General features: G+C 59.0%; 104 protein-coding genes and 8 pseudogenes (2 of these 112 cut by a window edge). 56 read left to right on the forward strand and 56 right to left on the reverse strand.

The window, feature by feature from the left end; all coding sequences use genetic code 11:
* Together DJ564_RS14260 and DJ564_RS14265 are read left to right on the forward strand one after the other, a co-directional pair.
* A protein-coding gene (locus tag DJ564_RS14260) for a peroxidase family protein (RefSeq protein WP_109630358.1) crosses the window boundary here: on the forward strand, positions 1 to 1172 show its 3' end. It extends 10597 nt beyond the left edge of the window; only the last 1172 of its 11769 coding nucleotides appear in the window; its start codon lies beyond the left edge, outside the window; the stop codon is at positions 1170 to 1172.
* Positions 1173 to 1496: 324 nt separating this feature from the next.
* Positions 1497 to 2777: a serine/threonine transporter gene (locus DJ564_RS14265; protein WP_109630360.1), complete on the forward strand. Its 1281-nt coding sequence runs from the start codon at positions 1497 to 1499 to the stop codon at positions 2775 to 2777.
* A gap of 304 nt (positions 2778 to 3081) precedes the next feature.
* Here the strand turns inward: DJ564_RS14265 and acnB are convergent, their stop codons facing one another.
* Positions 3082 to 5691: a bifunctional aconitate hydratase 2/2-methylisocitrate dehydratase gene (gene acnB / locus DJ564_RS14275; RefSeq protein ID WP_109630363.1), complete on the reverse strand. Its 2610-nt coding sequence runs from the start codon at positions 5689 to 5691 to the stop codon at positions 3082 to 3084.
* A gap of 408 nt (positions 5692 to 6099) precedes the next feature.
* On the opposite strand from acnB, the gene DJ564_RS14280 reads away from it, so the two are divergent.
* Complete coding sequence (locus tag DJ564_RS14280) at positions 6100 to 6570, forward strand: DUF1289 domain-containing protein (protein WP_109630366.1); 471 nt, start codon at positions 6100 to 6102, stop codon at positions 6568 to 6570.
* 158 nt (positions 6571 to 6728) lie between these two features.
* Here DJ564_RS14280 and DJ564_RS14285 read toward each other — a convergent pair whose 3' ends face one another.
* Positions 6729 to 7592 carry a universal stress protein gene (locus DJ564_RS14285; RefSeq protein ID WP_109630370.1) on the reverse strand — a complete coding sequence of 288 codons (864 nt, stop codon included), beginning with the start codon at positions 7590 to 7592 and terminating at the stop codon, positions 6729 to 6731.
* A gap of 163 nt (positions 7593 to 7755) precedes the next feature.
* Here DJ564_RS14285 and DJ564_RS14290 point away from each other — a divergent pair, with 163 nt between their 5' ends.
* From DJ564_RS14290 to DJ564_RS14300, 3 genes are all read left to right on the forward strand, one after another.
* On the forward strand, positions 7756 to 8364 hold the full coding sequence (locus DJ564_RS14290) for a tRNA-(ms[2]io[6]A)-hydroxylase (protein WP_046032069.1): 609 nt from the start codon (positions 7756 to 7758) through the stop codon (positions 8362 to 8364).
* A gap of 157 nt (positions 8365 to 8521) precedes the next feature.
* A complete protein-coding gene (locus DJ564_RS14295; protein ID WP_109630372.1) occupies positions 8522 to 9229 on the forward strand; it encodes a response regulator in 708 nt (235 codons plus the stop codon).
* A complete protein-coding gene (locus DJ564_RS14300; protein WP_109630375.1) occupies positions 9230 to 10516 on the forward strand; it encodes an ATP-binding protein in 1287 nt (428 codons plus the stop codon).
* Positions 10517 to 10650: 134 nt separating this feature from the next.
* Here the strand turns inward: DJ564_RS14300 and DJ564_RS14305 are convergent, their stop codons facing one another.
* From DJ564_RS14305 to DJ564_RS14315, 3 genes are all read right to left on the reverse strand, one after another.
* Positions 10651 to 11439 (reverse strand): MipA/OmpV family protein, encoded by a 789-nt coding sequence (locus DJ564_RS14305; protein ID WP_109630378.1) that lies wholly within the window; start codon positions 11437 to 11439, stop codon positions 10651 to 10653.
* Positions 11440 to 11541: 102 nt separating this feature from the next.
* Positions 11542 to 12030, reverse strand: a complete 489-nt coding sequence (locus DJ564_RS14310; RefSeq protein WP_109630380.1) for a GFA family protein — start codon at positions 12028 to 12030, stop codon at positions 11542 to 11544.
* A gap of 46 nt (positions 12031 to 12076) precedes the next feature.
* A complete protein-coding gene (locus DJ564_RS14315) occupies positions 12077 to 12481 on the reverse strand; it encodes a PaaI family thioesterase (protein WP_109630383.1) in 405 nt (134 codons plus the stop codon).
* A gap of 260 nt (positions 12482 to 12741) precedes the next feature.
* Between DJ564_RS14315 and DJ564_RS14320 the strand changes: the two genes are divergently transcribed.
* The 3 genes from DJ564_RS14320 (at position 12742) to DJ564_RS14330 (ending at position 15951) form a co-directional block, all read left to right on the forward strand.
* Positions 12742 to 13626 carry a LysR substrate-binding domain-containing protein gene (locus DJ564_RS14320; protein ID WP_109636032.1) on the forward strand — a complete coding sequence of 295 codons (885 nt, stop codon included), beginning with the start codon at positions 12742 to 12744 and terminating at the stop codon, positions 13624 to 13626.
* 100 nt (positions 13627 to 13726) lie between these two features.
* Positions 13727 to 14851, forward strand: coding sequence for an agmatine deiminase (gene aguA, locus DJ564_RS14325; protein ID WP_109630386.1), 1125 nt, complete (start codon positions 13727 to 13729; stop codon positions 14849 to 14851).
* Positions 14852 to 14853: 2 nt separating this feature from the next.
* Positions 14854 to 15951, forward strand: a complete 1098-nt coding sequence (locus DJ564_RS14330; protein ID WP_109630390.1) for an extracellular solute-binding protein — start codon at positions 14854 to 14856, stop codon at positions 15949 to 15951.
* Between the two features lie 125 nt (positions 15952 to 16076).
* Here the strand turns inward: DJ564_RS14330 and DJ564_RS14335 are convergent, their stop codons facing one another.
* From DJ564_RS14335 to DJ564_RS32395, 13 genes and pseudogenes are all read right to left on the reverse strand, one after another.
* Positions 16077 to 16694: a DNA-3-methyladenine glycosylase gene (locus DJ564_RS14335; protein WP_109630393.1), complete on the reverse strand. Its 618-nt coding sequence runs from the start codon at positions 16692 to 16694 to the stop codon at positions 16077 to 16079.
* 5 nt (positions 16695 to 16699) lie between these two features.
* Positions 16700 to 17503 carry an isocitrate lyase/phosphoenolpyruvate mutase family protein gene (locus DJ564_RS14340; protein WP_109630396.1) on the reverse strand — a complete coding sequence of 268 codons (804 nt, stop codon included), beginning with the start codon at positions 17501 to 17503 and terminating at the stop codon, positions 16700 to 16702.
* A gap of 41 nt (positions 17504 to 17544) precedes the next feature.
* The gene (locus tag DJ564_RS14345) at positions 17545 to 18627 is read right to left on the reverse strand and encodes a bifunctional transcriptional activator/DNA repair enzyme AdaA (protein ID WP_109630399.1); all 1083 of its coding nucleotides are present in this window, start codon (positions 18625 to 18627) and stop codon (positions 17545 to 17547) included.
* A gap of 64 nt (positions 18628 to 18691) precedes the next feature.
* On the reverse strand, positions 18692 to 19381 hold the full coding sequence (gene arsH / locus DJ564_RS14350) for an arsenical resistance protein ArsH (RefSeq protein WP_109630402.1): 690 nt from the start codon (positions 19379 to 19381) through the stop codon (positions 18692 to 18694).
* Positions 19381 to 19836, reverse strand: a complete 456-nt coding sequence (locus DJ564_RS14355) for an arsenate reductase ArsC (RefSeq protein WP_256597504.1) — start codon at positions 19834 to 19836, stop codon at positions 19381 to 19383. The genes arsH and DJ564_RS14355 overlap by 1 nt, the downstream gene beginning before the upstream one ends.
* A gap of 119 nt (positions 19837 to 19955) precedes the next feature.
* Positions 19956 to 20087: pseudogene (locus DJ564_RS14360) on the reverse strand (LysE family translocator); the annotation flags it as partial.
* 349 nt (positions 20088 to 20436) lie between these two features.
* Positions 20437 to 20745 (reverse strand): hypothetical protein, encoded by a 309-nt coding sequence (locus DJ564_RS14365; protein ID WP_109630409.1) that lies wholly within the window; start codon positions 20743 to 20745, stop codon positions 20437 to 20439.
* 125 nt (positions 20746 to 20870) lie between these two features.
* Positions 20871 to 21314: a hypothetical protein gene (locus DJ564_RS32795; RefSeq protein ID WP_371922067.1), complete on the reverse strand. Its 444-nt coding sequence runs from the start codon at positions 21312 to 21314 to the stop codon at positions 20871 to 20873.
* Positions 21315 to 21526: 212 nt separating this feature from the next.
* On the reverse strand, positions 21527 to 21835 hold the full coding sequence (locus DJ564_RS14375) for a hypothetical protein (RefSeq protein WP_109630412.1): 309 nt from the start codon (positions 21833 to 21835) through the stop codon (positions 21527 to 21529).
* A gap of 325 nt (positions 21836 to 22160) precedes the next feature.
* Positions 22161 to 22292 (reverse strand): annotated as a pseudogene (locus tag DJ564_RS14380) (hypothetical protein); the annotation flags it as partial.
* A gap of 295 nt (positions 22293 to 22587) precedes the next feature.
* Positions 22588 to 23016: an SMI1/KNR4 family protein gene (locus tag DJ564_RS14385; RefSeq protein ID WP_109630417.1), complete on the reverse strand. Its 429-nt coding sequence runs from the start codon at positions 23014 to 23016 to the stop codon at positions 22588 to 22590.
* A gap of 193 nt (positions 23017 to 23209) precedes the next feature.
* Entirely contained in the window at positions 23210 to 23644 is a 435-nt protein-coding gene (locus tag DJ564_RS14390; protein WP_109630420.1) for an SMI1/KNR4 family protein, read from the reverse strand.
* Positions 23641 to 26811: pseudogene (locus tag DJ564_RS32395) on the reverse strand (RHS repeat-associated core domain-containing protein); the annotation flags it as partial. The gene DJ564_RS14390 and the pseudogene DJ564_RS32395, both read right to left, overlap by 4 nt.
* Before the next feature lie 122 nt (positions 26812 to 26933).
* On the opposite strand from DJ564_RS32395, the gene DJ564_RS14405 reads away from it, so the two are divergent.
* Positions 26934 to 27569, forward strand: coding sequence for a CerR family C-terminal domain-containing protein (locus tag DJ564_RS14405; RefSeq protein WP_256597505.1), 636 nt, complete (start codon positions 26934 to 26936; stop codon positions 27567 to 27569).
* Between the two features lie 278 nt (positions 27570 to 27847).
* Here the strand turns inward: DJ564_RS14405 and DJ564_RS14410 are convergent, their stop codons facing one another.
* The 4 genes and pseudogenes from DJ564_RS14410 to DJ564_RS14425 all read right to left on the reverse strand — a co-directional run.
* Positions 27848 to 29284 carry an IS1182 family transposase gene (locus DJ564_RS14410; RefSeq protein ID WP_109630425.1) on the reverse strand — a complete coding sequence of 479 codons (1437 nt, stop codon included), beginning with the start codon at positions 29282 to 29284 and terminating at the stop codon, positions 27848 to 27850.
* A 231-nt stretch (positions 29285 to 29515) separates the two neighbouring features.
* Complete coding sequence (locus tag DJ564_RS14415; RefSeq protein WP_109630428.1) at positions 29516 to 29737, reverse strand: hypothetical protein; 222 nt, start codon at positions 29735 to 29737, stop codon at positions 29516 to 29518.
* 401 nt (positions 29738 to 30138) lie between these two features.
* On the reverse strand, positions 30139 to 30489 hold the full coding sequence (locus DJ564_RS14420; protein WP_109630431.1) for a hypothetical protein: 351 nt from the start codon (positions 30487 to 30489) through the stop codon (positions 30139 to 30141).
* 84 nt (positions 30490 to 30573) lie between these two features.
* Positions 30574 to 30786: pseudogene (locus DJ564_RS14425) on the reverse strand (integrase); the annotation flags it as partial.
* A gap of 678 nt (positions 30787 to 31464) precedes the next feature.
* Between DJ564_RS14425 and DJ564_RS14435 the strand changes: the two are divergent.
* From DJ564_RS14435 to DJ564_RS14455, 4 genes are all read left to right on the forward strand, one after another.
* The gene (locus DJ564_RS14435) at positions 31465 to 32238 is read left to right on the forward strand and encodes an EAL domain-containing protein (RefSeq protein WP_109630437.1); all 774 of its coding nucleotides are present in this window, start codon (positions 31465 to 31467) and stop codon (positions 32236 to 32238) included.
* Positions 32239 to 32466: 228 nt separating this feature from the next.
* Positions 32467 to 32826, forward strand: coding sequence for a phosphonate transporter (locus tag DJ564_RS14440; RefSeq protein WP_109630440.1), 360 nt, complete (start codon positions 32467 to 32469; stop codon positions 32824 to 32826).
* Positions 32827 to 32828: 2 nt separating this feature from the next.
* Complete coding sequence (locus DJ564_RS14445; RefSeq protein WP_162556205.1) at positions 32829 to 34118, forward strand: sensor domain-containing diguanylate cyclase; 1290 nt, start codon at positions 32829 to 32831, stop codon at positions 34116 to 34118.
* Between the two features lie 585 nt (positions 34119 to 34703).
* Positions 34704 to 35003 (forward strand): hypothetical protein, encoded by a 300-nt coding sequence (locus DJ564_RS14455; RefSeq protein ID WP_109630449.1) that lies wholly within the window; start codon positions 34704 to 34706, stop codon positions 35001 to 35003.
* Between the two features lie 79 nt (positions 35004 to 35082).
* On the opposite strand, the gene DJ564_RS14460 is transcribed toward DJ564_RS14455, so the two are convergent.
* Positions 35083 to 35565 carry a GNAT family N-acetyltransferase gene (locus DJ564_RS14460; protein WP_109630452.1) on the reverse strand — a complete coding sequence of 161 codons (483 nt, stop codon included), beginning with the start codon at positions 35563 to 35565 and terminating at the stop codon, positions 35083 to 35085.
* 208 nt (positions 35566 to 35773) lie between these two features.
* Positions 35774 to 36220: an N-acetyltransferase gene (locus DJ564_RS14465; protein ID WP_109630455.1), complete on the reverse strand. Its 447-nt coding sequence runs from the start codon at positions 36218 to 36220 to the stop codon at positions 35774 to 35776.
* 702 nt (positions 36221 to 36922) lie between these two features.
* Between DJ564_RS14465 and DJ564_RS14470 the strand changes: the two genes are divergently transcribed.
* Positions 36923 to 37282 (forward strand): DUF6124 family protein, encoded by a 360-nt coding sequence (locus DJ564_RS14470; RefSeq protein ID WP_109630458.1) that lies wholly within the window; start codon positions 36923 to 36925, stop codon positions 37280 to 37282.
* A gap of 206 nt (positions 37283 to 37488) precedes the next feature.
* Here the strand turns inward: DJ564_RS14470 and DJ564_RS14475 are convergent, their stop codons facing one another.
* The 3 genes and pseudogenes from DJ564_RS14475 to DJ564_RS14485 all read right to left on the reverse strand — a co-directional run bounded on the left by DJ564_RS14475 (position 37489) and on the right by DJ564_RS14485 (position 38864).
* Positions 37489 to 37839 carry a hypothetical protein gene (locus DJ564_RS14475; protein WP_109630460.1) on the reverse strand — a complete coding sequence of 117 codons (351 nt, stop codon included), beginning with the start codon at positions 37837 to 37839 and terminating at the stop codon, positions 37489 to 37491.
* A 99-nt stretch (positions 37840 to 37938) separates the two neighbouring features.
* Positions 37939 to 38118 (reverse strand): annotated as a pseudogene (locus DJ564_RS14480) (PAAR domain-containing protein); the annotation flags it as partial.
* Between the two features lie 125 nt (positions 38119 to 38243).
* Entirely contained in the window at positions 38244 to 38864 is a 621-nt protein-coding gene (locus DJ564_RS14485; protein WP_109630464.1) for a LysE family translocator, read from the reverse strand.
* A 473-nt stretch (positions 38865 to 39337) separates the two neighbouring features.
* Between DJ564_RS14485 and DJ564_RS14490 the strand changes: the two genes are divergently transcribed.
* Positions 39338 to 39700 carry a DUF6124 family protein gene (locus tag DJ564_RS14490; protein ID WP_109630467.1) on the forward strand — a complete coding sequence of 121 codons (363 nt, stop codon included), beginning with the start codon at positions 39338 to 39340 and terminating at the stop codon, positions 39698 to 39700.
* A gap of 172 nt (positions 39701 to 39872) precedes the next feature.
* On the opposite strand, the gene DJ564_RS14495 is transcribed toward DJ564_RS14490, so the two are convergent.
* Positions 39873 to 40769 (reverse strand): DMT family transporter, encoded by an 897-nt coding sequence (locus DJ564_RS14495; RefSeq protein ID WP_109630470.1) that lies wholly within the window; start codon positions 40767 to 40769, stop codon positions 39873 to 39875.
* An 88-nt stretch (positions 40770 to 40857) separates the two neighbouring features.
* Between DJ564_RS14495 and DJ564_RS14500 the strand changes: the two genes are divergently transcribed.
* The 6 genes and pseudogenes from DJ564_RS14500 (at position 40858) to DJ564_RS14525 (ending at position 46246) form a co-directional block, all read left to right on the forward strand.
* Positions 40858 to 42189 carry a PLP-dependent aminotransferase family protein gene (locus DJ564_RS14500; protein ID WP_109630473.1) on the forward strand — a complete coding sequence of 444 codons (1332 nt, stop codon included), beginning with the start codon at positions 40858 to 40860 and terminating at the stop codon, positions 42187 to 42189.
* A gap of 64 nt (positions 42190 to 42253) precedes the next feature.
* Positions 42254 to 42535, forward strand: a pseudogene (locus DJ564_RS14505) (sterol desaturase family protein); the annotation flags it as partial.
* Positions 42536 to 42598: 63 nt separating this feature from the next.
* The gene (locus tag DJ564_RS14510; RefSeq protein WP_109630478.1) at positions 42599 to 43558 is read left to right on the forward strand and encodes a tripartite tricarboxylate transporter substrate binding protein; all 960 of its coding nucleotides are present in this window, start codon (positions 42599 to 42601) and stop codon (positions 43556 to 43558) included.
* Complete coding sequence (locus tag DJ564_RS14515) at positions 43555 to 44049, forward strand: tripartite tricarboxylate transporter TctB family protein (RefSeq protein WP_109630481.1); 495 nt, start codon at positions 43555 to 43557, stop codon at positions 44047 to 44049. Before DJ564_RS14510 ends, DJ564_RS14515 begins: the two co-directional genes overlap by 4 nt.
* Positions 44050 to 44073: 24 nt before the next feature.
* On the forward strand, positions 44074 to 45582 hold the full coding sequence (locus DJ564_RS14520) for a tripartite tricarboxylate transporter permease (protein ID WP_109630484.1): 1509 nt from the start codon (positions 44074 to 44076) through the stop codon (positions 45580 to 45582).
* Positions 45583 to 45658: 76 nt separating this feature from the next.
* Complete coding sequence (locus DJ564_RS14525) at positions 45659 to 46246, forward strand: LysE family translocator (RefSeq protein WP_109630487.1); 588 nt, start codon at positions 45659 to 45661, stop codon at positions 46244 to 46246.
* On the opposite strand, the gene DJ564_RS14530 is transcribed toward DJ564_RS14525, so the two are convergent.
* Complete coding sequence (locus DJ564_RS14530; protein WP_109630490.1) at positions 46247 to 47080, reverse strand: AraC family transcriptional regulator; 834 nt, start codon at positions 47078 to 47080, stop codon at positions 46247 to 46249.
* A gap of 35 nt (positions 47081 to 47115) precedes the next feature.
* Positions 47116 to 47613, reverse strand: a complete 498-nt coding sequence (locus tag DJ564_RS14535) for a VOC family protein (RefSeq protein WP_109630493.1) — start codon at positions 47611 to 47613, stop codon at positions 47116 to 47118.
* A 266-nt stretch (positions 47614 to 47879) separates the two neighbouring features.
* Here DJ564_RS14535 and DJ564_RS14540 point away from each other — a divergent pair, with 266 nt between their 5' ends.
* Positions 47880 to 48128 carry a transmembrane sensor/regulator PpyR gene (locus DJ564_RS14540; RefSeq protein ID WP_109630495.1) on the forward strand — a complete coding sequence of 83 codons (249 nt, stop codon included), beginning with the start codon at positions 47880 to 47882 and terminating at the stop codon, positions 48126 to 48128.
* Positions 48128 to 49282: an NnrS family protein gene (locus tag DJ564_RS14545; protein WP_109630498.1), complete on the forward strand. Its 1155-nt coding sequence runs from the start codon at positions 48128 to 48130 to the stop codon at positions 49280 to 49282. The genes DJ564_RS14540 and DJ564_RS14545 overlap by 1 nt, the downstream gene beginning before the upstream one ends.
* Here DJ564_RS14545 and DJ564_RS14550 read toward each other — a convergent pair.
* Positions 49279 to 50196, reverse strand: a complete 918-nt coding sequence (locus DJ564_RS14550) for a LysR family transcriptional regulator (protein ID WP_109630503.1) — start codon at positions 50194 to 50196, stop codon at positions 49279 to 49281. The two genes, DJ564_RS14545 and DJ564_RS14550, sit on opposite strands and share 4 nt — an antisense overlap.
* Before the next feature lie 112 nt (positions 50197 to 50308).
* Here DJ564_RS14550 and DJ564_RS14555 point away from each other — a divergent pair, with 112 nt between their 5' ends.
* The 5 genes from DJ564_RS14555 (at position 50309) to DJ564_RS14575 (ending at position 55434) form a co-directional block, all read left to right on the forward strand.
* Complete coding sequence (locus tag DJ564_RS14555) at positions 50309 to 51154, forward strand: oxidoreductase (RefSeq protein ID WP_109630506.1); 846 nt, start codon at positions 50309 to 50311, stop codon at positions 51152 to 51154.
* A gap of 362 nt (positions 51155 to 51516) precedes the next feature.
* Positions 51517 to 51972: a (2Fe-2S)-binding protein gene (locus DJ564_RS14560; RefSeq protein WP_010459764.1), complete on the forward strand. Its 456-nt coding sequence runs from the start codon at positions 51517 to 51519 to the stop codon at positions 51970 to 51972.
* A 24-nt stretch (positions 51973 to 51996) separates the two neighbouring features.
* Entirely contained in the window at positions 51997 to 54165 is a 2169-nt protein-coding gene (locus DJ564_RS14565) for a xanthine dehydrogenase family protein molybdopterin-binding subunit (RefSeq protein ID WP_109630509.1), read from the forward strand.
* A 1-nt stretch (position 54166) separates the two neighbouring features.
* On the forward strand, positions 54167 to 54745 hold the full coding sequence (locus DJ564_RS14570; protein WP_109630511.1) for a hypothetical protein: 579 nt from the start codon (positions 54167 to 54169) through the stop codon (positions 54743 to 54745).
* Positions 54746 to 54819: 74 nt separating this feature from the next.
* Positions 54820 to 55434, forward strand: coding sequence for a GGDEF domain-containing protein (locus tag DJ564_RS14575; RefSeq protein ID WP_109630513.1), 615 nt, complete (start codon positions 54820 to 54822; stop codon positions 55432 to 55434).
* A 9-nt stretch (positions 55435 to 55443) separates the two neighbouring features.
* On the opposite strand, the gene DJ564_RS14580 is transcribed toward DJ564_RS14575, so the two are convergent.
* Positions 55444 to 55869, reverse strand: coding sequence for a VOC family protein (locus DJ564_RS14580; protein ID WP_109630516.1), 426 nt, complete (start codon positions 55867 to 55869; stop codon positions 55444 to 55446).
* A gap of 116 nt (positions 55870 to 55985) precedes the next feature.
* Between DJ564_RS14580 and DJ564_RS14585 the strand changes: the two genes are divergently transcribed.
* Positions 55986 to 56852: a LysR family transcriptional regulator gene (locus tag DJ564_RS14585; protein WP_109630519.1), complete on the forward strand. Its 867-nt coding sequence runs from the start codon at positions 55986 to 55988 to the stop codon at positions 56850 to 56852.
* A 302-nt stretch (positions 56853 to 57154) separates the two neighbouring features.
* Here DJ564_RS14585 and DJ564_RS14590 read toward each other — a convergent pair.
* From DJ564_RS14590 to gloB, 9 genes and pseudogenes are all read right to left on the reverse strand, one after another.
* A pseudogene (locus tag DJ564_RS14590) lies at positions 57155 to 58080 on the reverse strand (IS110 family transposase).
* 123 nt (positions 58081 to 58203) lie between these two features.
* The gene (gene fabI, locus DJ564_RS14595; RefSeq protein ID WP_008152082.1) at positions 58204 to 58998 is read right to left on the reverse strand and encodes an enoyl-ACP reductase FabI; all 795 of its coding nucleotides are present in this window, start codon (positions 58996 to 58998) and stop codon (positions 58204 to 58206) included.
* Positions 58999 to 59019: 21 nt separating this feature from the next.
* Positions 59020 to 60630: an ABC transporter ATP-binding protein gene (locus DJ564_RS14600; protein WP_109630523.1), complete on the reverse strand. Its 1611-nt coding sequence runs from the start codon at positions 60628 to 60630 to the stop codon at positions 59020 to 59022.
* Position 60631: 1 nt separating this feature from the next.
* Positions 60632 to 61651 (reverse strand): ABC transporter permease, encoded by a 1020-nt coding sequence (locus DJ564_RS14605; protein ID WP_109630526.1) that lies wholly within the window; start codon positions 61649 to 61651, stop codon positions 60632 to 60634.
* Position 61652: 1 nt separating this feature from the next.
* Positions 61653 to 62726, reverse strand: coding sequence for a microcin C ABC transporter permease YejB (locus DJ564_RS14610; protein ID WP_010459785.1), 1074 nt, complete (start codon positions 62724 to 62726; stop codon positions 61653 to 61655).
* A gap of 4 nt (positions 62727 to 62730) precedes the next feature.
* Positions 62731 to 64572 carry an extracellular solute-binding protein gene (locus tag DJ564_RS14615; protein WP_109630528.1) on the reverse strand — a complete coding sequence of 614 codons (1842 nt, stop codon included), beginning with the start codon at positions 64570 to 64572 and terminating at the stop codon, positions 62731 to 62733.
* Positions 64569 to 66401 (reverse strand): extracellular solute-binding protein, encoded by a 1833-nt coding sequence (locus DJ564_RS14620; RefSeq protein ID WP_109630531.1) that lies wholly within the window; start codon positions 66399 to 66401, stop codon positions 64569 to 64571. Before DJ564_RS14620 ends, DJ564_RS14615 begins: the two co-directional genes overlap by 4 nt.
* A 213-nt stretch (positions 66402 to 66614) precedes the next feature.
* The gene (locus tag DJ564_RS14625) at positions 66615 to 68057 is read right to left on the reverse strand and encodes a transglycosylase SLT domain-containing protein (protein ID WP_109630534.1); all 1443 of its coding nucleotides are present in this window, start codon (positions 68055 to 68057) and stop codon (positions 66615 to 66617) included.
* Positions 68058 to 68156: 99 nt separating this feature from the next.
* Positions 68157 to 68924: a hydroxyacylglutathione hydrolase gene (gene gloB, locus DJ564_RS14630; protein WP_109630536.1), complete on the reverse strand. Its 768-nt coding sequence runs from the start codon at positions 68922 to 68924 to the stop codon at positions 68157 to 68159.
* A gap of 65 nt (positions 68925 to 68989) precedes the next feature.
* Between gloB and DJ564_RS14635 the strand changes: the two genes are divergently transcribed.
* Both DJ564_RS14635 and rnhA read left to right on the forward strand, forming a co-directional pair.
* Complete coding sequence (locus tag DJ564_RS14635) at positions 68990 to 69748, forward strand: class I SAM-dependent methyltransferase (RefSeq protein ID WP_010459795.1); 759 nt, start codon at positions 68990 to 68992, stop codon at positions 69746 to 69748.
* Positions 69749 to 69839: 91 nt separating this feature from the next.
* Entirely contained in the window at positions 69840 to 70292 is a 453-nt protein-coding gene (gene rnhA / locus DJ564_RS14640; protein WP_008028618.1) for a ribonuclease HI, read from the forward strand.
* Between the two features lie 111 nt (positions 70293 to 70403).
* Here the strand turns inward: rnhA and DJ564_RS14645 are convergent, their stop codons facing one another.
* Positions 70404 to 70706 carry a DUF2388 domain-containing protein gene (locus DJ564_RS14645; RefSeq protein WP_109630539.1) on the reverse strand — a complete coding sequence of 101 codons (303 nt, stop codon included), beginning with the start codon at positions 70704 to 70706 and terminating at the stop codon, positions 70404 to 70406.
* A 188-nt stretch (positions 70707 to 70894) separates the two neighbouring features.
* Between DJ564_RS14645 and dnaQ the strand changes: the two genes are divergently transcribed.
* The 3 genes from dnaQ to DJ564_RS14660 all read left to right on the forward strand — a co-directional run bounded on the left by dnaQ (position 70895) and on the right by DJ564_RS14660 (position 74854).
* Entirely contained in the window at positions 70895 to 71653 is a 759-nt protein-coding gene (gene dnaQ / locus DJ564_RS14650; protein ID WP_109630542.1) for a DNA polymerase III subunit epsilon, read from the forward strand.
* Positions 71654 to 71969: 316 nt separating this feature from the next.
* Complete coding sequence (locus DJ564_RS14655) at positions 71970 to 74225, forward strand: arginine/lysine/ornithine decarboxylase (protein ID WP_109630547.1); 2256 nt, start codon at positions 71970 to 71972, stop codon at positions 74223 to 74225.
* 14 nt (positions 74226 to 74239) lie between these two features.
* Positions 74240 to 74854: a GNAT family N-acetyltransferase gene (locus DJ564_RS14660; protein WP_109630550.1), complete on the forward strand. Its 615-nt coding sequence runs from the start codon at positions 74240 to 74242 to the stop codon at positions 74852 to 74854.
* Here DJ564_RS14660 and DJ564_RS14665 read toward each other — a convergent pair.
* The gene (locus tag DJ564_RS14665; RefSeq protein WP_109630552.1) at positions 74820 to 75713 is read right to left on the reverse strand and encodes a LysR substrate-binding domain-containing protein; all 894 of its coding nucleotides are present in this window, start codon (positions 75711 to 75713) and stop codon (positions 74820 to 74822) included. The two genes, DJ564_RS14660 and DJ564_RS14665, sit on opposite strands and share 35 nt — an antisense overlap.
* Before the next feature lie 88 nt (positions 75714 to 75801).
* Complete coding sequence (locus tag DJ564_RS14670; protein WP_094467661.1) at positions 75802 to 76062, reverse strand: hypothetical protein; 261 nt, start codon at positions 76060 to 76062, stop codon at positions 75802 to 75804.
* Positions 76063 to 76236: 174 nt separating this feature from the next.
* On the opposite strand from DJ564_RS14670, the gene DJ564_RS14675 reads away from it, so the two are divergent.
* The 3 genes from DJ564_RS14675 to DJ564_RS14685 all read left to right on the forward strand — a co-directional run bounded on the left by DJ564_RS14675 (position 76237) and on the right by DJ564_RS14685 (position 78620).
* Positions 76237 to 76797: an NADPH-dependent FMN reductase gene (locus DJ564_RS14675; RefSeq protein ID WP_109630555.1), complete on the forward strand. Its 561-nt coding sequence runs from the start codon at positions 76237 to 76239 to the stop codon at positions 76795 to 76797.
* 161 nt (positions 76798 to 76958) lie between these two features.
* The gene (locus DJ564_RS14680) at positions 76959 to 77306 is read left to right on the forward strand and encodes a metalloregulator ArsR/SmtB family transcription factor (RefSeq protein ID WP_109630556.1); all 348 of its coding nucleotides are present in this window, start codon (positions 76959 to 76961) and stop codon (positions 77304 to 77306) included.
* Positions 77307 to 77336: 30 nt separating this feature from the next.
* On the forward strand, positions 77337 to 78620 hold the full coding sequence (locus tag DJ564_RS14685; RefSeq protein WP_109630559.1) for an arsenic transporter: 1284 nt from the start codon (positions 77337 to 77339) through the stop codon (positions 78618 to 78620).
* 103 nt (positions 78621 to 78723) lie between these two features.
* Here DJ564_RS14685 and DJ564_RS14690 read toward each other — a convergent pair whose 3' ends face one another.
* Positions 78724 to 79674: a DUF1853 family protein gene (locus DJ564_RS14690; protein WP_109630561.1), complete on the reverse strand. Its 951-nt coding sequence runs from the start codon at positions 79672 to 79674 to the stop codon at positions 78724 to 78726.
* Positions 79675 to 79781: 107 nt separating this feature from the next.
* On the opposite strand from DJ564_RS14690, the gene DJ564_RS14695 reads away from it, so the two are divergent.
* The 9 genes and pseudogenes from DJ564_RS14695 (at position 79782) to DJ564_RS14745 (ending at position 92513) form a co-directional block, all read left to right on the forward strand.
* Positions 79782 to 80672, forward strand: coding sequence for an NAD(+) kinase (locus DJ564_RS14695; RefSeq protein ID WP_010459816.1), 891 nt, complete (start codon positions 79782 to 79784; stop codon positions 80670 to 80672).
* Positions 80669 to 81643, forward strand: coding sequence for a metallophosphoesterase (locus tag DJ564_RS14700; RefSeq protein ID WP_371922079.1), 975 nt, complete (start codon positions 80669 to 80671; stop codon positions 81641 to 81643). Before DJ564_RS14695 ends, DJ564_RS14700 begins: the two co-directional genes overlap by 4 nt.
* The gene (locus DJ564_RS14705; RefSeq protein ID WP_109630566.1) at positions 81640 to 82509 is read left to right on the forward strand and encodes a rhomboid family intramembrane serine protease; all 870 of its coding nucleotides are present in this window, start codon (positions 81640 to 81642) and stop codon (positions 82507 to 82509) included. Before DJ564_RS14700 ends, DJ564_RS14705 begins: the two co-directional genes overlap by 4 nt.
* A gap of 30 nt (positions 82510 to 82539) precedes the next feature.
* Positions 82540 to 82800, forward strand: a complete 261-nt coding sequence (locus DJ564_RS14710; protein WP_090183249.1) for a YeaC family protein — start codon at positions 82540 to 82542, stop codon at positions 82798 to 82800.
* Positions 82797 to 83627 (forward strand): DUF2797 domain-containing protein, encoded by an 831-nt coding sequence (locus DJ564_RS14715; protein WP_109630569.1) that lies wholly within the window; start codon positions 82797 to 82799, stop codon positions 83625 to 83627. The genes DJ564_RS14710 and DJ564_RS14715 overlap by 4 nt, the downstream gene beginning before the upstream one ends.
* A 10-nt stretch (positions 83628 to 83637) precedes the next feature.
* Entirely contained in the window at positions 83638 to 86295 is a 2658-nt protein-coding gene (pepN, locus tag DJ564_RS14720; RefSeq protein ID WP_109630571.1) for an aminopeptidase N, read from the forward strand.
* A 633-nt stretch (positions 86296 to 86928) separates the two neighbouring features.
* A pseudogene (locus DJ564_RS14730) lies at positions 86929 to 88417 on the forward strand (IS3 family transposase).
* 609 nt (positions 88418 to 89026) lie between these two features.
* A complete protein-coding gene (locus DJ564_RS14740) occupies positions 89027 to 90100 on the forward strand; it encodes a YCF48-related protein (RefSeq protein WP_109630577.1) in 1074 nt (357 codons plus the stop codon).
* A gap of 28 nt (positions 90101 to 90128) precedes the next feature.
* Positions 90129 to 92513: an RND family transporter gene (locus DJ564_RS14745; protein ID WP_109630581.1), complete on the forward strand. Its 2385-nt coding sequence runs from the start codon at positions 90129 to 90131 to the stop codon at positions 92511 to 92513.
* Positions 92514 to 92688: 175 nt separating this feature from the next.
* On the opposite strand, the gene DJ564_RS14750 is transcribed toward DJ564_RS14745, so the two are convergent.
* Together DJ564_RS14750 and DJ564_RS14755 are read right to left on the reverse strand one after the other, a co-directional pair.
* On the reverse strand, positions 92689 to 93408 hold the full coding sequence (locus DJ564_RS14750; RefSeq protein WP_094467649.1) for a FadR/GntR family transcriptional regulator: 720 nt from the start codon (positions 93406 to 93408) through the stop codon (positions 92689 to 92691).
* 185 nt (positions 93409 to 93593) lie between these two features.
* Complete coding sequence (locus DJ564_RS14755) at positions 93594 to 95330, reverse strand: IlvD/Edd family dehydratase (RefSeq protein WP_109630584.1); 1737 nt, start codon at positions 95328 to 95330, stop codon at positions 93594 to 93596.
* A 193-nt stretch (positions 95331 to 95523) separates the two neighbouring features.
* Between DJ564_RS14755 and DJ564_RS14760 the strand changes: the two genes are divergently transcribed.
* From DJ564_RS14760 to DJ564_RS14805, 9 genes are all read left to right on the forward strand, one after another.
* Entirely contained in the window at positions 95524 to 96846 is a 1323-nt protein-coding gene (locus DJ564_RS14760; protein ID WP_109630587.1) for an MFS transporter, read from the forward strand.
* 144 nt (positions 96847 to 96990) lie between these two features.
* Positions 96991 to 97983 carry an AraD1 family protein gene (araD1, locus tag DJ564_RS14770; protein ID WP_109630592.1) on the forward strand — a complete coding sequence of 331 codons (993 nt, stop codon included), beginning with the start codon at positions 96991 to 96993 and terminating at the stop codon, positions 97981 to 97983.
* Between the two features lie 10 nt (positions 97984 to 97993).
* Positions 97994 to 99574, forward strand: coding sequence for an aldehyde dehydrogenase (NADP(+)) (locus DJ564_RS14775; RefSeq protein WP_109630593.1), 1581 nt, complete (start codon positions 97994 to 97996; stop codon positions 99572 to 99574).
* A 203-nt stretch (positions 99575 to 99777) separates the two neighbouring features.
* Entirely contained in the window at positions 99778 to 100074 is a 297-nt protein-coding gene (locus DJ564_RS14785; RefSeq protein WP_109630595.1) for a DUF5629 family protein, read from the forward strand.
* Positions 100061 to 101236 (forward strand): lactonase family protein, encoded by a 1176-nt coding sequence (locus DJ564_RS14790; protein WP_109630597.1) that lies wholly within the window; start codon positions 100061 to 100063, stop codon positions 101234 to 101236. Before DJ564_RS14785 ends, DJ564_RS14790 begins: the two co-directional genes overlap by 14 nt.
* Positions 101237 to 101391: 155 nt before the next feature.
* Positions 101392 to 101571, forward strand: coding sequence for a hypothetical protein (locus tag DJ564_RS14795; RefSeq protein ID WP_010459844.1), 180 nt, complete (start codon positions 101392 to 101394; stop codon positions 101569 to 101571).
* A gap of 210 nt (positions 101572 to 101781) precedes the next feature.
* Positions 101782 to 101907, forward strand: a complete 126-nt coding sequence (locus DJ564_RS32400; protein ID WP_255141673.1) for a hypothetical protein — start codon at positions 101782 to 101784, stop codon at positions 101905 to 101907.
* A 115-nt stretch (positions 101908 to 102022) separates the two neighbouring features.
* A complete protein-coding gene (locus tag DJ564_RS14800; RefSeq protein WP_109630599.1) occupies positions 102023 to 102235 on the forward strand; it encodes a hypothetical protein in 213 nt (70 codons plus the stop codon).
* Positions 102232 to 102489, forward strand: a complete 258-nt coding sequence (locus DJ564_RS14805; protein ID WP_109630600.1) for a hypothetical protein — start codon at positions 102232 to 102234, stop codon at positions 102487 to 102489. Before DJ564_RS14800 ends, DJ564_RS14805 begins: the two co-directional genes overlap by 4 nt.
* A 153-nt stretch (positions 102490 to 102642) precedes the next feature.
* On the opposite strand, the gene DJ564_RS14810 is transcribed toward DJ564_RS14805, so the two are convergent.
* The 9 genes from DJ564_RS14810 to DJ564_RS14850 form a co-directional block, all read right to left on the reverse strand.
* Positions 102643 to 103239: a glutathione S-transferase gene (locus DJ564_RS14810; protein ID WP_109630603.1), complete on the reverse strand. Its 597-nt coding sequence runs from the start codon at positions 103237 to 103239 to the stop codon at positions 102643 to 102645.
* Entirely contained in the window at positions 103236 to 106877 is a 3642-nt protein-coding gene (locus DJ564_RS14815; RefSeq protein WP_109630606.1) for an SbcC/MukB-like Walker B domain-containing protein, read from the reverse strand. The genes DJ564_RS14810 and DJ564_RS14815 overlap by 4 nt, the downstream gene beginning before the upstream one ends.
* Positions 106874 to 108118 (reverse strand): exonuclease SbcCD subunit D C-terminal domain-containing protein, encoded by a 1245-nt coding sequence (locus tag DJ564_RS14820; protein WP_109630609.1) that lies wholly within the window; start codon positions 108116 to 108118, stop codon positions 106874 to 106876. Before DJ564_RS14820 ends, DJ564_RS14815 begins: the two co-directional genes overlap by 4 nt.
* A gap of 249 nt (positions 108119 to 108367) precedes the next feature.
* Positions 108368 to 110008, reverse strand: coding sequence for a BatD family protein (locus DJ564_RS14825; protein ID WP_109630611.1), 1641 nt, complete (start codon positions 110006 to 110008; stop codon positions 108368 to 108370).
* Positions 110005 to 111741 carry a tetratricopeptide repeat protein gene (locus DJ564_RS14830; RefSeq protein ID WP_109630613.1) on the reverse strand — a complete coding sequence of 579 codons (1737 nt, stop codon included), beginning with the start codon at positions 111739 to 111741 and terminating at the stop codon, positions 110005 to 110007. Before DJ564_RS14830 ends, DJ564_RS14825 begins: the two co-directional genes overlap by 4 nt.
* Positions 111738 to 112817 carry a VWA domain-containing protein gene (locus DJ564_RS14835; protein ID WP_109630616.1) on the reverse strand — a complete coding sequence of 360 codons (1080 nt, stop codon included), beginning with the start codon at positions 112815 to 112817 and terminating at the stop codon, positions 111738 to 111740. Before DJ564_RS14835 ends, DJ564_RS14830 begins: the two co-directional genes overlap by 4 nt.
* Positions 112810 to 113304, reverse strand: a complete 495-nt coding sequence (locus tag DJ564_RS14840) for a DUF4381 domain-containing protein (protein WP_109630619.1) — start codon at positions 113302 to 113304, stop codon at positions 112810 to 112812. Before DJ564_RS14840 ends, DJ564_RS14835 begins: the two co-directional genes overlap by 8 nt.
* Positions 113301 to 114245 carry a DUF58 domain-containing protein gene (locus tag DJ564_RS14845; RefSeq protein ID WP_109630622.1) on the reverse strand — a complete coding sequence of 315 codons (945 nt, stop codon included), beginning with the start codon at positions 114243 to 114245 and terminating at the stop codon, positions 113301 to 113303. The genes DJ564_RS14840 and DJ564_RS14845 overlap by 4 nt, the downstream gene beginning before the upstream one ends.
* 5 nt (positions 114246 to 114250) lie before the next feature.
* Positions 114251 to 114572: the final stretch of a MoxR family ATPase gene (locus DJ564_RS14850; RefSeq protein ID WP_003218556.1), read on the reverse strand. Its footprint extends 638 nt past the window's final position; the window shows 322 of its 960 coding nt (coding positions 639–960); the start codon falls outside the window, past its right edge; its stop codon occupies positions 114251 to 114253.

Genomic DNA, 114572 nt, shown 5'->3' on the forward strand with positions numbered 1-114572 from the left:
ACACGCTGGGTGCCAACCTCGAAAACCTGACCTTTACCGGAGCCGGAAACTTCACCGGTACCGGTAACGCGCTGGCCAACACCCTCACCGGCGGTGCAGGTAATGACACCCTCAATGGTGATAGCGGCAACGACACGCTCAACGGTGGGCTCGGCGCGGATGTCATGAACGGCGGTGTCGGCAACGACACCTTTGTGGTCGACAACGTCGGTGATACCGTCAACGAGGCGCTGGGCGGTGGTACCGATCTGGTGCAAACCAGTCTGGCCGCCTACTTGCTGGGTGCCAACGTCGAGAACCTGGCCTTCACCGGAGCCGGCAACTTCACCGGCACCGGTAATGCGCTGGCCAACACCCTGACCGGCGGGGTCGGGAACGACGTCCTCAATGGCGGCGCGGGCGCTGACCGGTTGGTTGGGGGCGCCGGCAACGATACCTACATCGTCGATACAACCGCAGACGCGGTGGTAGAAGTGGCGGGTGGTGGTACGGATACCGTGCAGGCGTCGCAGGCCAGCTACACGCTCAGCGCCAACGTCGAGAACCTGACCTACACCGGCGTCGGCAACTTCGTTGGCAACGGCAACGTGTCGGACAACGTCATCACCGCCGGGGCAGGTAATGACACCCTCAATGGTGGCAGCGGCGACGACATCCTCACCGGCAACGGTGGTAACGACACGCTCAATGGTGACCTCGGCAACGACACGCTGCTCGGCGGGCTGGGTGACGACCGCCTGGATGGCAGTACCGGCAACGATCTGCTCCAGGGTGGCGATGGCAACGACACGCTGCTCGGCGGTATCGGTAACGACACGTTGTTGGGTGGCAACGGCAATGACTTGATCGATGGCGGTGCTGGCAACGATACGGTCACGGGTGGTGCCGGCAACGACCTCATGGATGCCGGCAATGGGAACGATATCTTCCTGTTCGCAGCGGGCTTCGGGGCCGATCAGATCTTCAACTTCGATGCCAACGCGGCGGGAGGCCAGGACCTGCTCGATATTTCCTCGTTCGGCGTCACAGCTGCGACCTTTGCCGCCACCGTCATCATCACCGATGTCGGTGCGGATACCTTGATCAGCTCCGCAGGCGCTGAGTCCATCCGCCTGATAGGGGTGGCCGACGCAACGACAGTCACTGCTTCGGACTTCATTTTGGCTACTTGAGGTTCTAATCGGTATTGCTGCAGGGAGCGTGTACAGAGGAGGGAGGGCAATGGATGCCCTCCCTTTTTTTATCATCTGTGAAGCACTCCAGTAGCCGTTCAACCAGCGTGAAACAAGTCCAGATAATGTTGAAAACCTATGGAAACGTCTATTGGAGGGGGCGCCAGAAAATCTGATCCGCACAACCACTCCTCAGCTAAGTCTTTGCTTCCGTTCATTAATCCCGGACAATCGCGCCCCTGTTTCGGCCAGGGCGCTGCCCGTCGGATTTTCCGACTCGTCCTGACCGGGTAGCAAATGACCGGAATGCGGAGATCCCACCGGATGAATGATCAGGCCAATAGCGTCGACGAACGCTATGTAGCGGCGGCACCAGCGACTCTCACTAGCTGGAATCGCCATGACACCACCTGGATGCTGGGCCTGTTTGGCACGGCCATCGGGGCCGGTACCCTGTTTTTGCCAATCAATGCGGGGCTGGGCGGTTTCTGGCCGTTGCTGATCCTGGCGGTGCTGGCGTTCCCCATGACCTTTTACGCACACCGTGGCCTGACCCGCTTTGTGTTGTCCGGCCGCGAAGGCGCGGACATCACCGAAGTGGTGGAAGAGCACTTCGGCATCAAGGCCGGTGCGTTGATCACCTTGCTGTACTTCTTCGCGATCTTCCCGATCCTGCTGATCTACAGCGTGGCCCTGACCAATACCGTGGGCAGTTTCCTCGAGCATCAACTGCACATCATGCCGCCACCGCGCGCCGTGCTGTCACTGGTGCTGATCCTCGGCCTGCTGGCGGTGGTGCGTTGCGGCGAGCAGGTGATCGTCAAGGCCATGAGCCTGATGGTCTATCCGTTCATCGTGGCGCTGCTGTTCCTCGCGGTGTTCCTGATCCCGCACTGGAACGGCGGCATCCTGGCCACGGCGTCAACCCTGCCTGAGCCGTCGGCGCTGCTGCACACGCTGTGGCTGGCGATTCCGGTGATGGTGTTCTCGTTCAACCATTCGCCGATCATCTCGGCGTTCGCAGTGGACCAGAAGCGTCGCTACGGCGAACACGCTGAAGAACGCAGCTCGCAGATCCTGTCCCGCGCCCACGCCTTGATGGTGGTGATGGTGCTGTTCTTCGTCTTTAGCTGCGTGCTGACCTTGTCTCCAGCGCAACTGGCCGAAGCCAAGGCGCAGAACCTGTCGATCCTGTCGTACCTGGCCAACCACTTTAGCAACCCGACCATCGCCTTCGCAGCACCGTTGATTGCCTTTGTGGCGATTTCCAAGTCGTTCCTGGGCCACTACATCGGCGCCAGTGAAGGGCTCAAAGGCCTGATCGTCAAAAGCGGTAAACGCCCGGCGCCGAAAACGCTGGACCGTATGACCGCCGCGTTCATGCTGGTGGTGTGCTGGATTGTCGCGACCCTGAACCCAAGCATTCTCGGCATGATCGAAACCCTCGGCGGTCCGGTCATCGCGGCGATCCTGTTCCTGATGCCGATGTACGCGATCCGCAAAGTGCCGGCAATGGCGCGTTATCGCGGTCAGGCGTCCAACGTCTTCGTGACGGCGGTGGGTTTGGTGGCTATCTCCGCGTTGATTTATTCGCTGAGTGCCTGATCAGTGCAGCTCGTTTGATTTGATTTGCTGGAATGAATGACGGCTGATCCGCTTTGCGGGTTGGCCGTTTTTTTGGGGGGTGAGTGTCGGTTCTTGCAGATGTACCCGGAACCCCTGTGGGAGCTAGCCTGCTAGCGATGGACACCCAGACACCGCGTTCAGTCAGACCACACGCGTAATCGTTGACGTCCATCGCTAGCAGGCTAGCTCCCACAGGGAGAATGCGTGCGCTTACACAAAAAACCAGGCATAAAAAAACGCCGCTCATCTCACGATGGGCGGCGTTTGTTATTGCGTTGCGGCGTTAGGCTTGAACGACCGGGATGTTGGCGTTCGCAGCAGCTTCACGGAACTCGGCGATCTGGTCGAAGGACAGGTAGCGGTAAACATCAGCCGCCATGCTGTCGATCTTGCCAGCGTATTCCATGTACTCCTCGACGGTCGGCAGGCGACCCAGGATGGAAGCAACAGACGCCAGCTCGGCCGAAGCCAGGTAGACGTTCGCGCCGTCACCCAGGCGGTTCGGGAAGTTACGGGTCGACGTCGACACCACGGTGGAGTTCGGCTCTACACGTGCCTGGTTACCCATGCACAGCGAGCAGCCTGGCATTTCCATGCGTGCGCCGGCCTTGCCGTAGATACCGTAGTAGCCTTCTTCGGTCAGCTGGTGAGCGTCCATTTTGGTCGGCGGCGACAGCCACAGACGGGTTGGAAGCTGACCCTTGACCTGATCCAGCAACTTGCCGGCAGCGCGGAAGTGACCGATGTTGGTCATGCACGAACCGATGAACACTTCGTCGATCTTCTCGCCAGCAACGCTGGACAGCAGACGGGCGTCATCCGGATCGTTTGGCGCGCAGAGCACAGGCTCTTTGATGTCAGCCAGGTCGATTTCGATGATTTCAGCGTATTCGGCGTCAGCATCGGCAACCATCAGCTCAGGGTTGGCAACCCAGGCTTCCATCGCTTGGGCGCGACGTTCCAGGGTACGCGCATCGCCGTAGCCTTCGCCGATCATCCAGCGCAGCAGGGTGATGTTGGAGTTCAGGTACTCGGTGATCGATTCTTTCGACAGCTTGATGGTGCAACCGGCAGCCGAACGTTCAGCCGATGCGTCGGACAGCTCGAAAGCTTGTTCGATGCTCAGGTTGTCCAGGCCTTCGATTTCCAGGATGCGGCCGGAGAAGGCGTTCTTCTTGCCTTTCTTCTCAACGGTCAACAGGCCAGCCTGAATCGCGAAGTAAGGAATGGCGTGAACCAGGTCACGCAGGGTGACGCCCGGTTGCATTTTGCCTTTGAAGCGCACAAGGATCGATTCCGGCATGTCCAGCGGCATAACGCCAGTGGCGGCGGCGAACGCTACCAGGCCAGAACCGGCCGGGAACGAAATGCCCATCGGGAAACGGGTGTGCGAGTCACCACCGGTGCCGACGGTGTCCGGCAGCAGCATACGGTTCAGCCAGCTGTGGATGATGCCGTCGCCCGGACGCAGGGAAACGCCGCCGCGGGTCATGATGAAGTCTGGCAGGGTGTGGTGGGTGGTCACGTCGATCGGCTTAGGGTAAGCCGCGGTGTGGCAGAAGGACTGCATCACCAGATCGGTCGAGAAGCCCAGGCACGCCAGGTCTTTCAGTTCGTCACGGGTCATAGGACCGGTGGTGTCCTGAGAGCCGACGGTGGTCATTTTCGGTTCGCAGTAGGTGCCAGGACGAACGCCTTTGCCTTCTGGCAGACCGCACGCCTTGCCAACCATTTTCTGTGCCAGGGTGAAGCCTTTGCCGGTGTCGACAGGTGCTTCAGGCAGCTTGAACAGGTCGGTAGGGCCCAAGCCCAGTTCGGCACGGGCCTTGTCGGTCAGGCCGCGACCGATGATCAACGGGATACGGCCGCCGGCACGTACTTCGTCCAACAGTACCGGAGTCTTCATTTCGAAGGTGGTCAGGACTTCGTCAGTGCCGTGTCTGCAGACTTTGCCAGCATGCGGATACAGGTCGATCACGTCGCCCATGTTCATGTTGGTAACGTCGAATTCGATTGGCAGTGCGCCGGCATCTTCCATGGTGTTGTAGAAGATCGGAGCGATCTTGCTGCCGAAGCAGAAACCGCCGGCACGCTTGTTCGGTACGAACGGAACGTCGTCGCCGAAGAACCACAGCACCGAGTTGGTGGCGGATTTACGCGAAGAACCGGTACCGACCACGTCACCGACGTAGGCGATAGGGAAGCCTTGACCGCGCATTTCTTCAATCTGCTTCATCGGACCGGTGACGCCCTGGACGTCAGGCACGATGCCTTCACGAGCCATTTTCAACATGGCGAGGGCGTGCAGCGGGATGTCCGGGCGGGACCAGGCGTCCGGAGCAGGGGACAGGTCGTCGGTGTTGGTTTCGCCGGTGACCTTGAACACGCGCAGGCTGATCTTGTCGGCCAGCACAGGGCGGTTTTTGAACCACTCGCCGTCAGCCCAGGATTGCAGCACGCCTTTAGCGTGAACGTTACCGTTCTTGGCTTTTTCAGCAACATCGTGGAACGCGTCGAACATCAGCAGGGTGTGCTTGAGTTCTTCGGCAGCGACTGGCGCCAGTTCGGCGTCGTCCAGCAGATTGACCAGGGTCACGATGTTGTAGCCGCCTTGCATGGTGCCAAGCAGTTCAACAGCGCGTTTCTTGTCGATCAGAGGGGATTTTGCTTCGCCTTTGGCGAGTGCAGACAGGAAACCGGCCTTTACATAGGCTGCTTCGTCCACACCTGGCGGAATGCGATTGGTGATCAGGTCAACGAGGAAAGCTTCTTCGCCAGCCGGGGGATTCTTCAGCAGCTCGACCAGGCCTGCAGTTTGTTCGGCGTTTAGCGGCTGGGGAACGATACCCAGTGCTGCACGCTCTTCGATATGTTTGCGGTAGGCTTCAAGCACAGTTATTACCCTCATCAGTGGTCCCAAATGGGTGTCCGGGACGCTCATCCCGAAATTGCCGTACTCATGCGCTGCGTGGCGTTGTGGGCCACTTAGCCAGAATTACCGACAATTCCTTACAGAAGCTGCTTTCAAAGTTTTACGCCTGCAGAACGGGGAGCTGATGAGGGTTGGCGTAGCGCTTTTCCCCGCTGGAAAAACCCTTCGCCAACTCCGCTCTGAAGGAACGACTGTGCTCGTGACGCTTTGAAAACAGCTTCTAACGGACATTGGCGCCTTAAAAGGCTGGCTGATTCTACGGCAAAAAAAAATTAAAGGTAAGTTAGCCCCTCAAGATTGAGGGGTGATCAATGTTAGACAAAGGGCTAACATGCCGGCCTGTTCTGCTTTCCCGTGTTTTGCCTACCTATGCCCAATCAGACCATCAAGACCCCCTGCGTCGGCCTCTGTTCCACTGTTTACGGTGATCTGGTGTGCCGTGGTTGCAAGCGTTTCCACCATGAAGTGATCAACTGGAATGGTTACAACGAGGAGGAGAAGCGCGCGGTGTGGCTGCGTCTTGAGCAGCTGCTATCCCAGGTGATGGCCAGCAAACTGGAAGTTTTCGACCCCCAGCGCCTGCGCCTGCAGCTGGAGCAGCGCAAGATTCGCTTTGTGCCGCATCAGTCGGAATATTGCTGGGCGTATCAGCTGATTGCCCGGGGGGCGCGGGTGATCAACAACCTGGAAGCCTACGGGATGGTGCTGATGCCGGAGTTTCGCGACTGGAACCTGCCGGAACTGCGCGATGCCATTGATCGGGAATTCTTTTTGCTGTCGGAGGCGCATTACCAGCGCTACATCGCCCCCGGTTTCCTCCGGGATGCGTTCGGCGGCTGAACACATAACCTGTGGTGAGGGGATTTATCCCCGTTGGGTTGCGAAGCAACCCCAAAATCAGGCACCCGGATGGATCAGACATACCGTGTGCGTCGGTTTTGCGGCGACTGCATCGCCGAACGGGGATAAATCCCCTCGCCACAGGGGCACCGCCTGTCTCAATGCTGAGTCACAATCTCCTCCAGATGGTCCATGATCGTATCCGGCTTCAGCACCAGCACATCGCTCTCCACCGCATCCAGCACCACCTCCGCCGTATTCCCGATCAACGCTCCGGACAACCCTGACCGCGCGACCGTCCCAATCACCGTCACCGCCGCCTGAAGCTTGTGGACCATGTACGGAATCAACACATCCGCCGGACCTTCCTCGATGTGCAGGTGTTCGTCGTCGATATCAAACTCGGCCTGGAACGATTTGCACTGTTCGCGATAACGCGCCTCGATGGTTTCGCTGAGCTGTAACGTCGGGTCCGCCGCCGACAGCATCGGTGACGGATGGGCGCTGACCACATGCAGATGGGCCTTGGCCAGGCTGGCGATGTCGTAACCGTGATCGACGATGGTGGCGTGCAAGGTGCGGTGCTCGCCATCGGTATTGCCGACATCAATGGCCGCCAGAATCACGCCGCCGGTCCACGGTTTCGAGGTTTTCACCAGCAGCACCGGGGTCGGGCAATAACGCAGCAATTTCCAGTCCGCCGGGGTCAGCAGGGCTTTTTTCAGCGGGCTGTCGGGGTAGTGCTGTTTGACCACCAGTCCGCAGCCTTCCGCCTGCTGCACATCGACGATGGTTTCGTGCAGGCTCTCATTCCAGGCCTGCTCGGTGGTGACGCTATAACCGTCCTCGATCAAGGCTGCCTTGAGCACGCCCAGCATGCCGCTATGGTCATGCTTGCGATCGCACACCAGCAAGTGCAGATGCGCCTGGGTCACGCCGGCAATCAGTTTGGCCCGTTTGAGCGCCAGGCTTTCCGAGTGTTCGGGTTCGATGACCACCAGGATGCTGCGAATGGCTTGCATGATCGGGATCTCCAGGAAGGTAAAAAAATACTGCGTTGGACAACTATAGTTCTTCGCCGCCAAACCGGTACTTGATGCATATCAACGGTGGCGACTGGTGGTCTTGCGGCAGGCCGGTATAATCGGCGCCCTTCGATTTATACCTTTTTATTCCGTGAGCCCCATGATCCTTCCCGAAATTCACGAGTTCCTCGGCTGCCGCACCCCCGATGGCTGGGTCCAGGCCGCGCTTGCCGATCAGGAAACCCTGCTGATCGACCACAAGAACTGTGAGTTCAAGGCGGCCAGCACGGCGTTGAGCCTGATCGCCAAGTATCACTCCCACGTCGACCTGATCAACCTGATGTCGCGCCTGGCCCGGGAAGAGCTGGTGCACCACGAGCAGGTCATGCGCCTGATGAAAAAGCGCAAGATCGAGTTGCGTCAACTGTCCGCCGGGCGTTACGCCTCGGGCCTGCGCAAAGTGGTGCGCAGCCACGAGCCGGTCAAACTGGTGGACACGCTGGTGGTTGGCGCTTTCATCGAGGCCCGCAGTTGTGAGCGTTTCGAGGCGCTGGTGCCGCATCTGGACGAAGAACTGGGCAAGTTCTATTTCGGCTTGTTGAAAAGCGAAGCGCGGCATTTCCAGGGTTATCTGAAACTGGCTTACCAGTACGGTGATGCCAAGGACATTGCCCAGGTGATCGACAAGGTCCGCGCTGCCGAGCAGGAACTGATCGAGTCACCGGACGTGGAGTTTCGCTTTCACAGTGGTGTCCCGGCCGCAGCGTAGTTATAAGATCTTACAAACTGTTAAAAACTCTTAAGAGTATGAAACATCGCCAAAAACCGGCCCTTGAGGCCGGTTTTTGCTGCCCGTCATCACCGTCCTGTCACCGATTGGCGCCATAATGCCGCCCACTTCACACAAGGGGCAGCAGACGGTCGTTATGGATAACCTGGGTTTTGGCAAAGTATTGCTGGTGGAAGACGATGAGAAGCTCGCCGGGTTGATCGCGCATTTTCTGTCCCAACATGGCTTTGAGGTCCGCCAAGTGCACCGCGGTGACCTCGCGCTGGCCGCCTTCCTCGAATTCAAACCGAAAGTTGTCGTGCTCGACCTGATGCTGCCGGGGCAGAGCGGGCTGCACGTGTGCCGCGCGATCCGCAGCGTGTCCGATACGCCGATCGTCATTCTAACGGCCAAGGAAGACGATCTCGATCACATCCTCGGCCTTGAGTCTGGCGCCGACGACTATGTGATCAAACCGATCAAGCCGCCGGTGCTGCTGGCCCGCCTGCGTGCCTTGCAACGCCGTCAGACCCCGGACAGCAACGTGTGCAATGCCCTGGAGTTCGGCAACCTGAACATCGACCGCAGCTGCCGCGAAGTGCGGCTGGCGGGCGAGGTCATTGACATGACCACCATGGAATTCGAACTGCTGTGGTTGCTGGCCAGCGCAGCCGGCAAGACACTGTCTCGCGATGACATCCTCAACCGCATGCGCGGGATTGCCTTCGACGGTCTCAACCGCAGTGTCGACGTCTACATCAGCAAATTGCGCGGCAAGCTCAAGGACAACCCGCGCGAACCAGTGTGCATCAAGACCATCTGGGGCAAGGGTTACCTGTTCAATCCGTTTGCGTGGGAGCTGTAAATGCTGCGGTTATTTCTTGGGCTGTTTCTGGTGATGACCGTTGGCCTGGTCCTGGGGCTGCAAACCGTCGAGCGCACGTTCGATGCGCTGCTCGACGGTCAGATGCAGAGCTACAACCGCGAGGCGGTGCGTGGCCAGGCCTGGTCGCTGGCCGAGCAGTTGCGCGATCTGGACGGTTCGGACCGGGAGCAACAACTGGAAGCGGTGCGCCCCCACTATGGCTTGGGCCTGACGTTGGTCGAGAGCAGTCAACTGGCCCTGACCGATCAGGAGAAAGCCGAGTTGGCCCTGGGGCTGCTGGTGATTCGCGACAAGTACACGCAGTTCATCTCGCGCATTGACGAAGGTTCTCAGTTGCTCAGCATCAAGCTGCCGGCCGAGCCCAGCCTGATGCCGTTCTACATTGCCGCGGCGTACCTGATGATCGCGGTGATGATCGGTTTTGTGTTGATGTTCTGGGTTCGTCCGCACTGGCTCGACCTGGAGAAACTGCGCCTGGCGGCCGAACGTTTTGGTGATAACGACCTGTCGTCGCGGATTCAGCTGTCCAAGCGCTCGAACATTCGTGACCTCTCCGAGCACTTCAACCTGATGGCGGCGCGCATCGAAGGCTTGATCGCCAACCAGCGCGAGCTGACCAACGCGGTGTCCCATGAATTGCGTACGCCGATTGCCCGGTTGTCGTTTGAACTGGACCAACTCAAACAACAACCCGATCCAACCCAGAACCGCGAACTGATTGCCGACATGTACGCCGACCTTGGTGAGCTGGAAGAAATGGTCTCCGAGCTGCTGACCTATGCCAGCCTTGAACGCGGTGCCACGGTCATCACCCGGGAAAACATCCAGGCCAACAGTTGGCTGGACAGCGTGGTCGGCAGTGTGGCCCTGGAGGCCGAGGCCGCCGGGGTTCAGTTGTTGATCGTCGAGTGTCAGGTCGATGAGGTGCGCATCGAGCCGCGTTTCATGGCCCGCGCGGTGATCAACCTGCTGCGCAATGCCATTCGTTACGCCGATGAGCGAGTTGAAGTGTCGTTGGTCCGTACCGGTGATCACTACGAAGTGCGGGTCAACGATGATGGCCCCGGCGTGCCGGTGGACGGACGCGAGAAAATCTTCGAACCGTTCTCCCGCCTGGACGCCAGCCGTGATCGCCGCACGGGCGGGTTTGGTTTGGGGTTGGCATTGGTGCGGCGGGTGTCGCAATCCCATGGCGGGCAAGTGGAAGTGGCGGATTCACCGTGGGGCGGGGCGTCGTTTCGCATGACCTGGGCGCATCTGGATTAATGATGTGGTTCTTGCGGGCCCTATCGCGGGCAAGCCACGCTCCCACAGGATCGAGTCGTCCACAAATTATGCGAACGACTCGGTCCTGTGGGAGCGGGCTTGCCCGCGAAGAGGTCATCAGCAACACCGCATTATCAGAAGGTGTACACAAACTGCCCAGCCAAAGAGGTCTGCAGCCTGCGCTCAACAATCGGACTGTCCGCCGCATCACCCGCCAGATACTGCACCGCCAGCACCGTCGAAACACTCCACTGATCATCGATCGGCAATGACCAGCTCAACTCCGCCCCGCGACTCACCAGCCCACCATGAGTGTCATGCGCCCTGAACTGACTGCGTGAAGCCTGCGCCGCACTGACGCCATACCAGGTGCGCACGTAATTACCATCACCAAACTGACTGTTCAGGCTGCCCACGACCTTGCCATAGTCGCCCTCATAAAACGGCGCGCTGATGCTCAGCTTCAGGCGATTCCAGGACGAGCCGGTGTCGTGATCGTCATCGTCCTTTTCCAGCGCATGTTCAAAACTGGCACCGAGAATGATCGGGCCCATATTGTAAGTCCCGTCCAGCCCCAGCGCCGGCCGCGACTTGATCGAGCCCATGCCGTTAAGCTCATCCGAGCCTTTGAATCCGGTCTTGCGATCCTTGCGCACATCGCTCGCGCCGATGTACACGCTCAGACCGAAGTCTTCTTCATCAAACACCCAGCCCAATCCCTTTTCCGTGCCCAGAAAGACTCCATACGGGCTGACCACCTTGGCGCCCAGCAGCGGCGCCACCACGCGCTCATCGCTGCCGCTGTAACGCGGCACGCTGGCGGCACCGGCGCGCAAGGTGTAGCGCCAGTCTTCGGCGTGTAATGAATCGGCGGGAAACAGCAGGCAAAGCGAAGGCAACGACAGACACAGCGAACGTAGCATGGGAACACCCGAGGGGAGGTTGGATGCGCCCATGCTAGGCGGCTGCCGGCCGGCAATCTTTGAGAGCTTTGTCGGGAAACTGTCAAAGACTGTGAAGCAGCTTCAGCGGCTCAAACCCAGGCGTTCATGCCAGTCGGCAATGGACTCTTCGGGATAGACGTCGAACTGCTTGTCCCCGGGACGCATGCTGACTTCCACCCACGGCGCCTTTGAGTCGAGCAACAAGTGCGTGTGTTCCGGCGGCACCGGCAGCGGGGTGTCGATGGCCGATGCAAACGGGTGAATCAGCTCCGGCCATTCGGGGCTATACACCCACAGGCACGAGCCGCAGACCGAGCAGAAATGCCGGCCGAGGTTGCTGCGGTGAGCGCGCTTGTCGCCTTCGTTTTTCAGTTGCGCATGGTAGACCGCGACGTGCTTGCGTCCGCGAACCTTCAGGCTGGCGGCATCACCGGCAATATTGATCGAGTAACCGCCACCGCCCTGGGTCTTGCGGCAGATCGAGCAGTAGCAACGCTGATACGGGTAGGGGTGGGCGCTGGTCAAACGGAACGACACAGCGCCGCAATGGCAGGAACCTTCGAGCTGCATGGGAACCTCCGACGAGGGTTGGGTTTACCCAAGACAGCCTAGACCGTCAGCGAGCTTCGACCGGCACCAGAATCGCATCGCCGGTCGCCACCAGTTTCAACTGGTCACCGGTTTGCGCGAACAGCTCGGCGCGGGCGAACACCTGCTTCTTGCCGGCCTTCACCACGCGGCCCCTAGCGATGAACACTTCACCGACGGCGGGTGCCAGGCAGTTGACCGAAAAGTGCGAGGCCAGCACGTTGCCGGCGACCGTCCCGGCGGCGAATCCGCAGGCCGTGTCGAGCAGCGCGCCGATCAGCCCGGCGTGCAGGAAACCGGCGTATTGCGCCATGTCGGCTTCGCGAAAGGCCAGGGTCAGTTCGGCTTCGCCGCTTGCGGCTGCGGTCACTTCGAAGCCGGCCCAGCGGTTGAAGGCTGAGGTTGAGTTAATCTGTTTGAGTGCGTTGAGCATGACGAATCCCTCCGGTTGAGACACCAACATGCGCCGGGTTTTGGGGGATGTCATGGTGGATAAGGGTGGGTGATGAGCTGTTGGATTTGTGGTGAATGTGCCGGCCCCATCGCGAGCAGGCTCGCTCCCACAGTTGATCTGTGTCGTTCACAAATCCCCTGTGGGAGCGGGCTTGCCCGCGATGAACGATAACGCGGTCCCGCTGGACGGCCACCCATGGCCAAGGCAGCATGGTCGCCTTCATCACCGGGGCTGAATTCATGCGACGACTGCCTTCCTTAGCAGCACTCAGAACCTTCGAATGCGCCGCCCGTCACGCCCATTTCGGCCGGGCCGCCGCCGAGTTGTGCGTCACCGACAGTGCCGTCAGCCATCAGATCCGCCAGCTCGAAGAGCACCTGGGCGTTTCGCTGTTCATCCGCGAGGGCCGACAAATACGCCCGACCATGGCCGCGGGCCGGTTGATGCAAAGCCTGCAGCAAGCTTTCGAACTGATCGGCGAAGCCTGCGATGAATTGCGTGACCCGTCATCGCTGGCGGTATTGCGCCTGGCGGTCACCGCCGAGCTCGCGCAAAAGTGGCTGATGAGTCGCCTCACGGACTTCTACGCGCGCTACCCGCACATCACGCTGCACCTTTACGAACAACCGATCGACGCCACGGCGCCGGGGGAAGACATCGACCTGGCGATCACCTACGGCACGGGCCCGGTCGACAGCAGCGCGTACTTCGTCCGGCCTTTACCGGCGCTGCAATTCTTCCCGGTGTGCAGCCCCGGCCTGTTCAACCAGGGCACGTTGAAAACCCCAAAGGACCTGGCGCGCCACTGCTTGCTCCACGACGATCAGGACGGCAAGACCTGGACCGCATGGCTCACCAGCCATGCCGGTGATCAGCGGCCCCAGCGGCAACTGTATTTCGCCCATGCCGGCCTGGCACTGGAAGCGGCGGTGCAAGGGCAGGGCGTGGCCATGGGCGACAATCTGACGGCTCAGGAAGACCTGCTCAGCGGTCGGCTGGTCCGGCCCTTCACCGCCAGCATGACCGCGCTCGGACAATACGCGCTGGTGTGTGAGCGGGTGCGCCTGGAGCGTCCGGCCGTGGCGCAGATGCTGGAATGGTTCAACGATCAGCTGATCGATTGATGAGTTGAATTCAAGTATTCCGAAATAATCATCGTTGGCGAGGAGGGCGCCGACGACCTTAGCCTGTGGTCATTCCAATTCCCGCTGATGAGGTCTGACCATGGCACGTTTGCTCGATTCCACCCCGAAACTCGACGGCTTCCGCCTGCCTGGCGAATTCGAAACCAAGGCTGGTTGCTGGCTCGGCTGGCCGGAGCGCACCGACGTCTGGCGCAACGGCGCCAAGCCTGCTCAGAAAGTCTGGGTGCAAATCGTCACCGCCATTGCCCAGAGCGAACCGGTGACGGTGTGTGCTTCCGCCGCACAATTCGCCACCGCTCGCCGCCAGTTGCCGCCTCAGGTTCGCGTGGTGGAAATGACCTGCAATGACACCTGGTTCCGCGACAGTGGCCCGTGTTTTGTGGTCAACGACGACAGCGGTGAAGTGCGTGGCGTCGACTTCGAGTTCAACGCCTATGGCGGTCTCGACGGTGGCTTGTACTACCCGTGGGACAAGGACGATCAGATCGCCAGCAAAATCCTCGAAATCGAACGCTTCGACCGTTACCGCGCACCGTTGATTGCCGAATTGGGCGGGATCCAGAGTGACGGCCAGGGCAGCATTCTCACCACCGAACAGTGCCTGCTCAACCGCAATCGCAACCAGCATCTGGGCAAGGAAGAAGTCACCCGCCGCCTGACCGATTACCTCGGCGCCGAGCAAATCATCTGGCTGCCACGAGGTTGCAAGTTCGACGAAACCGACGGCCACGTCGACGACCTCGCGTGCTTCGTGCGTCCCGGTGAAGTGGTGCTGCAATGGACCGATAATTGCGATGACCCGCAGTGGGAAATCTACCAAGAGGCCTACGACATTCTGCGCAGCACCCGCGACAGCCGTGGCCGCGAGTTGACCGTGCACAAATTGCCGCAACCGGATGTGCTGGAATGGACCGCTGAAGAGGCCGAAGGCCTGGACCAGCAGGACAGCACCCATACCCGTCAGGCCGGGACCCAGATCTGTGCGTCGTACATCAATTACTACGCCGGCAACACTTCAATCGTGGTGCCGCTGTTTGGTGATCGCCACGATCAGGCGGCGCAAGCGACGCTGGCTGAGTTGTTCCCGAAACACAAAATTGTCGGCATCGAAAACTCTCGGGAAATCCTCCTCGGCGGTGGCAATGTCGCGTGCATCACCATGCCGCAGTACGCGGCGCCTGCCCGCAACAAACAGGGAGCGTAATCATGGGCCTGCACAAACTGACTCAAGCGTTACTGCTGGTGCTTGCACCCTGGTGTGTGCAGGCCGCCGACACCGCGAAACCGGTGGTGAACCTGTACATCTGGGGCGAGTACCTGGCCCCGGATACCCTGACCCATTTCGAGAAGAAAACCGGCATCCATGTGGTGGTCGATCACTTCGACTCCCTGGAAACGGCGGAGACCAAACTGCTGACCGGTCACAGTGGTTATGACCTGGTGCTGACGGCGGGGCAACACCTGTCCCGGGCGATCCAGAGCGGCGCGATTCAAACATTGAACCTGCAACAATTGCCGCACTTTGCCGGCGTCGGGGAAGAGTTCCGCCAACACATGGCGGCGTTCGATCCGGGCAATCGTTACGCCGGGATCTACGCTTGGGGCACCACCGGGGTCGGCTATCAGGAAGAGGCGATCAAACAGCGCTTGCCAGACGCGCCACGGGACAGTTGGGCGATGCTGTTCGACCCGGCGGTGGTATCGAAATTTGCCGATTGCGGGGTCAGTCTGCTCAACGATCCCAACGAGGTATTTGCCGCGGTCATGAAGTACATGGGGCTGGACATCAACCGCCAGAACCTTGATGACCTGAAGTTGGCCGAGCAACAACTGGCGAAGATCCGGCCGTACATCCGCTACTTCGACAATGACCTGAACATCAGCGACCTGGCCAATGGCAACACCTGCGTGGCGATGTCGTGGAACGGCAACGTCGCCATCGCCGCCGGTCAGGCCGAGGCGGCGAACAAACCGTTCAAGCTCAGTTACCGGATACCGAAGGAGGGCACGTTGATCTGGTTTGACGCCATGGTCATTCCCAAGGATGCACCGCACCCCGAGGCCGGGCTGGCGTTGATGGATTACCTGATGACCCCCGAGGTGATTGCGCCGATCACCGACACCATTCACTACGCCAATGCGATCACGGCGGCGGACGGGTTGATCGATCCGGCGATCCGCAATGATCCGGGGACGTACCCGTCGGCGCAGGTGCGGGCTTCGTTGTATAGCAAGAATGACAATGGCAAGGCGTTCAACCGCGCGCTGATTCGGGCGTTTACTCGGTTGAAATCCGGGTTGTGATTGGCTTTGAGTGATGGGGTGAGTGTGAAATCGCCATCGCGAGCAGGCTCGCTCCCACAGGGGTTTTGTGAACACTCGAGCTCCAGTGTGGGAGCCAGCCTGTTGGCGATGAACGATGACGCGGTCTACTTGCCGGTCATCCGCCACAAATACCAGGAAGCCACCGTCCGATACGGGCTCCACGCCAAGCCGATCTCAACCATCTGTTTGCGCGTCGGCTGCACTTCCAGCCCCTTCAGCCGCCGATACCCCTCACGCACCCCGAAGTCATCCGCCGGCAAAATATCCGGGCGCTCCAGGCTGTAAATCAGCAGCATTTCGACCGTCCAGCGCCCAACCCCGCGCAAGGTGATCAACCGCTCAATCAGCGCCTCATCGTCCATCGCCAAAGCCGTTGCGTAATCTGGCACCACACCGTCCAAAGACGCCTGCGCAATCCCCTGAATGGTCGCAATCTTGCCCCCGGAAAACCCGCAACTGCGCAACTGATCAAACCCTGTCGCCAGAATCTGTTCCGGCCTTGGAAACGCCGTCGACGGATACAACGCCAGCAGCCGACCGACGATCGCATCCCCCGCCTTGGCGTGCAGTTGCTGATAGGCAATCGCCCGCACCAGCGACTCATACGGATCGCGAGCCGCGTGGGGTTGGTGCAGGCACGGTCCGATAGCGGCGATGTGGCGCCGCCAGTCTTCATCGATCGATGACAGAAACTTAGTCGCAGGCAGATAGGGATCGGGCATGGTGATCAAGTATTCCCGGCCGTTTTGAGCAGGGCGTTGATTTCCCCGTACGTGAAGGCCTTAAGGTCACTGCTATCCAGTTTGCCCGTCTCCAGAAACCCTTTGGCCAAGGACGCCATGGCGCCATACAGAAACTCGGCGATGCCCGAACCGGCACTCAGGCGCCGCACGCCGAGGGCTTGCAGCGCTTCAGGCGACGGCAAACCCGGCAGCCCGAGTACGTTGACCGGCAGTGTCGTGCCCTGGCACAGCGCCTTGATTTCGTACTCCGCCGTGACGCCCGCCGCAAACAGCCCGTCAGCACCCGACGCCTGATACAACGCGGCGCGCTTGAGCGTTTCGGCGACGCGATCTTCGGCAGGCACCAAACCCCTGAGGTACACGTCGGTGCGGGCATTGATGAACAGCTTCACCTTGCGCCGATTGGCAACCTCGCGGGCGACTTCGATCTTGCGTGCCAGCAACTCCGGCGCAGAGGCACCGTCCTCGATATTGATCCCGACCGCACCGGCCGCGATCACTGCGTCGACGACTTCGGCCACCCGCGCCAGGTCATCGGAATAACCGGCCTCGATGTCGATAGACAACGGCACCGAAATCACCCGGGCGATGGATTCAACGGTAGATATCAGGCGTTCAAGCGGCAGGGCATTGCCGTCCGCATACCCATGCGCCCAGGCCACCGCCGCGCTGCTGGTGGCCACGGCTTTGCAGCCCAGTTGCTCGACGATGCGCGCCCCGGTGGCATCGGCAACGTTGGTGAGGATCAGCAGGCCGTCGTGGTGCAGTTGATGAAATTGCGTGTCCATCGATTGTCCTTCCTTATGACTTTTTGCAGAAAACCAGGGGATCAGAAAGCGAGTTGTTCGGTCACCTGCACGGCGGCTTTTTCCAGCCTGAGCAAAAACGCCTTGCGCGGTTGTCCTCCACCATAGCCCGTCAACGAGCCGTCTGCACCGATCACCCGGTGGCAGGGCAACACAATCGAAAGCCGGTTGTGCCCGTTGGCCAGGCCCACGGCGCGACTGGCGCCGGGTTTGCCCAACGTCGCGGCAATGGCGCCGTAAGTGCTGGTTTTTCCGTACGGAATCTTCGCCAGTTCGGCCCAGACCTGCCGCGCGAATTCGCTGCCGGGCAAGTGCAGCGGCACGGTGAACTCGGTGAGTTTGCCGGCGAAATACTGCGCAAGTTCCGCTTCAATCTGCTGCAAATGGGCGTTGTGCCCCGGCGCCACGGCATAGCCATAACGGTTCTGCAGTTCTTCGACTTCCCGGGTCAGCGCCGGTCGATCGAGGAACTCCAGCAGCACCAGCCCACGGCGTTCGGCCATGGCGATCATCGGCCCCAGCGGCGTGGTCAGGCGCGTGAACAGCAGCGGCTCACTGTTGGCCGCACGGCCCGGCGTGATGTGGAAGGATTTTTGAAACGCATCGCGAAAACCGCTCAGGGATTCGTAGCCCGAGTCGAACGCCGCGTTGTCGATGGAATCGCCCTGTTTGATACCGCCCAACGCCATGCCCAGGCGCCGGGTGCGCAGCCAGGCGTGGAAGGTCATGCCGAAATGCTGCTTGAACCAGCGGCGCAGTTTCAGCGGTTCAATGCCCTCGGCGACGAGTTGGGCATCGGTCCAGCGCATCTCGGGATCGGCGTCCACCGACTTGAGCAGCGCCTGCACCCAGTCCGGCGCAATGGCGGCAGCGTCCAGCGGCTTGCAGCGCAGACACGCGCGATAACCCGCCGACATGCACTCATCGGCATGGGCGAAGAACTCGACGTTCTCCGGCTTGGGTTTACGCGCCGTGCAACTGGGGCGGCAGAAGATCCCGGTGGTCTTCACGGCAGTAAAGAACACCCCCTCGTAGGCGGTGTCTCGTTCGAGCATGGCGCGAACCATCTCGGCGTGGGGCGGCAGCACAGCGTTTTGTAGGTTCATGAGCTGAGCATAAGACGCGATGAGCCACGCCTCCACCGGAAAATCGACAGAGAATTCCGCGGCCTCAGATCGAGCGTTGATTGACTCGCTTCGACAGCTCCTCAGCGCTCTCTTTGCGTTCCGAATAACGGTCCACCAAAAACTCCTCGCGGCCACGCACCAGCACGGTGAACTTCATCAGTTCTTCCATCACATCCACCACGCGGTCGTAGTACGCCGAAGGCTTCATCCGGCCAGCCTCGTCGAATTCCATGAAAGCCTTGGGCACCGACGATTGATTAGGGATGGTCAACATCCGCATCCAGCGGCCCAGCACGCGCAGTTGATTGACCGTGTTGAACGACTGGGAACCGCCACAGACCTGCATCACCGCCAGGGTTTTGCCTTGGGTCGGACGAACCGCGCCCATCGTCAGCGGGATCCAGTCGATTTGCGCCTTGAACACCGCCGACATCGAACCGTGGCGTTCCGGCGAACACCAGACCTGGCCTTCGGACCAGAGCACCAGATCGCGCAGTTGCTGAACTTTGGGATGGTCGCTGGGCGCATCGTCAGGAAGGGGAAGACCGGAAGGATCGAAAATCACCGTTTCGGCCCCCAGCAGACGCAGAATTCGCGCGGCTTCCTCAGTCAACAAGCGACTGAACGAGCGCTCGCGCGTGGAACCGTAGAGCAGCAGGATGCGCGGTTTGTGGGTGCTTTCGGTTGAAAGCGTCAGCAGGTCAAGATCGAGATTGGGCAGGTCGTCGTTCATCACAGGGCTCCGATGCGGTCCAGTTCGGTTTTCAGTTCGGCGTCCGAAAGGTTTTTCAGGTCCAGCGCGAAGAAGGCTGCAAACCGTTGCTTGATCGTCTCGACGGTGCTGTCGAACGCAGCCTGAATCTCCTGCTCGTTGCCATGCACCTCCGACGGATCGGCCAGTCCCCAGTGGCTTTTGATCGCTGGACCGAAATACACCGGGCACGCTTCCCCGGCGGCTTTGTCGCACACGGTGATGACGATATCGGGCGGAGAGTCGGCGAACACCGAAGAGTCTTTGCTGTAGAGGCCTTCGGTCGAGACGCCGAGGTTGTGCAGTGTTTGCACGGCTTGGGGATTGAGCCGGCCACTGGGGAAACTGCCAGAACTCACTGCCTCAAAACCTTCGGGCGCCAAATGATTGAACAGCGCTTCGCTCAACACGCTGCGGCAGCTGTTGGCGGTGCACATGAAAAGAACTTTGGTGGGAGAGGGGAGTGGGCTCATCGCTGAAGGCTCGCATATATGGATATCCGAATATACGGATGCTTACCCGGGTTGCCAACTCCCTTTTACGAGCCGTTACCTGCGGCGTAGGCGCTGATGGCGATCCATTCCAGCATCAGGAACAACGCGCCGAGCAGTGCAAATTGCGGTGTCATCGAGCGGGTCGGGTCGACGGACTGGGGCAGGAATGCGGTGAAAATCAGGATCGCCTTGGGGATGCAGGGGCCTAGTTTGATGCCTCCATGCCCGGAGGGGCTGTTTTCGGCCAAAAGCAGGCATTAGACGCGTGTACGAACCCAGCGGCTATTCACTGCTCTAAATCCCGCTGTCTGCCGAAGACGTTCACGGCGCCGACGCCCTATTGCATCGGTCTCGCTGATCCCGTCTCGCACCACCCCGAAAGCATGTGAGGTCAGGGTGCGGGGGCTGCCGGTTGTTGATTCCGTACGTCGCACTATCCGGCCATCGACGTCAAGGCCTCCCCAAGGGCGGCCCTGGCTACAGGTAAACTCGAGGCGTAAAAAAGCCCGCGTTGAGCGGGCATCGGAAATCATCCGAACTAATTCAGGCACCTGATTCAGGGTCACTCGCAGGCATACCGCGAGCTTCCTTATCGTTTTCGTCCTGATCGTCCATCTGTGGGTCGGCGTCAGGGTTATCGACTCGACCGCTCTGTCCAGCTTCTGGATGCTCACACGACACCGAGTTATTTGCATCCACGTCAGTCATGTCTTCGTCGACAGGAGCCTCGTCGTCTGGAGGCAGCGGAACTTCGGGCTCGTCCCTCTTGGGGTCATGGCCGGTTTCGTTGTCCGTCGTGCGCGTTTCGGGCTGCTGTGATTTGTTGCCAGGTGCGTTCTCGTCAATGTCCATGCTGAACCTCCGTACTCATGCGCGGGATGTCCGTGCTTGAACATGAGAAACGGCAAAGCGTTACAAGTGCAGCGCAGTGGACGAACGGAGAAGAAAAACCCGGCTCACTGGCCGGGCTTTCTCTCCTATCTCCTATCGTCTGAAAGCGGTGTCTGTTCATCCGCCTCTGGGGTAGTCCTCTCACCAGGATCTTTCCAGTCTTCTGGACGATCATCGCTTGGATTTTTCAACGGATCGTATTTGTTCGGATCGTCTGGATCTAGCGTCGGCTCATCTGAACCTGGCTCAGGCTTGGATGGAACAGAACCTTGTGTTTGGTTTTGAAAACTCGAATCGGTAGACATACCCACCTCACCAATAAGGTCCAGCTTTTCTGGGCCGTAATAGTTTGAATTTGGCAGGTGAAAAGTGTGCGACTGAGCAGATGAGCGGGCAGTAAAAAGCCCAGCGGGCGGCTGGGCTTTTGGAGTTGCACGGACTTGCCCCCCCATCTGCATCACAACTGACCAGTCATTTGCAGCCGACTTGACCAGCGCACGTGGGAATGACGACCGGCAGAGAACGGCCAATTGCTGCCTGTCGAAGCCCTGATATGAGGCTGCTGACTTGTAAAGTAGAACACATTAGAAATGCATTTTTAGCTAATCGATACTGAGTGCGCTCACAAACGAGGCAATGTAGGAGTGAAGCAAAGCGCAGGGACTAAAAAGCACAACGGTTAGCTTCTTTACTTGATGAAGTTGGGGCACAGAAAACGTGATCTGTCCCCATTTACCCCTGTTCAGTACTCAAAATCGGTAGAAACCTCAAAATCGCGGTCAAATTTCATAACAAAGCAACGCCATCTACCGCCCGTATGCTGAAACATGTGCTCGTTCAACTTCGAAACCAACGCCGACACACCCACCTCACACGAATCGGATAAAAAATCCGAATGCCGAACTCCATTTTTAGAGTATGAAAAACTGGACTCAACCCAACCCTCATCTAAATCCAGCTCAGCTTTATAAACAATTTCTTCACAAGCGTTCGGCGCCTCTTCATAAATGAGGGCGGCCAAGGAATTTAAAATCTCCAACTGTTCTTTCATTTAATTAACCACCCTTCTGGTTTAGAAAGCGCTTAGTTTTCGCTTCGCCGTCGATTGTGTACTTTACAACAATGGAGTCAGGTCTGGCAGAGCTGTCGTACAGGTTGTTATGGGCCGGAAGCTGTCATCCACGTATGGCTGCTATGGGTCCAGGCCGTGTGAAAACGCGCTGAATACGTCGAATACTGAGAGTCGCGAGGATTGCCTGTGGAATAAGCGGGCGGAAGCGCGAATTACCTTAGTCAGCTACATAGATGTTTGTAATGCCGATTGGGCCGCGTCAGCGGCCCAATCGGCTACTAACGGGCGAGCCAAGCGGCTGGGTTCACGCCCTGATCGCCTCAAGCAGTCCTGCGATGCCGAAGATGCTCATCATTCGTTTGAGGTTGTAGGCGAGCACATGAAGGCTCATCTCGGTGCTCACTTTCGGCAGGGTTTTGGTCAGGAAGTGGGTACTTTGTTGCCGCTGACCGAAAACTGCTCCAGTAAAGGCTGTTCCGCCGACTGAAAACTGACCCAAGTGTTCGATTGCGCCAATTCAGCTTTCGAGAAGTAGGGCACGAGGCATAAAAATTTCGCTCAACAACCCACTCTAGATCAAATTGCAATCGGCAGGGTGGATCAGCTTTTGATCGGCATCAACAGAATGAGTGATCTCAGCGTTTTGGATCGACTCGCCACTTTCAAAATCGGCGGTGGTCGAAGTCAGCCAGAACAAATGACTACTTCAGACCATCCCTAAACGCCGCTCTCTAATCACTCCATGAACATACAAACTCATCAAAGTTTGAGGCAACAAAGAAGGCTTCACCTGAACTCGGATCAAAAATCTCAACAGCAATGGAGGACGTTTTGAAATTCAGGCAAACCAAGTAGCCACCTGCCTCTCTTGCTACAGGGACCATTTCTTGAGGAAGCCCAGGAGGTTTTCCTGCCCCTAAGTACCATGAGATGGTATACGGAGTCACATCAGGCGAGAACGAAAAGAATTCGCTTATACAAGTCCCTTTGTCGCCATATGAAAATGAAGATATTTCCGGTATGGCTTCATCAGAGTATTTGACTAGATCCAAAAATGAACTTGGGAAAGCTACTCCAAGTAGTTTTTGTACTTGGGAAATCGTATGGCAATCAACTGAGGATGCTGGATCAATCCCGAAAGAATTCCAGTCGAATTTCATATACGGCTCCCGCGCAGTTAATAAATCTGCTCCCCCTTTTCTTGGAGACGGTGGGAGCGTGCAAGTTTATGGGAGCCTATCGTTTCGGCGGGGCAATTTCCGAACCTTGTCTAGATGCATTCCCATTCAGCAAGCAAAAAGGGAACGGGGTTGTTTTCGTGAGTGTATATAAAATACAACTGTCCTATTTTCTTTATTCTGCTGGCGAAAGGTACCACCTGATAAACTCAAAAAATCCACTCCATTTTGGAGGGATCAGGCCAGATACGAAGTCTTCTTGCTGAGCTAAGTCGAAGTCCCAAACGCCACCACTATTTTTGTCCAGCAAGTAACCTCCCTCACCTTGCAAGGAGGTGAAGCCTATGTAATTTTCTGGTAGCTCCCACATGTCGTGAATGAACTCGGTACCCATCAAGATCTGCTCTGTAGGCTCGGATACGTCACAAATGTACTCATCAGATACAGAGCTCTTAAAATTAGCAGGTAGGTAATTTATATAAATACTACCGAACTCGCTGTCTGGAGAGACTCCTAGTTTTTCAAGGGCGCTTATAGCCAAGTCCTTGTCGGTTCTATGTATGCTGTCTGGCTGCTGTTCTATCAGGCTAACTAAGTCTTTGGGTATCATTTTTTTACCTCGGCTGCACGATCCCTCCAATATTGAGGAACCTCTTTGTCAAATAGCTCTCTGTCTACAGGTGCGTCAGGGTTTTTATTTCTTCCATAAGGGTGAATTGCTTTGCCTCCCTTGTCTTTCTTCGTCTGAAGGTGAGTCTTTCGGCTCAGTTCGAAGAGGGGGCCTTTACCATTTTGTCTAGAGTGGTGAAGTTGCAATTGCTCCGGCACACCGTCTTTCATCACAAATGGAGACCCACCTTCCTTAGCTCGTTGATAATTTGACTTTCCTCCTACTTCCATGTCCCAGTCAATGTCTTGCTGGAAGACCTTATATTCATTACCAGTTCCTTTGCCTCGGGCTTTCCATGTTGTCTCTTTTTTAAAGAACTTTGGATTCTTACCGTTCTCAGGCCCCGGGGCATCCGGTGCACCTTCATTTACCTTAGCGCCAGTTTCAGGAGACTCAAGTCTTGATGGAGGCTTACACCCATCCGCTCCCGGACAGTTATCCAACCCCAATGGATCCACCCACCCCGTAGGGTTAGGCACGTACTGGTAGTTGTTCAACCCGCCTGCAAGCTTGATCGGATCCGGCGTCAGATACCGTCCAGTGCCAGGATTGTAGTAGCGATGCCGGTTGTAATGTAAGCCCGTTTCCGCATCGAAGTACTGACCCTGGAAGCGCAGCGGGTTGTCGATTTCCGCAACGTCGAGAGTGGCGAGGTTGCCATACGCGCGGTATTTCGCCGACCACATGATTTCGCCGCTGTAGTCGGTGAGTTCCTGTGGGGTGCCGAGGTGGTCGAGTTGGTAGTAGAACGGCTCGGCTTTGAGTGGGCCTTCACCGTCGAGCATCGCCAAAGGTCTGAAGCTACCCGGCTCGTAGATGTAGCTGCGATAACGGTTGTCGGCGCTTTCGGCGATGAGGCGTTCGCCTTGCCACAGGAACTCTGTGGTTTGACCGTCGACGGTTTTGGCGATACGGCGGCCGAAGGCGTCGTACTTGTAGCTTGCGATGCTGCCGCTGGGGAGGCTGACACCGATGAGGCGGTGTTGGCAGTCGTAGCGGTATTCGGTGACGAGCTTTTGCCCGGTTCCGCGGCGCTCACGGCTCAAATTGCCATAGGCGTCGTAGTCGTAATGGCGATCGCCCTGCATCAGCAGGCGGTTGCCTTTGACGTTGGCAAGGTTCGCGGTCGTCTGGTCGCCTTGGCCGAGCAGGTTGCCTGCTGGGTCGTGGGCAAAACTTTCCGGTGTCGTGCCGCGTACGTTGATCAGTCGGTCGAGCGGGTCGTAGCGGTAGCTGCGACTGCCTTTACGGCTGTCATCAATGCCGGATAGGTTACCGTTGGCATCGTAAGCGTAGCGACGCTGAAACAGATTGCGATCCTGCTGGCTAACGCTGTGAGCTTGGAGGCGGCCTTGTTCGTCGTATTGGTATTGGCTGAGCAACAGACCCTGTTGACGCTGCTGTTCGCGACCTGCGCTGAACTGGTGGGCGGTCAGGCGTGAACCGTTGAGGTCGATGCTGCTCAGTTGACCGCCTCGTTGGTGGTGATAATCAAGCTTGCTGCCGTCCGGGAGGCGACAGTGCTTCAGTTGGCCTACGGTGTCGTACTCGTAACGCAGCGTGCCCCAACCTTGGTGCTCGGTGATCAGGCGGTCTTGCAGGTCGTATTCGTAGGCCAGCGGCCAGTTTCCGTCATCGACGTTCACCAGGCGCCCGAGGGCGTCGTAGCTGTAGTGAATTTCCTCGCCATCGGCCAGGGTTTTCACCAGCAGGCGGCCAGCGGCATCGCGCTGGTACTCGGTAATCAGTTCGTTACCGTCGTCGCCGAACTCGGTTTTCTTCAGCAACTGACCATTAAGGTCGTATTCATAAGCGGTACGACGACCGTCGAAGCCGGTTTCCTGCTGGATCAGGCCGTTCGGGTAGTAGTCGAGGTGATACTGCTCGCCACGTTCGTTTTCGATGTCGCTGAGCAACAGGCGCGCATTGTCGTAGCGGTAGCGCAGTTGGCTGCCGTCCGGGTTGATGCGGCGGCTGACCAAGTGCAGGTTATCGGCATATTCGTAGCGGGTGACTCGGCCCAGTTCATCGCGTTCGGCGGTGACGCGGCCGTATGGGTTGTAAGTGAACGCGCGCGTAGCGCCACCGGGCAGGGTGATTTGCGCGAGCCGGTTGGCAGCATCCCATTGGTATTGGGTGATTGCGCCGCTTTCGTCTTGACGGGTGATCTGTCGGCCCAACGCGTCGTAGCGGTACTTGCGCTGACCACCGTCCGGCAGTTGCTCTTCGAGCAGTTGCCCGAGGTTGTTCCAGCCCAGTTGATGACGACTTCCATCTGGATGACGGATTTCTAGAAGACGGCCCTGGCGGTCATAGTTGTAGTGGGTTGAATTACCGTCCGGGTCAATTTGTTCGGTGATATCGCCTTGGTCGTTGCGCCAATATATCCACTTCGCCGGGCCACGATTCACCACACGAACGTAGCCATGGTAGTACTCGTAGGAGGTTGGGGCGTCTTCTGGTGGAATGACCGCGACCAGCCGGCCTGCTTGGTTGTATTGGTATTCGGTAACGGCGCCGAGTGGATCTTTCTCGGCGATCAAGCGACCCTTGTCGTCGTAGGCCTTGAGGTGTTCCGCGCCGTCCGGGTCGACCTTGGCAACCAGTCGTGCCTTATCGTCGTGGGTGTAGACCTCTTCGCTGCCGTCAGCATTGGTAACCGTGACGCTGCCTTTGTCATCCCAGGCGTAATGCGCGTCCATTTGCGAGAAGCTTGCCCAGTGATGGATGCAGCGCGCCGATTTACCTTCTCTTTCCCATTCCCAGTAGAAACTGGCGCCACCGGCGAGTTGCCGCTCAAGAATGACGTTCTGGTCGTTGTAGGCATAACGCTCGGCTTCGCCGGCAGCGTTTTTGGCTTCGATCAGGCGGTGTTGGGCGTCGTAACTGTAGGTGACCAGGGTCTGGATGGTGCTCCACGCGTCTTCCAGATTGTCAGCCGGGATGAACTGCTGGTAGTCGATGGCGACGATGTGCTTGCGGTCGTATCGCACGAGGAGGGCCCGACCGGCGCCGTTATCGACGCGTTTGATTCGCCCGTGAATGTCACGGGTGATGTGCAGGCGATTGCCGTAGTTGTCGCTGATGGCGATCAGCGTGGCGCCCTTCAACTGTTATAAAATTTCTTTTCTTCCGAGTAGAACAATTGAGCTCGATACTCAGAGGTGCCCTGCATCGGCATCCAGATGGCGCGGGATACGCACGCGGTGAAGATACCCGTGCTCGAATCGTGGCTGCAGCGCTGAAGCTGTTCGGCGAGCGGGGTTTCGAGGCTGCATCAACCCGCGATATTGCAGCCGCTGCTGGCGTAAATGCCCCTGCGTTGAGGTACTACTTCGATAACAAGGAAGGTGTGTACCTTGCGTGCGCGGAGCACATTGCTTCTCACGTGTGGGAGTACATGTCGCAGGTGGTCGCTGATGCCGAGCAGGTGCTCGCGGAGAATGAGAGTCACGATGCCCTAATCGATGCCTTCTGTGCGATACAAGGGCGTGTCGTGGACTTCATGTTCAAGTCGCAAGACTCCTTGGAATGGCAGCTATTCATTGCCCACGGGCAAGGCGGCCAGGGGCCTGCGGCCGGTTTTCACATCATCAATAATCGCCTCAATGAGCCAATTTCTTCCGTGACAACCGCAATTGTTGGGCGTTTGCTGGGGCGAGCGGCCAGCGATGATGAAACGCGGATCAGATCAATGGCGTTGAGCGGCCAACTGGCAGTCTTTCAGATGATGCGCCGTACTGCTCTCACCTCACTGAATTGGGATAAGGTTGATGCGGAGCGGCTTGAACTAATAAAGCGTGTGGTTATCGATCACACCCGCGCGGTTCTGCACGCCATGATCATTGGACGTAGTCCGACATAACCGTAGCTGCCCGACCTACGCCCCTTTCCAATCCCGTAGCTGGACATCCACCATTGGTGGCTTTTGGCCGGTTGTTGCTCGTCTCGACCGGCAGCAATGGGTCCAGGCCGTGTGAAAACGCGCTGAATACGTCGAATACTGAGAGTCGCGAGGATTGCCTGTGGAATAAGCGGGCGGAAGCGCGAATTACCTTAGTCAGCTACATAGATGTTTGTAATGCCGATTGGGCCGCGTCAGCGGCCCAATCGGCTACTAACGGGCGAGCCAAGCGGCTGGGTTCACGCCCTGATCGCCTCAAGCAGTCCTGCGATGCCGAAGATGCTCATCATTCGTTTGAGGTTGTAGGCGAGCACATGAAGGCTCATCTCGGTGCTCACTTTCGGCAGGGTTTTGGTCAGGAAGTGGGTACTTCCCATCCAGTATTTGAGCGTTCCAAAAGGATGTTCAACGGTCTGTCGGCGACGCCTCATCATCGTTGGATCATTTTCCAGTCGTACCTGCATCGCATCGACTACGGCTTCATGTTCCCAGCGCTTTACCCGGCGCTCCTTACCGGTCGTACACTGCTTCTGCATTGCGCAGGACTGGCAGCCCGAGAACCAATAACAGTGCAAAAGCATGCCGTCTTCCACCGAAGAATGCCGCCGGGTCAGTAACTGTCCCGCAGGGCATCGATACTCGTCCGATGCAGCAAGGTAGATGAAGTCCTGCTTACCAAATCGGCCTTCGGCTTTGCTGCCAGATGTGAGGGGTTTCGGTACGAAGGTAGTGATGCCGGCTTGCTCGCAAGCAAGGATTTCCAGACCTTTGTAATAGCCTCGGTCGGCCACCACCGTTAGCGATTCAGCCTCGATTTCTTCACGCGCCTGGTTCGCCATATTGCTCAGTTGCCCACGATCATTACCAACGTTGGTCACCTCGTGGGCAACGATCAGATGGTGTTTGTCGTCGACAGCTGTTTGTACGTTGTAGCCAACCGTTCCGGTGCCTCGACCGCTCGTGGCCATTGAGCGTGCATCTGGGTCTGTGAGGGAGATCTGCTGGTCTGGACTTTCGTGGAGCTGCGCCTCGATTTCCTTGAGTTTCTGCATCTGCTTTTTCAGTGTTTCTATCTTTTCTTTAAGCCGCTCTGCTTTGGCCTCGGCGACTTCGGGTGTTGCCCGATCCGCCGAATCCATCGCCGCCAGATATCGATCAATACTCTGCTCGATCTGCTGCATGCGTGCCTTCACTTTGCCCTGAGTGAAGTTGCGGTCGCGATTATTGACGGCTTTGAATTTGCTGCCGTCGATGGCGATGATCGACTGGGAGAAGAGATTGAGGTTGCGGCAAAGAACTACGAACTGGCGGCATACGCTGCGAATGGCTTTGCCGTTGTCTTTGCGAAAGTCGGCAATGGTTTTGAAGTCCGGGGCCAAACGCCCCGTTAGCCACATCAACTCGACGTTGCGCTCGGCCTCACGCTCAAGCCGGCGGCTGGACTGAATCCGATTGAGATAGCCGTAGATATAGATCTTTAGCAAGACCGCTGGATGATAGGCCGGACGACCCGTTGCAGCAGGATCGACGCCCTCAAACCCAAGTGCGCCCAGGTCGAGTTCATCGACGAAAACGTCGACCACTCGGACTGGATTTTCTTCAGTTACGTAATCGTCCAGGCACTCCGGCAGCAGAGTCACTTGCGTCCGGGCCTCGCCTTCAATGAATCGCTTCATGATCGTCCTCGATACGATCTAGACGATCAGAAGATTAGACAATTGCAGGTGTTTTCACACGGCCTGGGTCGATAGCTGCCCGTCATCAGTGGTAGCTATCGGGTAATGCTAGATATCAGAATGGGGGCTAGAATGAGCCGAACGGCTTGCGTTGATCTCGCCAAGCTTGAGTAGACGCTGATCGAAGGCGTGCATATTTCAACCATTCGCCCGCAACCAACACGCTTCGTCTCACCCATACATGTACAAAAGGTCGTCGATCAGCTCTAGCTCCTGCTGCGTGTACTGGACCTTGTTGTACCGTCTAATGTTCTCAAGCACACCTCTGATCGGAACCTGCCGCGAAGGATCCTGAACAATTTCGATCAGACGGTCGTAATCGGGATCGTTTCCCTTGAGGTATTTTTCAATCAGTTCTTTGAGCGCTACGCGCGCCTCTAGATCGGTTAGCACTGTTACTTCTCCGGCAAGACAATGACCTCATCCACTTTGATGATAGTGGTAGTACCTGGTTTCGGAATGAGTTATCGCGCACCACCTGTACCTTAGCCAGCATACGCTTTCGTGAAGCGTTCCAGGTTCGGACTTTTACCATCAAGCTAATATGGGACTTTTACGATTGGCACGTCGTCCTTATAGAGTTGCAGCGTGTCGAACTTCAATCGCAGGCAACCATCACTCCATGCCGGGGCGGGGGCAGCACTACGGCCATCAAGCAGATTTGGTATCCATGTGGCGATTCAGTGGTTGCAGAAAACTCTGAATGATAGGGTAAATGTAGGGAGCCATTCCGGTCTGTGAGATGGTTTCAATCCCCGCGTGTGCTGCGGGGATTACTTTCCATAAGCTAGGAGCTATTGATAAAGTCCCGCAGAAGAATCCAGGGCGTTCAACAATTCCTGAGCTGGAATAGCGTACTGACCGAGGTTCGCCATATCCAGATCCCCCCAGTCTTGATCATCATCAATTTCCAATATCAGCAAATCGATTTTTTTGAGCTGGAAGAAACTGATGATGTCGCGAATCTCTTTCTCGCGTTGCACCTGATCATTTCCATAGAGCCCACCGGCATAGAAGAAGCCCTTATCACCCATGGCAAGTTTCTTCTGAGAGCCAATAAGGGACATTTTGAAGCGTTGGTGAAGAAATTTCGCGGCTTCCACATCACTCGTCGGTGATGCCGCTGCAATGCTTATTTTGGTCATGGTTTAAAAGTCCTCAGAGATCAGAGGGTTAAGTGGTTTGCCCATGGTGTCTTTCTGGTAGTTACCATCGTGCCACCTGTGTTCATGGGCGACGTCGCGCACGCGGAGCGTGGTTAAGTCGCAGGCCCGAAGCTTGCTGTCGATGGCCATATCGAAGAGCGCAAGATCACGGGTTCGTTCTGCAATTTGAAGCCTTCCCCGGATGGCCCAGATATCTCTCAGTCGGAGTGGAGCTTTCTGCCCAACCAATTTTCCTTTGTTCCAGGGCTGACGGCTGCAGGTAGCGAAGATGTTCATGACTAGTCCTCCACGTGTCGAAGGCAACGACGCCTGATGGTCAATACTTTGTGGTCAAAGGGCAGCTCTGGCGGTGTACCAACCCATCGCTGAGTGAGCGATGTGCGGTCAACGAGCTAATGGCCGCTCGTCGTGAGGTTAAGGCAGCGAAAGTCTCTGGCGATTCTGAGCAGTTAAAGAAGGAAAGGCCCCCACAAAGCGGATCTATTAAATGATTCAAAAAGGTTCGAGGTCGAGCTGAGATGCCATTCGTGTCCTAGTAGATGGCGGTTCCCCTGCAATCGTGCGATGCAGAATGCTAGTAAGTGGTTCTCAATACCTTGGCGCACCATGATCACCTAGCCCGCTTGGCAAATGAATATCCATCGCCCCTCCCTTAGTGTTGTCTGAACTCATCCGAATTACGATCCCTGGTTCCCTCCATTTACGCCTTCAGGATATTTCGAGATCGGACAACGTGAGGAAACTAACAAAATGCGTGCCAACACCCTCCGAAAACCATCATCTTATACTTTTGGCTAAAAACCACATATTTGCCGCGCTGCAAAAAATAATCAGCAATAGACTGCTACACTCCGATTCTCCAGTGGAAAGCTAAGTAAGGCACTCTGAGTGATTTCACTATTCACTCCAACGTTCAGGATTAACTAAATAATATCCAACTATTTGGAGTGCGACGTGACCGTTTTCCCGAACTCATTGACTTCGCCCAGTGGTTGCCAAGGATGCAAAAGCTCCTTAGAACTGGATTTAGATTTCACCTTCGCTTATCAGCCGATCGTGGACGTACGTGATCAGTCGATTTTTGCACATGAAGCATTAGTTCGGGGCCTCAACGGTGAAGGCGCGCTGTCAGTGCTCGAGAAAGTCAACGATCAGAATCGCTATGAATTCGATCAATTGTGCCGCGTTCGGGCTATTTCTACTGCAGCGCAGCTTGGCATGACCCAACATCTATCGATTAACTTTCTACCCAAAGCTGTCTACCGTCCAGAACTGTGCATTCGAAGCACACTCGAAGCTGCACGAGTTAATAATTTCCCCCTCGATCGGTTGATTTTCGAGACGGTTGAGAGCGAATATGTTGATAACAATCACCACCTAACCAATATATTATCAAAATACCGAAAGTTTGGATTCAAAACGGCAATTGATGACTTTGGTGCGGGTTATTCAGGGTTAAACTTATTAGCAGATTTTCAGCCGGATTTTATTAAGCTGGATCTTGCGTTGGTGCGCAATATTCATCTTGACTCCGCTCGCCAGGCTATCGTGCGTGGCATTGTTACAATGTGCGCCGATCTAGATGTAAAAATCATTGCTGAAGGTATAGAAAATTCGGAAGAACGGAATTTTCTTGCCGGCTGCGGAATTTTTCTAATGCAAGGTTTTTGGTTCGCCAAACCTGCATTTAAATCAATGGCTTCCATCGATCCAAGCGCTTGGATATAAGTAAAAATCCACAAAGTCTTATCGATCACATTTAATATTTGGCTAAGATAACAGCCGCGACATCGCCGCCATTATCCACTGGACCGATAAAGCTTAGAATAATAATTTGCAATTGGTCCTTGTCATATATTGGTTGCGGAAAGGGTGAGCACCCTGCATCAAAGGTTGACTGAAGATAGTCTGGCAGAAAGTGCTCAAATTGATATCGAACTTAGCGAGTGAATAGAAATGAATCTTACGTTCGAAGAAGCATCGATACAATCATTATTGGACGCGCCTGACCAACTGGACACTCTAAACTTCGGCATAATTGGTTTTAACGACGCTTCAGAAGTGACGATTTACAATACTTTTGAAGCTACAAGTGCGGGCTTGCGACAGGCACGTGTTTTAGGTAAAAATTTATTTGTGGAAATTGCACCCTGCCTGAATAACGCCATGGTCGCTCAAAGGTTTGAGAATGAACCTGAGTTAGACGTGATTATTTCTTACGTTCTGGCGCTTCGAATGCGGCCAATCCCCGTCAGATTAAGACTACTTAAAAAAATCAATAATAACACCCGCTTCCTACTGGTTGAATGGGCATAAAAATGAGTGGCATTGAGCAGGATAATGACTCAATCGAGTCAGAGTACGAAGCGTTACTTTCATTCATGTATCTGTCACCCGTAGGACTGGTAAGAACCAACCCCAGCGGAAAAATTGATATGCTTAATCCTATGGCAACACAATTGTTGATGCCATTGGTTAAAGCTATTGGCCTTGAGAATCTGTTTGAAACACTTGCTTCCGTTGCGCCTGAATTACGTAACCTTGTGACAAGTTTTAGGGAGTCATGCGGATCAATATGTGTAAATCATAGAATTCACGTGACGTCCGCAGCCGACGGAGGTGTTGTACTGTCATGTACTATTGTGAAGGTCAACGACGATGTTTTGATAACAGTTCTGACTGATATCTCTTGCCAAGTTGCAACTGAAAGGAGGCTAAGGCAGACCGACTCATGGCTTGACGCCATCTATACTGTTGTTAACGATTTCGCAGTCCTCGGTTTGACTAAGCAGGGAGAGATTAATAGGTGGAGTCCCTCAGCAGAGCGTTTGACGGGATACTCGGAATCTGAGGCTATAGGTGAGACGTTGCGCCACTTCTGTAATCTTTCCGCCATGGATGTGCACGTTTTAGGTGAACATCTGGCATTCGCACGTGAGGAAGGTTGGCATTCACGAGACTATTATTGCCAACACAAATCGGGACACAATTTTTTTGCTCAGGCAATGATCGCCGTTTTGCGTGAAGAGGATGATGAGTTCTCTGGATATACTGTGGTGTTTCGGGATATTACCGAGCGAAAGGTGTCGAGCGAGAATCTTGCTGACTTGCTAACTAAAGATCACCTCACAGGTGCAGTTAACCGGGCTCATTTTTTCAACCTTGCGGAGAAAGAGTTTGCTCGAGCAACTCGATATAGACAGTCAATATCGATAATCATGTTAGACGCTGACCACTTCAAACTTGTTAATGATCGTTGGGGGCATCCGATTGGCGACGAAGTTCTGAAGTCAATTGTTAAAGTTTCCGAGGGGGTTCTTCGGCCCGCGGACACTATAGCCCGGTTCGGTGGAGAAGAGTTTGTGATTATGCTGCCCAATACCAACAGCCTCGAGACGTCCGTTATTGCAGAGCGACTCAGGAGCAGCATTGAGGCATCTAGTGTCGATGCTGGTGGCGAGGGAATTAAAATCACCGTCAGTATTGGATGTGCGTCGATGAATGAATCGCGATCCACTCTCAAGCAGTTGTTAGTCTCTGCAGATAGTGCGCTCTATCACGCAAAATCCAAGGGTAGAAACTGTATAGTTGAGATTTGTGAATTCTAAATTGATGGCATCTCGTGGGTTAACACGAGATAGGCAAGTGAATTACCTAGATCTCAAATATTCCTAGAGGGCTTTGTGTTTCTTGATTTCAAGGGTCTCATTAGTTTTTAATAAGGCTCTCTTGCTGCACATGCTTCGCGATACCCAAAAACTCGACCGGATCAATGCCATAGCGCCGTCAGGTTTCTATAGCTCCAATACCCCCGGCATGCGACCTGCAATCCTTGCAATAACCCCTCATGGCGTTGGCAAGCGCGAGCTCATTTTCGTAAAGTTTTTCGAGGATTTCCGGCAGATGAGTGTTTGCTTACTTGGCGACATTTCATCAGCGTGAAAGGAAAACTTAGCAGTGGCAAGACGGCGTGCACTAGCTTCATGGTGATTTAGGTTGTATGACCGAGTTACCAGGGCATGAGCTATCTCCGAGCTAGTAGAGGTTCCCGAATGGCCGCTTCTGGCCGATTTCTGCCTGTTGCGACGGGCCGCAAACAACCCGAAGCGGTCTTTTGCTTTTGCCTGTCTGCGAGTTTATATAACCTCGCGAAATTCGTTTCGCACACTCGTTGCAATATCTAGGCTCCTTTTATGCTGACTGACCAGACCAGGCTACTCGCCCTCGCATTGCTTGAGATCAGGACATTGCTTGCTGATTATCTGGGCAGCGATGTCGATGCTCCAATGAGCGTCCGTGTCGCGGCGCATATGGCCTATGCACTCCACAATGAGGCGGAGGCTGCATACAGCAACGCTGAATTTCAGATCGACCACGCAACTCGGAAAATCGCCGCGATCGATGAGATTCTTGGTGTTACGGATGGTGCCGCGTTGTTGAGCAGATTTGAAATCGAGGCCAAAGTCATTCTGGATAGCGCTCAATCTGGATGACCGCTTCTGGCCCAGAGCTGTCAGTTATGAACCCAGCAGAAGTCCCTCGAGCCTCTTTTGACCTTTAGGGGGATCGCCTTTACAGACGCATTCCCATCTCGAAAGCACGAGTTTCAAACCCGAACTCTGTGTACATGCGAGCAGCGCGTGCATTGAACGGCCAGACGGACAACCTCAAGTCCTGGGCGTCATTTTCGATAGCCCAGTTTTTAACGAGCTGAATAAGCATACGTCCAATACCTTTCCCCCAAAATTGCTCGGCAACACATACCGATCCAATGCGAACAACATTCAGCGGTTGCATCAGCGGCCCAGAGCTTGCCGACAAGCTGGCGGTTATGAAGGCTGCGGCCTGGTGACCGACATTCGCGATGAATACAACCTGACCCGGTTTCTCGAAAAGACCTGACCAGTGAGGAAGATCGCGCGAAAAGTCTTGGGTGGCAGCCGCGTAAATATCGGGGCGGGCAGCGTGGTGCACCGCGTTAAGCAATTGTCCTAACTCACAAATGCTCAATGCGTCTTCTACCGTTGCTGCTCGGTAAGTAATGGCTTCGTCCATGATGTGCAGCTCTCCTTGATTGTATGGGTGGTTCGCAGGGCTCCCGGTCTTTGTCTCATGGCAGGGATGATATTCCAATGGCTGCTTTTGGGCTGTGGATTCAACCGGTCGATGCAACAGATTTGCTAAATCCGCAGGCCGAAAGCAGCCATTCCGGACGCTCCTGCACGCAAGAGTGATCGCCATGGGTGGAAGGACTATCCATTAGTCATTTGATATGTCGGTAGACCTTTGTTGTACGGACCGAAAATCCTGCCCCCTCATATAAACGATGGGCAGATTCACGATCTGGATTGGAGGTTAAATCCAGAGTTTTCGCGCCGAGGTCATGGCTTTTTTCTATTGCTGCTTGTATGAGTGCTTTGCCGACCCCTTGACCTCGAGCACTGGCATCTACTACGACGTCTTCGATCCAGGCACGAATGCCTGTCGGAATGCGAAAATGAATTAGGGTTAGCGCCCCCAAAATGCTTCCTCCACCTGCTGCTCTCACTACCAATAAATCGGAGCACTCTGAATCCACAATCTGCTCCAAATCTTCCATTGTCATCGCTTGAGCGTTTCTGGAAAGCTGTGGGAGAAGGTCATTCAAAGATCTGAGCAGCATAGGATCGGTTTCTTGAACCACCTCGACAATAGCGGATTGGTTTGTCATTAGAGATCCTCAAGTGAAGGGGGGTGAAGCTTCAATGGTTCAATTCGACACACTACCCCAAAGGCTCTGCGAGTGACCGCTTCTGGCCCAGAGTGTGTCATAACCCTTGTTAGCCGCTTCCACTCCGGAATGTTTTGGCTTACTCAGCTAGGTCAGACATCAGTTGCTCACTTCCCTTCAGGTATTTTTCAATTAGCTCTTTGAAGGGGACGCGGGCCTGCAGGTTGGTTCGCATTTTTATTGCTCCGGCAAAATAGTGACTTCATCCGCGTGCGGTGGTGTAGGCAAGTCGCCGTACACTTTTGTTGCTTTTCGTGAGTGCGCGCCCGCTCATTCAACATGATTTGAGGGGGCGTGTTTAAACTCCGCCGAGTTTACTTCTTGAAAGCTACAAATCCTTGCGCCGTTGCCTACGGCTGCGCCAGAATCCGCCGGCTTGTGTGTCGTAGCCCTTGGTTCTATCGTTTCCGTGCCGCTGATCATTCAGCGGTCGGGCTTGGAAACTCGACGGGTAAACGACACGAAAGCACCTCTTCATAACGTATTTTTTTCGCGCTAAGTGCATTGCGTTATGGCGGCTGTGCGTGGGAGACCTTATAGGTCTGCCGGGCTCGTTTACCCTGGTTTTCCAACCCGCGTACAGCTGCCACCCCTTCGCTTGGAAACGAACGTGGCAGCTTCACCAGTAAACGAGGTTTCACCATGTTCAAAGTCACACCAAACCCGCCGGACACCGATCCGGTTTCCCCATACGAACCTGATTCAAAGAAGCTCTACGAGGCTGCGGAACGGGCGCTCGACTTCCATTTCCCGTCGAATGCCGACATCAAAGCCACCCCACGAACACGCAGCACCCTTTTTTCCGTTGACCCCGAGGCCACGGCCGAAACATTGGCGGTTTATCTGGTCGAGACGCTGGCCTCGGTCGATGTGATGGTCCATCAGTTGGTGGATCATCTGGAGGGCGAGTCGCGCTACGCGCTGCTGGGTATTTCCAACAGCATCATGATGGCGGAGATCACCGCGAATCGGGTGTTGGATAAGATTGATCTGCCCAAGTAGGTGCCGCTTGCTGTGGTGAGTGGCGAACTGATGTTTGGCTGTTAATCAGGGCCAGAAGTGACATAGCAGCGACTCGCTGCGTTTCAAACGCGATGACCCCCCAGTGGTTTGCCGATCACTGGGGGCTTTTGTTGGCAGCAAGACCGGCCGGCTTCATAGCAGGTCAAATGCTCCCCGGTCACATGTTGCTTATCGCCTCGTTCTCGTTAAGCACGAAATTTCATGAGCTCCTTCCAGATGTAACCGTAGCTGTAGCGTAGCCATGTAACTTTTAACAAGTCGAAGGTACGTCGTAGCCAACTGTTTTCTCGCGCTTTGAGTTCTTTGGCTAACAACCATTCATCCTTAAAACCAGTCCAGACAGGAGGGACGGGCGTTTCAAGGTTGCTGAAACACACAGGCGCGACCTCTGAGTACAAGATCTCCTCAACGACCTTTGGGTCATAGCCCCGGATTCTTTCTGCGATAGAGGCGTAGTCGACAGAGCTGTCTACAAAAGCCTCTGCCAGTGCGATCTGGATGCTTGCTCGTTCCGCAGGAGTCAGAATATGTACCAATGGGTGTGCTCCTTTTGCTCTGCGTCGAACGCTCCCCGGTCAATAGCTTCGTCCGCTTTAAGCACGAACTCCATCCCAATGCCTACGCCCTTCAGCACTAAACACGGTGCCGGACACTTCCGAGGCTAGCGCACTACCGCAGGTACACGTGTCACCTTTGCGAGCGGCTGCAAGACCGTCGAAGAACACATCAGGAGAACCGGAGGCGATAGCTTTGGAACCGTGCCCCGGGATGGGACAATTGGTTGGGTCGGTAATTCGTGCAGCTGGCTTTGCCATGCTTGACTCCCTGTCAACGAATTTAAAGGGGGGCGACTGTATCAGACTTGCTCTGAAAAATGGCTCGCGAAGCGAGGCATAAGACGAGCTGAGCGACGGCTCCACCGGAAAGTTTGCCCTGGAACTCAGGCGCGGCGCGCCATCAACAGCACCGAAGCCGCCGCCGACAACAACCCGGCGCAGCAACGATTGAATATCCGCTTGCCCCGAGGCTCGGCAAACCAGCGGCGCATGTGCAGGCCCATGTAGGCGTAGGCGCTGATGGCGATCCATTCCAGCATCAGGAACAACGCGCCGAGCAGCGCGAACTGCGGTGCCACCGCGCGGGTCGGGTCGACGAACTGGGGCAGGAACGCGGTGAAGATCAGGATTGCCTTGGGATTGCCGGCCGCCACCAGAAACTCCTGTCGCGCCAACGCCAACACGCCAACCGACGCCCGCGTCACTGCCTGCTCGGCCCCCGGATCGGCGCGCCACAACTGCCACGCCAGGTAAAACAGATACGCCGCGCCGACAATTTTGATGCCATAGAACAGCAACTCGGACGTTTGCAGCACCACCGCCAACCCGGCCGACGCCAAGGCAATCATCCCGGCAAACGCCAGCAACCTCCCGATCCCGGCCACGCACGAGATGCGGTAGCCGTAGCGGGTCGAGTTGCTGACCGACAGCAGATTATTCGGGCCCGGCGCCATGTTCAAGGCGAAGCAGGCGGGGAGAAACAGCGTCAGCGTGGCGAGGTCCATGACAGGTCTCTGGTAACGAGAACGGTACTTTTATCATGGGACCCGGGTGGCATTCCCCGTACAGCGGTGGACGCAAGTCGCCGTACACTTTTGTTGCTCGTGGTGAGTGCGCCCCGTTCATTCAACAGGTTTGAGAGCGCTTGTTTAAACGCCATCAAGTTTACTTCCTGAAAGCTACAAATCCTTGCGCCGTTGCCTACGGCTGCGCCAGAATCCGCCGGCTTGTGCGCCTAGGGCCGGGCCTCTATCGTTTCCGGGTCGCTGCCAATTCAGCGTCCGGATTTGACCGTCCGATTCAATCAAGGCGTACCAGTGCCCAAGAAAAGCGTCCGGCTTTTTTGCGGTGGCTGTGCGTGGGACATCTTCGGGTGTGCCGGATGCCTTGATTTCCGGTCGGTCAACCCGCGTACAGCTGCCACCTCTATTCGTTTGACCGCGAGCGGTGGCGGCTCCACTAATCAAGGAGCAACACCATGTTCAAAGCCACGCCCAATCCCCCGGAAACGGACGACGTTTCCCCCTACGAATCCACCGATTCCAAAAAACTCAACGATGCCGCCGAGCGAGCGCTCGACTTCCATTTCCCATCGAGCGCCGACATCAAGGCCATCCCGCGAACCCGCAGCACCCTGTTTTCCGTGGATCCCGAGGCCACGGCCGAAACCCTGGCGGTTTATCTGGTCGAGACCCTGGCCTCGGTCGATGTGATGGTGCACCAGTTGGTGGATCATCTGGAGGGTGAGTCGCGCTACGCGCTGTTGGGTATTTCGAACAGCATCATGATGGCGGAGATCACCGCGAACCGGGTGTTGGATAAAGTTGATCTGCCTAAGTAGGTGCGGTCTGCTGTGGTAATGGGCTACTGATATTTGGCTGGTAATCAGGGTCGGAAATGGCTTAGCAGCGACTCGCGGCGTTTTAAGCGCGAAGAAAACCCCCAGTGGCCTGCCGATCACTGGGGGTTTTTGTTGCCCGCAACACCGTCCGGCTTCATCAGTCACCGGCGGTTTACTTCGCAAACCTCCTCGCACCCACCACACACAAAATCACCGCAACAGTAACCCCCAGCATGCCGAGACTAACCTGCTCGTGAAGCAACGTAGCCGCCAGCGCCAAGCCAAAAAATGGCTGAAGCAGCTGCAGCTGCCCAACCGCGGCAATCCCTCCTTGAGCCAGTCCGCGATACCAGAATACGAAGCCGATCAGCATGCTGAAAAGCGACACGTACGCCAGGCTCCACCAGGCCGGCGCGCTGATGCCGGAGAACGAAGAGGGCTTCAGCCACCAGGTCAGCGGCGCCACCACCGGCAACGACAACACCAGTGCCCAGGAAATCACCTGCCAGCCGCCCAGGGTTTTGGACAGCTTCGCCCCTTCGGCGTAGCCGAGGCCGCAGGCGAGGATGGCCAGCAGCATGAGGATGTCGCCGGCCGGGGAGGCGGTCAGTCCCTGGGACACGGCGAAACCGACCACCAGCAAGCTGCCCAGGACCGAGAAGAACCAGAACGCCGGCCGGGGACGCTCGCCACCGCGCAGTACACCGAACGCGGCGGTCGCGAGCGGCAACATGCCGACGAAGACAATGGAATGCGCGGACGTCACGTACTGAAGTGCCAGCGCCGTCAGCAGCGGAAACCCGATCACCACGCCCAACGCGACGATGACCAAGGGCAGTAACTGGTGTCGCGCTGGCCGCTTTTCCTTGAACAGCCACAGAATGCACAGCGCCAGCACGCCGGCGATGGTGGCGCGGGCCACGGTCAGAAAGACCGGGTCGAATTCCAGGACGGCCACCCGTGTCGCGGGCAGCGAACCGCTGAAGATCAGCACGCCGATGAGTCCGTTGATCAAGCCGCTGGTGTTCTTTTCCATGGTCTGGTTTTGCAGCTTCGAGGCACGTTCCATTTTGGGCTCACTCAGTCGGGTTGCATGAGGCGCATCGTATGACCGACTATCGATACAATCAAAAAATTGTCATGGATACATTTCCCATATGCCTCGCTCCCGGTACAAGTCGCTGGTGGATGCCTTTGCAGCCGATATCCGTTCAGGGCGTTTGCCGCCCGGTACGCGTTTGCCCACGCATCGCCTGCTTGCCGCCAGCCATGGATTGGCCTTGGTCACTGCCAGCAGGGTTTATGCAGAGCTGGAGGCCATGGGCCTGGTCAGTGGCGAAACGGGGCGCGGGACTTTCGTACGGGAGACTTCGCTGCCGCCCAGCCTGGGCATTCACCAGCCCAATGTTGCGGCGGGGATGATCGACCTCAATTTCAACTATCCGTCCGTGCCGGGGCAGGCCGATCTGCTGCGCAATGCGTTGCGTCAGCTCGCGTTGTCCGGCGATCTGGAATCCCATCTTCGCTACCAGCCGCATGCAGGGCGCCCGCATGAGCGGGCATCGGTCGCGCGTCATCTGGTTGCGCGGGGGCTGACGGTGCAGGCTGAGCAGGTGTTGCTCGTCAGTGGCGCTCAGCACGGATTGACAGTGGCGCTGATGGCGTTGCTGCAACCCGGTGATGTGATCGCGGCAGACGCCTTGACCTACCCGGGGTTCAAGGTGCTGGCCGAAACGCTGCACCTTGAAGTCGTGCCCATTCCCGGCACCGACACCGGGCCGGATCTGGAGGCGTTCGAAAAACTCTGCCGAAGTCGTTCCGTGCGTGCGGTCTACACCATGCCGACGCTGCACAATCCGCTGGGTTGGGTGATGGCCGCCGATCAACGCGAGCGCCTCGTTGCCATTGCGCGCAAGCACGACCTGCACATCATCGAGGACGCGGCGTACGCGTTTCTGGCAGAGGATTCGCTGCCACCGATCGCGCAACTGGCGCCTGAAAGAACGCTGTACGTTTCAGGATTCTCCAAGAGCGTCGCCACCGGGCTACGCGTCGGATTTGTTGCAGCGCCCCTGCAAACGGTGCCCGCACTGGAGCGAACGATCCGGGCGACCACCTGGAATACCCCCGGGGTGCTGACGGCGATTGCCTGCGCGTGGATCGATGATGGAACCGTCAGCCTGCTTGAGGCGCAAAAGCGCGCAGACGCCCAGGCCCGGCAAGCCGTGGCCGACCAGCACCTGGCCGGCCTGCACTTCGTGCGCCATCCATCCTCCTACTTCATCTGGCTGCCCTTGTCGGAAGACGCGCGGGCCGACCAGATCGCCATGGCGTTGATGCGTGAGCACGTCGCGGTATCGACCGCAGAACCGTTCGCGACTTCTGTCCATGTGCCCCACGCGATCCGCCTGGCGTTGGGCTCGGTGGACATGGGCGCGCTTGGCGTGGCGCTGGAGAAAGTGAAGCGGGTGGTGGGGGCTTACACATAGCGGAGCCATATCAAGCCAAAGCCGGATGACTGCAAGTACACCGCGTTATCGTTCTTCGCGAGCAAGCCAGCATCAGACTCACCACAGCGACGCGCCTCGACACATCAACAAGAACTTTGGAATCAACCTTTCTCTCTGGGACTGGATGTTCGGCACGCTCTACGTCACCACCTCGAAGCCGGAAACCATCCGCTTCGGCACCGGTGAGCAGGGCCACGATTGTTACCTGACGGTCTACAGCCTGATCGTCACGCCGCCGAAGGATCTCGTAAAGCATTCAGCTGAGCGAAGGGCGTCACCAAACACAAGCATGACCTACGCTTGTTCACAGACGCATGTTCAGTGAGCAGGGTTTGCTCCTGAGCGAGATTCAATCGAAACCCATAAAAACAATATCGGGAGACTCCATATGCTCGCCTTGTTCCGTCGCTCCATTGCAGTGGCCATGACGGCTGCCGCGCTCACTACACCCGCGTTTGCGCTGGACACCGTCAAGTTCATGGCCCCAGGCTCCGTCGGTGGCGGCTATGACCAGACCGCACGGGACCTGGGCAAAGCTCTGGTCGAGGCCAAAGCCGCAAAATCCGTCACCTTCGAGAACAAGGGCGGGGCAGGCGGCACGTTGGGGCTGGCGCAATTTGCCAACAGCACCAAGGGCGATCCGAATGCGCTACTGGTGGTCGGCGCGATCATGGTCGCGGGTATTGAGCAGAACAAACCGCAAATCACCTTGAAGGACGTGACTCCGATCGCCCGGCTGTTTACCGAATACAACGTGATTGCGGTACGCAAGGAGTCCGAGTTCAAAACCCTGGACGACTTGCTGAAAACCTTCAAGGACAAACCGTCCAGCATCACCTGGGGCGGTGGCTCCAAGGGCTCGATCGATCACATCGGTATCGCCGATCTGGCCAGCAAAATGGGAATCCCTGTCAATAAGGTCAATTACGTCGCCTTCGCCGGCGGGGGGGAAGTCGTTGCTCAGGTGCTGGGCGGCCAGATCAAAGTGATCACGGGTGGTTATGCCGAACTGGGCCAATACATCAGGAACGGTCAGTTCCGTGTGCTTGCCATCGGCGCACCGGAGCGTATTGCCGACATTGATGCGCCGACCCTGAAAGAGAGTGGCTATGACGTGATTATCGGCAACTGGCGCGGTGTCTACGGTGCCTCGGGCCTTACTCCAGCGCAGCGCAAGGAAGTGACCGACGCCGTCGTGGCCGCCGCCAATAGCGAAGGCTGGAAGAAGAACGTCGAGACCAATAAATGGGCACCCAACGTCTTGACCGGCGATGAGTTCGGCACCTTTGTCGACCAGGAGCATGTGCGGTTGCGTGCAATGCTGGTCGAGGTCGGGCTGATTAAATGAACCCGTCTCGTCGAATCATGCCGGTACAACTGGCGATCGGCTTGGGTGTGGTCGCCATCAGTGCGGTACTGGCGCTCGGCGCCTATGGCTTTCCCGAGGAGATGGGGTTCGTCATCCTCGGTGCGCATGTCTATCCCTACGCGTTAGCGGTGTTCCTCGGCGTGGTCGGTGTGCTGCTGTGCTTTCAGGCCGTGACCGGTGGTTTTCGCGAACTGGCGGACCACGATGACGAGTCCGCGAAAGCGCTGCCCGGCGGCAAACTCGGGGCGGGCTGGGTGACGGCGGGACTGGTGGCCGTGGCCATGCTGATCAACCTCATCGGGTTCGTCCTGGCGGCCGGGTTGCTGTTTGCCTGTTCGGCCCGGGGTTTTGGCAGTCGCCGTCCGGTGCGGGACCTGGCCATCGGCATTGCCCTGACGCTGCCGATCTACTGGCTGTTCAACGCCGGGCTCGGGGTTTCCCTGCCGCCCCTGATCAACGCCTGGCTCTGACCCCGGCCCAAGGAGATAAACACGGTGGATATTCTCTCAAGCCTGGCCGTCGGTTTTGCCGCTGCGCTGACGCCGATCAATTTGATGTGGGGGTTTATCGGCTGCTTGCTCGGCACGGCCATTGGTGTCTTGCCGGGGATCGGACCGGCACTGACCGTTGCGCTGCTGTTGCCGATCACCGCAAAGGTCGACCCTACCGGGGCGCTGATCATGTTCGCTGGTATCTATTACGGCGCGCAGTTCGGTGGTTCGACCACCTCGATCCTGCTCAATACCCCCGGAGAGTCGTCGTCCATGGTCACGGCCCTGGAAGGCAACCTCATGGCCCGTAACGGACGGGCAGGGCCGGCCTTGGCGACAGCGGCGATCGGCTCGTTTATCGCCGGCACCATCGCCACGGTTCTGCTCACCTTGTTTGCCCCGATCGTTGCCACGCTGGCGCTCAAGTTCGGTCCTGCGGAGTACTTTGCGATTCTGGTGTTGTCCTTCACCACCGTGTCGGCGGTGCTCGGCGCTTCGATGCTGCGGGGGTTCGCTTCGCTGGGGATTGGCCTGACGATCGGCTTGATCGGCCTGGACTCGACCTCGGGCATTGCCCGCTACACCCTGGGTGTTCCGGAGTTGGTGGATGGCATCGAAGTCGTGCTCGTGGCGGTCGGTTTGTTTGCCGTGGGCGAGGCGTTGTACAGCCTGCTGTATCAAAAAGAAGAGGCGTCGGGCCGCCACCGGCTGACGTCTTTGTGGATGACCCGCGCGGACTGGAAACGCTCCGTTCCTGCCTGGTTGCGAGGTACGCTGATCGGTTTTCCGTTTGGTTCGATTCCGGCCGGTGGCGCTGAAATTCCAACTTTCCTGTCCTATTCCGCCGAACGCAAACTGAGCAAGTTTCCCAAAGAGTTCGCGGGCAACAAGGGTGAGGGCGCCATCGAGGGTGTTGCCGGACCCGAAGCAGCCAACAATGCCAGCGCCACCGGTTCTCTGGTGCCGCTGCTGACGCTCGGTATTCCGACCTCCGCGACGGCGGCGATCCTGTTGGCCGCGTTCCAGAACTACAACCTGCAACCGGGGCCGATGCTGTTCCAGACCTCGGGCGATCTGGTCTGGACCCTTGTCGCTTCGCTGTATATCGGCAACGTCATCCTGCTGGTGTTGAACCTGCCGCTGGTGGGGTTGTGGGTCAAGCTGCTGCAGATTCCCCGACCGTACCTGAACGCCGGCATTCTGGTGTTCGCCACCATCGGCGTGTATGGCATGCGCCACTCTTCGTTCGACCTGCTGCTGATGCTGGCAATCGGTTGGGGCGGGGTGCTGATGCGGCGTTTCGATTTCCCCGTCGCGCCGGTGATCGTAGGCATGCTGCTGGGGCCGATGGCGGAAAAGCAGCTGCGCAACGCGTTGTCCATCAGCGAGGGTGACTGGATGATCTTTCTGACCCAACCCATTGCCGCGTCATTCCTTGCGCTGACGGTGTTGGTGTTGATCGTGCCTCATCTGCTGCACGCTCGGGGCATCAAGTTGCATGAGGATGATTAGGCAGTTTTCTTCAATACGCAGGGCAGGGCGCTCAGTACCTTGAGCGCTGGTTTTCCTGAATTGAAGAAGGTGTGCGATGAGTCTGATTATTTCCATGGCGACGTTTGCGTTGGTCGCTTCGATAACGCCCGGGCCGGTGAACATTGTTGCGTTGAGTTCGGGGGCGCAATTCGGTTTTCGTGCCAGTCAGCGGCATGTGGCCGGCGCCACGTTGGGCTTCGTTTTACTGCTGGTGCTGATGGGCCTGGGGTTGCATGAGGTATTGCGGCTGTGGCCGGCACTGACGCGGGTGGTGCAACTGGCCGGCGTGGCGTTTCTGTTGTTCATGGCCTGGAAACTGGCGGCGGACGACGGCCACATCGACGCGAAAGAGTCGCGCCGGGCGCCGTCGATGCTGTACGGCGCGGTAATGCAATGGCTCAACCCGAAAGCCTGGCTGGCGTGCGTGGCGGGCATGGGCGCCTTCGTCGCGGACGGCGAGGCGCGGTTGGTCTGGCAGTTTGCTGCGGTGTATCTGGTGATCTGCTACGTATCCGTCGGATGTTGGGCGTATGCCGGCACTTTTTTGCGCGGTTACTTGAGTAATCCTGCGGGCATGCGCCTGTTCAACCGGATCATGGCGTTGCTGCTGGCGGTGAGTGCTGCGTACCTTTTGATGCCCTGATCAGCCGCGATATTGCCCCGGTGTGGCCGCCAGATGCTGCTTGAACACCCGCTGAAAATGCGCCTGATCGGCAAATCCCGCTTCCAGTGCCACATCCGCAATCAACTTGCCGTTGCGCAATTGATCACGGGCGAACTGGATACGCCGGTTGACCAGAAATGCGTGGGGCGTCATGCCGTGATGCTGCTTGAAGGCACGAATGAGATAGGACGGCGACAGTTGCGCGGCCTCGCAAATATCTTCCAGTCTGAGCGGGTGCGTGCAGTGGTCTCGAATATAATCCGCCGCCCGTTCCAGCTTGAAATTGGGTTCGCGCAGCGGTTGATCGATCGGGTTGAGCCGCTGTTGCACCTCGGTAAAAAACTCCACCGCCGCACTGTGTTTGCACAACACGTCCTGCAGGGGATCCACCAGGATTTCGTACAGACTGTTGAGGCCGGCGAACAGGTTGCCGTCGCGAGTGTGGGTGATGGAAAACCGGCGGAATGCCGAGTCCTGGCTGAAGCCGAGCTGGTGTTGCAGATCGGTCAGCCAGGGCGTCTCGACGTACAGCATCAGGTACGACCACGGCTGGTCGTCGATCGGATTGCAGGCATGGACGTCATCGGGGTTCATCAACACCACGTTGCCGGCGCTGACCTCGAACTGCGCTTGCTCATGAAGGTAAGTGCTACGTCCGGCAGTGATCGCACCGATGGAAAAATGCTCGTGAGAATGCCGGGTGTAGCAGACCTCACGGCCGTCGGCGATAGAGCGGGCTTCGATGAAGGGCAGGGCATCGTCGCGCCAGAAGCGGGGGGCTGTGTCAGCGTCTTTGGCAACGGTGTGTTTCATCGTGAGTGTCCTCGGCAGGCCAGCACCGGAGTGTATTAGCTCTCGCCGTCAAAGGCTCGCTGCAAGGCGGCGATGTCGAGTTTTTTCATCTGCATCATGGCTTGCATGGCCCGTTGCGATTTCTTCGTGTCGGGGTCTTTCAACATGTCCATCATCGCGACCGGCACGATCTGCCAGGACAGGCCGAACTTGTCCTTGACCCAACCGCATTGCTCGTTCTCCGGATGGGCGGAAAGTGAGCCCCAGAAGTAATCGACTTCTTCCTGGGTCTGGCAGTTGACCTGAAAGGAAATCGCTTCGCTGAACGTGAATAACGGGCCACCGTTGAGCCCCGTCATGGGCTGTCCATCGAGTTCGAAACTGACCGTCAGCACCGAACCTTCAGGCATGCCATGAACCTCCTGGCCAGCCTTGCCGTAGTGGGTGATGGCGGTGATTTTCGAATGATCGAAGATCGAACAGTAAAACTTCGCGGCCTCTTCGGCCTGAGTGTCGAACCAGAGGCAGGGAGTCAGTTTTTGCACACGTTGCATGGTGGTTTGCTCCTCTACGGGTTACTCATGCTGGATTATCAGCGTAGCCAGCTTGTAGGCGATTGGCTGGACCGTAGATCGACATGGGCCCTCAGATATAGGTGTGATCGAGTCTAAATGACAAATGTAGTAGTCATACTGACTATCTCTGAAAATGGTCGATATGACTCGAACTGCTTCAGGGGGCTGATTTACAAGGACTAAAAAACTGGCACGAGACTTGATAAGTAAAACGTACAACTGAACTGCTACGGGAGTACGGAAAAATGTTCGATTTCTTCAGCAATCCTCAGAACGTTCTGCACCTGTCGAGTCGTGTACTGGGCGCTGGCCTGGCGCTGCTTTTGGCAGGCATCTACGGCGCATACCTCTACAACGGCCACCTGCCCATCGTGGTGCTGGTGTCGATGCATGCGATGACCATCATCGGCCCGACCTTACTCAAGATCGGCTATGTCATGCGCCTGCTGGCCCAGCATCGCTTGGGCACAGGCTTGGTAAGGGTTGTGGCCTGATGCGCAGACTCGCTGCTGCCCCGGTCTTCAGTCTCGGCTTTCGACCGTTCTTTCTGGCAGGCGCCGGATTCGCTGCGATCGCGGTGGCGATCTGGGCGCTTTGGCTGTTCGGCCGATTGCCCGGCGCGCAGCCTGTGGGCGGGATGCTGGCCTGGCACCGGCATGAAATGCCGTTTGGTTTTGCCACGGCGATCATCGCCGGATTCTTGCTGACTGCAGTGCCCAATTGGACAGGGCGTCCCGGCCTAAACGGCTGGCCGCTAATGGGGTTGGTGCTAGTGTGGCTGCTGGCGCGACTGGCCTGGTTACTGCCCATTTCCGATAGCCTGTTGCTGGCCTCGCAAGTGCCTTTTCTTCCACTGCTGGCCTGGGCGATCGGACGGGATCTGGTGGCCGCCGGCAAGCGCGACAACTACCCGATTCTGTTGGTGATCGCGCTGATGGCCGGCTGTCAGGGCATAACGCTGTGGGGCATTGCGATTGATGACGCAGTCCTGCAACGGCATGGCGTGTTGTCGGCCTTATGGCTGGTGGCGGCGTTGATGACCGTGATCGGTGGCCGGGTCATTCCCTTCTTCATTCAGCGCGGCTTGAACCGTCCAACGGCCAGTGCGGCTCATCCGCTGCCAACCAAACTATTGCTGCTCAGCAGCCTGCTCGCGGCGATGTCCTTTGCTGGCGGGTTGAACGATGCACCCAAACCCTGGCTGGCTGCTTTATTTCTGCTGATGGGCGCGCTGCATCTGCTGCGCTTGTGGCGCTGGCATGATCGGGGTCTCTGGCGCGTGCCGCTGCTCTGGTCGCTGTACCTCGCGTATGCCTGGCTGGTGGTTGCCGCGCTGGCGATGGCGTTGTGGCACGCGGGCTTGATGCCGCAGCAAAGTCTGGCCACGCACGCCTTGGCGGTCGGCGGTATCGGCGGGTTGATCCTGGCGATGATCGCGCGGGTCAGCCTGGGTCATACCGGGCGCCTGTTGCAGCCGTCGAACACGGTGGTGCTGGGGTTTGCGTTGCTGGTGATCGCCGCGTTGAGCCGGGTGTTTCTGGTGCCGTTTTCCGGGTTCGGTCTAGGCCTTTCGGCGCTGCTGTGGGGCAGTGCTTTCGGCCTGTTTCTCCTGCACTACACCGGCATCTTGCTCAAACCGAGGCTTTAACGTCCCAGCGCACCGCGATCGGCGATCCACTGCGTGGCCATATCGATAAAGGCGCGCAGTTTCGGTTGAGTCTGGGTGCGGCTGGGAAAGTACAGGTACAACGCCGAACTCAGCGGCACAAACGGCTGCAGTACCGGCTCCAGCTGACCGTTCGCCAGCTCGTCGATGATCTCCAGATTGCAGGCGTAAGCCAGTCCGAGCCCGTTCCGGGCGGCGCAGACCAGCAGCTTGCGATCATTGACGAGCACGCTACTCTCGACGCCCACCGTGAAGTCCCGCCCGTCGCGGCGAAACTCCCAGCGATGCGCGCTGCCGGAACTGGCAAAGCGGAAGCCGATGCACTCATGACGGGTCAAGTCTTCCGGGCTGAGCGGTTTGCCGGCCTTGGCGAAGTACGCCGGCGAGCCCACCACCGACCATTGCAGGTCCGGCGTCAGGCGCACGGCGATCATGTCTTTCTCGATGGACTCCCCCAGCCGGATCCCGGCATCGAAACCGCTCTCCATGAGGTCGACCGTCGCGTCGTCCAGGGAGATGTCGAGGCTGACCTGCGGATAAGCCTGACGGAACAGCGGCATCAACGGCTCGATCAACAAGGCGCCGGACAGGCGCGGGGCGGTGATGCGCAACGTGCCCATCGGCTGGTCGCGAAAACCGCTGAGCACTGCCAGGGCTTCATCGATTTCATTGGCTGCCGGGCGCAAACGGGCGAACAGGCTGGCGCCGGCTTCGGTCAATGCCACGCGCCTGGTGGTGCGTTGGAACAGCAGCACGCCGGTGCGCCGTTCCAGCAGTTTGATCGCATGACTGACCGCCGTGGGTGTTACCGCCAGCCGGGTAGCGGCGAGGGTGAAGCTTTTGTGTTCGGCCACCGCCAGAAACTCGGTCAAACCGTCGAAAGGATCGTGATTCATAAAGCCGCCATTATGAAAGACAGTTTCATAGTGCTTGTAACACGAGGGCATTTTTCCGACCAATCTTCCTGCGTACCTTGTGCTCACCCCAACCCAAACAAGGAACTCGATCATGACCACCTCCCACACCTTCAAACGTGTCTGGCTTATCACTGGCGCTTCCCGCGGAATCGGCGCCAAGATTGCCGCAGCGGCTTTGGCCAACGGCGACGCGGTGGTGGCTACTGCCCGTGATGCAAGCAGCGTCACTCAACGTTTTGGCACGCAACCCGCGTTGCTCGCGGTGTCCCTGGATGTCACCAACGAAGCCCAAGGCATTGCGGTTGCCAAGGCAGCTATCGAGCACTTTGGGCGCATCGATGTGCTGGTCAACAACGCCGGTTTCGGTTTGCTGGGCGCGGTGGAAGAAGCCAGCGCCGATGAAGTGCGCCGGGTGTACGAAACCAACGTCTTCGGCTTGCTGAATATCACTCGCGCCGTTCTGCCCTACATGCGCGCCACCCGCAGTGGGCATGTGATCAACCTGTCTTCGGTGGGTGGTTATGCATCGGGGCCTGGCTTTGGCGTCTACTGCTCGACCAAGTTTGCCGTCGAAGGCCTGAGCGAAGCGCTGCACGCCGAGTTGGCGCCGCTGGGTGTCAAAGTCACCGTGGTTGAGCCTGGTTACTTCCGGACCGAATTCCTCGAGGGCAATTCCCTGGTCGAATCCCCGTCGACGATTGCCGACTACGGCGGCACGGCGGGCGAGGTCCGCAAAATTGCCAAAGCCGTGACCCTGAATCAACCGGGCGACCCGGACAAGCTCGCCCAGACCATGATCACTTTGGTGGAAGCGAAAAAAGCACCGCTGCGCTTGCCACTGGGCAGTGACTGCGTCGCGGCGATCGAAGCCAAGAACGCCTTTGTCGCCGAAGAGTTGCAGACGTGGCGTGAAGTGTCGGTGTCCACTGACTATTGATCGCAATCTTTGTGGCGAGGGAGCTTGCTCCCGCTGGGCTGCGAAGCGGCCCCAAAACCTCCAAACCCGGTACATCAGAGATACTGTGCTGGCTGGTTTACGACGGCTTCGCCGCCGAGCGGGAGCAAGCTCCCTCGCCACAGAAGCTCACCTGGCACAAAAGCCCGCTAGTCTTAGTTCCATCCCCACAAAAGCTCACCTCAAGGCCACCCATCGCGGTGGCCTTTTTTTGACCGGTGGTCGATGAACCGGTCTCCTCCGGCATTTTGCGCTTAGCTGTAGGGATAACCCGAGGCGCGCGTGGGCATTTCGTTGTCACAGCGACGCCCCTTCAGAGCACCGTGAGTCTGAGGAAATTGGCAATGCTGACCCTGAACATCAATGGCAAGGATCAGGAGCTGGATGTCCCCGCGGACATGCCGCTGCTCTGGGTCCTGCGCGATGTCGCGCACCTGACCGGCACCAAATTCGGTTGCGGCATGGCCCAGTGCGGCGCCTGCACCGTGCACGTCGACGGCGCGCCGCTACGTTCCTGCATCACGCCCGCCACCGCGGTGGCCCACGGGCAAAAAATCCTCACCATCGAAGGCTTGTCCACCGACGGCTCGCATCCGGTGCAGCAAGCCTGGGCCGAACTCGACGTCGTGCAGTGCGGTTACTGCCAGTCCGGGCAGATCATGTCCGCCGCCGCGTTGCTGGCGAAGATTCCCAAACCCACCGACAGCGACATCGATCAGGCGCTCTCCGGCAATATTTGCCGTTGCGGCACTTACCCAAGGATCCGTGCCGCGGTCAAACGCGCCGCCGAGATCGGTTGATGCCACGTTGAGGGAGTCTGAACCATGAACAGCATCAACCCGGTATCACGTCGCGGTTTTCTCAAGGGCAGCGCACTGTTGGGCGGTGGTCTGGTGGTGGCGTTCGTCATCCCCGGTGCTCATCGCTTTGCCGTGGGCGCGGAGAATGAAGGAAACGTTTTTGCGCCCAATGCGTTTTTGCGGATCGGCAACGACAACGTCGTCACCGTACTGCTCGGCCACTCGGAAATGGGCCAGGGTATATGGACCGGCCTGACCATGTTGATCGCCGAAGAACTGGACGCCGACTGGTCGAAAATCCGCGTCGAACATTCACCTGCATCGGCGGCGGACTACGGCATGGCGGGGTTCGGCGGCATGCAGATCACCGGCGGCTCGACCTCGACCTGGATGGAGTTCGATCGTTACCGGCAGGCTGGCGCGGCAGCGCGCTTGATGCTGATCGATGCCGCAGCCAAACGTTTCAATGTTGCGCCCTCGGCGATTCGCACCGAGTCAGGCGTGGTCATTGCTGGCGACAACCGCGCGACCTACGGCGAACTGGCGGACGACGCCGGCAAGCTGCCGGTACCGGACCCGGCATCGATCAAGTTCAAGGAGGCCAAGGACTGGAAACTCATCGGCAAACCCACCAAGCGCCTGGACACGCCAGAGAAAATCACCGGCCGGGCCAAGTTCGGCATGGACGTGCAATTCGAGGGCTTGATGACCGCCATGGTGGCCCGTTCGCCCGTGTTTGGCGGCAGCGTCAAATCCTTCGAAGGCGCCGAGGCGCTGGCTGTGCCGGGCGTGCATAAAGTAGTGCAGGTGCCCACGGGCGTGGCGGTTATTGCCGACCATTACTGGGCGGCAAAACTGGGGCGCGATGCGCTGAAAGTCGAGTGGGACTTGGGGCCGAACGCCGGCCTCGACAGTCAGAAACTGCTGGAGAGTTTCCGCAAGCTCGCTGCCACCCCCGGCACCTCGGCCAGCAAGGCCGGGGATACCACCGCAGCACTGGGCAAAGCGGCCAAGACCGTCGACGTCGAATACAGCGTGCCGTACCTGGCCCACGCGCCGATGGAACCGCTTAATTGCACGGTGAAAATCAGCAAAGACAAGTGCGAGATCTGGACCGGCACGCAGTTCCAGACCCTGGATCAAATGATCGCGGGCAAGATCACCGGGCTCAAGCCCGAACAGGTCGAGATCCACACTGAGTTTCTCGGTGGCGGCTTCGGTCGTCGGGCCAATCCAACCTCAGACTTTGTCGCTGAAGCCGTGCAGGTCGCCAAAGCGGCAGGCGGGCCGGTGAAAACTGTCTGGTCCCGGGAGGACGACGTCCGTGGCGGTTACTACCGCTCGGCGTTCCTGCATCAGGCTCGCATCGGCCTGGACGCCGGCGGCATGCCGATCGCCTGGAAACATGTGATGGTCGGTCAGTCGATCATGGCCGGCACCATGCTTGAAGCAACGATGGTCAAGGACGGGGTAGACAAGACCTCGGTCGAAGGCGTCGCTGACAGCCCTTACCTTGAAGGCCTGGCCAATCACCAGGTGGAACTGCACTCACCGACCACCGGCATCAGTGTGTTGTGGCTGCGTTCGGTGGGGCACAGCCACACGGCGTTTGTCATGGAATCGTTGATCGATGAATTGGCGGAAGCGGCCGGCAAGGACCCGGTGGAATACCGACGAACCTTGCTCAAGATGCATCCGCGGCATTTGGCGGTGCTGAACCTTGCCGTCGAGAAAGCCAACTGGAAGGCAACGCTGCCGGACGGCCACGCGTTGGGTGTGGCGGTGCACGAATCCTTCGGCAGTTACGTGGCCCAGGTTGCGGAAGTGTCGCAGGACAACCTGAAAATACGCGTGCACCGGGTGGTGTGCGCGGTGGACTGTGGGATTGCGGTCAACCCGATGAGCATCGCGGCGCAAATGGAGTCCTGCATCACCTTTGGCCTCGGCTTTACCTTGCACAGCAAACTGACGTTCAAGGACGGCCAGGTGGTGCAATCCAATTACCACGACTATCAAGTGCTGCGGCTCAACGAAATGCCGGTGGTCGAGGTGCATATCGTGCCGAGCACCGAACGGTCCGGCGGCATCGGCGAGGCCGGTGTCCCACCCACGGCGCCGGCAGTGGCCAACGCGGTGTTCGCCCTGACCGGGCAGCGCTTGCGGGAACTGCCGTTGCAACTGTCAGGGGTGTGAGATGAGACGACATTTGATTCTGGGCGCGGTGGTGTTGATCGGCCTGGCCGGTTATGCCGAAGACCTGTTTGCTGACGATAAGGAAGCCATCAAGGCGTTTGATACGGTGCAGAAGGTTTTCCAGAGCCCGCGTTGCCAGAACTGTCATATCCCGGGTGATTCGCCGTTGCAGTTCGACACTGGAATCCCGCACGCGATGAATGTCGTGCGCGGCATGGACGGCAAGGGCGCGGCCGGTCTGCCCTGCGCGACCTGTCACGCCGAGGCCAATCCGCCCGCCAGTTACGGGCCAAATACACCACCTGGGGCGCCGCACTGGAGCTTGCCGCCCGCGGCACACAAGATGGCCTGGATCGGGCTGCCGGCCGACCAGTTGTGCGCGATGATCAAGGATCGCTCCAGCAATGGGGACCGCGATTTCGCGGCGCTGATCAAGCACGTCAGCGAGGACAAATTGGTGCTCTGGGGCTGGAATCCGGGTGAGGGAAGGGCGCCGGTGTCGGTGCCGCACGACATTTTCGTCACTCAATTCAAGCTCTGGGCCGAGGCTGGAGGACCGTGTCCGGTGCAGGGCAGTTGACCGGCGGTCCGTTAGCAGGGAGTCAAACGCGATAGAGATGGCTCTAAAGGACATACCCATCACAGGAGTGAACAATGTTGGTTTCCGGCAAACCGGCTAAGCCCAGCCCCGATGCAGACAGCCTGCACGGGCCGAACGTACTTGAAACCGGCGTGCAAGAGCGCGACACGATGCGCAACCTGGCACGCGAGTTCGAACACCAGATAACGGCTGTGCAAATGGCGAGTATGGATGAGCTGACATTGTTGACCAACCTGCACGGCTTTCAGGTGCTGGCTCAGTTGTGGCTGGACGCCTGCCAGCATCTGGAGAAACCGGCGAGCCTGTTGGTTTTCGATCTCGACTCTTTCAAGCGCATCAACGAGGTGTACGGCCACAGTGAAGGCGACAATGCCCTGAAGACCTTTGCCGACGTATTGCGCATCGCCTTTCGCGAAAGTGATGTGGTCGGGCGAGTCGGGGATGATGAATTCGCCGTTTTGCTGACCGGTTCCAGCGCTGTGGAAGTCGCCGGGATCAGGACCCGGCTCGAGGAAATGCTCGACGAGCGCAACGCTACCGTCCATCGCTGTTACGACATTCGGTTCAGTGTCGCGCAGGTCGAATTCGACCCCGAGCATCACAAGACGGCGCAGGGCCTGATGGACGCCATCGAGCATGCCCGTCATCAGGGGGCTGTCAACTTTTGACCGGCGACGCTATTGGGCGAACAGCTGATTGATGTCCTTGAACGCCTTGAACTCCAGTGCGTTGCCGCACGGATCGAATAAAAACATCGTCGCTTGCTCGCCCACCAATCCTTGAAAGCGAATCCCCGGTTCAATCACGAATCGGGTGTCGAGGGCTTTCAGTCGTTCTGCCAACGCCTCCCATTCCTCCATCCCCAGCACCACGCCAAAATGCGGCACCGGCACGTTATGGCCGTCCACGGCATTGGTGTGCGCCGCTTCCTGGGAAGCGTTTTTCGGTGCCAGGTGAATCACCAGTTGATGGCCGAAAAAGTTGAAGTCTACCCAGTGGTCGCTTGAACGGCCTTCTTCCAGGCCAAACACTTCGCCATAGAAACGCCGCGCAGCTGCGAGATCGTAAACGGGGATGGCCAGGTGAAAAGGGGAGAGCTGCATCGGGTTTGCCTCGGATCTTCAGGAAAGATGAGGCTGAGTTTAGCGCTGTGCTTTTTGATTGAAAGACGATAGTTTTTGCGTCGAGCTCAAATTATTTCGATCAATCGAGAACGCTTATGCAGCGCGAATTGAAAACCTTCATCGCTGTGACGCGCTATGGCACGTTCGCGGCGGCCGGCATGCACATCGGCCTGACGCAGTCGGCTGTCAGCGCGCAGATGCGCAATCTGGAACAAGCGCTGGGCATTCGCCTGTTCGACCGCACCGGGCGTCAGGCGATGCTTAACGCTGCAGGGCAACGGGCATTGCCGATGGCGCGGGAGATCCTCGAAACGTTCAGTCGAATGGCCGTCAGCGAGGATGTCGGCGAGTATCGCGGCGAATTGAAAATCGGCGCGGTGGCCACGGTCCAGACCGGGCTGCTGCCTCAGGCGTTGTTGCGGTTGAGGCAACAGGCGCCGTTACTGGAACCGAAACTGGTGCCGGGCGTGTCATTGAACTTGTTGAGTCAGGTCGATACCGGCGAAGTGGATCTGGCGATCCTGATCAAGCCGCCGTTCGAGCTGCCCAAAGAGCTGTCGGCGCAGGTGGTTCGCCGGGAACCGTTTGTGTTGATCGTGCCGATGGACCTTGAGGGCGATGACCCGTTGCAGATCCTGGCGAATCACCCGCACGTGCGCTACGACCGCAATTCGTTTGGCGGACGTTTGGTGACGCGGTTTTTGCGTGAGCAGCAGATTGAAGTGCGAGTCGCGCTGGAACTGGATGAACTGGAAGCCATCGTGAAGATGGTCGAATGCGGACTCGGCGTTTCACTGCTGCCCGAGGCCGGGTTATGGCTTGAGCATGGGGCGAAGGTCAGGATCATCCCGCTGGGTGAGCTGACGTTTTACCGCGAGATCGTGCTGCTGCAACGCTACAGCCAACGCACACAGCCGATCCAGCAGCTGTTTGCCAAGTGCCTGACGGCGCCCGCCGACTAAACGCAAGCCCGCTCCCACGGGGATTTGCATCAGATCTGAAACCGCAGGCATAAAAATGTATGGTCAGCCCATCTCCTGCAACCTCATGGGCTGTTTTCGGTAAAGCTGGCTTGCGCTAATGTATCCAGGCTCATTGTGAGCGTTGCTGCAACAACGCTCGACCCTCGATGAGTAGCCGCTCCCGACTGTCCTGAAAAAACCCTCAGCCTCTAAAGCTGATTTTTATGGCAGGTTCTCAGTCGGGCCGTTTGCCGTTTACTGTCATCAGTCAGTGACGTCGCAAAAGCCGGTGGTAAAGCTGTTCAAGCGTTCGGATGTGGGTCGTACTGGCCGCCTTTGGCCAGTACCGCCCACACGATGCGCGCCAGTTTGTTCGCCAGCGCGCACGCGACAACATTGGAGTGGCGACGCGTCAGCAGCTCTCGAACCCAGGGCCCCAAGGCGTCTTCCCGCTTATCGATATGCTGCATGATGGATCGCGCGCCCTGCACCAGCAGTTGGCGGATGTGCTTGTCGCCGCGCTTGCTGATCCCCAGTAGTACTGTTTTTCCGCCCGTCGAATACTGCCTCGGCACCAGCCCTAGCGAAGCGGCAAAATCGCGTCCACTTCGATAGTTCGACGCATCGCCCACATCCGCCAATACCGCGCTGGCGGTGATCGGGCCGATGCCAGGAATACTCTGCAAACGACTCCCGGCATCGTCTTCTTTCAGCTGCTGCTTCAGATCGGACTCGATGTCCTTGATTTCATCATTCAGCTGTTGAATTTGATGATGGAGACGCATCACTACGCCCTTTAGGCGCAACGGAACCGGGTGCTGCGGACGGTTCGCTGGCCAATCAAAGATTTACGGACACGATGCAGGGCTGAAAGCGTTTGTTGCTCTGCGGTTTTGATCGAGCAGAAGCGCATCGCGGGGCGGCTCGCCGCCTCGCAAATCGCTTCGGCATCAATGAAGTCGTTTTTGTTGCCTTTGACGAATGGTTTGACGTACTGCGGGGCGATCAGCTTCACCTCGTGGCCCAATGCACCAATCTGTCGAGCCAGCCAATGGGCGCCGCCGCAGGACTCCATTACCACCGTACAGGACGGTACCTGCGCCAATGTGCTGAGCAATTGGCCGCGGTTGGTTTTCTTGCGCAATACCTGATGACCTTTGGCATCCTGGCCATGCAGGTGGAAACTGTGTTTGCCAATGTCGATACCGAGAAGCGTCATCGTATTCATGAGAGATCCTCCGCCGAAAACGAGAAAAGCCCTGCAAGCGTAAACCTGCAGGGCTTCTCGGTCAGGCTGACCATCTCATTAAACCCGCCAGAACCGGCGGGTTTTTTAGTGGCTAGTGGAAGATCACTCTTCCAGGCTGCCCATCGCAGTGGTGTTGAAACCACCGTCTACGTACATGATTTCGCCGCTGATGCCGGACGCCAGGTCCGAGCACAGGAAGGCGCCGGCGTTGCCGACTTCGTCAATGGTGACGTTGCGACGCAGCGGGGTTTGCGCTTCGTTGGCGGCCAGCATCTTGCGGAAGTTCTTGATGCCGGAAGCGGCGAGGGTGCGGATCGGGCCAGCCGATACGCAGTTGACGCGGGTGCCGTCCGGGCCCAGGGATCCGGCCAGGTAACGAACGCCGGCTTCCAGCGAAGCCTTGGCCATGCCCATGACGTTGTAGTTCGGCATGGTGCGCTCGGCGCCCAGGTACGACAGGGTCAGCAGGCTGCCATTGCGGCCTTTCATCATTTCGCGGCCGGCCTTGGCCAGGGCCACGAAGCTGTAGGCGCTGATGTCGTGAGCGATGCGGAAACCTTCACGGGTGGTGGCTTCGGTGAAGTCGCCGTCCAGTTGGTCGCCCGGGGCGAAGCCGACGGAGTGCACGATGCAATCCAGGCCGTCCCACTTTTTGCCCAGCTCGACGAAGACCTTGGCAATTTCTTCATCGCTGGCCACGTCGCACGGGAAGCACAGGTCAGGGTTGGAACCCCAGCTCTGTGCGAACTCTTCGACACGACCCTTGAGTTTGTCGTTCTGATAAGTGAAGGCAAGCTCAGCGCCCTCGCGATGCATGGCGGCAGCGATGCCGGATGCGATGGACAGCTTGCTGGCGACACCGACGATCAGTACGCGCTTACCGGCGAGAAAACCCATGTGTTGCTCCTCTCTTTCAGGTTATTGCGCAGTGGCCGGAGCCAGGAAAGCGGCTTCCAGCAACTGCTGTGTATACGGATGTTGGGGGGCGGCAAAGATACTTTGCGCGTCTCCCTGTTCGACCACTTGGCCTTGCTTGACCACCATCAGCTGGTGGCTCAGCGCCTTGACGACAGCCAGGTCATGGCTGATAAACAGATACGTCAGGTTGTACTTGGTTTGCAGTGAACGCAGTAGCTCCACCACTTGGCGTTGCACGGTGCGGTCGAGGGCCGACGTCGGCTCGTCCAGCAAAATCAACGCCGGTTTTAGCACTAATGCCCGGGCAATGGCGATTCTCTGCCGCTGCCCGCCGGAAAATTCGTGGGGGTAGCGGTTCCGGGTTTCCGGGTCCAGGCCTACCTCCTTCAATGCCGCAATAATCGCTTGTTCCTGTTCCGCCTCGGTGCCCATCTTGTGGATCCGCAGGCCTTCGCCGACGATCTGGCTCACGCACATCCGCGGGCTCAGGCTGCCGAACGGGTCTTGGAACACCACCTGCATCTCCCGGCGCAACGGCCGAACCTCGGCCTGCGTCAGGCAGTCTAGCTGCTTGCCTTCAAAACGGATGGCGCCTTTGCTGCCGATCAGCCGCAAAATCGCCAGCCCTAGCGTCGACTTGCCCGAACCGCTTTCTCCCACAATCCCCAGGGTCTGGCCTTGGGGCAGGCTGAAATTGATCCCGTCCACCGCTTTGATGTGGTCGACGGTCTTTTTCAGAAAGCCTTTCTTGATCGGGAACCAGACTTTCAGGTCCTCGACCTGCAGCAGCGGCGGGCCAATAACGTTGGTCGCCGGCTTGCCGCTGGGCTCCGCTGCCAGCAGTTCCCGAGTGTACGGATGCTGCGGCGCGCGGAACAACTCTTCGCACGATGCCTGTTCGACGATGCAACCGCGCTGCATGACACATACGCGATGCGCAATTCTTCGCACAAGGTTCAAATCGTGACTGATCAGTAGCAATGCCATGCCCAGGCGGGCCTGCAATTCCTTGAGCAATTCGAGGATTTTCAGCTGAACGGTCACGTCCAGTGCGGTGGTCGGCTCGTCAGCGATCAGCAGTTCCGGCTCGTTGGCCAGGGCCATGGCGATCATCACCCGCTGGCGCTGGCCGCCGGACAGTTCGTGGGGCAGGGCTTTCAGGCGCTTCTCGGGTTCTGGAATGCCGACCATTTCCAGCAGTTCCAGCGTACGTTTGGTCGCGACTTTGCCGATCAAACCTTTGTGGATGCCGAGGACTTCGTTGATCTGTTTCTCGATCGAGTGCAGCGGATTGAGCGAGGTCATCGGCTCCTGGAAGATCATCGCGATCCGGTTGCCGCGGATGTGGCGGATGGTTTTCTCTTTCAGGCTCAGCAGGTCTTGCCCCGAATACTCGATGGTTCCGGACGGGTGCCGGGCGAGCGGGTAGGGCAGCAGTCGCAGGATCGAGTGCGCGGTCACCGATTTGCCAGAGCCGCTTTCGCCAACCAGGGCCAGGGTTTCGCCGCGCTTGATGTCGAAGCTGACGCCTTCCACCACCCGCTGACAGTGGTCGCCGACGACGAATTCGACGGCCAGGTCGCGCACTTCGATCAGATTGTCCTGATTCATTTCACTTCCTCGGGTCGAAGGCATCGCGAGCGGACTCGCCGATGAACACCAGCAAACTCAACATCAATGCCAGCACCGCAAACGCGCTCATACCGAGCCACGGTGCTTGCAGGTTGGATTTACCCTGGGCCACCAGTTCACCCAGGGACGGTGCGCCCGGCGGCAAACCGAAGCCCAGGAAATCGAGGGCGGTCAGGGTGCCGATGGCGCCGGTCAAAATGAACGGCATGAAGGTCATGGTCGAGACCATCGCGTTGGGCAGGATGTGGCGGAACATGATCGCGCCATTCTGCATCCCCAGCGCCCGGGCTGCGCGCACGTATTCCAGGTTTCGCCCGCGCAGGAACTCGGCGCGCACCACGTCCACCAGGCTCATCCACGAGAACAGCAGCATGATCCCCAGCAGCCACCAGAAGTTTGGCTGCACGAAACTGGCGAGGATGATCAGCAGATACAGCACCGGCAGCCCGGACCAGATCTCCAGGAAACGCTGCCCGGCCAGGTCCACCCAGCCGCCATAGAACCCCTGCAAGGCCCCGGCGATTACGCCGATGATCGAGCTGATAATGGTCAGGGTCAGGGCAAACAGCACCGAAATCCGGAAGCCGTAAATCACCCGCGCCAACACATCGCGACCCTGATCGTCGGTGCCGAGCAGATTGTCGGCTGAAGGCGGCGCGGGCGCCGGGACTTTCAGGTCGTAGTTGATGCTCTGGTAGCTGTAGGGAATCGGCGCCCACAGCACCCAGGCGTCCTTGGCCTTGAGCAATTCGCGGATATACGGGCTCTTGTAGTTGGCTTCCAGCGGAAATTCGCCGCCGAACGCGGTTTCCGGGTAGCGCTTGAGTGCCGGGAAGTACCAGCCGTTGTCGTAATGCACCACCAGCGGTTTGTCATTGGCAATCAGCTCGGCGCCGAGGCTCAGGCCGAACAGCACCAGAAACAGCCACAGCGACCACCAGCCACGCTTGTTGGCCTTGAACAGTTCGAAACGTCGGCGATTGAGTGGGGACAGATTCATCTCAATGCTCCCGGCTTTCGAAGTCGATGCGCGGATCGACAAAGGTGTAGGTCAGGTCACCGATCAGTTTCACCACCAGACCGAGCAAGGTGAAGATAAACAGCGTGCCGAACACCACCGGGTAATCGCGGTTGATCGCCGCTTCGAAACTCATCAAGCCGAGACCGTCCAGGGAGAAAATCACTTCCACCAGCAGCGAGCCGGTGAAGAAGATCCCGATAAACGCCGATGGGAACCCCGCGATCACCAGGAGCATCGCATTACGGAACACATGGCCGTACAGCACGCGGTGATTGGTCAGGCCCTTGGCCTTGGCGGTGACCACGTACTGCTTGTTGATTTCATCGAGGAAGCTGTTTTTGGTCAGCAGGGTCATGGTCGCGAAGTTGCCGATCACCAGCGCAGTTACCGGCAATGCCAGGTGCCAGAAATAATCGAGGATCTTGCCGCCCGTGCTCAGTTCATCGAAGTTGTTCGAAGTCAGTCCCCTGAGCGGGAACCAGTCCAGGTAGCTGCCGCCGGCAAACACCACAATCAGCAGGATCGCAAACAGGAACGCCGGAATCGCGTAACCGACGATGATCAGCGAACTGGTCCAGACGTCGAAGTGGCTGCCGTGTCGCGTCGCCTTGGCGATCCCCAGCGGGATCGACACCAGGTACATGATCAGCGTGCTCCACAGCCCGAGCGAGATCGACACTGGCATCTTTTCCTTGATCAGGTCGATGACCTTGGCATCGCGGAAGAAGCTGTCGCCGAAATCCAGGGTGGCGTAGTTCTTGATCATGATCCACAAGCGTTCCGGCGCCGATTTGTCGAAGCCGTACATGTGCTCGATCTCCTTGACCAGCATCGGGTCCAGGCCCTGCGCGCCGCGATAGGCCGAGCCGGCCACCGAGACTTCGGCACCGCCGCCGGCAATGCGGCTGGTGGCGCCTTCGAAGCCTTCAAGCTTGGCGATCATCTGCTCCACCGGCCCACCGGGGGCGGCCTGGATGATCACGAAGTTGATCAGCAAAATGCCGAGCAGGGTCGGGATGATCAGCAGCAGTCGCCGAAAAATATACGCCAGCATCTGATTACTCCGTGCCCGCAGGGTCGGCTTGCAGTTTGGTTTCCACTTCTACCGCAGGTTTCGCATCGGGTTTGACCCACCAGGTATTGGTGCCGATGTCGTACTTGGGAGAGACTTTCGGGTGACCGATGTGGTTCCAGTACGCCACGCGCCAGGTCTTGATGTGCCAGTTGGGGATCACGTAATAGCCCCATTGCAGCACGCGGTCCAGTGCCCGGGCGTGGGCGACCAGGCTTTTGCGCGAATCGGCGTTGATCAGTTGCTCGACCAGTTGATCGACCACCGGATCCTTGAGGCCCATGGAATTGCGGCTGCCGGGTTTGTCGGCCGCAGCGGACATCCAGAACTCGCGCTGTTCATTGCCCGGCGAGTTGGACTGCGGGAAGCTGCCGACGATCATGTCGAAATCCCGTGAACGCACGCGGTTGATGTACTGGGAAACGTCGACCCGGCGAATCACCAGGTCAATGCCCAGGTCGCTGAGGTTGCGCTTGAATGGCAGCAGCACCCGTTCGAATTCGGTCTGGGCCAGCAGGAACTCGATGGTCACCGGTTTGCCGTTGGCGTCGACCATCTTGTCGTCGACGATCCGCCAACCGGCTTCCTGCAACAGCTGATAAGCCTTGCGCTGTTGTGTGCGGATCATGCCGCTGCCATCGGTCACCGGGTTCTGGAAGGCCTCAGTGAACACCTGTTCGGGAATCTTGCCGCGGAACGGACTCAAAATTTCAAGCTGATCGGCGTCGGGCAGGCCGGTCGCGGCCATTTCCGAGTTTTCGAAGAAACTGCGGGTACGCACATAGGCGCCGTTGAACAGTTGTTTGTTGGTCCATTCAAAGTCCATCAACAGCGTCAGCGCCTGACGCACGCGCACGTCCAGGAACACCGGACGGCGCAGGTTGAAGACAAAACCCTGCATACCCGTGGGATTGCCGTTGGGGATCTGTTCCTTGTTCAATAGGCCTTCGGTGACCGCCGGGATGTTATAGGCGTTGGCCCAGTTCTTCGCGCTCATCTCCAGCCAGTAATCGAACTGACCGGCCTTGAGGGCTTCCAGCGCCACCGTGTTGTCGCGGTAGTAATCGGTGGTCATCACGTCGAAGTTGTAGAAGCCACGGTTGGCCGGCAGGTCTTTGCCCCAGTAATCCTTGACCCGCTCATAGCGTATCGAGCGCCCGGCCTTCACTTCGGTGACCTTGTAGGGGCCACTGCCCAACGGGATTTCAAGGTTGCCCTTGTTGAAATCGCGGTTCGCCCACCAGTGTTTCGGCAACACCGGTAACTGGCCGAGGATCAGCGGGAGTTCGCGGTTGTTGCTGTGCTTGAACTTGAACAGCACGGTGAGCGGGTCTTCGGCGACCGCTTCCGCGACATCACTGTAGTAGCCGCGAAAGAGCGGAGCGCCGTCCTTGATCAGCATCTCGAAGCTGAACACCACGTCTTCGGCGCGGACCGGATGACCGTCATGGAAGCGCGCTTCAGGACGCAGGTAGAAACGCACCCAGCTGTTATCCGGGGCTTTCTCGATCTTGCCGGCGATCAGTCCGTATTCGGTAAATGGTTCGTCCAGACCCTGTTTGGCCAGGGTGTCGTAGATCATGCCGATGTCGTCGGCCGGCACGCCTTTGCTGATGAACGGGTTGAGGCTGTCGAAGCCGCCGAACCCGGCCTGGCGAAAGATTCCGCCCTTGGGTGCGTCAGGGTTCACGTAATCGAAATGCTTGAAGTCGGCAGGGTATTTCGGCGGCTCATTGTAGAGGGTCACGGCATGTTGCGGGGCGGCGCAGGCCAACCCGGCGAACAGCAGGCCGCTGGCCTGCAAGAGCAGGGCGCGTACGGGTTTCATCGATCTTTCTCCGAAGATTTAAGCCACCACGCGGAGAGGCCCAGGGTGTAGGGCGGCGTGGTGACAAAGGCGAACCGGTTGCGGTAGGCCAGGCGGTGATAATTGAGGTACCAGTTGGGAATGATGTAGTGCTGCCACAGCAAGACCCGATCCAGGGCTTTGCCGGCGGCCACTTGTTCGTCGCGGGTCTGCGCGGCGAGCAATTGTTCAAGCAGGTGATCGACCACCGGGTTGGCGATGCCGGCGTAGTTTTTACTGCCCTTGACCCCGACCTGGCTGGAATGGAAATACTGCCATTGCTCCAGGCCCGGACTGAGGGTCTGGCCGAGCGTCATCAGGATCATGTCGAAATCGAACTGATCGAGGCGTTGTTTGTATTGGGCGCGATCGACTGTGCGCAGCCGCGCGTCGATGCCAATGCTGGCGAGGTTCTCGACGTAGGGCTGAAGGATGCGTTCCAGGTTCGGGTTGACCAGCAGGATCTCCAGCTGGAGCGGCTGGCCTTTGGCGCTCTCGATCCGTTGCCCGTTGAGCTTCCAGCCGGCCTCGGCGAGTAGCGCCAGGGCTTTTCGCATGGTTTCCCGGGGGATGCCGCGGCCTTCAGTCTTCGGCAGGCTGAACGGCTCGGTGAGCAGCTTGGCGGGTAACTGCTCGCGATACGGCTTGAGCATCAGCCATTCGTGACCGACCGGCAGGCCTGTCGCGGAGAACTCGCTGTTGGGGTAGTAACTCATGGCGCGTTTGTAAGCGCCGCTGAACAGCGTGCGGTTGGTCCACTCGAAGTCGAACATCAGTCCCATGGCTTCACGGACTTTGGTCTCGGCGAAGACCGGACGCCGGCTGTTCATGAACAGGCCTTGGGTCTGGGTCGGGATCTGGTGCGGGATCTGCGCCTTGATCACGTCGCCGCGGCGCACGGCCGGGAAGTTGTAACCGCTGTCCCAGTTCTTCGCCTGGTGCTCGATGTAGATGTCGAATTCGCCGGCCTTGAAGGCCTCGAAGGCCACATCGCTGTCGCGGTAGAACTCCACTTCCATGCGATCGACGTTGTATTTGCCGCGATTCACCGGCAGGTCCTTGCCCCAGTAATCCTTGACCCGTTCGAAAATGAGCTGGCGCCCGGGGGTTACCGACGTGATGCGATACGGTCCGCTGCCCAGGGGCGGTTCGAAGGTGGTGGCCTTGAAATCGCGACCTTTCCAGTAATGCTGCGGCAGTACCGGCAATTCGCCGAGGCGCAGGATCTGCAACGGATTGCCGGCGCGCTTGAAGACGAATCGAATGCGCTGCGGGTTGAGGATGTCGACCCGCAACACTTCCTGGAGGCTGGTGCGGTACTGCGGATGACCTTCCTTGAGCAGCAAACGGTAGGAAAACGCCACGTCGTAGGCGGTAATCGGCGTGCCGTCGTGAAACCGCGCCTCCGGACGCAGGTTGAACACCACCCAGCTGCGATCTTCGCTGTATTCCACCGATTGGGCGATCAAGCCGTAACTGGAGGTTGGCTCATCGCCGGACGGCGCGTACTGGCCGGTGCCGACCATCAATGGTTCGTTGAGCTCGTTGATGCCGTATTGCAGGAAATTAGGGGTGGAAACCGGGCTGGAGCCCTTGAACGTGTAGGGATTGAGCGTATCGAAGGTGCCAAACGCCATCACCCGCAAGGTACCGCCCTTGGGCGCTTGCGGGTTGACCCAGTCGAAGTGGGTAAATCTGGCCGGGTACTTGAGCGTGCCGAACTGCGCATAACCATGGCTTTCGCTGATCGTCGCGCTTGCGGGGGAGCTCAAGGCCAGGCTGATCAGGAAGAGGAGGAGGGGACGCTTCAAGTCAGAGATCCGATCCAGGCGGCTTGGGCTTTGTGGACCGTACAGTAACAGCTTGTATCGACAGGAAAAAGACAGGTGGTTAATGCGTGGTTAATTGCAGACGCGGTAGCTCGGCCAGCCGCAGAACCTGTGGCGAGGGAGCCATGCAGCCACACGATTTCAGCAGACCTCAAATCACAGGCAAAAAAAGCCCCTGAAATCAGGGGCTCGTTTTTAGCGCGGCGAAGACACCGTCAACATCTGCCCAGGCTTCAACGCCTGACCGACACGCGGGTTCCAGCGCTTGAGGTGCTGCATTTCAACGTTGAAACGCTTGGCGACCATATACAACGAGTCACCTTGCTTGACCTTGTATTGGGTCTGCGTTTTTTTCTTGGACGCCTTGCTGTTCGCCGCCACGACGGTGTTGACGCGACCGCCGCTACGTTTGGTGGTGTCTTGCATCACCAGGGTCTGGCCGACCTTGAGGTTCTTGCCGGTCATCTTGTTCCAGCGCTGCAGGTCCTTGACGTCGACCTTGTTGGCCTTGGCGATGGTGGCCAGGTTGTCACCGCGTTTAACACGGTAGGCACGTTTGAGGCTGGCAATTTCCGATTCATCAGCACCTTCGAAGACCGGCTTGAGCGACTTCTTGCTGATCAGTTCCTCAGGACGCATGGTCGAGAGGCTGGCGGTCAGCAACTGTGCCTTGGACGTTGGCACCAGCAAATGCTGGGGACCGTCGATGGTGGTGCGCTGCTTGAAGGCCGGGTTGAGCTGGAACAGTTCGTCTTCGTCGATGTTGGCCACTGCGGCAACCTTGGACAGGTCCATGCGCTGGTTGATTTCGACGACCTGGAAGTACGGTTCGTTGGCGATCGGGTTGAGGTTCACGCCGTAGGCTTCGGGGGCCAGTACAACCTGGGACAAGGCCAGTAGCTTCGGCACATAAGCCTGGGTTTCCGCTGGCAGCGGCAGGTTCCAGTAATCGGTCGGCAGGCCAAGTTTCTCGTTGCGCTCGATGGCGCGACTGACCGTGCCTTCACCCGCGTTGTAGGCCGCCAGGGCCAGCAACCAGTCGCCGTTGAACATGTCGTGCAAGCGGGTCAGGTAATCCATGGCCGCAGTGGTCGAGGCGGTGATGTCGCGACGGCCATCATAGAAACGGGTCTGGCGCAGGTTGAAATAGCGGCCGGTGGAAGGAATGAATTGCCAAAGGCCCACCGCATTGGCCCGGGAATAGGCCATCGGGTTGTAGGCGCTTTCAATCACTGGCAGCAGCGCCAGCTCCAGCGGCATGTTGCGTTCTTCAAGGCGTTCGACGATGTAGTGAATGTAGAGGCTGCCGCGTTCGCCGGCGTTTTCAAGGAAGGACGGGTTGCTGGCGAACCACAGGCGCTGTTGCTCGATGCGCGGGTTGACGCCCAGGTTGTCCTGCAACTGGAAGCCTTGGCGCATGCGTTCCCAGACGTCTTGCGGTATTTGCGGTGTTGGTTTCTCGCTGAGCCAGATGGGTTTCTGCTTGGCTCGCGCGGCAATATTCGGAACGTGTGTCGCTTCGGTCTGCGGCACATGGCTGGAACAGCCCGCCAGAGTGGCGGACACAGCCACCGCTATGGCTTGAGCCAAGCGGGTCAATGCGTCTGAATTGATGGCTTTACGAATAGGTGACGACATTGGCTGGAAGTAAGTTCCGGGCAAAAATGTCGGGCGATTCTAGAAAGCGCACCCCTTGCGGTCAACCATTCAGAATTTTTGTACCAATGGCGAGCCAGGTTAGAACTTATCTTTCCAAGCCCTAAGAGCAGCAAAGACCGCACTCGGAGCCCGGTTTTGGGTTCCATTCCGTTCGTCCACTTTTTCTTTAACGGATGTTTCGTCGACACGCAAAAAGGGGTTGGTCTGCTTTTCAAGCGCCAGAGTAGAGGGCAGCGTCATGATTCCGGCTGCACGTTGCTCGGTAACTTTTTCCAGACGTGCGGCGGTGTCCGGATTGCCCGGTTCGACCGCTGCGGCAAACTTCAGGTTGCTCAGGGTGTATTCGTGGGTGCAGTAGACCAAGGTGTCTTCGGGAAGCGCGGCAAGGCGGCTCAGCGAGGCGTGCATCTGCTCCGGCGTGCCTTCGAACAGGCGCCCGCAACCGGCGGCAAAGAGGGTGTCGCCGCAGAACAGCAGGCCGTGATGGTAATAGGCGATATGTCCCAGGGTGTGTCCGGGCACGGTGAAGACGTCGAAGTCCCACCCCAGCACGCTGACGCGGTCGTTGTCCTTGAGCGCCACGTCCCGGGCCGGGATGGTTTCGCTGGCCGGGCCGTAGACTGTTGCGTCTGTCGCTTTTTTCAGCTGCTCGACGCCGCCGACATGATCATGATGGTGATGAGTGACCAGAATATCGCTCAATACCCAACCCGGATGCACCGCCAGCCAGGCTTGCACGGGCGCGGCATCACCCGGATCGACCACGGCGCAGCGCTGGGTGCTGTGGTCTTGTAACAACCAGATGTAGTTGTCGGTGAAGGCGGGCAGGGCACTGATCTGTATCATCGTCGGATTCGCCAAGCGGAAAACAATGGCGCATCTTAGAACTTCCTGGCGCGTTGGAGAATGCAATGACCGATAAAGCGTTCGCTCAGGCCGATCCTGAGTGGCTGAATTTGATCAGCGCGGCCCGTGAATGGCTGTCCGGGCCCATCGGGCAATTTTTGCTGGACGAAGAACGACGCATGCTCGAAGACGAGCTGGGGCGCTTCTTCGGTGGCTACCTGGTGCATTACGGTCCGTCAGCCCAGACGCCACCGTCTGCACCGCAAGTGCAGCGCAATGTGCGGCTCGGTGCACCGTTGCCGGGTGTCGAGATTGTCTGCGAAGAGCAGGCCTGGCCGTTGAGCGAGCATGCCGCCGATGTGGTGGTGATGCAGCACGGGCTGGATTTCTGCCTGTCGCCCCACGGTTTGCTGCGTGAAGCCGCGAGCAGCGTACGGCCCGGCGGGCATTTGCTGATCATCGGCATCAATCCCTGGAGCAGTTGGGGCTTGCGCCATGTGTTTGCCCACGACGGGTTGCGCAAGGCGCGCTGCATCTCGCCGTCGCGGGTCGGCGACTGGCTGAATCTACTGGGCTTCGCGCTGGAGAAACGCCGCTTCGGGTGCTATCGTCCGCCGCTGGCTTCACCCGCCTGGCAGGCTCGTCTCGCCGGTTGGGAGCGCAAGGCCGGTGACTGGCAACTATCAGGTGGCGGCTTCTATTTATTAGTGGCGCGCAAGATCGTTGTTGGCTTGCGGCCGGTTCGTCAGGAACGTCGCGAACCGATGGGCAAGCTGATTCCACTGCCGATGGCCAAAGTCAACCGTCGCAACATCGAGCCGTAACACACTCTTTATTTCCCGGCCGGGTTCGCCCCGGCCTCGGGCATCGTCGGTCACTGATCGGCGAGCCACCGAATTTTCTGGATAGATTGGCATGAGCGATAGCGTAGAACTCTTCACCGACGGCGCCTGCAAAGGCAACCCTGGCCCTGGCGGCTGGGGCGCATTGCTGGTGTGCAAAGGCGTTGAAAAGGAACTGTGGGGCGGCGAAGCCAATACCACCAACAATCGCATGGAGCTGATGGGCGCGATCCGCGGCCTGGAAGAGCTCAAGCGTTCCTGCGACGTGTTGCTGGTGACCGACTCCCAATACGTGATGAAAGGCATCAATGAGTGGATGGACAACTGGAAGAAGCGTGGCTGGAAAACGGCGGCGAAGGAACCGGTGAAAAACGCTGATTTGTGGAAACTGCTGGATGAGCAGGTCAACCGTCACAACGTCACCTGGAAGTGGGTGCGCGGACACATCGGCCACCACGGCAACGAACGGGCCGACCAGTTGGCCAACCGTGGCGTGGATGAAGTGCGCGGGTACAAGCAGGCTTGATGATTCCACTCTGTCCTGTGGGAGCTGGGCTTGCCCGCGATGAACGATGACGCGGTTTTACTGAAAGACCGCGGTGCCCGCATCGCGGGTAAGCCCGGCTCCCACAGGAAATCACAGCATCAGGATCGCGCTCGCTAGTTGCTGGTCGGAATACTGATCGCTGACCTTTCCGCGGATCCGCAAAAAAGCCGCCTCGATCCGCGCCCCGCGAATCGTCCCCTCGCTCGCCACAAACGCCGCCGCAACATCCTTCGCCGCCAGCACAATCTTGTCGTCGCTGAACGACCCGCTAGTGCCTTTGCTCGAGCTCAACGTCAAACTCACCGTCACATCCGTGCTGATCACGAAACTGGTGGCCTGGGCGCCCGTACCCAACAGGCAAGTGCTCAATAATAGAAACCGTGCGGTCTTCATGACGAAATCAAACCCATGGGAAACAAGCCACGCACGCTAACAAGCCGTACCTCTCCAGACTTTATGAACATTGCTAATGATTGTTAAAAACTGCATGAGCGTCGGTCACTTGGCTGCGCGCGCCGGATCCCGTCAGCGTGTTAACATCGCCGCTTTTGCACGATTGACCCGTTGAGAGCTGAGCACTGATGGCCACCAGATCCGTTGTACTCGATACCGAAACCACCGGCATGCCGGTGACCGACGGCCACCGGATTATCGAAATCGGTTGTGTCGAGTTGATCGGTCGGCGCCTGACCGGCCGGCATTTCCACGTCTACCTGCAACCGGATCGCGAGAGTGACGAAGGCGCTATCGGCGTCCACGGCATCACCAACGAATTCCTCGTGGGCAAACCGCGTTTTACTGAAGTGGCCGATGAGTTCTTCGAATTCATCAAGGGCGCGCAGTTGATCATCCATAACGCGGCGTTCGACGTTGGCTTCATCAACAACGAATTCGCCCTGATGGGCCAGCACGATCGTGCGGACATCACGCAACACTGCTCGATTCTCGACACCCTGATGATGGCCCGGGAACGTCACCCGGGGCAGCGCAACAGCCTCGACGCCTTGTGCAAACGTTATGGCGTCGACAACTCCGGCCGTGAACTCCACGGTGCCTTGCTCGACTCCGAGATCCTCGCCGACGTTTACCTGACCATGACCGGCGGCCAGACCAGTCTGTCGCTGGCCGGTAATGCGTCCGACGGCAACGGCTCCGGCGAAGGCGCGGACAACTCCGCCACCGAAATCCGCCGCTTGCCGGCGGATCGCAAGCCGACCCGGATCATCCCTGCCAGCGAAGATGACCTGGCCCGGCACGTGGCACGCCTGGAAGCCATCGCCAAGTCCGCCGGCGCCCCGTCGCTGTGGCAGCAACTGGTTGAGGCCAAGGCGCAGGCGTGAATCAGGGCTGATGTGACACGGCTTGTGTGGCGAGGGGGCTTGCCTGTGGCGAGGAGCTTGCTCCCGTTCGGCTGCGAAGCAGTCGTCAATCCTGCGAACTCTGTGCTTCTGAAGGAATGCAGGGGGCCGCTTCGCAGCCCAACGGGAGCAAGCTCCCTCGCCACAACTAGTCCTGCTGAATGTTCGAGATTGATGGCCACATGATGGTGCATTCATTGACCCGCTTCGGGGCATCGACGCTCGCCACATCCGCTTCAACCCTCTACCCTGAGCATATTGGCAGGCCATGGTCTGCAGCCTCAGGACACTGAGCCTCATGTATAAAGATTTGAAATTCCCGGTATTGATCGTCCACCGCGACATCAAGGCCGACACCGTCGCCGGTGACCGCGTGCGGGGCATCGCCCGGGAGCTGGAACAGGAAGGCTTCAGCATTGTGTCGGCGGTGGATTACACCGAAGGGCGGCTGGTCGCTTCGACCCATCACGGCCTCTCCTGCATGTTGATTGCCGCTGAGGACGCCAGCGCCCATTCGCATTTGTTACACAATATGGCTGAGCTGATCGGCTTGGCGCGGGTTCGCGCGCCGGACTTGCCGATCTTCGCGCTGGGGGAGCAGGTGACGCTGGAAAATGCTCCGGCCGATGCCATGGCCGAGCTCAATCAACTGCGCGGCATTCTCTATCTGTTCGAAGACACCGTGCCCTTCCTGGCCCGGCAAGTGGCCCGGGCGGCGCGCAAATACCTTGATGGTTTGCTCCCGCCCTTTTTCAAGGCACTGGTGCAACACACCGCCGATTCCAATTATTCCTGGCACACCCCCGGTCATGGCGGCGGCGTGGCGTACCACAAGAGTCCGGTTGGCCAGGCGTTCCACCAGTTTTTTGGGGAAAACACCCTGCGTTCGGACTTGTCAGTCTCGGTGCCGGAACTGGGCTCCTTGCTCGATCACACAGGTCCGTTAGCTGATGCGGAAGCCAGGGCCGCGCGCAATTTCGGCGCTGATCACACCTTTTTCGTCATCAACGGCACCTCGACCGCCAACAAAATCGTCTGGCATTCGATGGTCGCTCGCGATGACCTGGTGCTGGTGGACCGTAACTGCCACAAGTCGGTGCTGCACTCGATCATCATGACCGGCGCGATTCCGTTGTACCTGTGTCCGGAGCGCAATGAACTGGGGATCATCGGTCCGATTCCACTGAGCGAATTCAGCCGCGAATCGATTCAGGCCAAGATCGACGCCAGCCCGCTGACCCAAGGCCGTGAGCCCAAGGTAAAGTTGGCGGTGGTGACCAACTCCACCTACGACGGCCTCTGCTACAACGCCGAGTTGATCAAGCAGCAACTGGGCAACACCGTCGAGGTCCTGCATTTCGACGAGGCCTGGTATGCCTACGCGGCGTTCCACGATTTTTTCGCCGGGCGATACGGCATGGGCACCTCCCGTGGCGAAGACAGTCCGCTGGTGTTCACCACGCATTCCACGCACAAATTGCTGGCCGCGTTCAGCCAGGCCTCGATGATTCATGTCCAGGACGGCGGCGCGCGGCAACTGGACCGCGACCGCTTCAACGAAGCGTTCATGATGCATATCTCCACGTCGCCGCAATACAGCATCATCGCCTCGCTGGACGTCGCATCGGCGATGATGGAAGGCCCGGCCGGGCGTTCGCTGTTGCAGGAAATGTTCGACGAGGCCCTGAGTTTTCGCCGGGCCCTGGCCAATCTGCGCCAGCACATTGCCGCGGATGACTGGTGGTTTTCCATCTGGCAGCCGCCTTCGGTGGAAGGCATCGAGCGTGTGGTAACCGAAGACTGGCTGCTGCAACCCGACGCCGACTGGCACGGCTTCGGTGGCGTGACCGACGACTACGTGTTGCTCGATCCGATCAAGGTCACCCTGGTCATGCCTGGCCTGACGGCGGGCGGGGCACTGAGCGATTGCGGGATTCCGGCGGCGGTGGTTAGCAAGTTCCTGTGGGAGCGTGGACTGGTGGTCGAGAAGACCGGGCTGTATTCATTCCTGGTGCTGTTCTCGATGGGCATCACCAAGGGTAAATGGAGCACGCTGCTGACCGAGTTGCTGGAGTTCAAGCGCAGTTACGACGCCAACGTCAGTCTGGCTACCTGCCTGCCGTGCGTGGCGAAACAGAACGTCGCACGTTATCAGGGCATGGGGTTGCGGGATTTGTGCGATCAGTTGCACGCCTGTTATCGCAGCAATGCCACGGCCAAACACCTCAAACGCATGTACACCGTGCTGCCGGAAATCGCCATGAAGCCGGCTGACGCCTATGATCATTTGGTGCGAGGTGAAGTGGAAGCGGTGTCGATCGATGCCCTCGAGGGGCGAATTGCCGCGGTGATGCTGGTTCCGTATCCGCCCGGCATCCCGCTGATCATGCCGGGCGAGCGGTTTACCGAGTCGACCCGCTCGATCATCGATTACCTGTCGTTTGCTCGCACGTTCGACAGTAGCTTCCCCGGTTTTGTCGTTGATGTGCACGGACTGCAACACGAAGATGAGGGCAATGGACGGCATTACACCGTTGATTGCATCAAGGAATGAGGACCTTTCCGAGTATGCAACCGATCATGAATCCCAAATACCCAGGCCTCTCGGTGCGTGTCGCCGACGAGGGTTTCGCGCCCTATATCTGGGGCAGCGACTTCAGTTTTGAAGTCGCGGCCTATGGCGCAGCCGAAATCGGCAAGCCGGTGGAGCAGTGGCAGGTAACGCCGATCACCCCTTATCGAAAGTGCTACGGCATTGATCCCGAGGAATTCAGCAGCTTCCGCGATGCCGGCGACAGTGCGGTGTTCATGGCCTATCTCGACGACGAGCCCGTCGGCCATCTGGTGGTCAGCACCAACTGGAACGGCTTTGCCCATATCGACGAGTTGGCGGTACATGCGCCGGCGCGCCGTCACGGTGTGGCCAAGGCGTTGCTGGACGTGGCGCAGTTCTGGAGTCGAAAGAAGAAATTGCCGGGGATCATGCTCGAGACTCAGAACAACAATCTGGGAGCCTGCCGACTGTATGAACGCTGTGGTTACGTGGTGGGCGGGATCGATCACCTGCGTTATCGCGGCATCGACCCGAACACCGCCGAGGTGGCGCTGTTCTGGTATCGCCTGTTTGATAATCCGCTGGAAAACCCGCTCAGCTCGACAACATCGCCACGGCTTGTTCCGTGATGATCTCCAGCAACACCTGAACGGCCGGCATGGGCTCGCCGTTCTTCAGGGTCAGGGCATAGAGGTTGATCGGTACCGCAGGCGCCAACGGGCAGGCATCCAGGCCGCTCGATTTGGCCCCGAGAGCGGTGAACGGGTCGACGATTGCCAGGCCTTCGCCGGCCTCGACCATGCTGCGCATCATCTGATGAGTCTGCACCCGCGTCTGGATGACCGGGGCAGGGCGCAAGGCATGCAGTTTGTTGTCGAGCGCCGGGCTCAGCGGATCATGACCTTCCAGGCCAACCATCGACTGGCCGGCCAGATCCTGCAACGAAATGTACTTTTGCTTGGGTTGCAGCCAGCCATGGGGCGCCAACAGCTGGAGTTTGCCTTGGGCAATCACCTGGCAATGAACGTCGGCGTGGTCAGGATCATGCAGGCTCAGCCCCAGATCGCTTTCACGCAGCAGCAGGCTTCTGACGATCTCGCGGGTGGGTTGGCTAAGCAGGGTGCAAGGCGCATCGGGAAGGCGTCGGCGTAGGGCCGCGATGCTGTGGGGTAATAACTGTTGGGCCAGTGGCGGGGTGCAGATGACGCGCAGCGGGTGCGCCTGATATTGCTTGAGGCTGCTGGCCAGACGCTGGACCGGTTCAAGCGCGTCATAGACGCGGGCGATTTCAACCTGTAGCTCCCGCGCTTCGCGCGTCGCCTGCAAACGTCCACGCACGCTGGAAAACAGCATGAATCCCAACTGATCCTCGGCGTCGCGCAAAAGGCCTTCGACCTCGGCCACCGGCAACTGCAGCCATTCGGCGGCGGTGCCCAGGTGACCGGTCTGCAAGAGCGCGTGGATCACTTCGATATGACGTAAACGCATGCGTGAAGTCCATGTTCAGCAGGTGAGGGAGTCAGTGACTGAATCCTAACTCAAGTGCGCGCATATGACTTCTGCTCATAACGCGGAGTTATGAGGCGGTGGTGATTTCCGGCCGGCTGCCGACATAGGTGTCGGGTTCGCGCACGATGGTGATGTTCGATTGCACCAGCAGAAACTGGTTGTCGTCGAGCTTGTTGACGCGATCGCCAATGGCCAGTTTGTAGGTGGTCACAGGCGCCGAGCCAGTGAGGCCGTCATGCGAGGGGGTGGATTCCTGGAACTCATGCACGGAATAAACGCGGCCTTCCGCGTCTCTTGCATGGAACTGACCGACGAGTACTGCTGCCATCTGCTTAGAACCTCTGGAGATAAATCACTCAATTTGCGGTTCTGTAGACCGTGGTTAAGCGAAGTAAGTTTTCCTACAGGAAAAAAATAGTCAGGGGCGGTAAATTCAACAGCCCACTGGGTGAATCGTCATCTATAACTACAAGTCTTTCCATCGAACAGTCGAGAGTCTTCCATGAGCAACGTCTATACGATCGCCGTACTGGTCGGCAGCTTGAGAAAGGAATCGATCAACCGCAAGGTTGCACTGGCCCTGGCCGACCTGGCGCCTGCCAATCTCAAGCTCACTATCGTCGAAATCGGCGACCTGCCGCTCTACAACGAAGACATCGATGGCGCTTCACCGCCGGCAGCCTACAGCACTTTCCGACAACAAGTGAGTTCATCCGACGCAGTGCTGTTCGTCACCCCCGAATACAACCGCTCGGTGCCGGCGCCGCTGAAGAATGCGATCGACGTGGGTTCGCGTCCGTATGGCAAGAGCGCCTGGAGCGGTAAGCCGGGTGCGGTAATCAGCGTTTCACCGGGCGCTGTCGGCGGGTTTGGAGCCAACCATCACTTGCGCCAATCCATGGTGTTTCTGGATGTGCCGTGCATGCAGCAGCCGGAAGCCTACCTGAGCGGTGCTGGATCGGCGTTTGATGAGGCGGGCAAATTGTCCGAGTCGGTAAAGCCGTTCTTGCAGAAGTTCATCGATGCATATGGCAAGTGGGTCGAGCAACACAAGAAAGAGTGACCCAAACGCAGGATATCCCTTGTAACAGGTACCTTGTGGCGAGGGGATAAATCCCCTCGCCACAGGGCGCTACTACAGAGTTCGGTTATTCAGTCTTTGCTTTACTGCATATTCGAAATTCCATATATTCACGCCTCGTTTGTCCAGAGGCGTGTCTCCTCATGTCCAGCTCCCATAGTCCTGTCGATATTTTCAAGGCCCTGGCCGATGACACCCGCAGTCGCATCGCACTGTTGATCGCCCGCGAAGGTGAGTTGTGCGTGTGTGAATTGACGGCCGGGCTGGACCTCAGTCAGCCAAAAATCTCCCGTCATCTGGCGCAGTTGCGCAGCCATGGACTGCTCGCAGACCGCCGTCAGGGGCAATGGGTTTTTTATCGCCTGCACCCTCAATTGTCGCCTTGGGTAATCACGCTGTTACAGGGCGCACTGGCCGATCACGCTGACTGGCTGGCCGCTGATGTTGACCGATTGCAGGCAATGGCTGATCGCCCCGTTCGCTGCTGCTAACTCCGATTTTTTCTTTGAAGGCTGCTCCGCATGCTCATAGCGTCGCTGATTTTTCTGCTGACCATCACCCTGGTGATCTGGCAACCCAAAGGCCTGGGTGTGGGCTGGAGTGCGACATTCGGCGCGGTGCTGGCACTGATTTTCGGGGTGGTGCACTTGGGCGACATCCCGATCGTGTGGCAGATCATCTGGAACGCCACCGGCACTTTCGTGGCGCTGATCATCATCAGTCTGCTGTTGGACGAGGCAGGGTTCTTTGCCTGGGCAGCCTTGCATGTGGCCCGTTGGGGGCGAGGCAGCGGACGCAAGCTCTTTGCTTACATGGTGTTGCTCGGGGCACTGGTGTCCGCGTTGTTCGCCAATGACGGCGCCGCACTGATTCTGACGCCCATCGTGATTTCCATGCTGCTGGCGTTGCGCTTTTCCCCGGCGGCGACCCTGGCATTCGTGATGGGCGCCGGTTTCATCGCCGACACTGCGAGCCTGCCGCTGGTGGTGTCTAACCTGGTGAACATCGTTTCGGCGGACTTCTTCAATATCACCTTCAACCGTTACGCGGCGGTCATGATTCCGGTCAACTTCGTCAGTGTTGCCGCCACGCTGGCGATGCTGATGTGGTTTTTCCGTCGCGACATTCCCAAGGCTTACGACCCCGAACAACTTGAGCATCCGTCGACCGCAATCCACGACAAGGCGACGTTTTATGCCGGTTGGGCGGTGCTGGTGATTCTTCTGCTCGGCTGCTTTGCCCTTGAGCCATTGGGCATTCCGATCAGCGCCATTTCCGCCGTGTGTGCCGCATTGCTGCTGGCCATCGCCGCCCGTGGCCACAAGATCTCCACGCGCAAGGTGATGAAAGAAGCGCCGTGGCAGATCGTGATTTTCTCGCTGGGCATGTACCTGGTGGTGTATGGCCTGCGCAATGCCGGGCTCACCGGGTATCTGGCGGGGTGGCTGGACGGGTTCGCCCAATACGGCATTTGGGGCGCGGCCATGGGCACGGGCGTGCTGACGGCGCTGTTGTCGTCGATGATGAACAACCTGCCGACGGTGTTGATTGGCTTGCTGTCGATCGATGCGAGCCAGGCCACCGGGGTGGTGAAGGAAGCGATGATTTATGCCAACGTCATTGGCAGCGACCTGGGGCCGAAAATCACGCCGATCGGCAGCCTGGCGACGTTGTTGTGGTTGCACGTGCTGCAACGCAAGAATATTCAGATTGGCTGGGGGTATTACTTCAAGGTCGGGATTGTGTTGACGGTGCCGGTTTTGTTGGTGACGTTGGCGGCTTTGGCGTTGCGGTTATCCATCTAGACCGGGTTGGCCCCATCGCGAGCAGGCTCGCTCCCACAGGGGAATGCATTTCAAATGTGGGAGTGAGCCTGCTCGCGATGGGGCCAGCCCAGGCACGACAAATTCAGCCGCTACCCGGCACATTCGGCCAAAGATCCGCCACCAGAAACAACCGCTCCGCTTCCTCCCAGTCCCCGTCTGCATTCTCGATCAGCCGCACCATCAGTTGCGCCGGCGCCAAAGGCTCCAGATCACTGAGCCACGCTTTCAGCTGCGCCGTGTTCCAGGTCTGATCCACCGGATAATGCGCCGGCGCCAGCCAGGCATGGCGGGGCAGGGGTTGCCAACGGCCGAACGGGCGTTGCACGACAAAATCGGCCCAATCCTTCTGATGCAACCAGCTGCCGCGCAAATGCTGCGGATGCGCGCCGTTGGGTGGTTCGGCTTGTCCTGGCCACGGATACAACAGATAGCCGCCCAGCCACAGATGCGCGCTGAACTGCTGAATATCCAGCGCCGCCAGCACCTCGCGACTCTCGGGGCGAGCGGAAATCGGCAATTGATGCTGGGTCAAATGCGCCAGTTTACGATCCAACCGGTCATGGCAACCCGGCCCCAGCCACTGCGCCGTGTCGCGTCCGTCACCGTTCTGCGGCCCCAGATAAAGTTTGATCGCCAGTTCCAGGTGATGCACACCGTCGCGATCGCGCAGCAGCATATCCAGTTCGCCCAGCGTATGGCCTTCGCGGCGGATCGGCATGTTGGCGGCAATCAAATCGATCCCCGGCGCATGGCGCACGGCGTATTGCCACAGCCGTTCGTAATACAAGCCCAGTCGCCGCGTCCTGGCCTGCGCCAGCCAGTGCAGCAAGTCATAACTGTCCCGGTCCAGTTGCCGAAGCCAAAGCTCCAGCCGTTCCGGTGCCTGCACCCAGTCACTGCCGGCCAGCGGGTGACGCTGCGGCCACGGCGTCTCGTCGAGCATCGGCGGCGCGAGGATGACCCAGGCCAGGTCGCGCACTTCGGGGTGGCGCAACTGGTGGGGTAACTGGAGCAAATCGGGAAATAAGATCATCTTGCGAGCATAGCCCTAAACATGAGTACACCCTTGTGGCTGAAAGGATTTTGTCTATCCCGCGCTTTCGCCCATAATCGTGTTTTTCACCGTCGCGCAGGAACCTCATGGAGCAATTTCGTAATATCGGCATCATCGGTCGCCTGGGCAGTTCGCAGGTGCTGGATACCGTCCGCCGACTGAAACGGTTTCTGCTCGATCGTCACCTGCACGTGATCCTCGAAGACACCATCGCCGAAGTCCTGCCCGGTCATGGCCTGCAAACCTCGTCACGCAAGATGCTCGGCGAAGTGTGTGACATGGTGATTGTGGTCGGCGGTGACGGCAGCCTGCTGGGCGCCGCGCGTGCCTTGGCCCGACACAATATCCCCGTACTCGGCATCAACCGCGGCAGCCTCGGTTTCCTGACCGATATTCGCCCGGATGAGCTGGAAGTCAAAGTCGCCGAAGTGCTCGACGGCCACTACCTGGTGGAAAACCGCTTCCTGCTGCAAGCCGAAGTTCGCCGCCACGCCGAGGCCATTGGCCAGGGCGACGCGCTGAACGACGTGGTGCTTCACCCCGGCAAATCCACGCGGATGATCGAATTCGAGCTGTACATCGACGGCCAGTTCGTCTGCAGCCAGAAGGCCGACGGCCTGATCGTCGCCACGCCGACCGGTTCGACCGCGTACGCGCTGTCGGCGGGCGGGCCGATCATGCATCCCAAGCTCGACGCTATTGTGATTGTGCCGATGTACCCCCATACCTTGTCGGGTAGACCGATTGTGGTCGATGGCAACAGTGAGCTGAAAATCGTCGTGTCCAAAGATATGCAGATTTACCCGCAAGTCTCCTGTGACGGGCAGAACCATTTCACCTGCGCCCCAGGCGACACCATCACCATCAGCAAAAAAGCCCAGAAACTGCGGCTGATTCACCCGCTCGACCACAACTACTATGAGGTCTGCCGGACCAAGCTTGGCTGGGGCAGCCGGTTGGGTGGTGGAGGCGACTGATGCTCGATCCCGCGCGTAGCTACGACCTGATCGGTGACGTGCACGGTTGCGCTCTGACCCTTGAGCACTTGCTCGACCGGCTCGGTTATCACAAACAAGGTGGCGTCTGGCGGCATCCATCGCGCATGGCGGTGTTTGTCGGTGACATCATCGACCGCGGCCCGCGGATTCGCGAGGCGCTGCACATCGTTCACGACATGGTCGAGGCCGGTCAGGCGCTGTGCATCATGGGCAACCATGAATTCAACGCCCTCGGCTGGGCCACGCCGGCGCCGCCGGGCAGCGGCAAGCAGTTCGTGCGCGAACACACGCCACGCCACGCACGCCTGCTCGGTGAAACCCTGACCCAGTTTGAAGATCATCCCGGCGACTGGCATGACTTCCAGCAATGGTTCTACGAATTGCCATTGTTTGTGGACGCCGGACGATTCCGCGTGGTGCACGCCTGCTGGGATTCCGGCCTGATCGAACCGCTGCGCGCGCTGTTCCCCGACGGTTGCGTCGATGAGCATTTCCTCCAGGCCTCGGCCGTGCCGGGCAGTTTCGCCTGCACGGTATTCGATCGCTTGCTGCGCGGCACCGACATGCGTCTGCCCCACGGGTTGACCATGACCAGCGGCGATGGCCTGACGCGTTCGTTCTTCCGCACCAAATTCTGGGAAGACGACCCGCAAACCTACGGAGACATTGTGTTCCAGCCTGACGCCTTGCCCGAACCCGTGGCCCAGACGCCCCTGTCGTCCACGGAAAAAAACACCTTGCTGCGTTATGGCGTCGATGAGCCGCTGCTGTTTGTCGGTCACTACTGGCGCAGCGGCAAGCCGGCACCGATTCGTCCGAACCTGGCCTGCCTGGATTACAGCGCGGTGCTCTACGGCAAACTGGTCGCCTATCGCCTGGATCAGGAAACTCGTCTCGATCCGCACAAATTTGTCTGGGTCGATGTCGAGCGGCCGGAGGTGTTGCGATGAGTACCGTTGCTGTTCTACGCCTGCCGCTGGCAGTGGATTTGAGCGGGTTCGTCAAACTGCTGCAACGCATGCAGGTGCCGCATAGGGTCAGCGAAGAGTCCGGCGAGCAAGTGCTGTGGGTGCCGGCCAATATCAGCGAAGACGTGCGTTCCTTATATGAACGTTTCCCGGCGGGCGACCCTGATCAGCAGCTGGATATTCCCGTCGCACAAACCACCAGGCGACCCGGTTTCGTCGAGCAACTGCGCCACGCCAAGGCGACTGCGCTGGTGTTGCTGCTGAGTCTGATCGTTGGTGCGGTGACGCTGCTGGGTGAAAACCTCGACACGCTGCGCTGGCTGACCTTCCTCGATTTTCGCATCGTCGGCGAGTACATCCATTTTGTACCCCTGGCTGACAGCCTGGCGGCGGGGCAGTGGTGGCGTCTGGTGACGCCGATGCTGATCCACTTCGGCATCCTGCACCTGGCCATGAACGGCATGTGGTACTGGGAGCTGGGGCGGCGCATCGAGTCGCGCCAGGGCAGCATCAACCTGATCGGCCTGACATTGTTGTTCAGCCTGGTTTCCAACTACACCCAGTTCGTTTTCAGTGGCCCGACCCTGTTCGGCGGGTTGTCCGGCGTGCTTTACGGCCTGCTCGGGCATTGCTGGATTTTCCAGTTGTTGTCGCCGAACCCGGCTTATCGCCTGCCGCGTGGCGTGCTGGTGATGATGCTGGTGTGGCTAGTGGTGTGCCTGTCGGGGCTGGTCTCGATGATCGGTTTCGGTGAAATCGCCAACGCGGCCCATGTCAGCGGGTTGCTCGTCGGATGCTTGACCGGTTTGTTGGGTGGTTTGTACAACCGCCGTAAACTGGCCGTCTAATCAGTTATGTATTAAAGAGCGGAGCCCTTGATGTCCTCTTTTAACGAAATGATCCAGAACATCACCCCCGATATCTACCAGAGCCTGAAACTGGCGGTGGAGATCGGCAAATGGTCCGACGGTGGCAAACTCACCGCCGAGCAGCGTGAACTGTCGTTGCAAGCGATGATCGCCTGGGAAATCCAGAACCTGCCCGAGGAAGAACGTACCGGCTACATGGGCCCGCAGGAATGCAGCTCGAAGTCGATCAGCGTGCCAAATATCCTGTTCAAGTCGGATGCCGTCCATTGATTGAGATTGGCCGCGGTGCAATCAGCAAAATGTCGACGCGCCTTGACGGGACGGACGTGCAGTACGCGTTTCGTCTGGATGACGTCGAGGTACCGGTCAATCCATTGATCGGCTCCACGGTGCGTCTGGAATACCTGGGGGCGATCCATTGCTCCCATTGCGGGCGCAAGACCAAAACCAGTTTCAGTCAGGGTTATTGCTATCCGTGCATGACCAAACTGGCACAGTGTGACCTCTGCATCATGAGCCCGGAGCGTTGCCACTACGATGCTGGCACCTGCCGTGAGCCAGAGTGGGGCGAGAAGTTCTGCATGACCGATCACATTGTGTATCTGTCGAATTCGTCCGGGGTGAAAGTCGGGATAACCCGCGCCACCCAGCTGCCCACTCGCTGGATTGACCAGGGCGCCCGTCAGGCGTTGCCGATCATGCGCGTCTCGACCCGCCAGCAATCGGGGTTTGTCGAAGACCTGTTCCGCAGTCAGGTGGCGGACAAGACCAACTGGCGTGCTTTACTCAAGGGCGACGCGGTGTCGGTGAACCTGGCTGAGGTTCGCGATCAGTTGTTCGACAGCTGCGCCGAAGGTTTGCAAGGTTTGCAGGAACGATTCGGCCTACAAGCGATCCAGACTATTGCCGATGTAGACGTCCTCGAAATCCGCTATCCGGTCGAGCAATACCCGGCCAAAATCGTCAGCTTCAACCTGGACAAGAATCCGATTGCCGAAGGCACGCTGTTGGGGATCAAGGGCCAATACCTGATTTTCGACACCGGCGTCATCAATATTCGTAAGTACACGGCTTATCAGCTCGCCGTGCATCAGTAAGGACTCCAGCATGCGCACCGAACAACCGAAGATGATTTACCTGAAGGACTATCAGGCGCCCGAGTACCTGATCGACGAGACGCACCTGACCTTCGAGTTGTTCGAGGACCACAGCCTGGTCCATGCGCAACTGGTGATGCGCCGCAATCCCGAGCGCGGCCCGGGCCTGCCGCCGCTGGTGCTGGATGGCCAGCAACTCGAACTGCTGTCGGTCACCCTGGCTGACCGCGAGTTGAGCGACGCCGATTATCAGCTGACCGAAAACCACCTGACCCTGCACCCGACCAGCACCACCTTCACGGTCGATACCAGCGTCAGGATCCACCCGGAAACCAACACTGCGCTGGAAGGTTTGTACAAATCCGGCACGATGTTCTGCACCCAGTGCGAGGCCGAAGGCTTCCGCAAGATCACTTATTACCTCGACCGCCCGGACGTGATGAGTACGTTCACCACCACGGTGGTCGCCGAGCAGCACAGCTATCCAGTGTTGCTGTCCAACGGCAACCCGATTGCCTCAGGTCCTGGCGAAGAGGGCCGGCACTGGGCGACCTGGGAAGACCCGTTCAAGAAACCGGCGTACCTGTTCGCGCTGGTGGCCGGTGACTTGTGGTGCGTTGAAGACACCTTCACCACCATGAGCGAACGCTCCGTGGCGCTGCGCATTTACGTCGAGCCGGAAAACATCGACAAGTGCCAGCACGCCATGAACAGTCTGAAGAAGTCGATGCGCTGGGACGAAGAGGTCTACGGTCGCGAGTACGATCTGGACATCTTCATGATCGTCGCGGTCAACGACTTCAACATGGGCGCGATGGAGAACAAGGGTCTCAACATCTTCAACTCCAGCGCCGTGCTGGCCCGCGCCGAAACCGCGACCGACGCTGCGCACCAGCGTGTCGAGGCGATCGTCGCCCACGAATACTTCCACAACTGGTCGGGCAACCGCGTGACCTGCCGCGACTGGTTCCAGTTGTCGCTAAAGGAAGGCTTCACCGTGTTCCGCGATTCCGGTTTCTCCGCCGACATGAACTCGGCCACCGTGAAGCGCATCCAGGACGTGGCTTATCTACGTACTCATCAGTTCGCCGAAGACGCAGGCCCGATGGCTCACGCCGTGCGCCCGGACAGCTTCATCGAGATTTCCAACTTCTATACCCTGACCGTGTACGAAAAGGGTTCGGAAGTGGTCGGCATGATCCACACATTGCTCGGTGCCGAAGGGTTCCGCAAAGGCAGCGACCTGTACTTCGAGCGCCATGACGGCCAGGCCGTGACCTGCGACGACTTCATCAAAGCCATGGAAGATGCCAGCGGTGTCGACCTGACCCAGTTCAAACGCTGGTATAGCCAGGCCGGCACGCCGCGTCTGGCGGTGAGCGAGTCTTACGACGCCGCCGCGAAAACCTACAGCCTGACCTTCCGCCAGAGCTGCCCGGCGACCCCGGACAAGGTTGAAAAACTGCCGTTCGTGATTCCTGTGGAATTGGGCCTGCTGGATTCGAAAGGCGCGGCCATTACGTTGCGTCTTTCCGGTGAAGACCGTGATCAGGGCACCTCGCGGGTCATTTCGGTGACCGAAGCCGAGCAGACCTTCACTTTCGTCGACATCGCTGAACAGCCACTGCCATCGTTGCTGCGCGGCTTCTCGGCACCGGTGAAACTGAGCTTCCCGTACAACCGCGATCAGCTGATGTTCCTGATGCAGCATGACAGCGACGGTTTCAACCGCTGGGATGCCGGTCAGCAATTGTCGGTGCAGGTGCTGCAAGAGCTGATCGCTCAGCAGCAGAAGGGCGAGAAACTGGTGCTGGATCAGCGCCTGATTTCGGCCTTGCGCACCGTGCTGTCCGACGAGACGCTGGACCAGGCGATGGTGGCGGAAATGCTTTCGCTGCCGGGCGAGGCGTACCTGACTGAAATCAGCGAAGTGGCAGACGTCGATGCCATCCATATCGCTCGCGAGTTTGCCCGCAAGCAATTGGCAGAAGGCTTGTTCGAGGCGTTGTGGCTGCGTTATCAGGTCAACCGCGATCTGTCGAAGAAAACCCCGTACGTGGCCGAGGCTGAGCACTTCGCCCGCCGCGCGTTGCAGAACATTGCGCTGTCGTACCTGATGCTCAGCGGCAAGCCGGAAGTGTTGGCTGCCACTCTTGAGCAGTTTGAGACTAGCGACAATATGACCGAGCGCCTGACGGCCTTGGCGGTGTTGGTCAACTCTTCATTCGAAGAGGATAAAGCCAAGGCACTGGGGAATTTTGCCGAGCACTTCAAGGACAATCCGCTGGTCATGGATCAGTGGTTCAGTGTCCAGGCGGGCAGCACGTTGCCGGGTGGTCTGGAACGTGTTCGTCAGTTGATGGAGCATCCGGCGTTCAATATCAAGAACCCGAACAAGGTGCGGGCGCTGGTCGGTGCGTTTGCCGGGCAGAATCTGATCAACTTCCATGCGGCTGACGGTTCCGGGTATCGTTTCCTGGCGGATCTGGTGATTGAGTTGAACGGGTTTAACCCGCAGATCGCCTCTCGCCAACTGGCGCCGTTGACTCGCTGGCGCAAATACGACGATGCGCGTCAGGCGTTGATGAAGGGTGAGTTGGAGCGGATTCGTGCTTCGGGTCAACTTTCGAGCGATGTGTTCGAGGTGGTCAGCAAGAGCCTGGCCTGAGTCTGGCGATGCTCCCTCAGGGTTCACTTGGGCCCTGTGGGAGCTGGCTTGCCAGCGATGGCGGCCTTCGGGCCGACTATGTTGTGGTTGATCGGGTACATATCCATTCCTGCGGTTATGGCGGCTGGCGGTTTCGCCCTTACGGCGACTCACTTTTTTTTCAAACGCCAAAAAAAAGTAAGCAAAAAAAGGCTCGCCCCAAGCGTCCGGCCCCTCGCCTGGGCTCGGCGTACCTTCGCTGCGGTATCCATCCGGGGACACTGCCCTCCGGTCTGCTTCGCGACGACCTACATGCAGCGTGTTCGACTGCGTCGAACGGCGCTACGCGCCACTCCCCGGATGAACACCTCCACTCAGCCTCCCGACGGGGCGGGTGGGTCAAGATCAAGAGCTGAAGGCGAGCTAACGCTCGGCCTGATGAGTGGTGAAAAGCAAAAGCCGTACGCTCGTCTGCTTTATGTGGGAGTGAGCTTGCTCGCGAAGGCGGCTTGGTAGTCGACGTGTTCTTGCGGATGTACGTAAGCTTCTCGACGGCTGCGATCTTTTTGGCTTTGGCTTTGGCCCCCGGTGTCAGGGTAGTTGTCGTATCTCCGGTTTTATCCAAAGTATTCCGGGGGCGGCAAGAGTATGGTCATGCCTTTCTACTCACCTGAACGAAAAGCCGCACTGCTGAAAATGATGCTTCCGCCACTGAGCCTTTCAGCGGCTGAGGTCGCGCGCCGCGAGGGTTGCAGCGACATGTCTCTCTTTTATTGGCGCAAGCAAGCCGCGGCCAGGGGAACTCAATTGTCCGACGCCAAGCAACCAGTAGAGAATTGGTCAGCCGAATCGAAGCTGTCGATCATCATCGAAACGTCAGCGTTGTCAGAGCTGGAAATCGGTGAATACTGCCGGCGCAAAGGTATTTTTCCTGAGCAGATCACTGATTGGCGTAACGCGTTTATCGCCAACAGCACCAAGCAATCGGCTGTTAAAAATGTAAATGCTGGCCAATCACGAGACGACAAAAATCGCATCCGCGAACTGGAGCGTGAGCTGCGCCGCAAGGATGCTGCTTTGGCTGAAACGGCGGCTTTGTTGGTACTGCGAAAAAAGCTCAATGCCTACTGGGGGAGCGACGACGAGGACAACTGACCTTGTTGCCAGAACGGTATTTACTCGTTGGTTGGCTCAATGAAGCCATCCTGGCGGGCGCCCGCAGGGCGCCTGCTTGTCAGGAAGTAGGCATTTCACTGAGGACGCTGCAACGCTGGAACTTGCCGGAAGAAATCTTGGCAGATGGACGCACGACGACGCTCAGGCCGATACCGAGCAACGCGCTCAGCGAACTTGAACGACAAGGCATCGTGACGCTGTGCACCAGCAAAGCCTATGCGCATCCTTTTATCGCGTGCTGCATGCGGCAGGTCAGCAGCATCATCGCTCCCGAGCTAAGCGACCGCATCGCCATGAGGCTCCGACCACTTACGCAGCGACATCGGCCAATCAGGTGTGGTCATGGGATATCACCTATCTGCCATCGCCGGTTCGCGGAAAGTTTTACTACCTCTATTTGATCGAGGATATCTACAGCCGCAAGGCCGTGGGCTGGGAAGTCCACGAAGCCGAGAGCGGCGAAAAAGCAGCAGCGTTACTACAGAGAAGCGTAACGCTTGAAAAATGCTGGCGTCAGCCTTTGGTGTTGCACTCGGACAATGGTGCGCCGATGAAATCGGTGACGCTACTGACCAAAATGTATGACTTGGGCATCACTCCATCGCGCGGCCGACCACGGGTGAGCAACGACAACCCGTACTCGGAATCACTGTTCAGAACGCTCAAGTACTGCCCGCAATGGCCGCACGATGGGTTTACCAGCGTGGATGATGCGCGAATCTGGGTGAGGGATTTTATGACCTGGTACAACACCGTGCATCGTCACAGCCGAATCCGCTTCGTAACCCCGGCTCAACGCCACGACGGGAAAGACAAAGAGATCCTGGCGCGCCGGGACGCGATCTACGGGCTTGCCCGAGAAAGAAGGCCGGAACGGTGGTCGGGTGAAACGCGTAACTGGAACCCGATCGGGACGGTGTATCTGAACCCAGAAAGGGAGCTAACCGTAGTGGTAAAAGTCGCGTAGCGAGACGGTGGACGCGATAACTACCTTGAAAAACGCCGTTGGCTTTGGCTTTTGACGTTGATCTTGATCTTGATCTCTCGCCCCTTCGGCAGGCCGAGCGTAGGTGTTCATCAGGGGGTTAGGCGCGTAGCGCCGTGCGGCGAAGCCGCACACATCGAGAGGAGGTCGTCGCGAAGCAGACCGTAGGCGATGCCCCCTGATGGACACCGTAGCGAGGGAACGCGGAGCCTCAGCGAGGCGCCGTACGCCGGGGCGAAGCCTTTTGCTTACTTTTCGGCGTCTGGAAAAGTGAGTCGCTGTAAGAGCGAAACCATAAGTCGCCGTTACCGAAGAAACGGATATGTACACCGAACACCGAACACCAAAGAAACCCCAATCACCCCACCTGATACCCAATCATTCACCCAAACCGCATTCCGCCCCAGTTAACAAAACATAACGTGGCGTCGATTGTCAGACCTTTCCAAACCCCGATAGGATAAGCCAGCTTCCGAAGGGGCTCTAGATTGCGCATTTCAGGACTATGCTCCAGAACAGGCAATCCCGATGGGACCCCTTACGGCGCCCTGAAAGGTTGAACGACCTAACAATAATAATGGGGGAAGGTCTATGAGTGAGCCTGTCATGGGTGTGGGTATTTGCCGCCCGCCGGCATTACGCAAGTTCGCGTTGCTGGCCACAGCGCTCTCGCTGTTGGGTTGTGCCGTGCTGTCGGCACCTGCGTTGGCCGCTGCGGCGCCAGCGTCCGACATTGTTTATGCCGTTGAATCTGCCAAAGCCAGCAAGAGCCTGATGCTCGACGTCGTGCACGCCGGCAAGCGCCTGGTGGCGGTCGGGGATCGCGGGCACATTCTGTATTCCGATGACCAGGGCGCGACCTGGACCCAGGCCAAGGTGCCCACCCGGCAACTGCTGACGTCGGTGTTTTTCGTCGATGACAAACATGGCTGGGCTGTCGGCCATGACGCACAGGTCCTCGCCAGCGAGGACGGTGGCGTCACCTGGACCAAGCAATTCGAAGACCTGAAACGCGAATCGCCGCTGCTCGACGTCTGGTTCCAGGACGTCAACAGCGGCTTTGCCGTGGGCGCCTACGGTGCGTTGATGGCCACCACTGACGGTGGCAAGCACTGGGAAGATGTCAGCGATCGTCTCGACAACGAAGACCAGTACCACCTGAACGGCATTGCAGCGGTCAAGGATGCCGGGCTGTTCATCGTCGGCGAGCAGGGCAGCATGTTCCGCTCCGTCGACTGGGGCCAGACCTGGGAAAAGCTTGAAGGCCCGTACGAAGGTTCGCTGTTCGGCGTGATCGGCACGGCTCAAGCCAACACGCTGCTGGCCTACGGGTTGCGCGGCAATCTGTTTCGCTCCACCGATTTCGGCACCACCTGGGAGCCGGTCGAGCTCAAGGCTGCGCGAGGTGCGCTGGAATTTGGCCTGTCCGGCGCAACGCTGCTCGACGACGGCTCCATCGTGATCGTCGGCAACGGCGGCTCGGTGATCCGCAGCAACGACAACGGCGAAACCTTCAGCGTATTCAACCGTCCGGATCGTATATCCGTTTCGGCAGTGACGGCAGCAGGCAACGGCAATCTGATCCTGGCAGGACAGGGCGGCGTTCGCGTCACCTCGCTAACCGGCGCCAGCGCCGAGAATGGCAAAAACGGGTCGTCCCAATGAGCCGGGCAAATAATAAGAAGGCGGGTCTATGACATCCTTGAGCAGTCATCATCAAGACAAGGCGACGTTTCTTGAGCGCCTGATTTTCAACAACCGCCCGGCAGTGATCGTCATCTGCCTGCTGGTCAGCATCTTCCTGTTCTGGCAGGCGACGCTGATCCGGCCGTCCACCAGTTTCGAAAAAATGATTCCCCTGGATCATCCCTTCATTCAAAAGATGATGGAACACCGTAACGATCTGGCGAACCTGGGCAACACGGTGCGCATTTCCGTTGAAGCCACCGATGGTGACATTTTCTCCAAGGAGTACATGGAGACCCTGCGTCAGATCAACGACGAGGTGTTCTACATTTCCGGCGTCGACCGTTCCGGCCTCAAGTCGCTGTGGAGCCCGAGCGTACGCTGGACCGAGGTGACGGAGGAGGGCTTCGCCGGTGGCGAAGTGATCCCGCAGAGCTACAACGGCTCCCAGCAAAGCCTCGACCTGCTGCGCAACAACGTGCTCAAGTCCGGTCAGGTCGGGCGTCTGGTGGCCAACGACTTCAAGTCGAGCATCGTCGACATCCCGCTGTTGGAGTCCTACCCGGACCCGCAGGACCAGGGCAAGTTGCTGGCACTGGATTACCGCAAGTTCTCCCACGAGCTGGAAGAAAAGATCCGCGACAAGTTTGAAGCGCAGAACCCTAACGTGCAGATCCACATCGTCGGTTTCGCCAAGAAAGTCGGCGACCTGATTGATGGTCTGGTCATGGTGGTGATGTTCTTCGGCGTCGCCTTCATCATCACCCTGATCCTGCTGTACTGGTTCACCAACTGCATGCGCAGCACCGTGGCGGTATTGAGTACGACGCTGGTGGCGGTGGTCTGGCAGCTGGGCTTGATGCACTTCTTTGGTTTCGGGCTTGATCCGTATTCGATGCTGGTGCCGTTCCTGATCTTCGCCATCGGTATTTCCCATGGCGTGCAGAAGATCAACGGCATCGCCTTGCAGTCCAGCGAAGCGGACAACGCCTTGACTGCCGCACGACGCACGTTCCGTCAGCTGTTCCTGCCGGGGATGATCGCGATCCTCGCGGACGCCGTGGGCTTCATCACGCTGCTGATCATCGACATCGGTGTGATTCGCGAGCTGGCCATCGGCGCCTCCATTGGTGTGGCGGTGATCGTGTTCACCAACCTGATCCTGCTGCCGGTGGCGATCTCCTACGTCGGCATCAGCAAGCGCGCCGTCGAACGCAGCAAGAAAGACGCACACCGCGAACACCCGTTCTGGCGCCTGCTGTCGGGCTTTGCCAGCCCGAAAGTCGCACCGGTGTCGATCGTCCTGGCCTTGTTGGCCTTTGGTGGCGGCCTCTGGTACAGCCAGAACCTGAAGATCGGCGACCTTGACCAAGGTGCTCCGGAGCTTCGTCCTGACTCGCGCTACAACAAGGACAACAACTTCATCATCAGCAACTACTCCACCAGTTCCGACGTGTTGGTGGTAATGGTCAAGACCAAGTCCGAAGGCTGCTCGCGCTACGAAGCCATGGCGCCGATCGACGAGCTGATGTGGAAGATGCAGAACACCGAGGGTGTGCAGTCGGCGATTTCCCTGGTGACTGTATCCAAGCAGATGATCAAGGGGATGAACGAGGGCAACCTGAAATGGGAAACCCTGTCGCGTAACCCTGACGTCCTGAACAACTCCATCGCCCGTGCCGATGGCTTGTACAACAACAGCTGCTCCCTGGCGCCGGTGCTGGTGTTCCTCAATGACCACAAGGCCGCAACGCTGGACCGCGCGGTGCATGCGGTGCAGGACTTCGCCAAGGAAAACAACAAGGACGGCCTGGAATTCATCCTCGCGGCGGGTAACGCCGGCATCGAGGCGGCCACTAACGAGGTGATCAAGGAATCCGAGCTGACCATCCTGATCCTCGTCTACATCTGCGTCGCTACCATGTGCATGATCACCTTCCGCTCCTGGGCGGCGACCTTGTGCATCGTGCTGCCGCTGGTGCTGACCTCGGTACTCGGCAACGCCCTGATGGCCTTCATGGGCATCGGCGTGAAAGTCGCGACCTTGCCGGTGGTGGCGCTGGGGGTAGGGATTGGCGTGGACTACGGCATCTACATCTATAGCCGTCTGGAAACCTTCCTGCGTGCGGGCCTGCCGTTGCAAGAAGCCTACTACCAGACGCTGAAGTCCACCGGTAAAGCCGTGCTGTTCACCGGCCTGTGCCTGGCGATCGGCGTGTGCACCTGGATCTTCTCGGCCATCAAGTTCCAGGCTGACATGGGCCTGATGCTGACCTTTATGCTGCTGTGGAACATGTTCGGCGCATTGTGGCTGTTGCCAGCGCTGGCGCGGTTCCTGATCAAGCCGGAGAAACTGGCGGGGCAGAAGGGCAACTCGTTGTTCGCTCACTGATCCCTGGCTGAAACAAAAAAGCCGCAACCCTGGTTGCGGCTTTTTTTCATCTGAAGATTCACGCCGGCCCCTGTGGGAGCGAGCCTGCTCGCGATGGCGGTCTACCAGCCAACATCAATGTTGAATGTGAAATTGCCATCGCGAGCAGGCTCGCTCCCACATTGGAGTTGTGGTGTTAGGAGGGATCGGTGCCGAGCACGACGTTCAGTGCACTTCGCGCATCGTCGAGTTGTACGAGAGTGGCATGCCGCGCACCCAGCGCATCACGGTTCTCGATCGCCGTGAGAATTGCCTTGTGCCGAGGCAGCGCCAGTTCATGCAGGTTCGGCCGCTGGTTGGAATGCTTCAGCGCTTCAGCAATCGCCACCGACAGCATGTTGCACAGGTTGGCCAACAGGTCGTTGTGGGTCGCGTCGGCAATGCGGCTGTGGAAATCCAGGTCGGGCTGCAACAGCGCTTCAGGCGTCGGCGCGGCTTCCATGCGCTGGTAGGCTTCGCCGATGGAGGCGATGTCGGCGTCGGTGGCGAATTGCGCAGCGAGGGCGGCGGCAGCGGGTTCGATGATGCTGCGCACGCTGGTCAGCAAATCGAAGAATTCATTTTGCGGGCTGCTTTGCATCAGCCAGTGCAACACATCCGGATCGAGCATGTGCCATTCCTTGCGCTGCTTGACCACGGTGCCGACCCGGGGGCGGGAATACACCAGGCCTTTGGCAACCAGCACGCGGGTGGCTTCGCGCAGCACCGGGCGGCTGACCGCGTACTCCTCGCACAGCAGGGCTTCGGCGGGCAGTTTGTCACACGGCTTGAAGCGCCCGGAAACGATCTGCATGCCCAGTTCCTGGACGATGCGCGAGTGCATGCTTTTGCGGTCGGAGGGTTTGCGGTAATCCATGGGGAACGGCGCGATCCTGTGCGATGGAGATGCCGCGCATGATAGCAGGCGCGGCGCAATCTTGAGGCAAGTGCAAATCAATGTGGGAGCGGGCTTGCTCGCGAAGGCGGTGTGTCAGTCAACAAAAATGCTGAATGCACTACCGCTTTCGCGAGCAAGCCCGCTCCCACAGGGGACTGATGTGATTAGTGGGAGTGGCGGGGCACTTCGGAGCCGCGGCAGCCGACCAGGAAGTCGAAATCGCAACCCTGATCCGCTTGCAGCACATGGTCGATGTACAGCTGGCGATAACCGCCCACGATCAGATTTTGCGGCGGTTGCAGATCAGCCATGCGCGCCGCCAGTTCCGCATCCGGAATATCCAGGTGCAAACGCCCGTTGGCGCAATCGAGCTCAATCCAGTCGCCTTCCTTCACCGTCGCCAAAGGCCCGCCGGCCGCTGCTTCCGGGGCAACGTGCAAAACCACCGTGCCGTACGCCGTGCCGCTCATGCGTGCGTCGGAAATGCGCACCATGTCCGTCACGCCCTGAGCCAGCAGCTTGGCCGGCAAGCCCATGTTGCCGACTTCAGCCATGCCCGGATAACCCTTCGGCCCGCAGTTCTTCATCACCAGAATCGAGTTGGCATCGACGTCCAGTTCCGGATCGTTGATCCGCGCCTTGTACATGTCGAAGTTCTCGAACACCACGGCACGCCCGCGATGTTGCATCAGTTCGGCACTGGCGGCGGAAGGTTTGAGCACCGCACCGAGTGGCGCGAGGTTGCCGCGCAGCACGCAGATGCCGCCGTCGGCGCGGATCGGGTTGTCGAGGGTGCGGATCACTTCGTCCTGACCATAGATCGGCGCGTCCTTGGTGTTCTCGCCGAGGGTCTTGCCGTTGACGGTCAGAGCGTCCGGGTTCGGAATCAGATTGGCTTCACCGAGGCGGCGCAGCACGGCAGGCAGGCCGCCGGCGTAGTAGAACTCTTCCATCAGGAAACGCCCGGACGGTTGCAGGTCGACGATGGTCGGCATGCCGCGGCCAATGCGGGTCCAGTCGTCCAGGTCCAGTTCGACGCCGATGCGACCGGCGATGGCTTTCAGGTGGATCACGGCGTTGGTCGAGCCACCGATGGCGGCGTTCACGCGAATGGCGTTTTCGAAAGCTTCCTTGGTCAGGATCTTCGACAGCCGCAGATCTTCGCGGACCATCTCCACCGCGCGCATGCCGGACATGTGCGCCAACACATAACGCCGTGCATCCACTGCGGGAATCGCCGCGTTGTGGGGCAGGGAAGTGCCCAGTGCTTCGGCCATGCAGGCCATGGTCGATGCGGTGCCCATGGTGTTGCAGGTGCCGGCCGAACGGGACATGCCGCCCTCGGCCGCGAGGAAATCGTCAATCGTTATGGTGCCGGCTTTCACCTGTTCGCTGAGCTGCCAGACCACCGTGCCGGAGCCGATGTCCTGGCCCTTGTGCTTGCCGTTGAGCATCGGTCCGCCGGTGACCACGATCGCCGGCACGTCGCAACTGGCCGCGCCCATCAGCAGTGCCGGGGTGGTTTTGTCGCAACCGGTCAGCAGGACCACGCCATCAATCGGGTTGCCACGAATCGCTTCTTCAACGTCCATGCTCGCCAGGTTGCGGGTGAGCATGGCGGTGGGGCGCAGGTTGGATTCGCCGTTGGAGAACACCGGGAATTCCACTGGAAAACCACCGGCCTCGATCACGCCGCGTTTGACGTGTTCCGCGATCTGGCGGAAATGCGCGTTGCACGGGGTCAGTTCCGACCAGGTGTTGCAGATGCCGATGATCGGCTTGCCGTGGAACTGGTGGTCGGCGATGCCCTGATTCTTCATCCAGCTGCGGTACATGAAGCCGTTCTTGTCGGCGGTGCCAAACCATTGGGCGGAACGCAGGTTGGGTTTCTTATCAGACATGATCGATTCTCTTATTGTATGACTATATTGTTCGAGCTAAGGCGTAACATAAGCTCAAATTTGCCGATTTGGAAGTGTTGTTGGGTAATTAGTATTACTATATAGTCGCTTTCAACGGAGGGATGGCCCTGGCGGTTTTCAGCGAGAGGCGTCCCCCGAGGTTCTATAAAAACAACAATCGGAGACCGATCTCATGAGCCAGGAACTGCGGCTTATTCGTCGCATCACGCTGAAACTGATTCCCTTCCTGATCCTGCTGTACCTGATCGCCTATGTGGATCGCTCCGCCGTAGGGTTCGCCAAGCTGCACATGGGCGCCGACATTGGCTTGGGTGACGCGGCTTATGGCCTTGGAGCAGGGTTGTTCTTCATTGGCTACTTCTTGCTGGAAATCCCCAGCAACCTGATGCTCGACCGCTTCGGCGCCCGGCGCTGGTTTGCGCGGATCATGGTCACCTGGGGCGCCATCACCATCGGCATGGCCTTCGTCCAGGGGCCGCACAGCTTCTATGTCATGCGCTTCCTGCTCGGCGCGGCCGAAGCCGGGTTCTTCCCGGGCGTCCTCTACTACATCACCCAATGGTTCCCGGTTCGCCATCGCGGCAAGATCCTCGGGCTGTTCATCCTGTCCCAACCTATCGCGATGATGATCACCGGCCCGGTGTCCGGCGGCTTGCTCGGCATGGATGGCATCCTCGGTCTGCATGGCTGGCAGTGGCTGTTCATTGTCATCGGCACCCCGGCGATCCTGCTGACCTGGCCAGTGCTGCGTTACCTGCCGGATGGTCCGCAACAGGTGAAATGGATGGACCAGGCCGAGAAAGACTGGCTGACCGGTGAGCTGAAAAAAGACCTGGAAGAATACGGCCAAACCCGCCACGGCAATCCGCTGCACGCCCTGAAAGACAAACGCGTGTTGCTGCTGGCGCTGTTTTATCTGCCGGTGACCTTGAGCATTTATGGCCTGGGCCTGTGGTTGCCGACGTTGATCAAACAGTTTGGCGGCACTGACCTTGTGACCGGTTTCGTGTCATCGGTGCCGTACATCTTCGGGATCGTGGGGTTGCTGATCATCCCGCGCAGTTCCGACCGCTTGAATGATCGCTACGGCCATTTGGCGGTGCTTTACGTGCTGGGTGCTATCGGTCTGTTCCTCAGCGCCTGGCTGACGGTGCCGGTGCTGCAACTCGCGGCGTTGTGCCTGGTGGCGTTTGCGTTGTTTTCCTGCACCGCGGTGTTCTGGACCTTGCCCGGTCGTTTCTTTGCCGGGGCGAGTGCGGCGGCAGGGATCGCGTTGATCAATTCGGTGGGCAACCTGGGCGGCTACATCGGCCCGTTCGTGATTGGCGCGCTGAAGGAATACACCGGCAACCTGGCTTCGGGGCTGTATTTCCTGTCGGGGGTGATGGTGTTCGGGCTGGTGTTGACTGGCGTGGTGTATCGGTTGCTGGAGCGCAAGCATGTGCTGGCAGCGGATCAGTTTGCAGCCAGCGCTCGCGGCGCGACCCGTACCTGAGGATGTACACCGATCAACTGTGGGAGCGAGCCTGCTCGCGATGACGGACTGACATTCAACGCTGATGTCGGATGTGACGGCCTCATCGCGAGCAGGCTCGCTCCCACAGGGAACAGCGGTGATTTGAATAAACAGGAGAATTTCATGCGTTTGGTTCAATTCGAGTTAAGTAACGGCGAGCGTCGGGTGGGCGTGGTCGAGGAGGGGCTGATCCGCGAAGTGCAGGACGCGCGAACGGTGCGGGACCTGGCTCTGGCGGCGATCGAGGCGGGCGTCAATCTTGAGCAGCAGGTAAAAACCCTGGGTCTGGGCATCAGCCATGACTACGCGGACCTGCTGGCCCAACTGCGAATCCTGCCACCGCTGGATCACCCGGACCCGGCGCACATGCTGGTCAGCGGCACCGGCCTGACCCATCTGGGCAGCGCTTCGGCCCGCGACAAAATGCACCAACAGGCCGGCGACGAAGCCGCGATGACCGACACCATGCGCATTTTCAAATGGGGCGTGGAGGGCGGTAAGCCGGCGGCTGGTCAGGCCGGCGTGCAACCGGAGTGGTTTTACAAGGGTGACGGCAGCATCGTCGTGCGTCCGGGTCAACCGTTCCCGCTACCGCCGTTTGCCGAAGACGCGGGTGAAGAGCCTGAACTCAGTGGTCTTTACGTCATCGGCCACGACGGCAAACCGTATCGCCTCGGTTTTGCGGTGGGCAACGAGTTTTCCGATCACGTCATGGAGCGCAAGAATTACCTCTACCTCGCACACTCGAAACTGCGCAGTTGCAGCTACGGTCCGGAGCTGCGCGTCGGCGAACTGCCGCAGCATCTGGCCGGCACCAGTCGCATCCTGCGTGACGGTGAAGTGCTGTGGCAGAACGAGTTCCTCAGCGGCGAGGCCAACATGTGCCACAGCCTGGAAAACCTCGAGTACCACCATTTCAAGTACAGCCAGTTCCTGCGTCCGGGGGACGTGCACATCCATTTCTTCGGCACCGCGACCCTGTCCTTTGCCGACGGCATTCGCACCCGGCCGGGTGACGTGTTCGAGATCAGCCAGGCCGTGTTCGGCGCACCGTTGATCAACGGGATTGCACCGGTTGAAGCAGCGTTCGAGCCCGGCACCGTCGGCACTCTTTAAGGAGACATACATGACCCAGATACTTGGTCACAACTACATTGGCGGCCAGCGCAGCGCTACCGGCACCCTCAAGCTGCAGAGCGTTGACGCCAGCACCGGCGAAGCCTTGCCTCATGATTTTTTCCAGGCCACGCCTGAAGAAGTCGATGCCGCCGCCAAGGCTGCCGCCGCCGCTTACCCGGCTTATCGCAGCCTGAGCGCCGAACGTCGCGCGCAATTTCTCGATGCGATTGCCGATGAACTCGACGCCTTGGGCGATGACTTTGTCGCAGTGGTCTGCCGCGAAACGGCCTTGCCTGCCGGACGTATCCAGGGTGAACGCGGGCGCACCAGCGGCCAGATGCGTCTGTTCGCCAAAGTGCTGCGTCGTGGCGATTTCTATGGCGCGCGAATCGATCAGGCATTGCCGGATCGCCAACCGCTGCCCCGTCCGGACCTGCGCCAATACCGAATCGGCCTCGGGCCTGTCGCCGTGTTCGGCGCGAGCAACTTTCCGTTGGCCTTCTCCACCGCAGGCGGTGATACCGCGTCGGCGCTGGCCGCCGGTTGCCCGGTGGTGTTCAAGGCTCACGGTGGCCACATGGCCACCGCTGAACAGGTGGCTGATGCGTTGATTCGCGCGGCGGAAAAAACCGGCATGCCGGCCGGGGTGTTCAACATGATCTACGGCGGCGGAGTCGGCGAAGCGCTGGTCAAGCACCCGGCGATTCAGGCGGTCGGTTTCACCGGTTCGCTGAAGGGTGGTCGTGCGTTGTGCGACATGGCCGCCGCGCGTCCACAACCCATCCCGGTGTTCGCCGAGATGTCGAGCATCAACCCGGTGATCGTGTTGCCCCAGGCACTGGACGCTCGGGCAGACACCGTCGCCCGTGACCTGACCGCTTCGGTGGTACAGGGTTGCGGACAGTTCTGCACCAATCCCGGTCTGGTGATCGGTATTCGCTCGCCGCAATTCACCGCGTTCGTGCAACAGGTCGCGGGGCTCATCGGCGATCAGCCGGCGCAGACGATGCTCAACGCCGGAACCTTGAGCAGCTATGGCAAAGGCCTGCAAAAACTCCTCGCTCACCCGGGCATCGAGCACCTGGCTGGCAATCCGCAGCAAGGCAATCAGGCGCAACCGCAGTTGTTCAAAGCCGACGTCAGCCTGTTGATCAATGGCGATGAAGTGCTGCAGGAAGAAGTGTTCGGCCCGACCACGGTGTTCGTCGAAGTGGCGGATCAGGCGCAACTCAGTGCCGCATTGAACGGCCTGCACGGGCAGCTGACGGCGACGATCATTGGTGAACCGGCGGACTTCGAACAGTTCAGCGAGTTGACGGCATTGCTTGAGCAAAAGGTCGGGCGGATCCTGCTCAATGGCTATCCGACGGGTGTGGAAGTCTGTGATTCGATGGTCCACGGCGGGCCGTATCCAGCGACTTCCGATGCGCGTGGCACGTCGGTGGGCACATTGGCGATTGATCGGTTCCTGCGTCCGGTGTGCTTCCAGAACTATCCGGACAGTTTGCTGCCGGAACCGTTGAAGAACGCCAACCCACTGCGCATCCAACGCCTGGTGGACGGCAAGCCATCCCGCGACGCCCTCTAAAGGCTGAGCACACAACCCCTGTGGGAGCGGGCTTGCCCGCGAAGGCGGTGTATCAGTCAATACATGTGTCGACTGACACTCCGCCTTCGCGAGCAAGCCCGCTCCCACATTTGTCCTGCGTTGTGTCCGAGTTTTGTGGTCGGCGCTAGGGCGCTGCCACATTGAGCTATCATTGCGTCTTTCCCATTCAAAGATTGACTGCCATGACTGCCGTAGCCGACACCTTGATCAACGCCCTCGAACACTGCGACATGCTGGAAATCGACGGGCTGCACGCTTTCGATTTTTCCCTCGATGAAGACGATAACCTGCACATCGAATGCATGGACGGACGAGCGCTCAAGCGTTGGGAGTTCAGCATTGCGCAGATCACGGCGGCGACTTTCGATACTGCTTTGAAAAGCTGGATCATTACCGGCGATTCCGGTGAGCATCGACTGGTGCCTATGGAGGCGTTCGGCGGCGGTGAAGACGAGGAAGAAGGAAATGAGGATGCATAAGCTCTGGCCACTGTTGATGGCCGGCAGCCTCGGCGCGATGGGCATTGAGGTTGCATCGGCCGACGACTATCAGTTGCTGGTCGGTTCGTACACGGCGGGGCAGAGCGAGGGAATTTATCGTCTGGACTTCGACAGCGCCACCGGGCAGATCAACCCCAAGCCGTTGCAAGTGGTCACCAGTGAAAACCCGTCGTGGCTGACCGTTTCCAAGGATCAGCAGCGCCTGTTCGTGGTCAACGAAAATGGCCCGGGCCAGAAAGACCCGGTCGGGCGCGTCAGCAGTTATGCGATCGATCCCAAGACCCATGCACTGAGCCTGATCAATCAGGTGCAGAGCCTGGGCAACGAGCCGACGCATTCAAGCCTCAGCGGTGACGCCAGCCATCTGTTCGTCAGCAATTATTCCGTGGTTGAAGACCCGGGTGGCACCCTGGCGGTGTTGCCCGTGGGCACCGATGGCAAGCTCAAGTCTGTGGTGCAGATGAGCAGTCACCCGTCTAGCCGGGTCAATCCCGAGCGGCAGATGTCGGCGCATGTGCATTCGACGGTTTCGTCGCCGGACGGCAAGTTTGTATTCTCCAATGACCTGGGCGCTGACAAGATCTTTGTCTACCGCTTCGATCCCAAGGCTAATCCGGAGTTGCCGCTGATTGCCGCCACCCCGGCGTCCGTCCAGTTGCCAGCCGGCAGCGGGCCGCGTCATTTGCTGTTCAGCGCCGATGGCAAACATGCCTGGCTGACCATGGAAATGAGCGCGCAGGTTGCGGTGTTCGATCACCAGAACGGCAAGCTTGAGCAAACCCAGATGGTTGATCTGGCGGCGGGGCAGCCCACGTCCGACAAGGCCGCTGCTGCGCTGCACGCATCGGCCGATGGCAAGTTCCTGTACGTCAGCAACCGCGGCACTGCCAATCAGTTGCTGGTATTTGCCATTGATCCTGCGAGCGGGCATCTCAAGGAGCTGCAGCGTCGTTCGGTGGAAGGTGATCACCCGCGCGAATTCAGCCTCGACCCGAGCGGCAAGTTTTTGCTGATTGCCAATCAGAAGAGCAACCAGATTGTCGTGGTCGAGCGCGATGCCAAGAGCGGTCTGCTGGGTAAAACCGTGCAGAAACTGCCGATGGATGCCCCGAGCGACCTCAAGTTCCTGGTGCGTCAATAGGCCGCAGGCCCCGGTTGATGGGGCCTGCATCCTTGTATTAATGAGACTGATATCTGCTAATGCTACAAAAGATTTCAAGGCGTCAACCTCGAAGGTTAAGTTTGCTTCACGGCCCCACCGGGCAAGCAAGCCAACTGAATCCGAGGAATACCGCCATGAACTTCAATCTCTTTTCCATCATCGCCGCATCCGCCATCTCTGCCACCGTCGCTCTGCCAGCCAGCGCCAACGTTGAAATCAGCGACAAAAAATCCCACGCCCAGAGCTACACCCAGAAATACCTGCAACAGAGCGCCAACTTCTACGCGGCACTGGATCACAAGACCCAAGCCTGAAATTCAAGCCCTGCACCTTTTATGCAGGAGCGAAGTCACTTGCGCCGATCGGGCTGAAAAGCGTCGAGAAACCTGAGTGATGTCGCTCCTGCATAACGCGTTTACGACAGCATCACATTGCCATCAATCAAGCGCTTGATATCACATAGCCACACGTTTAGATTTGACGCTGCGTTTTTGACTCCTTTTCCAATAACAAGGATCGACAGCATGGCGATGCGTCTGGCAGTGGTTCTTCTGTTTCTGTATTCCACCCCCATTCTTTCGGCTGCCCAGCCCGTTCCAGACGAGCCGGATGCGGCCCGTGAGCGCTTGATGAGTTTTATTGAAGACTGAAATAGACTGGCTTAATGATTAATGAAGCTGATGGTTACTATGGAAAACCCTGAGTGGTTGTCACAGCTTTTTTGATCGATTCTGTGGGCTCTGAAACATGCCCACGGAGAACACCATGGCCAGCTCAATCATCACTTCTGCCAAATACGGCGCCTACCTGGCCATAGGTCTTTACGTGGCCCTGGTACTGGTCGTCAGCATTTCGGCGCAATCGCAGCACACGTTTGAAGCACCCGTTCAGGTCGCTTATCCCGCCATCCAGTTCGAACACCGCGCTCAAAACGTGGTGGTCGATCACGAAGACTTGGCGGGAGCGGCAGGGGCATGAAAGGGGGCAAACTCTGGGTCATCGCCTTCCTGGCGTTCATGACCAATGGCTCTTCCCTGTTGGGGATAGGGCAGGGCTCGGCGGGTTCCGTTGCACGGTCCATCGAAGCCAATCACAACCTTGCGCGTAATATTGAAACCGCAAAAGCTCTGGGCTTGCTGGCCGGCAATCCGCCCATGAAACGGCAAGACGATTTCTTCGGGCCGTTCCAGGTGGATTGCTCCGTTCTGGAAATGTGCGAAGTGTTCGCCTAAGAGCTGCAGGCCAGAGAGATCCATTGTGGCGAGGGGGCTTGCCCCCGTTCGGCTGCGAAGCAGTCGTCAATCCTGCAAACTCTATGCACCTGAAGAAATGTAGGGTGCCGCTTCGCGGCCCAACGGGGGCAAGCCCCCTCGCCACAGGGATTGTTACTTGGCCATGATTGCGATGAACAGTTCCGACTCCAGAAACCGCTGCAACCACGCCTGCAACCGCACGTAAGGCGTCTGCCCGAACCATTCGCGATCAACATGGGCGAACTGCCGTATGAACGGCATCAACGCCACATCCGCCAGGCTCGGATGCCCGGCCAGCAAGTAATCGCGCCCCTCCAGCAATTCATCCAGCTTGCGCAAGAACACCTCGCCCGCCGCACGATAGGCTTCCATCGGCTGCTCCGGGTAACGCTCGGCGTACTTGTAACGATTCAGATGCACCTTGAACGCCTGATCGTTCTCTTCAATCAGCGCGGCGATGTGCGCCTGTGCGACGGGATCATCCTTGAGCAACCAATCCTGCGGATCATTCTGCGCCAAGGCCCAGCGCATGATCGCCAGGCTTTCATCGATCACCTGACCGTCGACACTCAGCACCGGCACCGTGCCCTTGGCCGACAGCGCTAGCATCTCGGCAGGTTTGGCCTTCAGGCTGACCTCGACAATCTGCACGGCAACGCCCGAATAGCGCAGGGCCATTCGCGCTCGCATGGCGTAAGGGCAGCGGCGGAACGAATACAGCGTATTCATTTCACCTCCAGGGTGCTCAGGCCATTGCCCTGGCGGTGGACCTGGATCTGCACCGGAATCCGCTCATGCATTTCCTGCACGTGGGAAATCACCGCGACCTTGCGGCCCTGGGCCTGCAAGCCATCCAGCGCATCCATGGCCAGTTGCAGGGACTCCGGATCAAGGCTGCCGAAGCCTTCGTCGATGAACAGCGATTCGATTTTCAGTGTGCTCGACGCCATCGACGCCAAGCCGAGCGCCAAGGCCAACGACACCAGGAACGTCTCGCCGCCCGACAACGAATGCACCGAGCGCAGCTCATCGCCCATCTCGGTGTCCATCACCAACAACCCGAGCATGCTGCCGCCGCGTTTCAGGCGATAGCGCCGCACCAGTTGCCGCAATTGCACGTTGGCGTGATGCACCAGCAAGTCGAGGTTGTAGGCCTGGGCGATCTTGCGGAACGTGTCGCCAGTCGCCGAGCCAATCAACGCATTCAATCGCGCCCAGCGCTGGTATTCACTGTAGGCGTCGGCGATCTGCTGCGCCAGGGCCTGATTGGCGTTCTGCCGACGCTGATCCTCGGCCTGTTCGGCACGCAGTTCGGCGCAGCGGTGTTCGCTGGCGGCGAACAGGTTTTGCAGGTCTGTCAGGGCCGTGGCGAGTTGCTCGGCGTCGAGATTACCGTTGTGTTGCGCCTGATGATTGAGCAGGCGCTGATCGCGCTCCTGCAATCGCACGTTGGCCTGCTCGATGGCTTTTTCGCTTTGCTGCAAGTGCTGCCGCAGTTCGCTGACGTGCTGATCGTCGACACTCAACAGTGCTTCCAGCCCGCCGTCATCCAGCTCCGGATGCAAGGCCCGCCAGTCGGCGATCTTCGCGCTCAGTTCGCGATCCTCGGTTTCCAGGGCCAGCAGACGCTCGTGTTTGGCTTTGAGTTCAGCGGCCAGTTCGACTAACCGTGTGTGCACGGTTTGCAGTTCCTGATTGGCCGTTGCCTGGGCAGTGCGCGCCTGTTCGACGGCTTGATCCAGTTGCTGCTGCCAGTGTTCGGCGCTGCTGTGTTCGCCCAGCCATTGCGTCAGCTGTTGCTGGCAAGCCTGTTGCTGCTCGGCGAGGACGGTGAACTGTTGCTGAGCCGCTTCCAGTGTCTGGGCGCGGGCCAGTTGGCGGTCCTGTTCTTTTTCCAGTGTCTGTTGGCGTTGTTGCTGTTCACCGAGTTCATCGCGTTGCTGGTCGAGTTGCTCCAGACGCTGGGCGATCTGCCGGTCAAGCTGCATGAAGGTCGCAGCCGGTTCGTTGCGCAAGGCCTCCAGCGTATCCGCCGGAAGCAGGGTGCTGAAGGCGCCCAACTCTTCGTCGAGACGCTGGCGATCACTGCTCAGCTCACGCTGCTGATTGCTCAGGTGCTGCGTCGCTTGCAGGCTCGCCGCTTCGGCACTGCGCAGTTGCTGCTGTAGGCGAGCCGCGTCTTGTTGCAGGGTGAGCAGGGCAGTTTGCCGTTGTTCATCCTGGGTGATGCTCTGGTTCAACTGGCTGTTTTGCTGCGCCAGCCAACCGTCGCGTTTGCTCGCGTCCTGCGCCAGCAATTGCGTGGACAACGGATGCGCTTCGAGGCTCGGCGTCAGGCCTTGTTGCTGGGTGGCGAGTTGTTCTTGTTGCTGCAACAGTTCTTTTTGCTGAGCGATCAAGCCGCCGACTTCGCCGCGTAAATCGGTGAGTTTTTCTTTGAGCAGGTCAACGGCTTTCTGCGCATTTGCCTGTTCGCTTTCATCGTGGCGACCGAGGCTTTGCAGCAACGCTTCGGGCTGATGATAAGGATGGTCGGGGCTGCCGCAGACCGGGCACGGTTGATCGTCCTGCAACTGTGCGCGCAATTCTTCGACACTGGCGCTGCGGGCCAGACGCTGACGCTCCAGCAGTTCGCGAGTGACGGTGAGGGTCTGTTCGGCGACGACCAGGTCGTTCTTGGTTTTCACGCCGTCCTGGGTCAGGCGATCACGTTCCTGCTGAGCGCGGAGCTGGCGTTGCGTAAGCTCCGCGCCGCGCTTGTCGATCTCTTGCTGGCTGGCCCACAGCCGGGTCAGTTCTTCGAACGCTCGCAGCTGTTTGCGGTTGTCCTGCAACAGCGTGCCGAGCAGCTGGATCTGTTCGGCCACGGCCCCGGGTTCGGCACCGGCCTCTTTGTAGAGCACTTCCAGATGCTGCTTTTGAGCCGTCAGTTCTTCGCTCGCGCGGGCGGCGCTTTGCTCCAGGGCAGCCAGTTCAGCCTGGCCCTTGTTCAAGCGATTGCCTATCAGCATCAGCTGTTGCAGGCGATCACGGTAGGCGTTCCACGCCTCGCTCAGCGGCGCCAGATGGGTGCTTTGTTCAAGCTCCCCGGCAATCCGCTCCAGACGTGCAGCCACCTGCTTTTGTTGCTCAAGCAGACCCTGAATCGTGTTCTGCCCTTGAGTGCTGGCCAATTCCGCTTGTTGTTTGAGGTCCGCACTCGCGCTGGCGTCTTTGATCAGCCGGGCGAGGGTGCTTTGCGCTTCAAACGCCTGTCGCAGCAGCGGAGCCTTTTCGGTGTGTTGGCGTTGGGCTTCGACCAGCGCGGTCTGCGCAGCGCTCAAGCTCTGTTCGAGTTGCGTCTGACGCTCGTTCAACTCCGCTTGCTGCTGGGTGTGTTGCTGAATCTGCGCCGCCAGCGGGGTGAGCTGGGCGGTGAGTTCGGTCTTGCGGGCGAACTGGTGCCGTTGCGGGGCCAGTTGCTCCAGGCGCGTCAGCTTCAAGCGTTCGCCGGCCAGGCTTTCCCAATGCTGCCGGGCGCTGGTCAGTTGCTCGGTGGCGCTCTGTTGCTCGTCCTGCAATTGACGCAGGTCCTTGAGCCAAGTGTGCTGCAATTCAAGCTGTTTAAGCTGCGACTGCTGGGTCTTGAGTTGCTGCTGCGCTTCGTTGAAACGTTCATCCAGCTCGGCCCGAGCCTCGGTGGACAGCGGCGTCACGCCCGTGGCCTGATCCTGCAACAGCTTGTGCGCTTCGCGGGCTTCTTTGGCTTTGTCGAACGCGCGGCGACCGAGGCGGGTGTACAGCGCGGTGTCGGTGAGCTTCTCCAGCAGTTCGCTGCGCTCGTTGTCGTTCGCCTTGAGGAAGGCACTGAACTCGCTCTGGGCCAGCAGCACGGCGCGGGTGAACTGTTCGAAGTTCAGGCCCAGCACGGCTTCAAGCTGGGTTTTGAACTCGACTTTCTGACTGGCCAGCAACTGATCCTGATCGATGTCGCGCAGACTCTGACGGCTGGCCTGCAGCTTGCCGCCAGCCTTTTCGCGCGCGCGATTGGCTTCCCAACGCGCGCGGTAACGACGGCCGTCGATGCCGACGAAATCCACTTCGGCATACCCTTCGCCGGTGCCACGACGCAGCAAGGTGCGCGGGTCACCGGTGCTGATTTCGCCATCGGCGTCCGGCGCCTTGGCCGACACCTGAGCGTTACTCAAGCGCGGCACGGCGCCAAACAGGGCGAGGCACAACGCATCGAGCAAGGTGCTTTTGCCAGCGCCTGTCGGCCCGGTGATCGCGAACAGACCGGCACTCGCCAGCGGTTCAGCGGTGAAGTCGATTTCAAAAGGTCCGGCCAGGGAGGCGAGGTTTTTCAGGCGGATCGCGAGGATCTTCATGGTTGTTCGCTCTCCATTTGCACATCCTGCAACAGCTCGGCAAAGTCCTTCAGCGTCTGCTCATCGACCTCGCTGCCGTAGCTGTCTTGCCAGGCGCGACTGAACAATTCCTGTGGTGTGAGCTGGTCCAGTTCAATCAACGTGGTGCCGTCATCGACGCCCTCGCGACTGCCGTTGCCGGCGTACTCGGCGGCGATGCGCACCAGGCGCACGGCTTTGCCTTGCAGCGCGCTTTCTACTTGATGGCGCAAGTCGGGTTGCGGTTCGTCGAGCCGCACACGAACCTCAAGCCACGGCTGGCGCTGGATGTCGGCGAGCAAATCGATGTTCGGCAAGTCGGCCAGTTGCAAGAGGATCTCGGCCAGGGGCGCCGGGCCGATACGTTGCAGGTTGACCGCGCGGGGGATCAGTTTCGGTTCGACGCTGACCAGGGTTTCGCCGTCGAGTGTGACGTCGAGAATCTGATGCTGATAACCGATTTCGGAGAAAGACAACGGAATCGGCGAGCCGCTGTAGCGGATGCGCTCTTCACCGTTGACCTTCTGCGGCTTGTGCAAATGGCCCAGCGCGACGTAGCTGATGCTCGGCCCGAACAGACTGGCAGGCAGGGCTTCGGCATTGCCAATGATCAAACTGCGCTCGGAGTCTTCCGACACGGAACCACCGGCCATGTGCGCATGGCTGATGGCAATCAGTGCCTGGCCCGGCTTGCGTCTGGCATTGGCCGCTTCAATCAGCCATTCATGAACCTGACCGATGCCGCGCAGGTAGTTGTCGCCCAACTGCGCGCCGGTCACTTCGGCAGGCCGCAAAAACGGCAGCGCCAGGCACCAGCCGGCAATTTCACCGCTGGCATCCGGCAGCGGTAGCAACAGCCGTTCGGAATCCAGTTGGCCGTCATCCAGCCACAAGACTCGGCCCAGTGCGTGGGTGCGCAAACGGCGCATCAACGGCGCAGGCAATTCGATCCGCGAGCCGGAGTCGTGGTTGCCGGCGATGATCACGATGGTCAGCAACGGTTGCTGCTCGTGGGCGCTGACGATGAATTCGTAGAGGCGTTCCTGGGCTTTGACCGGCGGATTGACCGTGTCGAAGATATCGCCGGCAATCAACAGCACATCGGGCCGGTCCAGCTTCAGCTGGCGCAACAGCCATTCAAGAAAGCAGGCGTGCTCGAAATCGCGTTCCTGGCCGTGCAGGTTCTGCCCAAGGTGCCAGTCGGAGGTGTGAAACAGACGCAAGGCGAACTCCGTAGGAAATAAGGTAATGGCCGCGTGGAAAATGATGGCGGCGAAAGGGGAGAGAGTTTACTGGCAAACACAGTTGATCGCCCGATGGATCTGATCAATCTGCTGACCTGTGGCGAGGGAGCTTGCTCCCGCTCGGCTGCGCAGCAGTCGTAAAATCGGGCGACTCGGTGTGTCAGAAAGATTGAAGGGGGCTGCTTCGCAACCCAGCGGGAGCAAGCTCCCTCGCCACAGGGGCCAGTATTACTTCGGGTAAAGCGGCGGGAGGCCACTGTCCCCCACCGGATCCTGAACCCGCTCGGCAATGGGGATCGCCTTGATTGCCCGCCACAGTTCTTCGCCTTGCCAGTGCTGGCCAGTTTCGCTGTAGAGCGCGCCGTTCAAGCCGTCCAGTGCGTCGGACAGTGGCACGAAGCGGGCGGCCATGTCAGCGAGGGTTTCCGGTTGTTGTCGCGCCCAGGCGTCGAGGGCCTGGCGAGTGGCGTGGGAATCGTTGGCCTGGCAGGCACGCTTGAGTTCGTCGAGGACGGTGCGTGGGCTCGGACCGGTCTGCGCGGCGCGCAGCACCGCCGGTTGCCAGCGGCCACGCCACCAGAGGCCGAAGCCGAGCAGGGTGGTGCAGGCCAGGATCAATGTGCTGAGTTTCCACTTCCACAGGGTTTCGCTGTCGACGCCGGCATTCACTTGCGTGGTGCTCATCGGTGTATCGACTACCAGGCTTGGATTGCTCGCCACTTGCAGGCTTCGGGCCGGCAGGCTGCTGTGTTCCAAGTGATCTTCGAAGGTGTTCCACCAGACCACTTCCACCGCCGGCAACTCGATTGCACCACTGCGGCCCGGTACCAACGCTTCGCGATCTTCACGACTGCCGATCAAACCGCGCTCGGTGCTCTGGTTGCTCAATACCGGTTGATCCGGGTAGCGCCGCAGGCCGTTGACGTCTGTGGCGGGCAGCGGCGGCAGTTGTGAGCTGGCCAGGCCTTCGGCTTTCAAGGTCAGGCTGCGGGTCAGTGAATCGCCCACCTGCGCATGGTCCGGCTCCGGGTTCCAGCTTTCGCTCAGGCTCAGGCTACGGGCCGGCAGCCACGGCAGGTCGGCCGGGTACGTAATGGGTTTGGCCTTGACCGTCAGCAGAATCGGGGCGGAGCTGACACGCATCAGTTTCCCGGATTTCGGCGCCTGACTGGCGGCGTCCTGGGCGGGCTGCGCGTCGACGAGCGTGGCACTGAAGATCTGCGCTGGAATGGTCAATTCGCCGCTGTGTTGCGGGTAGATCGCATAGCGCATTTCGATCACGCCATGACGCAGAGTGTTGATGACTTTCTCGTACGTGCGCGACTCGCCCAGTTGTTCGATGCGCGCATCGGGAATCTGCAGCGGGGTCAGGCTGCTGTCGTCGTACAGCGACACCGAATGGTAGATGCGCAAGGTCAGGATGGCCTGTGCCTGCACGTACACGCTGGTCTGGTCGAGGCTGGCGTCGATGAACACCGGGGCCAGTTTATTCGCGGTGTCCTGGGTTTCGCTCTCGACCACTTGCACGGTGATCGGCTGGCTCTGGACGTCGCCCAGCTGCAACGGTGGAATCGTCACGCTGCCGTTTTCCTTCGGCAGCAACGTGATGATCCAGCGCGTGGTGGCGCGGTTGTCGCCGTTCAGGGTGGTCAGTTGGTTGACCTGGCGGGTGCCGCGCACTTCGAACAGTGGCTCCAGCGGCGCCAGGTCAGGCTTGCCGAACTGCGTCACGTCGTTGGATTCCAGGGTCAGTTCGACCGTCTCGCCAGAGTTCAGGCGACTGCGATCGACACTGGCGACCAGCGCTGCCGCCTGGGCCTCAACGGTGCTGAACAACAGGGCGAGTATGAGAAGGGTGAAGCGGGTCATCGCGTTTTTTCCTGATCCTGATGTTGTTGCTGTTCGTACCAGAATTTGCGCCTGAGCAATTCACCCGGATCATCGGGGATCTTGCGCAGCCATTGCTCCAGCGCCTGACGCTGTTCGCCATCGATATTGTCGCTGGCCGGTCGCATCGGAGGCGTGGTGGTTTGCTCGTCCCCCAATTCGCTGCCCGGGACTTCATTGGCACCCGGTTTCGGCGGCGTTGTCGCCTGCTGTCCGGCGTCCGGCGTGGTCTGCTCGGTATCGGATTTTGGATGGTCGTTGTCCGCCGGTTGTGTAGCAGACCCCGGTGGCGGTTCCTGCGCGTTGGTCTCGGGTTCGTCATCGGCGGATTTCTGCGGCTCGACCGGCGGCGCGTTTTTCTGCTTGAGCAGGCTTTCTACCAGTGCCTTGTTGGTCTGCGCCGGGCGCAAATCAGGCTGGCGTTCCAGCGCCTGATCGTAGGCGTCCAACGCCGCTTCCAGCTCACCGCTTTTGGCCAGGGCGTTGCCACGATTGTAGTGGGCGTGGGCGTCATTGCCTTTGGCGAACCGCTGGGCGGCGCCGCTGTAGTCACCGGCCTCATACAGCGCCACGCCTTGCCATTGCGGATCTTCAAAGTGCTGCGAAGCCTTCGCCGGATGGCCTTGCCTGAGCAAATGCAGGCCTCGCTGATCGGGGCGCAACCACAGATCTTCGAAGTCGAACGCATAGCTCGGTTGCGGCAGCAGGAACAGCAGCGGCAAGCAGAACAACCAGCCACGGCGACCGGCACAAGCGGCGAGCAGCAACAGCGGCAGCAGCAACCAGTAACCCTGATCGGCCCAGGTGTCGAGGTGCAAGGTCTGGCCGTCGTTGCGCAGGGTGCGTGGGCCATCGAGCAGGCCGAGTCCGCGCAGATCGGCATCGTCCAGACGCGCCGGGCGATAGTCTCCGCCGAGGTCGTTGGCAAAGGCCTTCAGGCTTGGGCTGTCAAGACGGGGCACCAGAATCGCGCCCTGATCGTCCTTGAGGAAACTGCCGTCCTCCTGAGCGACCGGCGCGCCTTCGGCGGTGCCGATTCCGAGCATCAGAAACTGCGTCGATTTCCTCTCCAGCACCTGGCGAATGCCTTCACGTTCCAGGTCCGTCAGGGTTGAACCGATCAACAGGATCCGGCCTTCACCCAAATCGCCCTGATTCAACAGCGCCAACGCCTTGGTCACCGCGAGATCGGCACGATGCCCGGCCTCGGGCATCAGCGAAGGCTTGAGCGCGTCCAGCAGATTACGGCTGGTCGACAGGTCATCCGACAGTGGCACCAAAGTGTGCGCGCTGCCGGAGTAGACGACGATGGCGGTCTGGGCGTCGCTGCGGGCTTGCAGCAGGTCCAACAGCTTGCGTCGGGCCTGTTCGAGTCGGTTCGGCGCAACGTCGGTGGCGAGCATTTCCGGCGTCAGCTCCAGCACGACCACCAGCGGGTCGGCGGGTTTCTGGCTGAGTTGTTCGACGCGCTGCCAACTCGGGCCCAGCAAGGCCAGAACGGTCAGCACCCACGCCACGCCGAGGACGACCCACGGCAGCTTGCTGTCGCGACCGTTTCCACCGCTCAGCAGGGCGGCATGAAAGGCCGGTGGCAAGATCATCTGCCAGCGCCCTGCGCGTTTTTGCCGGTGCCAGAGTTGCCAGAGCAGCCAGCCCAATAGCGGCAACAACAGCAGCCACCATGGGCGGAACCAGTACGGCCACAGCGCACTCATCGGCGCCTCCGCAGACGCAGGCGTTTGAGCCGCTGGCGCCAATCAGGCAGTTGCGTTTGCAAAAACAGATCCTTGGTAAACAGCCGTTGCAACGGGTTATCCGGCCAGCGCTCGCGCACCACCAGCAACATGCTCAACAACAATGCCAGCGCCAGAGGCCAGTGATACAACGCTTGCGCCGGGCGGGCCTGGGTCGGTTGTTGAGTCACCGGCTCGAGTGTGTCGAGGGTGTCTTTGATCACCTGCAGTTCTTTGCCATCGTGGGCGCGGAAGTACTGACCGCCGGTGGCTTGGGCGATGGCCTTCAGCGCCGGTTCGTCGAGGTCCAGGCTCGGGTTGATCCCGAGGAAGCCCAGGGTGCCGCTTTGCTCCGGGTCGGCGCCGATGCCGATCGGGTAGATTTTTACGTCTTCTTTGGCCGCCAGCCGAGCCGCGGTGAGCGGGTCGATTTCACCGCCGTTGTTGGCGCCGTCCGTGACCAGGATCAGCACGCGGCTCTGGGCGGGACGCATGCGCAGGCGTTTAAGGGCCAGGCCGATGGCATCACCAATCGCGGTGTTCTTGCCGGCGATGCCGATGCGCGCTTCGTCGAGCCACACCCGCACGGTGCGTCGGTCGAACGTCAACGGTGCTTGCAGGTAAGCCTGGCTGCCGAACAGGATCAGGCCGACACGGTCGCCGTCGCGACTTTCCAGGAAGTCACCGAGCAAATGCTGGACCAGCGACAGACGGCTGACGTCTTCGTCGTGCCACTGCATGTCGGGGGAATCCATGGAACCGGACACGTCCACGGCCACCAGCAGGTCGCGGCCACTGGCGGCAATTGGCAGCGGATCGCCCAACCATTGCGGGCGCGCTGCTGCGATCAGCAACAACAGCCATAACAGAATGAACGGTGCTTGCTGGCGCCAGGCCGGCAGGTTGGCCCGGGCGCGGCGACGGGCCAGGCCTTCGAGGTCATTGAGGAAACTGACTTTGAGCGCCGGTTCGCCACTGTCGGCCACCGGCAGCAGGATGCGCATCAGCCAGGGCAGCGGCAGCAGGGCAAAGATCCACGGCCAGGCGAACTCAAACATGTTTGCGAATCCAGGTATCGACGGCCTGAGTCAGGCCGGCGATGGCCTTGTCGTCGAGTTTGCATTCGGGTTTGTAAGCGCCTTCGACCAGCACCATCCAGCGGGTCAGGCCGGCGGCCGGGCAGCGGTTGTCGAGGAACGCCAGCCATTTGCGTCCATTGAGCGTGTGGCTCTGGCTGTAAGGGTAATGGTTGCGGCACAGGCGTTTGAGCAAGCCGTTAAGCTGTTGCAACCAGGCGCCGGCCGGTGCGCCGTCGTAGGGTTTCGGCATCAGCGCCAGTTCCGCCAGTGCGGCGATACGCACCGGATCCAGCGGTTGTTCGGCACGGACGATCGGGCGTTTGTCCGGAATGAAGCGCCGCGCCTTCCACAGCCCGAAACCGATCAGCGGCAGCAACAACAGCAACAGCCACCAGCCAGGCGCGGGGGGCCAGAACTCGATGGGAGGCGGGGAGATCAGCGGTTGCAGTTGATCGAGGCTGCTCATCGACCTTTCCCCGGTTTTTGTGGGTTCAGGTATTCGCGCAGTTGCTCGACCATCTCACTCTGGGTGCTCAACGGCATCAGCAACACACGGAGCTTTTGCGCGAGCAATTCCCAGCGGGCAATACGCGTTTCGGCCTGGGCGCGGTAGGTCTGGCGCAAGTCGAAATTCAGCGTGTCGAGTTCGAGTTGCGCACCACGTTCGGCGAAGCGAAGCAGCCCGGCGGCGGGCAGGGCGTGGTCCAGTGGATCGGACAGTGGCAGCAGCAACAGGTCGCAATGGCGTGATAACAGGCTCAGTTGCTGTTCAGAACCTTCGGTCAACGCACGCTCATCACAGATCACGATCACCAGACTGCCGGGGCGCAGCACTTCCCGTGCACGACGCAGGGCCAGATTCAGGGAGTCGCGGTTCTGCTCGCTTTCGGTGTGCAGCGACTGATTGACCCGCACCAAGCGGTTCAGCAGCTGCAGCAGGCTTTGTTTGCTGCGCCGGGGCTTGATCTCGTAGTGCTCGTTATCGCCGAACACCAGCCCGCCAACCCGGTCGTTATGGCCCAGGGCGGCCCAGCCGATCAGGCTCGCCGCCTGGGCGGCAAGTACCGATTTGAACATCAGCCCCGAACCGAAAAACAGCCGACGGCTTTGCTCGACCATGATGAAAATCGGCCGCTCGCGTTCTTCGTGAAACAGCTTGGTGTGCGGTTCCTGGGTGCGGGCGGTGACGCGCCAGTCGATGGTGCGCACGTCGTCGCCGGCCTGATAAACCCGCACCTGATCGAAGTCCACGCCGCGGCCGCGCAGCTTGGAGTGGTGCAGGCCGATCAGCGGGCTGCGCTGGCTCGGCGTGGAAAACAGCTGCACTTCGCGCACGCGATGGCGCATCTCGATCAGCTCGGCGAGGCTGACGCGGATGCCCGGCTCGGGCGGCAGGAGGGCGTTCATCGGGGTCAAGCGACGGCTACGACGTCGAGAATCCGCTGGACCACCCGGTCCTGATCGATGCCAGCGGCTTCGGCTTCAAAGGAAAGAATGATGCGGTGGCGCAATACGTCAAACAGCACCGCCTGGATGTCTTCCGGGCTGACGAAGTCGCGACCGGCCAGCCAGGCGTGGGCCCGGGCGCAGCGGTCGAGGGCAATCGAGCCTCGCGGGCTGGCGCCATAGGCGATCCACTCGGCCATCTCCGGATCGAACTTGGCCGGGGTGCGCGTGGCCATGACCAGTTGCACCAGGTATTCCTCCACGGCGTCGGCCATGTACAGACCGAGG

Origin of the sequence: Pseudomonas sp. 31-12, assembly GCF_003151075.1 — a bacterium.
In the GTDB taxonomy this organism is placed as follows: Bacteria; Pseudomonadota; Gammaproteobacteria; order Pseudomonadales; family Pseudomonadaceae; genus Aquipseudomonas.

Bases quoted from the DNA above. Each gene is read 5' to 3' on its own strand.
- DJ564_RS14265 (WP_109630360.1), top strand. From the start codon at position 1,497: ATGAATGATCAGGCCAATAGCGTCGACGAACGCTATGTAGCGGCGGCA.
- DJ564_RS14280 (WP_109630366.1), top strand. From the start codon at position 6,100: ATGCCCAATCAGACCATCAAGACCCCCTGCGTCGGCCTCTGTTCCACT.
- DJ564_RS14285 (WP_109630370.1), bottom strand. From the start codon at position 7,592: ATGCAAGCCATTCGCAGCATCCTGGTGGTCATCGAACCCGAACACTCG.
- DJ564_RS14290 (WP_046032069.1), top strand. From the start codon at position 7,756: ATGATCCTTCCCGAAATTCACGAGTTCCTCGGCTGCCGCACCCCCGAT.
- DJ564_RS14295 (WP_109630372.1), top strand. From the start codon at position 8,522: ATGGATAACCTGGGTTTTGGCAAAGTATTGCTGGTGGAAGACGATGAG.
- DJ564_RS14300 (WP_109630375.1), top strand. From the start codon at position 9,230: ATGCTGCGGTTATTTCTTGGGCTGTTTCTGGTGATGACCGTTGGCCTG.
- DJ564_RS14305 (WP_109630378.1), bottom strand. From the start codon at position 11,439: ATGCTACGTTCGCTGTGTCTGTCGTTGCCTTCGCTTTGCCTGCTGTTT.
- DJ564_RS14310 (WP_109630380.1), bottom strand. From the start codon at position 12,030: ATGCAGCTCGAAGGTTCCTGCCATTGCGGCGCTGTGTCGTTCCGTTTG.
- DJ564_RS14315 (WP_109630383.1), bottom strand. From the start codon at position 12,481: ATGCTCAACGCACTCAAACAGATTAACTCAACCTCAGCCTTCAACCGC.
- DJ564_RS14320 (WP_109636032.1), top strand. From the start codon at position 12,742: ATGCGACGACTGCCTTCCTTAGCAGCACTCAGAACCTTCGAATGCGCC.
- aguA (WP_109630386.1), top strand. From the start codon at position 13,727: ATGGCACGTTTGCTCGATTCCACCCCGAAACTCGACGGCTTCCGCCTG.
- DJ564_RS14330 (WP_109630390.1), top strand. From the start codon at position 14,854: ATGGGCCTGCACAAACTGACTCAAGCGTTACTGCTGGTGCTTGCACCC.
- DJ564_RS14335 (WP_109630393.1), bottom strand. From the start codon at position 16,694: ATGCCCGATCCCTATCTGCCTGCGACTAAGTTTCTGTCATCGATCGAT.
- DJ564_RS14340 (WP_109630396.1), bottom strand. From the start codon at position 17,503: ATGGACACGCAATTTCATCAACTGCACCACGACGGCCTGCTGATCCTC.
- DJ564_RS14345 (WP_109630399.1), bottom strand. From the start codon at position 18,627: ATGAACCTACAAAACGCTGTGCTGCCGCCCCACGCCGAGATGGTTCGC.
- arsH (WP_109630402.1), bottom strand. From the start codon at position 19,381: ATGAACGACGACCTGCCCAATCTCGATCTTGACCTGCTGACGCTTTCA.
- DJ564_RS14355 (WP_256597504.1), bottom strand. From the start codon at position 19,836: ATGTGCACCGCCAACAGCTGCCGCAGCGTGTTGAGCGAAGCGCTGTTC.
- DJ564_RS14365 (WP_109630409.1), bottom strand. From the start codon at position 20,745: ATGGACATTGACGAGAACGCACCTGGCAACAAATCACAGCAGCCCGAA.
- DJ564_RS14375 (WP_109630412.1), bottom strand. From the start codon at position 21,835: ATGAAAGAACAGTTGGAGATTTTAAATTCCTTGGCCGCCCTCATTTAT.
- DJ564_RS14385 (WP_109630417.1), bottom strand. From the start codon at position 23,016: ATGAAATTCGACTGGAATTCTTTCGGGATTGATCCAGCATCCTCAGTT.
- DJ564_RS14390 (WP_109630420.1), bottom strand. From the start codon at position 23,644: ATGATACCCAAAGACTTAGTTAGCCTGATAGAACAGCAGCCAGACAGC.
- DJ564_RS14410 (WP_109630425.1), bottom strand. From the start codon at position 29,284: ATGAAGCGATTCATTGAAGGCGAGGCCCGGACGCAAGTGACTCTGCTG.
- DJ564_RS14420 (WP_109630431.1), bottom strand. From the start codon at position 30,489: ATGACCAAAATAAGCATTGCAGCGGCATCACCGACGAGTGATGTGGAA.
- DJ564_RS14440 (WP_109630440.1), top strand. From the start codon at position 32,467: ATGAATCTTACGTTCGAAGAAGCATCGATACAATCATTATTGGACGCG.
- DJ564_RS14445 (WP_162556205.1), top strand. From the start codon at position 32,829: ATGAGTGGCATTGAGCAGGATAATGACTCAATCGAGTCAGAGTACGAA.
- DJ564_RS14455 (WP_109630449.1), top strand. From the start codon at position 34,704: ATGCTGACTGACCAGACCAGGCTACTCGCCCTCGCATTGCTTGAGATC.
- DJ564_RS14460 (WP_109630452.1), bottom strand. From the start codon at position 35,565: ATGGACGAAGCCATTACTTACCGAGCAGCAACGGTAGAAGACGCATTG.
- DJ564_RS14465 (WP_109630455.1), bottom strand. From the start codon at position 36,220: ATGACAAACCAATCCGCTATTGTCGAGGTGGTTCAAGAAACCGATCCT.
- DJ564_RS14470 (WP_109630458.1), top strand. From the start codon at position 36,923: ATGTTCAAAGTCACACCAAACCCGCCGGACACCGATCCGGTTTCCCCA.
- DJ564_RS14485 (WP_109630464.1), bottom strand. From the start codon at position 38,864: ATGGACCTCGCCACGCTGACGCTGTTTCTCCCCGCCTGCTTCGCCTTG.
- DJ564_RS14490 (WP_109630467.1), top strand. From the start codon at position 39,338: ATGTTCAAAGCCACGCCCAATCCCCCGGAAACGGACGACGTTTCCCCC.
- DJ564_RS14495 (WP_109630470.1), bottom strand. From the start codon at position 40,769: ATGGAACGTGCCTCGAAGCTGCAAAACCAGACCATGGAAAAGAACACC.
- DJ564_RS14500 (WP_109630473.1), top strand. From the start codon at position 40,858: ATGCCTCGCTCCCGGTACAAGTCGCTGGTGGATGCCTTTGCAGCCGAT.
- DJ564_RS14510 (WP_109630478.1), top strand. From the start codon at position 42,599: ATGCTCGCCTTGTTCCGTCGCTCCATTGCAGTGGCCATGACGGCTGCC.
- DJ564_RS14515 (WP_109630481.1), top strand. From the start codon at position 43,555: ATGAACCCGTCTCGTCGAATCATGCCGGTACAACTGGCGATCGGCTTG.
- DJ564_RS14525 (WP_109630487.1), top strand. From the start codon at position 45,659: ATGAGTCTGATTATTTCCATGGCGACGTTTGCGTTGGTCGCTTCGATA.
- DJ564_RS14530 (WP_109630490.1), bottom strand. From the start codon at position 47,080: ATGAAACACACCGTTGCCAAAGACGCTGACACAGCCCCCCGCTTCTGG.
- DJ564_RS14535 (WP_109630493.1), bottom strand. From the start codon at position 47,613: ATGCAACGTGTGCAAAAACTGACTCCCTGCCTCTGGTTCGACACTCAG.
- DJ564_RS14540 (WP_109630495.1), top strand. From the start codon at position 47,880: ATGTTCGATTTCTTCAGCAATCCTCAGAACGTTCTGCACCTGTCGAGT.
- DJ564_RS14545 (WP_109630498.1), top strand. From the start codon at position 48,128: ATGCGCAGACTCGCTGCTGCCCCGGTCTTCAGTCTCGGCTTTCGACCG.
- DJ564_RS14550 (WP_109630503.1), bottom strand. From the start codon at position 50,196: ATGAATCACGATCCTTTCGACGGTTTGACCGAGTTTCTGGCGGTGGCC.
- DJ564_RS14555 (WP_109630506.1), top strand. From the start codon at position 50,309: ATGACCACCTCCCACACCTTCAAACGTGTCTGGCTTATCACTGGCGCT.
- DJ564_RS14560 (WP_010459764.1), top strand. From the start codon at position 51,517: ATGCTGACCCTGAACATCAATGGCAAGGATCAGGAGCTGGATGTCCCC.
- DJ564_RS14565 (WP_109630509.1), top strand. From the start codon at position 51,997: ATGAACAGCATCAACCCGGTATCACGTCGCGGTTTTCTCAAGGGCAGC.
- DJ564_RS14570 (WP_109630511.1), top strand. From the start codon at position 54,167: ATGAGACGACATTTGATTCTGGGCGCGGTGGTGTTGATCGGCCTGGCC.
- DJ564_RS14575 (WP_109630513.1), top strand. From the start codon at position 54,820: ATGTTGGTTTCCGGCAAACCGGCTAAGCCCAGCCCCGATGCAGACAGC.
- DJ564_RS14580 (WP_109630516.1), bottom strand. From the start codon at position 55,869: ATGCAGCTCTCCCCTTTTCACCTGGCCATCCCCGTTTACGATCTCGCA.
- DJ564_RS14585 (WP_109630519.1), top strand. From the start codon at position 55,986: ATGCAGCGCGAATTGAAAACCTTCATCGCTGTGACGCGCTATGGCACG.
- fabI (WP_008152082.1), bottom strand. From the start codon at position 58,998: ATGGGTTTTCTCGCCGGTAAGCGCGTACTGATCGTCGGTGTCGCCAGC.
- DJ564_RS14600 (WP_109630523.1), bottom strand. From the start codon at position 60,630: ATGAATCAGGACAATCTGATCGAAGTGCGCGACCTGGCCGTCGAATTC.
- DJ564_RS14605 (WP_109630526.1), bottom strand. From the start codon at position 61,651: ATGAATCTGTCCCCACTCAATCGCCGACGTTTCGAACTGTTCAAGGCC.
- DJ564_RS14610 (WP_010459785.1), bottom strand. From the start codon at position 62,726: ATGCTGGCGTATATTTTTCGGCGACTGCTGCTGATCATCCCGACCCTG.
- DJ564_RS14615 (WP_109630528.1), bottom strand. From the start codon at position 64,572: ATGAAACCCGTACGCGCCCTGCTCTTGCAGGCCAGCGGCCTGCTGTTC.
- DJ564_RS14625 (WP_109630534.1), bottom strand. From the start codon at position 68,057: ATGTCGTCACCTATTCGTAAAGCCATCAATTCAGACGCATTGACCCGC.
- gloB (WP_109630536.1), bottom strand. From the start codon at position 68,924: ATGATACAGATCAGTGCCCTGCCCGCCTTCACCGACAACTACATCTGG.
- DJ564_RS14635 (WP_010459795.1), top strand. From the start codon at position 68,990: ATGACCGATAAAGCGTTCGCTCAGGCCGATCCTGAGTGGCTGAATTTG.
- rnhA (WP_008028618.1), top strand. From the start codon at position 69,840: ATGAGCGATAGCGTAGAACTCTTCACCGACGGCGCCTGCAAAGGCAAC.
- DJ564_RS14645 (WP_109630539.1), bottom strand. From the start codon at position 70,706: ATGAAGACCGCACGGTTTCTATTATTGAGCACTTGCCTGTTGGGTACG.
- dnaQ (WP_109630542.1), top strand. From the start codon at position 70,895: ATGGCCACCAGATCCGTTGTACTCGATACCGAAACCACCGGCATGCCG.
- DJ564_RS14655 (WP_109630547.1), top strand. From the start codon at position 71,970: ATGTATAAAGATTTGAAATTCCCGGTATTGATCGTCCACCGCGACATC.
- DJ564_RS14660 (WP_109630550.1), top strand. From the start codon at position 74,240: ATGCAACCGATCATGAATCCCAAATACCCAGGCCTCTCGGTGCGTGTC.
- DJ564_RS14665 (WP_109630552.1), bottom strand. From the start codon at position 75,713: ATGCGTTTACGTCATATCGAAGTGATCCACGCGCTCTTGCAGACCGGT.
- DJ564_RS14670 (WP_094467661.1), bottom strand. From the start codon at position 76,062: ATGGCAGCAGTACTCGTCGGTCAGTTCCATGCAAGAGACGCGGAAGGC.
- DJ564_RS14675 (WP_109630555.1), top strand. From the start codon at position 76,237: ATGAGCAACGTCTATACGATCGCCGTACTGGTCGGCAGCTTGAGAAAG.
- DJ564_RS14680 (WP_109630556.1), top strand. From the start codon at position 76,959: ATGTCCAGCTCCCATAGTCCTGTCGATATTTTCAAGGCCCTGGCCGAT.
- DJ564_RS14685 (WP_109630559.1), top strand. From the start codon at position 77,337: ATGCTCATAGCGTCGCTGATTTTTCTGCTGACCATCACCCTGGTGATC.
- DJ564_RS14690 (WP_109630561.1), bottom strand. From the start codon at position 79,674: ATGATCTTATTTCCCGATTTGCTCCAGTTACCCCACCAGTTGCGCCAC.
- DJ564_RS14695 (WP_010459816.1), top strand. From the start codon at position 79,782: ATGGAGCAATTTCGTAATATCGGCATCATCGGTCGCCTGGGCAGTTCG.
- DJ564_RS14705 (WP_109630566.1), top strand. From the start codon at position 81,640: ATGAGTACCGTTGCTGTTCTACGCCTGCCGCTGGCAGTGGATTTGAGC.
- DJ564_RS14710 (WP_090183249.1), top strand. From the start codon at position 82,540: ATGTCCTCTTTTAACGAAATGATCCAGAACATCACCCCCGATATCTAC.
- pepN (WP_109630571.1), top strand. From the start codon at position 83,638: ATGCGCACCGAACAACCGAAGATGATTTACCTGAAGGACTATCAGGCG.
- DJ564_RS14740 (WP_109630577.1), top strand. From the start codon at position 89,027: ATGAGTGAGCCTGTCATGGGTGTGGGTATTTGCCGCCCGCCGGCATTA.
- DJ564_RS14745 (WP_109630581.1), top strand. From the start codon at position 90,129: ATGACATCCTTGAGCAGTCATCATCAAGACAAGGCGACGTTTCTTGAG.
- DJ564_RS14750 (WP_094467649.1), bottom strand. From the start codon at position 93,408: ATGGATTACCGCAAACCCTCCGACCGCAAAAGCATGCACTCGCGCATC.
- DJ564_RS14755 (WP_109630584.1), bottom strand. From the start codon at position 95,330: ATGTCTGATAAGAAACCCAACCTGCGTTCCGCCCAATGGTTTGGCACC.
- DJ564_RS14760 (WP_109630587.1), top strand. From the start codon at position 95,524: ATGAGCCAGGAACTGCGGCTTATTCGTCGCATCACGCTGAAACTGATT.
- araD1 (WP_109630592.1), top strand. From the start codon at position 96,991: ATGCGTTTGGTTCAATTCGAGTTAAGTAACGGCGAGCGTCGGGTGGGC.
- DJ564_RS14775 (WP_109630593.1), top strand. From the start codon at position 97,994: ATGACCCAGATACTTGGTCACAACTACATTGGCGGCCAGCGCAGCGCT.
- DJ564_RS14785 (WP_109630595.1), top strand. From the start codon at position 99,778: ATGACTGCCGTAGCCGACACCTTGATCAACGCCCTCGAACACTGCGAC.
- DJ564_RS14790 (WP_109630597.1), top strand. From the start codon at position 100,061: ATGAGGATGCATAAGCTCTGGCCACTGTTGATGGCCGGCAGCCTCGGC.
- DJ564_RS14795 (WP_010459844.1), top strand. From the start codon at position 101,392: ATGAACTTCAATCTCTTTTCCATCATCGCCGCATCCGCCATCTCTGCC.
- DJ564_RS32400 (WP_255141673.1), top strand. From the start codon at position 101,782: ATGGCGATGCGTCTGGCAGTGGTTCTTCTGTTTCTGTATTCCACCCCC.
- DJ564_RS14800 (WP_109630599.1), top strand. From the start codon at position 102,023: ATGGCCAGCTCAATCATCACTTCTGCCAAATACGGCGCCTACCTGGCC.
- DJ564_RS14805 (WP_109630600.1), top strand. From the start codon at position 102,232: ATGAAAGGGGGCAAACTCTGGGTCATCGCCTTCCTGGCGTTCATGACC.
- DJ564_RS14810 (WP_109630603.1), bottom strand. From the start codon at position 103,239: ATGAATACGCTGTATTCGTTCCGCCGCTGCCCTTACGCCATGCGAGCG.
- DJ564_RS14815 (WP_109630606.1), bottom strand. From the start codon at position 106,877: ATGAAGATCCTCGCGATCCGCCTGAAAAACCTCGCCTCCCTGGCCGGA.
- DJ564_RS14825 (WP_109630611.1), bottom strand. From the start codon at position 110,008: ATGACCCGCTTCACCCTTCTCATACTCGCCCTGTTGTTCAGCACCGTT.
- DJ564_RS14830 (WP_109630613.1), bottom strand. From the start codon at position 111,741: ATGAGTGCGCTGTGGCCGTACTGGTTCCGCCCATGGTGGCTGCTGTTG.
- DJ564_RS14835 (WP_109630616.1), bottom strand. From the start codon at position 112,817: ATGTTTGAGTTCGCCTGGCCGTGGATCTTTGCCCTGCTGCCGCTGCCC.
- DJ564_RS14840 (WP_109630619.1), bottom strand. From the start codon at position 113,304: ATGAGCAGCCTCGATCAACTGCAACCGCTGATCTCCCCGCCTCCCATC.
- DJ564_RS14845 (WP_109630622.1), bottom strand. From the start codon at position 114,245: ATGAACGCCCTCCTGCCGCCCGAGCCGGGCATCCGCGTCAGCCTCGCC.